102 protein-coding genes are annotated in these 106,423 nt (G+C 67.5%); 44 read left to right on the top strand and 58 right to left on the bottom strand.

Features of this window, described 5'->3' with window-relative positions; all coding sequences use genetic code 11:
* Positions 1-307 precede the first annotated feature (307 nt).
* The 4 genes from CA982_RS16270 to CA982_RS16285 are packed head-to-tail and all read left to right on the top strand — an operon-like array spanning position 308 to position 3,560.
* Positions 308-1,417 (top strand): Rieske 2Fe-2S domain-containing protein, encoded by a 1,110-nt coding sequence (locus CA982_RS16270; RefSeq protein ID WP_086536317.1) that lies wholly within the window; start codon positions 308-310, stop codon positions 1,415-1,417.
* A 14-nt stretch (positions 1,418-1,431) separates the two neighbouring features.
* Positions 1,432-1,749, top strand: coding sequence for a hypothetical protein (locus tag CA982_RS16275; RefSeq protein WP_086536402.1), 318 nt, complete (start codon positions 1,432-1,434; stop codon positions 1,747-1,749).
* On the top strand, positions 1,746-2,150 hold the full coding sequence (locus CA982_RS16280; protein WP_144066042.1) for a RidA family protein: 405 nt from the start codon (positions 1,746-1,748) through the stop codon (positions 2,148-2,150). Before CA982_RS16275 ends, CA982_RS16280 begins: the two co-directional genes overlap by 4 nt.
* Positions 2,151-2,201: 51 nt before the next feature.
* The gene (locus CA982_RS16285) at positions 2,202-3,560 is read left to right on the top strand and encodes an MFS transporter (RefSeq protein WP_086536318.1); all 1,359 of its coding nucleotides are present in this window, start codon (positions 2,202-2,204) and stop codon (positions 3,558-3,560) included.
* Between the two features lie 97 nt (positions 3,561-3,657).
* Here CA982_RS16285 and CA982_RS16290 read toward each other — a convergent pair whose 3' ends face one another.
* Positions 3,658-3,831: a hypothetical protein gene (locus CA982_RS16290; protein WP_244176319.1), complete on the bottom strand. Its 174-nt coding sequence runs from the start codon at positions 3,829-3,831 to the stop codon at positions 3,658-3,660.
* Between the two features lie 403 nt (positions 3,832-4,234).
* Between CA982_RS16290 and CA982_RS16295 the strand changes: the two genes are divergently transcribed.
* A complete protein-coding gene (locus CA982_RS16295; RefSeq protein ID WP_086536320.1) occupies positions 4,235-4,636 on the top strand; it encodes an SPFH domain-containing protein in 402 nt (133 codons plus the stop codon).
* Between the two features lie 138 nt (positions 4,637-4,774).
* Here the strand turns inward: CA982_RS16295 and CA982_RS16300 are convergent, their stop codons facing one another.
* Both CA982_RS16300 and CA982_RS16305 read right to left on the bottom strand, forming a co-directional pair.
* Positions 4,775-6,976, bottom strand: coding sequence for a 3-hydroxyacyl-CoA dehydrogenase NAD-binding domain-containing protein (locus CA982_RS16300; RefSeq protein WP_086536321.1), 2,202 nt, complete (start codon positions 6,974-6,976; stop codon positions 4,775-4,777).
* 111 nt (positions 6,977-7,087) lie between these two features.
* On the bottom strand, positions 7,088-8,299 hold the full coding sequence (locus tag CA982_RS16305; RefSeq protein WP_004018964.1) for an acetyl-CoA C-acetyltransferase: 1,212 nt from the start codon (positions 8,297-8,299) through the stop codon (positions 7,088-7,090).
* 129 nt (positions 8,300-8,428) lie between these two features.
* On the opposite strand from CA982_RS16305, the gene CA982_RS16310 reads away from it, so the two are divergent.
* The 3 genes from CA982_RS16310 to CA982_RS16320 all read left to right on the top strand — a co-directional run bounded on the left by CA982_RS16310 (position 8,429) and on the right by CA982_RS16320 (position 11,589).
* The gene (locus CA982_RS16310; protein WP_086536403.1) at positions 8,429-9,601 is read left to right on the top strand and encodes a TetR/AcrR family transcriptional regulator; all 1,173 of its coding nucleotides are present in this window, start codon (positions 8,429-8,431) and stop codon (positions 9,599-9,601) included.
* 155 nt (positions 9,602-9,756) lie between these two features.
* Positions 9,757-10,908, top strand: a complete 1,152-nt coding sequence (locus tag CA982_RS16315) for an acyl-CoA dehydrogenase family protein (RefSeq protein WP_086536322.1) — start codon at positions 9,757-9,759, stop codon at positions 10,906-10,908.
* 54 nt (positions 10,909-10,962) lie between these two features.
* Positions 10,963-11,589 carry a TetR/AcrR family transcriptional regulator gene (locus CA982_RS16320; protein WP_086536323.1) on the top strand — a complete coding sequence of 209 codons (627 nt, stop codon included), beginning with the start codon at positions 10,963-10,965 and terminating at the stop codon, positions 11,587-11,589.
* A 7-nt stretch (positions 11,590-11,596) separates the two neighbouring features.
* Here CA982_RS16320 and CA982_RS16325 read toward each other — a convergent pair whose 3' ends face one another.
* The 11 genes from CA982_RS16325 to CA982_RS16375 all read right to left on the bottom strand — a co-directional run bounded on the left by CA982_RS16325 (position 11,597) and on the right by CA982_RS16375 (position 22,564).
* The gene (locus CA982_RS16325; RefSeq protein WP_167383367.1) at positions 11,597-12,382 is read right to left on the bottom strand and encodes an SDR family NAD(P)-dependent oxidoreductase; all 786 of its coding nucleotides are present in this window, start codon (positions 12,380-12,382) and stop codon (positions 11,597-11,599) included.
* Positions 12,383-12,407: 25 nt separating this feature from the next.
* Positions 12,408-14,351, bottom strand: a complete 1,944-nt coding sequence (locus tag CA982_RS27080) for an oxidoreductase (RefSeq protein ID WP_086536324.1) — start codon at positions 14,349-14,351, stop codon at positions 12,408-12,410.
* Positions 14,348-15,382 (bottom strand): ABC transporter substrate-binding protein, encoded by a 1,035-nt coding sequence (locus tag CA982_RS16335; RefSeq protein ID WP_086536325.1) that lies wholly within the window; start codon positions 15,380-15,382, stop codon positions 14,348-14,350. Before CA982_RS16335 ends, CA982_RS27080 begins: the two co-directional genes overlap by 4 nt.
* Entirely contained in the window at positions 15,373-16,137 is a 765-nt protein-coding gene (locus CA982_RS16340) for an SDR family NAD(P)-dependent oxidoreductase (protein WP_086536326.1), read from the bottom strand. Before CA982_RS16340 ends, CA982_RS16335 begins: the two co-directional genes overlap by 10 nt.
* A gap of 18 nt (positions 16,138-16,155) precedes the next feature.
* Complete coding sequence (locus tag CA982_RS16345; protein ID WP_208617974.1) at positions 16,156-17,844, bottom strand: ABC transporter permease; 1,689 nt, start codon at positions 17,842-17,844, stop codon at positions 16,156-16,158.
* A 23-nt stretch (positions 17,845-17,867) separates the two neighbouring features.
* Entirely contained in the window at positions 17,868-19,076 is a 1,209-nt protein-coding gene (locus CA982_RS16350; RefSeq protein ID WP_086536327.1) for an ABC transporter ATP-binding protein, read from the bottom strand.
* Positions 19,073-19,855, bottom strand: a complete 783-nt coding sequence (locus CA982_RS16355; RefSeq protein ID WP_086536328.1) for an SDR family NAD(P)-dependent oxidoreductase — start codon at positions 19,853-19,855, stop codon at positions 19,073-19,075. Before CA982_RS16355 ends, CA982_RS16350 begins: the two co-directional genes overlap by 4 nt.
* The gene (locus CA982_RS16360) at positions 19,852-20,892 is read right to left on the bottom strand and encodes an ABC transporter substrate-binding protein (protein WP_086536329.1); all 1,041 of its coding nucleotides are present in this window, start codon (positions 20,890-20,892) and stop codon (positions 19,852-19,854) included. The genes CA982_RS16355 and CA982_RS16360 overlap by 4 nt, the downstream gene beginning before the upstream one ends.
* Before the next feature lie 3 nt (positions 20,893-20,895).
* Complete coding sequence (locus CA982_RS16365; RefSeq protein ID WP_086536330.1) at positions 20,896-21,642, bottom strand: alpha/beta fold hydrolase; 747 nt, start codon at positions 21,640-21,642, stop codon at positions 20,896-20,898.
* Between the two features lie 170 nt (positions 21,643-21,812).
* A complete protein-coding gene (locus CA982_RS16370) occupies positions 21,813-22,184 on the bottom strand; it encodes a hypothetical protein (RefSeq protein ID WP_086536331.1) in 372 nt (123 codons plus the stop codon).
* Positions 22,181-22,564, bottom strand: coding sequence for a nuclear transport factor 2 family protein (locus CA982_RS16375; protein ID WP_086536332.1), 384 nt, complete (start codon positions 22,562-22,564; stop codon positions 22,181-22,183). Before CA982_RS16375 ends, CA982_RS16370 begins: the two co-directional genes overlap by 4 nt.
* Before the next feature lie 115 nt (positions 22,565-22,679).
* On the opposite strand from CA982_RS16375, the gene CA982_RS16380 reads away from it, so the two are divergent.
* The 13 genes from CA982_RS16380 to CA982_RS16440 all read left to right on the top strand — a co-directional run bounded on the left by CA982_RS16380 (position 22,680) and on the right by CA982_RS16440 (position 35,218).
* Entirely contained in the window at positions 22,680-23,468 is a 789-nt protein-coding gene (locus CA982_RS16380; RefSeq protein ID WP_064570468.1) for an enoyl-CoA hydratase/isomerase family protein, read from the top strand.
* Between the two features lie 46 nt (positions 23,469-23,514).
* On the top strand, positions 23,515-23,907 hold the full coding sequence (locus CA982_RS16385) for a Zn-ribbon domain-containing OB-fold protein (protein ID WP_086536333.1): 393 nt from the start codon (positions 23,515-23,517) through the stop codon (positions 23,905-23,907).
* Positions 23,904-25,052, top strand: coding sequence for a thiolase family protein (locus CA982_RS16390; RefSeq protein ID WP_086536334.1), 1,149 nt, complete (start codon positions 23,904-23,906; stop codon positions 25,050-25,052). Before CA982_RS16385 ends, CA982_RS16390 begins: the two co-directional genes overlap by 4 nt.
* Before the next feature lie 27 nt (positions 25,053-25,079).
* Positions 25,080-26,282 carry an acyl-CoA dehydrogenase family protein gene (locus CA982_RS16395; RefSeq protein ID WP_086536335.1) on the top strand — a complete coding sequence of 401 codons (1,203 nt, stop codon included), beginning with the start codon at positions 25,080-25,082 and terminating at the stop codon, positions 26,280-26,282.
* Positions 26,279-27,253 carry a phosphotransferase family protein gene (locus tag CA982_RS16400; RefSeq protein ID WP_086536336.1) on the top strand — a complete coding sequence of 325 codons (975 nt, stop codon included), beginning with the start codon at positions 26,279-26,281 and terminating at the stop codon, positions 27,251-27,253. Before CA982_RS16395 ends, CA982_RS16400 begins: the two co-directional genes overlap by 4 nt.
* A 92-nt stretch (positions 27,254-27,345) precedes the next feature.
* Positions 27,346-28,548, top strand: coding sequence for an acyl-CoA dehydrogenase family protein (locus CA982_RS16405; RefSeq protein ID WP_086536337.1), 1,203 nt, complete (start codon positions 27,346-27,348; stop codon positions 28,546-28,548).
* On the top strand, positions 28,545-29,297 hold the full coding sequence (locus CA982_RS16410; RefSeq protein WP_086536338.1) for an SDR family NAD(P)-dependent oxidoreductase: 753 nt from the start codon (positions 28,545-28,547) through the stop codon (positions 29,295-29,297). The genes CA982_RS16405 and CA982_RS16410 overlap by 4 nt, the downstream gene beginning before the upstream one ends.
* Before the next feature lie 10 nt (positions 29,298-29,307).
* On the top strand, positions 29,308-30,090 hold the full coding sequence (locus tag CA982_RS16415) for an SDR family NAD(P)-dependent oxidoreductase (RefSeq protein WP_086536339.1): 783 nt from the start codon (positions 29,308-29,310) through the stop codon (positions 30,088-30,090).
* A gap of 73 nt (positions 30,091-30,163) precedes the next feature.
* Positions 30,164-31,657, top strand: a complete 1,494-nt coding sequence (locus CA982_RS16420; protein WP_086536340.1) for a class I adenylate-forming enzyme family protein — start codon at positions 30,164-30,166, stop codon at positions 31,655-31,657.
* A gap of 19 nt (positions 31,658-31,676) precedes the next feature.
* A complete protein-coding gene (locus CA982_RS16425) occupies positions 31,677-32,012 on the top strand; it encodes an EthD family reductase (RefSeq protein ID WP_086536341.1) in 336 nt (111 codons plus the stop codon).
* On the top strand, positions 32,009-33,076 hold the full coding sequence (locus tag CA982_RS16430) for an MBL fold metallo-hydrolase (RefSeq protein WP_244176321.1): 1,068 nt from the start codon (positions 32,009-32,011) through the stop codon (positions 33,074-33,076). Before CA982_RS16425 ends, CA982_RS16430 begins: the two co-directional genes overlap by 4 nt.
* Positions 33,077-33,128: 52 nt before the next feature.
* Positions 33,129-34,166 (top strand): NADP-dependent oxidoreductase, encoded by a 1,038-nt coding sequence (locus CA982_RS16435; RefSeq protein ID WP_086536342.1) that lies wholly within the window; start codon positions 33,129-33,131, stop codon positions 34,164-34,166.
* 2 nt (positions 34,167-34,168) lie between these two features.
* Complete coding sequence (locus CA982_RS16440) at positions 34,169-35,218, top strand: alcohol dehydrogenase catalytic domain-containing protein (RefSeq protein ID WP_086536343.1); 1,050 nt, start codon at positions 34,169-34,171, stop codon at positions 35,216-35,218.
* A gap of 43 nt (positions 35,219-35,261) precedes the next feature.
* On the opposite strand, the gene CA982_RS16445 is transcribed toward CA982_RS16440, so the two are convergent.
* Entirely contained in the window at positions 35,262-36,584 is a 1,323-nt protein-coding gene (locus CA982_RS16445) for an FAD-dependent oxidoreductase (RefSeq protein ID WP_086536344.1), read from the bottom strand.
* A gap of 116 nt (positions 36,585-36,700) precedes the next feature.
* Between CA982_RS16445 and CA982_RS16450 the strand changes: the two genes are divergently transcribed.
* Together CA982_RS16450 and CA982_RS16455 are read left to right on the top strand one after the other, a co-directional pair.
* Entirely contained in the window at positions 36,701-38,107 is a 1,407-nt protein-coding gene (locus CA982_RS16450; protein WP_086536345.1) for an MFS transporter, read from the top strand.
* A 65-nt stretch (positions 38,108-38,172) separates the two neighbouring features.
* Complete coding sequence (locus CA982_RS16455) at positions 38,173-39,096, top strand: adenylate/guanylate cyclase domain-containing protein (protein WP_086536346.1); 924 nt, start codon at positions 38,173-38,175, stop codon at positions 39,094-39,096.
* Positions 39,097-39,159: 63 nt separating this feature from the next.
* On the opposite strand, the gene CA982_RS16460 is transcribed toward CA982_RS16455, so the two are convergent.
* Genes CA982_RS16460 through CA982_RS16470 form a run of 3 tightly spaced genes read right to left on the bottom strand, consistent with a single transcriptional unit; the run spans position 39,160 to position 41,543 of the window.
* On the bottom strand, positions 39,160-40,464 hold the full coding sequence (locus tag CA982_RS16460; RefSeq protein ID WP_086536347.1) for an RNA polymerase sigma factor: 1,305 nt from the start codon (positions 40,462-40,464) through the stop codon (positions 39,160-39,162).
* Positions 40,464-40,832: a YciI family protein gene (locus CA982_RS16465; RefSeq protein WP_086536348.1), complete on the bottom strand. Its 369-nt coding sequence runs from the start codon at positions 40,830-40,832 to the stop codon at positions 40,464-40,466. The genes CA982_RS16460 and CA982_RS16465 overlap by 1 nt, the downstream gene beginning before the upstream one ends.
* 6 nt (positions 40,833-40,838) lie before the next feature.
* The gene (locus CA982_RS16470; protein WP_086536349.1) at positions 40,839-41,543 is read right to left on the bottom strand and encodes a DUF998 domain-containing protein; all 705 of its coding nucleotides are present in this window, start codon (positions 41,541-41,543) and stop codon (positions 40,839-40,841) included.
* A 218-nt stretch (positions 41,544-41,761) separates the two neighbouring features.
* On the opposite strand from CA982_RS16470, the gene CA982_RS16475 reads away from it, so the two are divergent.
* Complete coding sequence (locus tag CA982_RS16475) at positions 41,762-42,235, top strand: hypothetical protein (RefSeq protein WP_086536350.1); 474 nt, start codon at positions 41,762-41,764, stop codon at positions 42,233-42,235.
* Positions 42,236-42,328: 93 nt separating this feature from the next.
* Here the strand turns inward: CA982_RS16475 and CA982_RS26730 are convergent, their stop codons facing one another.
* From CA982_RS26730 to CA982_RS16510, 7 genes are all read right to left on the bottom strand, one after another.
* Positions 42,329-42,577, bottom strand: coding sequence for a thiamine pyrophosphate-dependent enzyme (locus CA982_RS26730; RefSeq protein WP_208617968.1), 249 nt, complete (start codon positions 42,575-42,577; stop codon positions 42,329-42,331).
* Positions 42,578-43,061: 484 nt separating this feature from the next.
* Positions 43,062-44,057, bottom strand: coding sequence for an AraC family transcriptional regulator (locus CA982_RS16485; protein WP_144066043.1), 996 nt, complete (start codon positions 44,055-44,057; stop codon positions 43,062-43,064).
* 47 nt (positions 44,058-44,104) lie between these two features.
* Positions 44,105-45,103 (bottom strand): helix-turn-helix domain-containing protein, encoded by a 999-nt coding sequence (locus CA982_RS16490; RefSeq protein ID WP_158097815.1) that lies wholly within the window; start codon positions 45,101-45,103, stop codon positions 44,105-44,107.
* A gap of 32 nt (positions 45,104-45,135) precedes the next feature.
* Positions 45,136-45,801, bottom strand: coding sequence for a hypothetical protein (locus CA982_RS16495; protein ID WP_086536353.1), 666 nt, complete (start codon positions 45,799-45,801; stop codon positions 45,136-45,138).
* Between the two features lie 83 nt (positions 45,802-45,884).
* The gene (gad, locus tag CA982_RS16500; protein ID WP_086536354.1) at positions 45,885-47,297 is read right to left on the bottom strand and encodes a glutamate decarboxylase; all 1,413 of its coding nucleotides are present in this window, start codon (positions 47,295-47,297) and stop codon (positions 45,885-45,887) included.
* 82 nt (positions 47,298-47,379) lie between these two features.
* A complete protein-coding gene (locus tag CA982_RS16505) occupies positions 47,380-49,344 on the bottom strand; it encodes a YhgE/Pip domain-containing protein (protein ID WP_086536355.1) in 1,965 nt (654 codons plus the stop codon).
* A 1-nt stretch (position 49,345) separates the two neighbouring features.
* Complete coding sequence (locus tag CA982_RS16510) at positions 49,346-50,113, bottom strand: ATP-binding cassette domain-containing protein (RefSeq protein WP_244176322.1); 768 nt, start codon at positions 50,111-50,113, stop codon at positions 49,346-49,348.
* A gap of 728 nt (positions 50,114-50,841) precedes the next feature.
* On the opposite strand from CA982_RS16510, the gene CA982_RS16515 reads away from it, so the two are divergent.
* The 3 genes from CA982_RS16515 (at position 50,842) to CA982_RS16525 (ending at position 54,189) form a co-directional block, all read left to right on the top strand.
* Positions 50,842-51,864: a linear amide C-N hydrolase gene (locus CA982_RS16515; RefSeq protein WP_086536356.1), complete on the top strand. Its 1,023-nt coding sequence runs from the start codon at positions 50,842-50,844 to the stop codon at positions 51,862-51,864.
* A gap of 98 nt (positions 51,865-51,962) precedes the next feature.
* Positions 51,963-53,780 (top strand): FUSC family protein, encoded by a 1,818-nt coding sequence (locus CA982_RS16520; protein WP_244176324.1) that lies wholly within the window; start codon positions 51,963-51,965, stop codon positions 53,778-53,780.
* A 118-nt stretch (positions 53,781-53,898) separates the two neighbouring features.
* On the top strand, positions 53,899-54,189 hold the full coding sequence (locus tag CA982_RS16525) for a hypothetical protein (protein ID WP_144066044.1): 291 nt from the start codon (positions 53,899-53,901) through the stop codon (positions 54,187-54,189).
* A gap of 92 nt (positions 54,190-54,281) precedes the next feature.
* On the opposite strand, the gene CA982_RS16530 is transcribed toward CA982_RS16525, so the two are convergent.
* Positions 54,282-55,082, bottom strand: coding sequence for an SDR family NAD(P)-dependent oxidoreductase (locus tag CA982_RS16530; protein ID WP_086536359.1), 801 nt, complete (start codon positions 55,080-55,082; stop codon positions 54,282-54,284).
* On the bottom strand, positions 55,079-55,993 hold the full coding sequence (locus tag CA982_RS16535; protein WP_086536360.1) for an alpha/beta hydrolase: 915 nt from the start codon (positions 55,991-55,993) through the stop codon (positions 55,079-55,081). Before CA982_RS16535 ends, CA982_RS16530 begins: the two co-directional genes overlap by 4 nt.
* Positions 55,994-56,088: 95 nt before the next feature.
* On the opposite strand from CA982_RS16535, the gene CA982_RS16540 reads away from it, so the two are divergent.
* Positions 56,089-56,640, top strand: a complete 552-nt coding sequence (locus CA982_RS16540) for a TetR/AcrR family transcriptional regulator (protein WP_244176326.1) — start codon at positions 56,089-56,091, stop codon at positions 56,638-56,640.
* 25 nt (positions 56,641-56,665) lie between these two features.
* Here the strand turns inward: CA982_RS16540 and CA982_RS16545 are convergent, their stop codons facing one another.
* Genes CA982_RS16545 through CA982_RS16560 form a run of 4 tightly spaced genes read right to left on the bottom strand, consistent with a single transcriptional unit; the run spans position 56,666 to position 59,725 of the window.
* Positions 56,666-57,754, bottom strand: a complete 1,089-nt coding sequence (locus CA982_RS16545; RefSeq protein WP_086536362.1) for a sulfate/molybdate ABC transporter ATP-binding protein — start codon at positions 57,752-57,754, stop codon at positions 56,666-56,668.
* A complete protein-coding gene (locus CA982_RS16550) occupies positions 57,751-58,572 on the bottom strand; it encodes an ABC transporter permease (protein ID WP_086536363.1) in 822 nt (273 codons plus the stop codon). The genes CA982_RS16545 and CA982_RS16550 overlap by 4 nt, the downstream gene beginning before the upstream one ends.
* Positions 58,569-59,327: a molybdate ABC transporter substrate-binding protein gene (gene modA, locus CA982_RS16555; protein ID WP_086536364.1), complete on the bottom strand. Its 759-nt coding sequence runs from the start codon at positions 59,325-59,327 to the stop codon at positions 58,569-58,571. The genes CA982_RS16550 and modA overlap by 4 nt, the downstream gene beginning before the upstream one ends.
* Positions 59,324-59,725 carry a TOBE domain-containing protein gene (locus CA982_RS16560; protein ID WP_086536365.1) on the bottom strand — a complete coding sequence of 134 codons (402 nt, stop codon included), beginning with the start codon at positions 59,723-59,725 and terminating at the stop codon, positions 59,324-59,326. The genes modA and CA982_RS16560 overlap by 4 nt, the downstream gene beginning before the upstream one ends.
* Positions 59,726-60,006: 281 nt before the next feature.
* On the opposite strand from CA982_RS16560, the gene CA982_RS16565 reads away from it, so the two are divergent.
* Both CA982_RS16565 and CA982_RS16570 read left to right on the top strand, forming a co-directional pair.
* Positions 60,007-61,041: an ATP-binding cassette domain-containing protein gene (locus CA982_RS16565; RefSeq protein WP_086536366.1), complete on the top strand. Its 1,035-nt coding sequence runs from the start codon at positions 60,007-60,009 to the stop codon at positions 61,039-61,041.
* Positions 61,041-61,886, top strand: a complete 846-nt coding sequence (locus CA982_RS16570) for an ABC transporter permease (RefSeq protein WP_086536367.1) — start codon at positions 61,041-61,043, stop codon at positions 61,884-61,886. Before CA982_RS16565 ends, CA982_RS16570 begins: the two co-directional genes overlap by 1 nt.
* Positions 61,887-61,922: 36 nt before the next feature.
* Here CA982_RS16570 and CA982_RS16575 read toward each other — a convergent pair whose 3' ends face one another.
* Positions 61,923-63,086, bottom strand: a complete 1,164-nt coding sequence (locus CA982_RS16575; protein ID WP_086536408.1) for an ROK family transcriptional regulator — start codon at positions 63,084-63,086, stop codon at positions 61,923-61,925.
* 678 nt (positions 63,087-63,764) lie between these two features.
* Between CA982_RS16575 and CA982_RS16580 the strand changes: the two genes are divergently transcribed.
* Positions 63,765-64,841 (top strand): sigma-70 family RNA polymerase sigma factor, encoded by a 1,077-nt coding sequence (locus tag CA982_RS16580; RefSeq protein WP_086536368.1) that lies wholly within the window; start codon positions 63,765-63,767, stop codon positions 64,839-64,841.
* Positions 64,842-64,872: 31 nt separating this feature from the next.
* Here the strand turns inward: CA982_RS16580 and CA982_RS16585 are convergent, their stop codons facing one another.
* Positions 64,873-65,289, bottom strand: a complete 417-nt coding sequence (locus tag CA982_RS16585) for a VOC family protein (protein ID WP_086536369.1) — start codon at positions 65,287-65,289, stop codon at positions 64,873-64,875.
* A gap of 85 nt (positions 65,290-65,374) precedes the next feature.
* Here CA982_RS16585 and CA982_RS16590 point away from each other — a divergent pair, with 85 nt between their 5' ends.
* On the top strand, positions 65,375-66,085 hold the full coding sequence (locus tag CA982_RS16590) for a histidine phosphatase family protein (protein ID WP_086536370.1): 711 nt from the start codon (positions 65,375-65,377) through the stop codon (positions 66,083-66,085).
* 182 nt (positions 66,086-66,267) lie between these two features.
* Here CA982_RS16590 and CA982_RS16595 read toward each other — a convergent pair whose 3' ends face one another.
* From CA982_RS16595 to CA982_RS16615, 5 genes are all read right to left on the bottom strand, one after another.
* Positions 66,268-67,014: an SDR family NAD(P)-dependent oxidoreductase gene (locus CA982_RS16595; protein ID WP_086536371.1), complete on the bottom strand. Its 747-nt coding sequence runs from the start codon at positions 67,012-67,014 to the stop codon at positions 66,268-66,270.
* A gap of 62 nt (positions 67,015-67,076) precedes the next feature.
* Complete coding sequence (locus CA982_RS16600) at positions 67,077-68,093, bottom strand: phosphotransferase family protein (protein WP_086536372.1); 1,017 nt, start codon at positions 68,091-68,093, stop codon at positions 67,077-67,079.
* Positions 68,090-69,322, bottom strand: coding sequence for an acyl-CoA dehydrogenase family protein (locus tag CA982_RS16605; RefSeq protein ID WP_086536373.1), 1,233 nt, complete (start codon positions 69,320-69,322; stop codon positions 68,090-68,092). The genes CA982_RS16600 and CA982_RS16605 overlap by 4 nt, the downstream gene beginning before the upstream one ends.
* Positions 69,323-69,452: 130 nt before the next feature.
* Positions 69,453-70,100 carry a TetR/AcrR family transcriptional regulator gene (locus CA982_RS16610; protein ID WP_208617972.1) on the bottom strand — a complete coding sequence of 216 codons (648 nt, stop codon included), beginning with the start codon at positions 70,098-70,100 and terminating at the stop codon, positions 69,453-69,455.
* 28 nt (positions 70,101-70,128) lie between these two features.
* The gene (locus tag CA982_RS16615; protein ID WP_086536375.1) at positions 70,129-70,830 is read right to left on the bottom strand and encodes a TetR/AcrR family transcriptional regulator; all 702 of its coding nucleotides are present in this window, start codon (positions 70,828-70,830) and stop codon (positions 70,129-70,131) included.
* Between the two features lie 86 nt (positions 70,831-70,916).
* On the opposite strand from CA982_RS16615, the gene CA982_RS16620 reads away from it, so the two are divergent.
* Complete coding sequence (locus tag CA982_RS16620; RefSeq protein ID WP_086536376.1) at positions 70,917-71,870, top strand: oxygenase MpaB family protein; 954 nt, start codon at positions 70,917-70,919, stop codon at positions 71,868-71,870.
* A gap of 55 nt (positions 71,871-71,925) precedes the next feature.
* Here CA982_RS16620 and CA982_RS16625 read toward each other — a convergent pair whose 3' ends face one another.
* The gene (locus tag CA982_RS16625; protein WP_086536377.1) at positions 71,926-73,206 is read right to left on the bottom strand and encodes an alpha-hydroxy-acid oxidizing protein; all 1,281 of its coding nucleotides are present in this window, start codon (positions 73,204-73,206) and stop codon (positions 71,926-71,928) included.
* A gap of 58 nt (positions 73,207-73,264) precedes the next feature.
* Positions 73,265-73,558, bottom strand: coding sequence for a hypothetical protein (locus tag CA982_RS16630; protein ID WP_208617973.1), 294 nt, complete (start codon positions 73,556-73,558; stop codon positions 73,265-73,267).
* A 515-nt stretch (positions 73,559-74,073) separates the two neighbouring features.
* Here CA982_RS16630 and CA982_RS16635 point away from each other — a divergent pair.
* From CA982_RS16635 to CA982_RS16660, 6 genes are all read left to right on the top strand, one after another.
* Positions 74,074-76,098 (top strand): ArnT family glycosyltransferase, encoded by a 2,025-nt coding sequence (locus tag CA982_RS16635; protein WP_086536379.1) that lies wholly within the window; start codon positions 74,074-74,076, stop codon positions 76,096-76,098.
* A 216-nt stretch (positions 76,099-76,314) separates the two neighbouring features.
* On the top strand, positions 76,315-77,457 hold the full coding sequence (locus tag CA982_RS16640; protein ID WP_086536380.1) for a polyprenyl synthetase family protein: 1,143 nt from the start codon (positions 76,315-76,317) through the stop codon (positions 77,455-77,457).
* On the top strand, positions 77,454-78,170 hold the full coding sequence (locus tag CA982_RS16645; protein ID WP_086536409.1) for a monooxygenase: 717 nt from the start codon (positions 77,454-77,456) through the stop codon (positions 78,168-78,170). Before CA982_RS16640 ends, CA982_RS16645 begins: the two co-directional genes overlap by 4 nt.
* On the top strand, positions 78,167-79,048 hold the full coding sequence (locus CA982_RS16650; protein WP_086536381.1) for a carotenoid biosynthesis protein: 882 nt from the start codon (positions 78,167-78,169) through the stop codon (positions 79,046-79,048). The genes CA982_RS16645 and CA982_RS16650 overlap by 4 nt, the downstream gene beginning before the upstream one ends.
* On the top strand, positions 79,035-80,168 hold the full coding sequence (locus tag CA982_RS16655; protein WP_086536382.1) for a glycosyltransferase family 2 protein: 1,134 nt from the start codon (positions 79,035-79,037) through the stop codon (positions 80,166-80,168). The genes CA982_RS16650 and CA982_RS16655 overlap by 14 nt, the downstream gene beginning before the upstream one ends.
* Positions 80,165-81,661, top strand: coding sequence for a phytoene desaturase family protein (locus tag CA982_RS16660; protein ID WP_086536383.1), 1,497 nt, complete (start codon positions 80,165-80,167; stop codon positions 81,659-81,661). The genes CA982_RS16655 and CA982_RS16660 overlap by 4 nt, the downstream gene beginning before the upstream one ends.
* A gap of 26 nt (positions 81,662-81,687) precedes the next feature.
* Here CA982_RS16660 and CA982_RS16665 read toward each other — a convergent pair whose 3' ends face one another.
* The 9 genes from CA982_RS16665 to CA982_RS16700 form a co-directional block, all read right to left on the bottom strand.
* Positions 81,688-82,140 carry a nitroreductase/quinone reductase family protein gene (locus CA982_RS16665; RefSeq protein ID WP_086536410.1) on the bottom strand — a complete coding sequence of 151 codons (453 nt, stop codon included), beginning with the start codon at positions 82,138-82,140 and terminating at the stop codon, positions 81,688-81,690.
* 78 nt (positions 82,141-82,218) lie between these two features.
* Positions 82,219-82,386: a hypothetical protein gene (locus CA982_RS26570; RefSeq protein WP_158097816.1), complete on the bottom strand. Its 168-nt coding sequence runs from the start codon at positions 82,384-82,386 to the stop codon at positions 82,219-82,221.
* Between the two features lie 101 nt (positions 82,387-82,487).
* Positions 82,488-84,095 (bottom strand): phytoene desaturase family protein, encoded by a 1,608-nt coding sequence (gene crtI / locus CA982_RS16670; RefSeq protein WP_086536384.1) that lies wholly within the window; start codon positions 84,093-84,095, stop codon positions 82,488-82,490.
* A 53-nt stretch (positions 84,096-84,148) separates the two neighbouring features.
* Positions 84,149-85,090, bottom strand: coding sequence for a phytoene/squalene synthase family protein (locus CA982_RS16675; protein ID WP_086536385.1), 942 nt, complete (start codon positions 85,088-85,090; stop codon positions 84,149-84,151).
* Positions 85,091-85,134: 44 nt separating this feature from the next.
* Entirely contained in the window at positions 85,135-85,704 is a 570-nt protein-coding gene (gene idi / locus CA982_RS16680) for an isopentenyl-diphosphate Delta-isomerase (protein ID WP_086536386.1), read from the bottom strand.
* Between the two features lie 145 nt (positions 85,705-85,849).
* A complete protein-coding gene (locus CA982_RS16685; protein ID WP_341865037.1) occupies positions 85,850-86,668 on the bottom strand; it encodes a CDP-alcohol phosphatidyltransferase family protein in 819 nt (272 codons plus the stop codon).
* Positions 86,652-87,485, bottom strand: a complete 834-nt coding sequence (locus CA982_RS16690) for a YhjD/YihY/BrkB family envelope integrity protein (protein WP_244176329.1) — start codon at positions 87,483-87,485, stop codon at positions 86,652-86,654. The genes CA982_RS16685 and CA982_RS16690 overlap by 17 nt, the downstream gene beginning before the upstream one ends.
* A 150-nt stretch (positions 87,486-87,635) precedes the next feature.
* On the bottom strand, positions 87,636-88,271 hold the full coding sequence (locus CA982_RS16695; RefSeq protein WP_086536389.1) for a LysE/ArgO family amino acid transporter: 636 nt from the start codon (positions 88,269-88,271) through the stop codon (positions 87,636-87,638).
* A gap of 68 nt (positions 88,272-88,339) precedes the next feature.
* Positions 88,340-88,963 carry a TetR/AcrR family transcriptional regulator gene (locus CA982_RS16700; protein WP_086536390.1) on the bottom strand — a complete coding sequence of 208 codons (624 nt, stop codon included), beginning with the start codon at positions 88,961-88,963 and terminating at the stop codon, positions 88,340-88,342.
* A gap of 93 nt (positions 88,964-89,056) precedes the next feature.
* Here CA982_RS16700 and CA982_RS16705 point away from each other — a divergent pair, with 93 nt between their 5' ends.
* Both CA982_RS16705 and CA982_RS16710 read left to right on the top strand, forming a co-directional pair.
* Positions 89,057-90,130, top strand: coding sequence for a hypothetical protein (locus tag CA982_RS16705; protein WP_086536411.1), 1,074 nt, complete (start codon positions 89,057-89,059; stop codon positions 90,128-90,130).
* A 58-nt stretch (positions 90,131-90,188) separates the two neighbouring features.
* Complete coding sequence (locus CA982_RS16710; protein ID WP_086536391.1) at positions 90,189-91,094, top strand: LysR family transcriptional regulator ArgP; 906 nt, start codon at positions 90,189-90,191, stop codon at positions 91,092-91,094.
* A gap of 43 nt (positions 91,095-91,137) precedes the next feature.
* Here the strand turns inward: CA982_RS16710 and CA982_RS16715 are convergent, their stop codons facing one another.
* Both CA982_RS16715 and ku read right to left on the bottom strand, forming a co-directional pair.
* On the bottom strand, positions 91,138-92,469 hold the full coding sequence (locus CA982_RS16715; protein ID WP_086536392.1) for an MFS transporter: 1,332 nt from the start codon (positions 92,467-92,469) through the stop codon (positions 91,138-91,140).
* Between the two features lie 72 nt (positions 92,470-92,541).
* Positions 92,542-93,528: a non-homologous end joining protein Ku gene (ku, locus tag CA982_RS16720; RefSeq protein ID WP_462686315.1), complete on the bottom strand. Its 987-nt coding sequence runs from the start codon at positions 93,526-93,528 to the stop codon at positions 92,542-92,544.
* 82 nt (positions 93,529-93,610) lie between these two features.
* On the opposite strand from ku, the gene CA982_RS16725 reads away from it, so the two are divergent.
* Positions 93,611-95,989, top strand: a complete 2,379-nt coding sequence (locus tag CA982_RS16725) for an ATP-dependent DNA ligase (RefSeq protein ID WP_086536412.1) — start codon at positions 93,611-93,613, stop codon at positions 95,987-95,989.
* A gap of 46 nt (positions 95,990-96,035) precedes the next feature.
* Positions 96,036-96,800, top strand: a complete 765-nt coding sequence (locus CA982_RS16730) for a dienelactone hydrolase family protein (protein WP_086536394.1) — start codon at positions 96,036-96,038, stop codon at positions 96,798-96,800.
* On the opposite strand, the gene CA982_RS16735 is transcribed toward CA982_RS16730, so the two are convergent.
* The 3 genes from CA982_RS16735 to CA982_RS16745 are packed head-to-tail and all read right to left on the bottom strand — an operon-like array spanning position 96,752 to position 99,739.
* Entirely contained in the window at positions 96,752-97,513 is a 762-nt protein-coding gene (locus CA982_RS16735) for a DUF998 domain-containing protein (protein WP_086536395.1), read from the bottom strand. The two genes, CA982_RS16730 and CA982_RS16735, sit on opposite strands and share 49 nt — an antisense overlap.
* Entirely contained in the window at positions 97,510-99,231 is a 1,722-nt protein-coding gene (locus CA982_RS16740; RefSeq protein ID WP_086536396.1) for an MDR family MFS transporter, read from the bottom strand. Before CA982_RS16740 ends, CA982_RS16735 begins: the two co-directional genes overlap by 4 nt.
* A gap of 22 nt (positions 99,232-99,253) precedes the next feature.
* Positions 99,254-99,739: a MarR family winged helix-turn-helix transcriptional regulator gene (locus CA982_RS16745; protein ID WP_086536397.1), complete on the bottom strand. Its 486-nt coding sequence runs from the start codon at positions 99,737-99,739 to the stop codon at positions 99,254-99,256.
* A gap of 346 nt (positions 99,740-100,085) precedes the next feature.
* Here CA982_RS16745 and CA982_RS16750 point away from each other — a divergent pair, with 346 nt between their 5' ends.
* Complete coding sequence (locus tag CA982_RS16750; protein ID WP_086536398.1) at positions 100,086-100,838, top strand: metallophosphoesterase; 753 nt, start codon at positions 100,086-100,088, stop codon at positions 100,836-100,838.
* Between the two features lie 15 nt (positions 100,839-100,853).
* Here the strand turns inward: CA982_RS16750 and CA982_RS16755 are convergent, their stop codons facing one another.
* The 4 genes from CA982_RS16755 to CA982_RS16770 all read right to left on the bottom strand — a co-directional run bounded on the left by CA982_RS16755 (position 100,854) and on the right by CA982_RS16770 (position 106,409).
* Entirely contained in the window at positions 100,854-103,148 is a 2,295-nt protein-coding gene (locus CA982_RS16755) for a SulP family inorganic anion transporter (RefSeq protein ID WP_167383368.1), read from the bottom strand.
* Positions 103,149-103,282: 134 nt separating this feature from the next.
* Complete coding sequence (locus tag CA982_RS16760) at positions 103,283-104,290, bottom strand: YdcF family protein (protein ID WP_086536399.1); 1,008 nt, start codon at positions 104,288-104,290, stop codon at positions 103,283-103,285.
* Between the two features lie 110 nt (positions 104,291-104,400).
* Positions 104,401-104,865: a DoxX family protein gene (locus CA982_RS16765; RefSeq protein WP_086536414.1), complete on the bottom strand. Its 465-nt coding sequence runs from the start codon at positions 104,863-104,865 to the stop codon at positions 104,401-104,403.
* 152 nt (positions 104,866-105,017) lie between these two features.
* The gene (locus CA982_RS16770; protein ID WP_086536400.1) at positions 105,018-106,409 is read right to left on the bottom strand and encodes an HNH endonuclease; all 1,392 of its coding nucleotides are present in this window, start codon (positions 106,407-106,409) and stop codon (positions 105,018-105,020) included.
* Positions 106,410-106,423: the final 14 nt, after the last annotated feature.

The raw sequence follows: 106,423 nt of genomic DNA on the forward strand, positions 1-106,423 counted from the left end.
GTCGTCATTGCCAACGGTGTGCGTGCAGGCCGTGCGAAACCACTGACCGCCCCACCCGCAACCTCAGCCCCAATCACAGTGCCGGCGTAGGCAAAAGCAACTTCCATACCGGTGAGCACAACCCACACCCGGGTTGTGCTCACCGTGCTCGCCCTGCTTATTGCCGTCGGCGATCTGAGCCTATGACGCCCAATCTGGAACAGGCGCTTAAGCAAACTGTGAGGAACTCGATCGTTGGCGAGTCGACCTCGGTTCTCACCCAGCCAATGTTGCATCAGCTGGCAATAAATCCCGTTCGGGAAATGACATGACCACCACACAGCCAACCCCCGACCAGAGGTCCGCGACCCGCGAGCGGCCCTCCGCGCGACGGACCCCGACCTACGCCGTGGGAACCCGCCGTCACCTCGACGCCGACGAGATCGCGGCGACGGGACTCCGGGACCGCTGGTACCCGATCCTTCCGTCGCGGATGCTCGAGCCCGGCGCCATGGTCCCGGTCCGCCGGCTCGAGGTCGACTGGGTGCTGTTCCGCGACGCGCAGGGACGGGTCCGCATGCTCGAGGACCGGTGCCCGCACCGCAGCGCGCCGCTGTCGGTGGGGCAGCATCTCGGCGACCGCATCGCCTGCGCCTACCACGGGGTCCAGGTGGACGGCGAGGGCACCGTCGTGTCGGTGCCGGGGATGCCGGGATGCGCACTCGAGGGCCGCCGCGCGACGATATCGCTCGAGGTGGTCGAGGCGGCCGACACGATCTTCGCCTTCCTGCCGCTGACGGCCGAGTCGGTCCCCACCCCGTTCGTGTTGCCCGACCGGCTGTCCGATCCGGAGGTGTCCTGGTTCGGCAACTTCGCCGAGTGGGCGGGTCCCTGGCGCTTCTACATGGACAACGTCCTCGACCCCATGCACGGCGCGTTCCTGCACCGCAACTCGCATTCGATGTTCGGCGGCGACACCTCCGCACGGTTCCGCATCCGCGAGACCGACCGCGGGTTTTTCTTCGAGAAGACCGACCAGCGGGGCGTCAACTTCGACTGGGTCGAGTTCGTCCGCGGGTCGATGGACTACGTCGACCTCGAGATTCCCTACGGTCCCGGCGCCGGCCCCGGCGGCGTGTTCGGGATCGTCGGGATGAGCACTCCGATAGACCGATCGACGTCGGCGATCTTCCACTGGCGCACCCGCCGGGTCAGCGGCTGGGAGCGGGAGACCTGGCGGTTCCTCTACCGCACGACGCTGGAGGCCAAGCACTGGGAGGTCCTCGAACAGGATCGTCTGGTCCTCGAGGCACTCGCCGGTGACGCCGACCGGGAAGAGCACCTCTACCAGCATGATCTCGGGGTGTCCCGGATCCGACGGATCTACCGCGCCGACGCCGTCGCCCAAGCCGAGCAGCTCGCGGCAGCGAACGCGTGAGCACCGACCCGACGATGCTGCTGACCGTGGTGCTGCGCCACGATCAGGGCCAGGACCTCGAGCAGTTGCAGGGGCGGCTCGACGACCACGACTGGTGGCACGGCTTCCCGCCGGCCGGCTGCGAGATCGTCTCCTGGGTCGTCGCCATGGGAATCGGACAGATCGTGACCCTCCGGCTTCCGGCCGACCGGCTCCCGGCGGTGAACGTCGAACTCGAGCGCCGGGCGTGGGGCACCTTCGCCACCGACTTCTATCCGACCTACGACTTCCTGCCGGTGCGCGAACGACTCACCCGGGAGTCCGATGCGCGACGGTCGGTGGTGACGTCGTGACCCGGGTCGGACACCCCGACGTCGCGGAGCCGCCCCGCCCGGACATGTTCAGCAACGCCCGCGTCGTCGGCGAGCAGTTCTTCCTGTCGGGGATGCACGCCGGCGGGCCGGACGGACCGGTGGGTGGCGACGACGCCCACGCCCAGGCCGTCGAGACCTTTCGCCGCGTACGCGCTCTGACCGAGGCGTGCGGCGCCACTGTCGACGACATCGTCGTGTTGCGCATCTATGTCACCGACATCGCCGACAAGGCAGCGGTCGGACGCGCCCGGAGCGCGATGTTCTCCGGGGACTTCCCGTGTTCGACCCTCGTCGAGGTGTCGGCACTGGTCGAGCCCGGCCTCAGCGTCGAGGTCGAGGCACAGGGATTTCTCCCGAAGGCCGCACCCGCGGCCGACTAGAATCACTCGAACCGGCGTCAGCCACGCCGACTACACCCCGAGGACGCCATCGTGAGCGGACCAACTCTCAACTCCAGCCCGAACAACTCAGCACCGGCCGTCGACAGACCCAACTGGCCGGTCCTGATCCTCGCCTTCGTCGCAGTCGTCCTCGACGGCTACGACACCATCGCCCTGGGCCTCTCGGTGCCGGCACTCAAGGAGGACTGGGGTGTCCCCGCATCCCATTTCACTCCTGCCCTGTCGCTGACGAGTCTCGGCGTGGCACTCGGCTACATCGCGGTCGGGCGACTGACCGCACGCTTCGGGTGCCGCAAGGTCATCCTCGTCGCGGTCGTCGTCTTCACCATCGGCAGTCTGCTCACTGCCTGGGCGGGCAACATCGTCGAATTGAGCGCGCTCCGTTTGATCACGGGGTTCGGTCTCGGTGCGGTCATGCCGGCCGCCGTCGCGCAGGCGACGGCACTCAACCCCGCCCGACACCGACAGTCGATCGCGGTGTTCGTCACGATGGGGATCTCGCTCGGCGCGCTCATCGCCGGCGTCCTGGGTTCGCAGCTCGTCTCCGCGTACGGCTGGCCGTCGGTGTTCATCGTCGGCGCCGCCGCCTCGGCACTCCTCCTCCCCTTCCTGTGGTTGTGGCTGCCCGATGAGCGCGCCCTCACCGGCGTCGTGGCGGGTTCGGAGGCCCGGCATCACGCCGCGGTCGCGCGATTGTTCGACCCCGCGGTCCGCGGCCGCACCCTGTTGCTGTGGGGCTTCGCGTTCATGGTGTTCTCGGTGTTCTACATCTTCTCGTCATGGCTGCCCACCCTGCTCACGAGCTACGGGTTCAGCACCGGGCTCGCCCCGCTCGGCTCGGCCGCCCTCGGCGTCGGAAGCATCATCGGAGCGGGCATCCTGATCGTCGGCGCGACCCGCTTTCGGATGAGCTCCGTCCTCGCCGGAACCACCGTGGCGGCCATCGCATTCCTGATCCTGTCGGCCTTCCTCGGTTCCGACAAGGCACTGCTGCTGCTGGTGTTCGGCGGGGTCGGACTCGGTCTGCAGGCCGGCATGATCGGTCAGGCCGCGGTGGCGGTGTCGATCTACCCGCAGGCCACCGCCGCCACCGGAGTCGGCTGGGCGTCCTCGATGGGCCGCCTCGGATCGGTGGTCGGCCCGATTGTCGGCGGCGCCCTGATCGGACTCGGCCTCTCGACGAGCGCGATCGTGCTCATCGCCTGCGCGCCGGTCGCGATCGCACTCGGACTCATCCTGCTGCTCCGCCGCACCGAGCCGAAGGTGTCCGACGACGCGGCCGGGACGGGACGGCTCGACGGTCCGGACACCGGGGACCGCACGACGGTCGGCGGACCGGCGATGACCAGCCAGACCATGAACGGCCACGCGATCGGCGGGCAGGCCTGACGCCTCGAACCCATTCGACGAGCGGCGTACCGGGTACCACTCCGGTGCGCCGATCGTCGTCCCGCCCACCTCGTGACGGACCGGTCGCCGAACGCGATCAGCACGCGCGCGACCACAACAGATACCCGACCGCGAGCGCGAACACACCAGGCCCCAGTCGCACGAGGTGATCGCGGGTCACCGCCTCGTCCAGGTCGGCGTCGGAGAATCCGCCGCGGAGCGCGTGCTCGCGAAAGATCAGGCCGGAACGATCAGCGGGAATCGGGATCACGAACACTTGGACGCGCCCGGCGCCCGAACGGTTCCATCCCCCGCTCCCCAATCCGAAAAGACCACACAACCGCTGGTCTCCCTGAATCGAATGCACCACAGGAGGTCGGGCCCGCGACCGGCAGACTTCAACTCGACCGATGGACTTCGATCGAGGTCTAGGAGTCGCGTTGAAGTCTGTCGGTCACAGAATGGGGCCTCGGGGAGCAGCGGGTTGCGCTCGCAAGCCCGCTCCTCGGGGGCACCGCTCCCGGGAGCACGGACTCGGTCGATCCTGTGGTCGTCGTCCGAGTCGTCCGCGACTCCGCGGCGCACCCCATCGGCCGGCTCGCCCGCGAGCGGTGTCGCCATCCGAATCGTCTATGACCGACAGGCATTGCGACACAACGGAAAGGAGGATCGCCATGCTGTTCCACAACCGAATCACCGTCCCACCGGGCCACATCGTGCTGGCCTACCGGGGTGACCACGCCCAGACGCTCCCGGCCGGCCGTCACCGCGTGCGCAAGCCCGACGCCACGTTGAGCGTCGACCTGCGTGAGCGCCTGATCCCGGTCGCACCGCAGGAGGTGCTCACCGCCGAGGTACGCAGCGCGGCCCTCGACGTGATCACCGCCAAGACCCGCGGTCTGGCGAAGCTGGAGGCGGCGCGCGCCGAGACCGCCGCCCTGCGCGCGCTGGCCAACGCGGGCCGGCTGCTCGACGCCCACCCGGCGCTGGCGCAGCTGCGGCTCGTCGAGTCGGTGCCCTACGGCGCCCGCGTCGTGCTCAGCGTCGGCGGCGCCGAGGCGCCGCCGGAGGGCTGAGCCTTCGCGCGGAAGCGTTTCCGTCCCGCGTATCGGGTTCGTCGGCAGCACGGAAGCCGTTGCGCGGGCAAACGAGAGCCCCGGCCGGAACGAATCCGGCCGGGGCCCTTGTTGTCTGCCGGTCACCCAGCGAAAACCCTACTTCGCAGCGAGGTTCTCGTTGGTCAGCTTGGTGACACCCTGCTCGGCCTTCTCGACCAGCGAAGCCGGCGGCTCGAAGTGCTTGCCGTACTTGCCGGCGAGGTCCTTGGCACGCGCGACGAAGCCGGGCACGCCACCCTCGTAACCGTTGATGTACTGGATGACACCACCGGTCCAGGCGGGGAAGCCGATGCCGAAGATCGAACCGATGTTCGCGTCCTCGACCGAGGTGAGCACACCTTCGTCGAAGCACTTCACGGTCTCGAGGGACTCGGCGAAGAGCATGCGCTCCTTCATGTCCTCGAGCGGGATCTCGGTGGTGCCCGACTTGAAGTGCTCACGCAGGCCCGGCCAGAGCTGGGTGCGCTTGCCGTTCTCGTCGTAGTCGTAGAAGCCCTTGCCGTCCTTCTTGGCGGTACGGCCGTTCTCGACCATCCAGTCGACGACGGCGTTCGAGCCGTGCTGCGGGAAATCCTTGCCCTCGGCCTTGGCCGCTGCCTCGGTCTCCTTGCGGATCTTCTGCGGCAGGGTCAGGGTCAGCTCGTCCATGAGCTGCAGCGGCGCGGCCGGGTAACCGGCCTGGGTGCCCGCATGCTCGATGAACGCCGGCTCGACGCCCTCGCCGACGGCCGCGATGGCCTCGTTGATGAAGGTGCCGATGACGCGGCTGGTGAAGAAGCCACGGCTGTCGTTGACGACGATCGGGGTCTTGCGGATGGCCAGCGTGTAGTCGATGACCTTGGCCAGCACGGCATCCGAGGTCTTCTCACCCTTGATGATCTCGACCAGCGGCATCTTGTCGACCGGCGAGAAGAAGTGGATTCCGATGAAGTCCTCGGACCGCTTCACGCCCTCCGCGAGGATGGTGATCGGCAGGGTCGAGGTGTTGGAACCCAGGACGGCGTCGGGCTCGACGATGTCCTCGATCTCCTGGAACACCTTGTGCTTGACCTCGACCGACTCGAACGCGGCCTCGATGACGAGGTCGACACCCTTGAAGTCGGCGGCGTCGACGGTCGGGTGGATGCGGGCGAGCAGTGCGTCGCTCTTCTCCTGGGTGGTCTTGCCCTTGGCGAGAGCCTTCTCCTCGAGCTTCTCCGAGTAGCCCTTGCCGCGCTTGGCAGCGTCGAGGTCGATGTCCTTGAGGACCACCTCGATGCCGGCCTTCGCCGACACGTAAGCGATTGCCGCGCCCATCATTCCGGCGCCGATGACGCCGACCTTCTTGGCGGTGAACTTGTCATAACCCTCGGGACGCGAGCCGCCGCCGTTGATGTGCTGCAGATCGAAGAAGAACGCCTTGATCATGTTCTGTGCGACCTGGCCGGTGACCAGCGAGACGAAGTAGCGGGTCTCGATGATGTCGGCGGTGTCGACGTCGACGTAGGCACCCTCGACGGCGGCGGCCAGGATGGCGCGCGGAGCCGGCATGTTGGCACCCTTGATCTGCTTGCGCAGCAGGGCCGGCAGCGCCGGGAGGTTGGCGGCGAACGCCGGGTTGGTGGGGGCACCGCCCGGGATCTTGTAGCCCTTGACGTCGAACGGCTGCTGGGCCTCGGGGTTCTCCTTGATCCAGGCCTTGGCGGCGGGGATCAGTTCCTCGATGGACCCGACGACCTCGTTGACCAGACCGGTCTCCTTGGCCTTGGTCGGATTGAAGCGCTGACCCTGGAGCAGGACACCCATGAGGGCGTTCTGGATACCGAGCAGACGGACGGTACGGACGACACCGCCACCGCCGGGCAGCAGGCCGAGGGTGGCCTCGGGCAGACCGATCTGGACACCCTTGACGTCCGCGGCGATGCGGTAGTGGGTGTGCAGCGCGATCTCCAGGCCGCCACCGAGTGCGGCACCGTTGATGGCGGCGACGACCGGCTTGCCCAGGGTCTCGAGACGACGCAGCACATTCTTCATGGCGTTGGTGGTCTCGGTGATCTGCGTGGCGATCTCCTCTTTGGAGACGTCCTTGCGATCGCTGGTCATGTCCTTGAGGTCGCCACCGGCGAAGAAGGTCTTCTTCGCGGAGGTGAGGACGACACCGGTGATGTCGTCCTTCTCGGCCTCCAGGCGATCGACGGTCGCGGCCATCGACTCCTGGTAGAGCGCGTTCATCGTGTTGGCGCCCTGGTTGGGGTCGTCCATGGTCAGGATGACGACGCCATCGGCGTCCTTCTCCCAATTGATCATGTTGTCACTCATGGTGATTCGCAGAGTTCTTTCTCGTGAAGTGGTGGTCGTCGCCCCCTGAGGAGCGAGCGAAGCGACGCGCCCGTCGCCCCCTGAGGAGCGAGCGAAGCGAGCCTCGAAGGGTCAGAGACGCTCGATGATGGTCGCGACGCCCATGCCGCCACCGATACAGAGGGTGATCAGGCCGTAGCGGCCGCCGGTGCGCTCGAGCTCGTCGAGGCAGGTGCCGTAGATCATCGCGCCGGTAGCACCGAGCGGGTGACCCATGGCGATCGCGCCGCCGTTCACGTTGACCTTCTCGTGCGGGATCTTCAGATCCTTCATCCACTTCATGACGACCGAGGCGAATGCCTCGTTCAGCTCGAACACGTCGATGTCGTCGACGGTCAGGCCGGCCTTCTTCAGCGCAAGCTCGGTGGCCGGGGTGGGGCCGGTGAGCATGATGGTGGGCTCGCTGCCGATCTCGGCGAAGGAGACGACGCGGGCCCGCGGGGTGAGGCCGTTGCGCTTGCCTGCCTCTTCGCTGCCGATGAGCACGAGGCCCGATCCGTCGACGATGCCGGAGCTGTTGCCACCGGTGTGGACGTGGTTGATCTTCTCGACGCTCGGGTACTTCTGCAGCGCGACGTCGTCGAAGCCGGCCATGTCGGCGAGGGCGGCGAAGGCGGCCTTCAGCTTGCCGAGGCTCTCGACGGTCGAACCGGGGCGACGGTGCTCGTCGTGATCGAGGATCGTGACGCCGTTGATGTCCTTGACCGGAACCACGGACTTGGTGAAGTAGCCACTGTTCCAAGCCTTTTCGGCGCGAGCCTGCGACTCGGCGGCGTAGGCGTCGACGTCCTCGCGCGAGAAGCCCTCGATGGTGGCGATCAGGTCGGCACCGATGCCCTGCGGGACGATGTAGTGGTCGTACGCGGTGGCCGGGTCGGTGAACAGTGCACCGCCGTCGCTGCCCATCGGGACGCGCGACATCGACTCGACACCACCGGCGAGAACCAGGTCGTCGAAGCCGGAGGCGACCTTGGCGGCGGCGAGGTTGGTGGCTTCCAGGCCGGAGGCGCAGAAGCGGTTGATCTGGGTGCCGGGGACGGTCTCGGGGAGGCCGCTGTTGAGGGCGGCGGTGCGGGAGATGACCGCGCCCTGCTCGCCGACCGGGGAGACGACACCGAGGATGACGTCGTTGACGTCGGCCGGATCGAGACCGCCGTGACGCGACAGGACCTCGTTGATGAGACCGGAGACCAGGTCGACCGGCTTCACGCTGTGCAGCGAACCGCCGCGCTGCTTGCCACGAGGCGTGCGGATCGCCTCGTAGATGAATGCTTGATCAGGCACGAAAGTGTTCCTTTCACACGAACCACTGGTTGGTTACCCACCGAGGCTAACGCGGAATAACTTATTTGGCTATACCCGGTGGTCAAGAGGTCTGGTGTTCTGTCGAATGTGCGCTATGGTCTGTTCACCATGCCTGACCGCAAACCCGCCACTCGCACTCGGGGCGCCGACCGCAAACGACAGCTCGTCGACTCCGCGGCCGCGCTCTTCCTGCAGCGTGGGTATGCCCAGGTCTCGCTCGCGGACATCGCGCGCTCGGCGGGGGTCACCGCGCCGTCGGTGTACCGGCACTTCGACGACAAACAGTCGCTGCTGGCCGCCGCGGTCCTGGCCGGCGTCGACGACCTCGAGTCCTGCACCGACCGGGCGCTGGCCGACGGCGTCGACGCGAACTCGCTGATCTCGACGGTCTGCGACCTGGCCGTCCAGCGCCCCCAGGCGGCATCGCTGTGGCGGTGGACCAGCAACTACCTCACCACCGAGCAGAACAAACTGGTCGCGGTCCGCACCCGCGAGGTGATCGGACACTGGGCGTCGGCGCTCGCGGCGCGACGTACTGATCTCACCGAGCGCGAGGCCGTGCAGCTGGCGTGGGCGGTATTGAGCGTCAGCGGCAGCCTCACCGTGCACCACACCCGCATGTCCGGGGCGCGTGCACGTGACGAGATCGAGAAGCTCATCCGTCGGATTCTCGCCCTGAGCCCCGCTGCGGCACCGCCGTTCGCGTCCTCGCCGACGGTCACCTCCGTGCCGGGTTCGCGTCGCGACGAGATCCTCGACGCGGCAGCCGAACTGTTCGCCGACCGCGGGTACACCGACGTCGGTGTCGACGAGATCGGCGGCGCCGTCGGCATCGCGGGTCCCAGTGTCTACAAACACTTCCCGTCGAAGCTCGCCATCCTCGTCGCCATCGGTCAGCGTAGCGGGGCCCGACTGGAGGCCGGGGTGATGACCGTCTACGGTGCCACGTCTGATCCCGCGAAACTTCTTGCCGGCCTGGTCGATTCCTACGTCGAGACGATCACCAGCACCCCGGATCTGTCGGTGAGCTTCAACAACTCCCCCGCACTCGCCGGCCAGGCCAGCGCCACCGACCTCGTCGACGTCCAGCGGCGCTACGTGGCGCGCTGGGTGGATCTGCTCATGCAGGTCGACCCGGAGATCAAGCGGGATCAAGGCGCGGTCGCCGTACACGCGGCGCTCTCGATCGTCAACGACGCCGTGCGCATGCGACGCGGCTCGGAGAGCCCGCAGTTCGCCGCGCGGATGGCCTACCTGATGAAGGGCGTGCTCGCACTCTGATCCGCGCCGACGAGTATGCGCCGGTTCGTTTCCCACAAACTGAACTTACTTCACTTTGGTTTTGTGGTCCACTCCGCCGTCCGGCGTTGACCCGGGGACTGCCGCCTGGTCTACTGAACTGATATCAGTTTGTTGATCGACACGATGGAGTCCTGATGAGCCACACAGACGACCTGTCGACGAAGCCGTGGCTCGTCGACAGTTCGGTCCCGGTGCTGCCCTCCGAGGAAGAGGAGGATCTGCGTGCGGCCATGCGCGATCTCCTCGGAACGGGCGGCATCGACGAGGTGCGACGGGTTGCCGCCACCGCGCTCGGACATTCACCGGCGATGTGGTCCGCTCTGACCGGGTCGATGTCGGTGACGACCATGGCGGTACCGGAACCGGTCGGTCTCGGATACGGACTCGCCCAGCTGTGCACGGTGATCGAGGAGTGCGGCCGGGCGCTGCGGCCCGAACCCGTGGTCATGTCCGCCGCCATCGGTGTGCGCGGTCTCCTCTTCGGGCGCGGCGAGGAACTCCCCGCGCTGCTGGACGGAGCCCTCGACGGCAGCCGGATCGTGACGACGACCTCGCTCACGCCGGAGTCCGACGACCTGACCGCCGAATCCGACGGTGGCCGATGGCTCGTCACCGGGCGTGCGCCGGCCGTCGCCTCCGCGGCCGCGGCCGACATCGTTCTCGTCACGGCCGAAACCGGCACCGGCCGAATGCTCTTCGCGGTCCCCACCGACGACCATGTCGAGCGGATGTCGCTGGATTCCCTCGACCCGACCCGGTCGATCACCGCTCTGCGCTTCGACGACGCATCGGCGATCGCGCTCACCGATCCCGACGAGACCCCCCGCGCCGTGGCAACCCTGCGCGACCGCGCGGTCATCGCCCTGGCCGCCGAGAACGTCGGGATCGCCGGCGCACTGGTGGACATGACGCTCGACCACACCAAGACCCGCAAGCAGTTCGGGCGGCAGATCGCGTCCTATCAGGCGATCAAGCACCGGCTCGCAGACATGTACGTCGACCTCGAACGGGCACGGTCGGCCGCCCGATACGCCGCCGCTCTCCACGACATCGATCCGGCCCGGGCCGGACTCGCCGCCGCGGTCGCCGGAGCGGTCTGCGGAGACGTCGTCGTCCGCGCGTCCACGGAGGCGATCCAGTTACACGGCGGCATCGGCTTCACGTGGGAACACGCCGCGCACAACTACTATCGGCGTGCGCTCACCAACGAGACACTGTTCGGCGACACCGCTGCTCACCGGCGGCGGATCGCGCAGATCCTCGCCCTGCTCCCGTCCGCAGCTTGACCCGAGTTCAGCTCATTCGACGTATACTTCGGCAACGACCAGAAGGGGGTCACCATGCCAGTGGCTACGGAGGTGCGCGAGGACGGTCCCCGTTCCAAACGCGCGCGAATACTCACCGTCGCGATCGAACAGTTCGGCAGAGTCGGCTACGAGCACACGAAGTGGGCCTCGGTCGCCGGTGAGGTCGGCATCGGCCAGACGGCGCTGTATCACTACTTCGAGTCGAAGGCGCACTGCCTGCTGACCATCATGCGGCTCGAACTCACCGACTCGGTCGAGCGATTCCGCGTGGGTACCGCTGGCATCCCCGACCCGGCACAAGCTCTCCGATCGGCCATCGACGCCTCGCTGCGCGGCGAGCCGATCGACGCCCTGCAGCGTCGAATCCTGCAGAACCACATGGACATCCTGAGCACACCGCGTCAATCGGACAAGGAAGAGGCCGAACGTCTCCGGTCGCGGGAACTCGTCGCCGAGATCGAGAAGAACTGGGCCGACCTGATCAAGCGCGGCATGGACGAGGGCATCTTCGTCCAGGGCGACCCGGTGCTCTATTCCCGTCTCGTACTCGGCGCCCTGGTGAGTGTGTGGCGCTGGTACCGCCCCGGCGGCCCGCTGTCGCTCGACGACCTCATCCGGACCGTGTCGGACTCGGCGATCCGGATGGTGACCGCGCCCTAGCGGCTTCTCAGACCGTGAACCGGCCACCGTTGCTCAGCAGCACCGCCCCCACGACGTTCGCCGCGCCCGGGGACGCGAGGTAGAGGATCGAGTCGGCGAGTTCCGCCGCGCTCGCATATCCCCGAGCGGGTCCCGACGCCATCGCGGCTCGCAGGTGGGCCGGGGTGCGCGCGGCCATCCCCGTGTCCACCGGACCCGGCGCCACCGTGTTGACCCGAATCCCGAAGGGCAGGACTTCTTTGGCGACCGACTGGGTCAATGCATGCACGGCCGCCTTCGACGCCGAGTAGTGCGGATAGCCGATCAATGTGTCGAATGCCGACGACGAACCGACGGTGACGACGGATCCGCCGCCCCGGTCCCGCATACTCCGGACCGACTCGCGCAGAACGTGAAACGTGCCGTCGAGGTTCACCGCCATCACCCTCCGCCACGCCTCGTCCGACAGTCGCGTGAGAACGTCGACGGGGTCCCCCGATTCGGCGGCGTCCTGTATCCAGGCCTTGCTCACGGGATCGTCGACGCCGGCGGCGTGCACCACGACGTCGACCCGCCCGGTGTCGGCGATCACGGCGTCGAACACATCGGCCACCTGTACCGGATCGGCGACGTCGACGGCCACGGGGACCGCACCGGTGATGGATTCGGCAACGGTCCGCGCGCCAGTCTCGTCGAGATCGAGGACGTATACCCGACTCGCGCCCCGCAGGCCCAGAGCGTGGGCCGTGGCCGCGCCGATCCCCGACCCGGCGCCCGTCACGACCGCGATGGCACCCTGAAACTGACTGTCCATCAGCGTCTCTCCTGAGTTCGGGGAATCAGATCTCGCATCCGGCGCGATATCCCTCGGCAATCGCATGTCCGATGCGTCGGGGGGTCACGCAATCGCCGACGACGTCGATCGTGTCGTCGCCGGCGAAGGCACCCAGGTCGAGCACCGGTTGCCGCGGCCCGTGCCAGACGATCAACGACTCGTCGAGCGCGGTCGCCGCGCCGCCGAAGACCGGTTGCAGCAGTGGCGTCCTCCCGTCCGATCCGGGTGCCACGGCGTGCGCCACCCGGAGCCGCACCCCGGCGTCGCCGAGTCGACGGAGCAGCGGCCCGGCGCTCTCGGCGGGCACTCGCGAGCACAGTGCGGTGAGCGGGGTTGCCAGCGTGACCCGCCAACCGCGTTGTGCCAGTGACTCGGCGGCGTTGTACGCCGGCCAGAAGCCGTCGCCGTCGTCGACGACGACCGCCTCGCCCACCGAGATCCCCGCCGGATCGCCGACGATGACCTCGTCGACGCCCGCGGTCGGGTGTCCGTCCAGCCATTCCGGTGCGGGCGCCGGCCGAGACCCGGTTGCCACCACGATGTGGTCTGCGATGGAACGGATCTCGGCGAAGTCGTCGGCATCGATCCCGGCGGCGAGGTTCACCTCGACCTTCAGTCGGCGCATCTCGTTGCCCAGGTAGTCGATGACATCGATCACTGTGCTGCGGTGCGGTGCGGCGGCCGCGACGCGCACCGCCCCGCCCAGTGCGGTGTCCTTGTCGAAGACGGACACGCGGTGTCCTCGCTCGGCAGCGACGCGCGCCGCCTCCAGCCCCGCCGGGCCACCACCGATGACGTAGACGTCCTTGGTCTCCGATGCCCTGACCCCCGCCTGCCGATGCCGGCCTCGGCCGACCTCGGCGTTCACCGCACAGTGCAGGTGCGGATCGAACGCCCGGCAGTCCTGGTTGACTCCGAGGCACCCGCGGATCTCCAGTAGCCGGTTCTGCGCCGACTTGTTCGGCAGTTCCGGATCGGCGATCAACGCGCGCGCCATCCCCACCAGGTCGGCATGTCCGTGTTTCAGGATGTGTTCGGCGGTGGCCGCATCGCGAATCCGCTGTCCCACCAACGTCGTCAGGCCGGTCGCCGCGCGTACGCGGGAGGCCGAGGGCACCGCGACGGCATCGGGCTGCGTCGAGTCCTTCACATAGGTGCCCCGGGTGCCATGCGTGATGCTCAGGTAATCGACCCCCAGTCCCGCGTAGAACTCCGCGATGGGGAGGCAGTCCTCGATCGTCATGCCGCCGGGGATCTCCTCCTCCCCGCTGAGGCGGACGCCGAGAATCCGGCCCGCAGGCATCGCCGAGCGCATCGCCTCCACGATCATCCGCCCGAACCGCATGCGGTTCTCGAATGACCCGCCGAAGCAGTCGGTTCGACGGTTGGTCAGCGGAGACATGAACTGCGCGACGAGATATCCGTGCGCAGCATGCACCTCGAGACCGTCCACGCCCGCTGCGACGAGGTTCTCGGTCGACACGCGCCATCCTTCGACGATGTCCTCGATCTCTCCGATGGTGAGCTCATGCGGTGGGTAGGCGTCGCGGACCGTCTTGACGGGCGACGGCGCCACCGGGGGCGAGTCGGACTCACCGCCGATGAACTCCCGTCCGAGGTGGACCAGCTGGGTGACCAGGCGAGAGCCGTGACGGTGTACGGCCTCGACCTTCTCCGCAGTCGCGGGGATCACGGCCTCCTGGTAGGCCTCTACTAGCTTGCGTGAGCGCAGCGTGGTCGTCGGATGGACGACGGTCGCCCCGCCGACGATCATCCCGACTCCACCCGCGGCAAGCCGCTCGAAATGCTCGACGTCGCCGTGACTGGGAATCCCCTCCTGCACCAGGCTGGTGCCGGCGGGCAGCGCCACCAATCGGTTCTTGAGTGTGGTGCCCCCCAGCGCGATCGGGCTGAAGAGTTTGGGATATGGGTTGATCGTGGGTGTCATGGCATGAACTGCTCGCGCCATTCCTGCTGGAACCGCGAGACCGAGTCGGCCGTCAGGGTGTTGGTGTCGGGCAGCGGTATGTCCTGCGCCCGCGCGACCGCACCGGGGATGTCCGGCAGTGCCGATCCATATCCTGTGGACAGCGCCGTCTGCCCCTTCTCGGTCACCAGGAAGTCGGCGAGGACCTGAGCGGCGTTCGGATGCGGCGCCGACGTGAGGACGTGGCTGTACCACGGGGTCCCCCACGCCGGTTGCGGCAGAACCCAACCCACCGGTGCGCCGGCCGCCTGTTCCCGGACCAGTGGCTGCACCATCGGCGTCGCCGCGATCTCGCCGGAGTTCAGCGCCTGCGCGACACCGAGCGCACTCGGGTAGACGCGGGGTTGCAGGGCCGCAAGCCGGCGGTTGAAGTCGGGCGACCAGTTCTCGTCGAAGAACCGGTACTCGTCGACCACGGCCGCGAAACCGGCCGGGTTGACCACACCGATCCTGCCCCGCAACGACTCCGTCAGCAGGTCGGCCGGCGTCTGCAGTCCCCCGGGCAGTGCGGTGGTGTTCCACCCGAGAGCGAACACGGCGGCGCTCACCAGGAAGAACCGATCGTTCACGACACTGCGATCGCGCTCGTAGGCAGGAGCATCGAAGGCCGGGCCCACGATGGGCGTGGAGTATCGGCCCGACTCGGCGGCCGTGGTGATCCAGGCCGGATCCGAGGTCATGTGGACGTCCGCCGTCCCCTTGCCGGTCCTGTTCTCGGTCTCCACCCGAGGATTGATCTCGACGTCGGTGCCGCGGACGAAATCGAGCGTGATGCCCGGGTATTCGGTCTCGAAAGCGGTCTTCAGTTTCGCGAGGTTGTCGGGGTGTTGCGTCGAGTAGAGGAAGACGCTGCCCTCTTCTTCGGCGGCCGCCACCACCTCGGACCAGTCACCCTCGACCGGGCCGGCGGGCGTCGACGACGAGCCACACGCGGCGATCGCCATCGATACGACGGCCGCCATCGTCGTTGCGACCAGAGCCGTCACGCGCATGTCCAACCCCCGTCCACGAACAGTTCGGTTCCGGTCACGTACAGGGCATCGTCGCCCGCCAGGAAGGCCACTGCAGCAGCGACATCCGCGGCGTCACCCAACCGACCCATCGGGGTGTTCGCCACCATGGCCGCATACCGTTCCGTGCCCTCGTAGCGCCGCCGGAGCTGCTCGGTGCCGATGAACCCCGGGTGCACCGAGTTGACGCGCACCCCACGCTTCGCCCAGTGGAGCGCGGCGTTTTTCGTCATCGTCGCCACCGCGCCCTTCGCCGCCGCGTAGGCCACGCTGTTCCCCAGGCCGCCAACGCTTCCGAGGATGGAGCAGAGGTTGACGATCGACCCCCCTCCGGAACTCTCGATCAACGCACCGGCGTGCTTCATCCCGAGCCACGTTCCGGTCTGGCTGATGTCGACGACCCGCCGATAGTTGTCGAGTGTCTCGTCGACGACGCTGCCGAGACTGCCGATGGCCCCGTTGTTCACGAGGATGTCGAGGGTGCCGAATCGTTCGCCGGCCTCGGCCACCACTCGTTCCCATCCGGATTCGTCGGCGATGTCCAGGTCGGCCACCGCATGACGCCCCGGATCGGCGAGGCCGTCGCGCAGTTCGTCCCGGGGAGTGCCGGGAACGTCGGTGATCATCACCGCCGCCCCCTCGTCGGCGAGCCGGCGGACGATCTCGACGCCGATCCCGCCCGAGGCGCCGGTCACCAGCGCCACCTTGCCCGCCAGGCGTGACATGCCCACGCTCATCTGGATGTGTCTCCGTTTCTAGAGGTTGCTCAGGACGTTGCGGCCGCCGACGGCCATCGCGGCACCGACACCGACCGTGGTCACCGCAGTCATCAGCAGGGCCATCGCGGCCACCTGCGGATACGACCCGTTCTGCCACATGTCGTAGAGCAGCGTGCCCATCACCTGCGTCGTCGACGCCCGCACCAGCAACGAGGCGGCGAACTCGTGGGTGAGCAGGATGAACATCAGCGCGACCGCCGACAGGATCGCGGGCCGCATGAGCGGCAACATGATCCGGAGGTTGGTGACCATCGGTGACGCACCACTTGTGGCCGATGCCTCGGTGTAGGCGTTGCCCAGCGAGAGCATCGCGGTCATCTGCATCCGGGTTGCGAAGGGCAGCATCAGCACGACGTAGACCAGCACGATCACGGTACGGGTGCCGTACAGGATCAGCGGCGGTTCGGTGTAGGTCAACAGGAACCCGACGCCGAAGATGACCGCGGGGATACCCAACGGCAGCGCGGTGATCAGATCACCGGTCAGGGACAGGACCCGGAAGCGCCTGCCCCGCACCAGGAGATTGGCCATGATGTAACCGATCGGCACACAGATCAGCACCGCGCCGAAGGAGGTCACCACGCTGGTCACCACGGATTCGAACACCGCCGTGGTGGCGAAGAGGTCGCGGAAGTTGTCCAGTGTGAACAGACTCCAGGACAACGCGCCGGACCAGTAGGGTGTCAGCGACACGATGATGAGTCCGACCAGCGGGATGACCAGGGCGACCAGGGCGTAGATCACCAGTGTCGCCGTCGCCCAGCGCGCACGGCCGCCACTGGGCGCAAAGGCCTTGCCGCCGTGGGTCACGAAACGGTTCTGGTTGCCCAGCAACAGTTTCTGGACGAGGACGACCGCGATCCCGAGAATCACCAGCGGAGAGCCGGCCGCGGCGGCGGCGGCGAAGTCCGACGGGGATTCCGACACGCGCCGGTACATGTCGGTCGTCAGGACGTTGACGCCGGTGTTCTGGCCGAGCAACAGCGGGCCGGTGAACTGGCCCAGACCCAGCAGCAGGGCGATCCCGCCGCCGTAGATGAGCGATGGGCGGAGCAGCGGCAACACGACCCGGAAGAAGACACCGATCGTCGACGACCCGCTGACCTGCGCCGCCTCGAGGTGCTCGGAACTGATGTTCTGCATCCCCGCGCTGACGAACAGGTAGACGAAGGAGGTCAGCCCGAAGCCGGTGAGGATGATGATCCACGGCACGGTGTAGACGTCGATCGGACCGCTGTCGCTGCCGCTCCACCACGGGAGCTTGCGCAGCAGGACGTTGAGATATCCGGGGCCGGGCGACAGCAGGAACGCCCAACCGACGATGTTGGCCACCGCGGGCATGACGATGGGCAGGATGGGCACGATCTTCAGGAACCCCATCCGGGCCGGCAGCCGGCTGGCCGCGAAGGCCAGCAGGGTCCCGAGCACCATGGCGATGGCGAGCGAACCGATCGCCAGCGCGATCGTGGTCCGGATCGTCTCACCGATGTCGAATCGTCCGTATTGGCTCTGGTACCCCTGCGCCCCGTCCTCGAAGGCGAGTGCCTGCAGCCTGATCATCGGCAGCACGACGAGGTAGGCGAGCACGGCGAGGAGCGCCAGGTATCCGATCCGCGCGCGCCAGTGGGCGGGAATCGCGAACGAACGCATCGACTCCGACGCCATCGGCCCGGCCGGGACGGTCGCGGTCATGATGGCGACCCCGCGTGTTCGGCCTCGATCACCGGCGCGTCGTCCCGCCCGGTGGCGCGCGTCTTGGCCGAGTTCGACACCCGGTCGACGGTCGCGCCGGCTTCGTCGGCGAACACTCGCAGCGCCGACGGTGCGAAACTCACGATCATCTTCTCGCCCGGTCGGCTCTTCTTCAGCGTGCCGCCGTGTTCTCCGGCCGGTGTGCGCAACATGAGCGTGTCCTCACCGCTGCGGACGGTGACGTCGTAGTAGCGGCCGCCGTACTCGTGGTCGACGAGTTCGGTGTGCAACACCACGTTTCCGGAGGGGACCTCGTTCTCGCCGGCATGCAGCAGCAGATCGTCGGGACGCAGGCGGGCGACCGCGTCGGTCCCGCGGTCGGGTACGCCTCGGACGACGGCGCGCGACAGATCGACGGCGTCGCCCTTCGTCGTCTCCCAGCCATGCTGTCCACGGCGCAGTTCGATGCGGTTCGACATGCCGATGAACGCCGCGACGTACTCCGACACCGGGAACTCGAAGACCTGGTCGGGTTCGTCGTACTGTTCGATCTTGCCCGCCTTCATGATCGCGATCCGGTCACCGAGGGCGAACGCCTCGGACTGATCGTGGGTGACGAAGACCGCCGTGAAGCCCAGCTGCCGGTGCAGTTGATGGATCTGCGAGCGCACCTGATCACGAAGCCGCGCATCGAGGTTGGACAGCGGCTCGTCGAACAGCACCAGGTCGGGCCGGGAGACCAGACCGCGGGCGACGGCGACGCGTTGCTGCTGTCCGCCGGAGAGCTGCGACGGGTAGCGGTCGAGGAGACCCTCACAGTCGACCATGCGAGCCGCCTCGTCGACCGAGCCGTCCCGCAACGCGTCGCGCATCTTGCGGACCTTCAGTGGGTACCCGATGTTCTTGCGTACGGTCATGTGCGGCCAGAGTGCGTACGACTGGAAGACCATCCCGATGTTGCGCTTGTGCGCAGGAACATTCAGTTTGCGCTCGGCATCGAAGACCACCTGGTCCTTGAAGCTGATGGTGCCGCCCTGCGGCGTCTCCAGTCCGGCCAGACAACGCAGCGTCGTGGTCTTGCCGCAACCGCTCGGCCCGAGCAGGACCAGGAACTCGCCGTCCTCGATGGGCAGATCCAGATCGTCCACGACGGTGTTGTCACCGTACTTCTTGACCAGTCCGGATACCGCGAAATGTGATGTCACGTCAGACTCTCCGCATTCTTCTTCGGGGTGCGGACGCCGGCCCCGGTGCCGCCGTCCACGAGCAGGTCCACGCCGGTGATGTAGCTGCTGCGCGGGTCGGCCAGGAACCGGATCACCTCGGCGACCTCGGTGGGCGATCCGCGTCGTTGCATCGGGATGCTGCGAACGTAGCTGTCCATGTCGTCGGACGCGAAGTCCGGTACCGCGGTGATCTCGGTGTCGATGCTGCCGGGACAGACGTCGTTCACGCGGATCCCCTTGTCGGCGAGTTCGATCGCTGCGACCCGGGTGAGTGCCCGTACACCGAACTTCGACGCCCCGTACGCACCGAGTTCCGCGGTGGCGAGCACGCCGCGCAGTGAGGAGATGTTCACCACCGCACCACCGGGCCGCATGTGCCGGGCCGCGGCGCGCACGCCGAGGAACGTCCCGACCAGATTGAGTTCGAGCATGCGCCGGAAGCCGTCGAGTGTGGTCTCGGCGAGCGGCGCCTTGATGGCTGCGCCCGCAGAGTTGACGAGGACCTGCAGCGACGCCCCGTCGGCCGCCATGTCGGCCACGACGGCCTCCCAGGCGTCCTCGTCGCGGACGTCGAGCACCCGGAAGCGATCGGCTGCACCGTACTCCGCGGCCGACGCGACCCCGGTCACCGAGTCGACGTCGGTCGGGTAGACGCGTGCCCCGTGCTCGGCGAACAGCGCCGCCGTCGCCGCGCCGATGCCCTTGGCGGCACCGGTGACGAGGACGCCCGCGCCATGGAAGTCGTCGGCCGAGGTCACGGCTGGAACTCCTTGGCCCAGTCCTGCGAGTACTCACGGACCTTGTCCGGAGTGAGGTCGGCCGTCTGGGGCAGCGCGATGTCCTGGGCGCGGGCGACGGCACCGGGGATGTCGGGGAGCACTGCGGCGTACCCGGAGTTGAGCGCCACCTGTCCCTCGCGGCTGATCATGAAGTCTACGAGCACCTGCGCCGCGTTGGGGTGCGGTGCGACCGACAGCGCCTGCGTGTACCACGGTGTCCCCCACGGTGTCTCCGGGAGACTCCAGTCGACCGGGGCGCCGGCCTCGACCTCGGTCACGAGGGGTTGCACGGACGGTGTCACCGAGATCTCACCCGAGGTGAGCGCCTGCGCCACGCCCAGAGCGCTCGGGTACACCCGCGGCTGGAGTTCGGCGATCTGCTGCCAGTAGTCCTCGCCGTAGGTCCTCGCGTAGTAGCGGTACATGTCGACATACGACGCGATTCCGGTCGGGTTGACGACGCCGATCTTGCCGCGGTACGCGGGATTGATGATGTCCTGCGGTGTCTTCAGACCACCGGGGACGGCATTCGTGTTCCACCCCAGGCCGAACACGGCGGCGCTGGTGAGTGCGAACTTGTCGGCGATCACGCTCTTGTCGCGGTCGTAGTCGGGCGCGTCGAGGGCCGGACCCACGAGATCGGTGGAGTAGGTACCCGATTCGGCGGCGGTGTCGATCCACGCCGCGTCGGTGAGCATGTGGACGTCGGCGATGCCCTTGCCGGTCTTGTTCTCCGTCTCGACCTTCGGGTTGATGTCCGGGTCGGTACCGCGGACGAATTCGAGGGTGATCTCCGGGTACTTCTGCTTGAAAGCGGTCTTGAGCGCTTCGAGGTTCGCCGGCTTCTGGCTCGAGTACAGCATGACGCTGCCCTCTTCCTTCGCCGCCGCGACGACGTCCTCCCAGGTTCCGTCGACGGGTCCACTCGAGCCGGAGCCACCCCCACCACAGGCCGCGAGCACGGTGGCCGCCGCCGCGGCGATGGCCACCGCCGTCATTCTCTTCAGGCTCTTCATCTCTCACATACCTTTCGTGCGGCCATCGGCCGTGGAATCGGTGGTGGCTCGCCGACCGGCGATCTGGTTCAGCAGATCGGCGAGCTGTTCGGGGATCGACACCATCGGCATGTGCCCGGAGTCGAGGTGCGCGACGTCGCCGCCGACGAGGGCGGCCGATCGTTCTTGGAGATCAGGTGTGTAGCAGTGGTCGTCGGTCAGACGGATGTAGGTGCGGGCGACCGGCGCCGTCAGGCCACTGAGGTCGACGGGCTCCTCGAGCAGCGCGGCCGAGTCGTCGACGACCTGCTCGGCGGTCCACGCCGTCTGGGACGCATCCATGTCGTTGCAGAGCATCGCCTCCACCGCGGCCCGGTCCTGGTGATAGATGCCGTCGCCGATGGATGCCCGAACCGCTTCTCGGACGCCCGGATCGATCTGATCGAGGACGCGGGTGCCATCCGGCGGAACGACCGCCGAGAGGAAGACGACCGATCGCAGCCGTGGCGCGAGGACCGGCATGACCCTGGGCACCGACACACCGGCGAACGAGTGCGCGACGAGGACGATCTCGTCGTCGAGCCCGGCGGCCTCGATGTCGTCCAGGATGGCCTGGGCGCAGTCGCCGAGGGTCACCCCGCGCAGGTCGACGTCACCTCGCCGGCCGCGGCCGGGGAGGTCGACGGCAACCGCCGGTCCGTCGAGGAACGGAACGAGGCGGTCCCAGCACGAACTCCCCATCCCCGCCCCATGTACCAGGACAACACTCATGTGAACCCCTCCGGACCGAACTGAACTGATCTCAGTTCTGCAATTTAGTGAGATATGCAAGTGATGTCAATCACTAACGTGTTCGAGTCTGTGACCAGGACACACCCGCCAGGAATGCGAGGTGCCCCGCGCCCACACGACGGCGGACACGGGGCACTTCGACGGACAACTCAGCCGAACGAGACCTCGGGAGTACGGGCGATCAGCAACCGGCGCACCGAGCCGGCGGCGTCGACCTGCGCGATGGCGGAGAACGAGGCCTCGAAGGCGCCGTTCCTCGTCGTGCGGCCGAGCACCATCTCGTGACCGGTCTCGGTCACGCCCACGTCGATGTGGTGGACCAGCGTGCTCTTCTCCCGCTGAGCGAGATAACCGACGAGTCCGGCCCGGTCCCCGACGAATTCGGCGGACTCCCCGCCCCCCTTGGAGAACTGCACGGACATCACGAAGTCGTCGGCGATCATGCCGAGCACGCGGTCCGGGTCATCGGAATCCATGTACTCGAACCAGCGGGCGAGCGTCGGGGTCGGGGCGGTGGTCATCGGTCCTCCTGCTCGTCAGGGTTCGATCCTTCCGGAATCAGCGCGAAGTCCGCACTGAAGGTCACCTGATAGCGGTCGACGAGCCCGTGACCGTCCAGATGCATGACACCCACGAAGAATCCCGTTGTGGTGCTGTCGTTCTCGGTCACCTTGCCCTGGGCGAACTCGAGATCGCGGTCACCCGCGGTCCGCTGCACGACGTGCTTGCGGTTCACCGGAGGCCGATTGCGCAGATACTCGAGCATGCGGTCACGGCCCCGGCCGCGATTCTCACCACCGGGCAGGACCATCGTGAACTCGACGTCGGCGGCGAGCAGGGCCATCGCATCCTCCAGCCGCCCGCTGTCGACCGTGGCGTAGTACTTTTCGATCACAGTCATAAAGTGAACTTAGTTCAGTAGGCTTTCCGGTGTCGAGTGTTGACTTCCACCCTGCTCGGCCGTTACAACTGAAGTGAATCCAGTTCAACTTGCTCGTCCGTCAAGGAGAAACCCAATGATCGACACCGACCACATCATCCTCGAGAAGGACGGTCCCGTCGCCCGCGTGTGGCTGAACCGCCCGCACAAGAAGAACGCCGTCACCCCCGAGCTGCTGCACCGTCTCGACGAGATCATCGTCGAGGTCGACAACGACCCCGACCTGCTCGTACTCGTCCTGCGCGGCAAGGGAAACCAGTTCTGCTCCGGATTCGACCTCGACATCCTGCTCAGCGACTTCGTCGGCACCACCAACGCCATGGACGTCGCCGTGCTCTCGGCCAAGGTGTGCGACCGCCTGTACTCGATGAACACCCCGTCGGTCGCGGTCCTCGAGGACTACGTCACCGCCGGCGGCTTCGAGCTGATGATCTCGTGCGACTTCGCCATCGCCGCCGACGACGCCCGGATCGGCGACTTCCACATCCGCCGTGCGCTGTTCGGCGGCGCCGGTCCGATCTACCGCCTCCCCCGCATGATCGGCATCCGTAAGACCAAGGAGCTCATGCTGACCGGCAAGCTGCTGTCGGGCAAAGAGGCGACCGACTGGAACCTGATCAACGCCTCGGCGCCGGCTGCCGAGCTCGACCAGCTCGAGGCCGACTTCATCGCGCCTCTCATCGACAAGAGCCCGTTCGCGATGAAGCTCACCAAGATGACCATCGACCGTGGTCTCGACGCCGACATCCAGTCGCTCATGGTCATGGAGCACCTCGCGGTCGGCAACGCGCTGCAGTCCGAGGACGCCAAGGAAGGCGTCAACGCATTCCTTAACAAGCGCGAGCCCAAGTGGGTCGGTCGCTGACCGGTTCGGCCGACTGATTTCTCGAGACGGAGTGGATGGGAGGGACATGACGGAGAACGATCGCGTCCTCATGGGTTCCGAGTGCAGTACCTGCGGCACAGTCGGTTTCCCGGCCACCGCGCACTGCGCGCGGTGCGCGACCGCGACGGCGACGCCCCGGGCACTGAGTACCCAGGGCACGGTGTGGACCTACACGGTCCAGCGGTTCGCGCCGAAGTCGCCTCCGTATGTCCCCCCACCCGACGGTTTCTCGCCCTTCGCGATGGGTTACGTCGAACTGCCCGAGGGCATTCGCGTCGCGGGCATCCTCGACTGTGAGACCTTCGACGGCCTCATGGGTGCCCCTGCCGTGCTCATCGCCACCGAACCCGTACCGCGTTTCGCGGTCCATCCGGACGAACCGGCCGGCGCAGCCATTCCAGGAGAGGTGCCCCGTTGAACGACGTGAACATCATCGGCGCCGGGCTGTCGAAGTTCGGACGCCAGCCCGGGACGAGCGGCCGGCAGATGGCCGTCACCGCCATCGGAGCCGCCCTCGACGACGCCGGGATCTCCTGGCCCGACGTCCAGGTCGCCTTCGGCGGCAGCGACGGAGCCGGACTGGCCGACACCCTCGTCGCCGAACTCGGCTTCACCGGTATCCCCTTCACCAACGTCAAGAACGGCTGTGCCACCGGCGGTAGCGCACTGGTGTCGGCCGTGAACGCGATCCGGTCCGGCGCGGCCGACATCGCCCTGGCGGTCGGCTTCGACAAGCACCCACGCGGAGCGTTCGACCCGATACCCGCGGAATGGGGCCTCGACGACGGTTACGGCGACGCGGGCCTGATGGTCACCACGCAGTTCTTCGGCTCGAAGATCGCGCGCTACATGGGCGTACACGGCATCACCCCGCCCACGCTGGCGAAGGTCGCCGAAAAGGCCTACCGCAACGGCGCACTCAACCCCAACGCGTGGCGGCGGGAGCCGATGACCGCCGACGAGATCGCCGGGGCCGCGATGGTCAACGATCCACTCACCCGATACATGTTCTGCTCCCCGGGCGAGGGAGGCGCGGCGGTCGTCGTCGCGAGCGCCGAGGCCACCCGCCGCCTGGGCGCCCGTGGCGTACAGGTCCGCGCGATCAGCCATCGGACACGACGATTCGGATCGTTCGAGGTCTTCAGCCCGGCCGTGCAGGGCACCGGTGAACCGGTCAGCGTCACCGCCGACGCCGCCACCGCCGCCTTCGAACAGGCCGGCATCGCCCCTGGCGACGTCGATGTCGCGCAGCTCCAGGACACCGAGAGCGGTGCCGAGATCATGCACATGGCCGAGTGCGGCTTCTGCGAACACGGCGCCCAAGAGCAGTGGATCGCCGAGGGGCGCACCGAGATCGGGGGCGTCTTCCCGGTGAACACCGATGGCGGTTGCATCGCCAACGGTGAGCCGATCGGCGCATCGGGCCTGCGCCAGATCCACGAGATCGTCACCCAGTTGCGCGGCGACGGCGGCGACCGCCAGGTCCCCGGGGCACCGAAGGTGGGTTTCACCCACGTGTACGGCGCGCCCGGGATCAGTGCGTGCACCGTCCTCACCGTCTGAACACCCAGCACTCGCGATCGGATCGAGATGACCACCTCCCTCCCCGACCTGGCCACCTTCACCGCCGAGGCCCGGGCATGGCTGCACACCATGGCCTCGCCGGCCGCCGACGCACGCTGGGGCACGGGCAGCGACTCCGTCGCGGTGTTCGAGAACTGGACCGCGGCGGAGGAACGAGCACACACCGACGCGGTCGCCGAGTACGAGAAGGCGAAGTTCGATGCCGGGTGGGGCGCACTGACGTGGCCCACTGAATTCGGCGGCCGGAACCTGCCGGTGGCCTTCGAGCTCGCCTTCCGCGGCATCGAGGAGGAGTTCGACGTCCCGCGTCGGACCGAGATGTTCTCGGTCACCCAACAACTCGTCGCACCCACGATCGCGCAGTGGGGAACTCCCGACCAGCAGGACCGTTACGTCCGGGCGATGCTCCGCACGGATCTGATAGCGTGCCAGCTCTTCTCCGAGACCGAGGCCGGTTCGGACCTGGCGGCGGTCCGCACCCGCGCGGTCGCACGCGACGGCGCCTGGGTTCTGAACGGACACAAGGTCTGGACCTCCGGAGCATGCGTCGCCGACTACGGGGTGGCCGTCTGCCGCAGCGATCCCGATGCGCCGAAACACCAAGGGCTCACGGTCTTCCTCGTCCCCATGAACGCAGCGGGGGTGACCGTGCGACCGATCCGGCAGATGACCGGGGGCAGCTCCTTCAACGAGGTGTACCTCGAGGACGTCCGGCTCTCCGACGATCACCGCCTCGGTCCGGTGGGGGCGGGCTGGTCCGTCGCGCTCACGGTGCTGGCCGCCGAGCGGCTCGACGGCGCCGGTCTCGGTCTGGCCAATGCCGATCGCGCCGTCGAACTGGCCCGTCACCTCGACCGTTCGCTGACGGAGGTCGAGGCGGACCGGGTTGCCGACCTGGTGACCCGTGGGTTCGTCCAGCGCATCGCGGGGATGCGCGTCGCACAGACGATGATGAGCGGCGCAGACCCGGGCCCGGAGGCATCGATGGGCAAGCTGCTCGCCACCGACACCATGGCGCGCACCTCCGAGGTGGTCCGGCTGCTGCTCGGCTCCCGACTCGTCGCCGATCACGGCGCGTGGGGGCGATACGCCTGGACCGAACACGTACTCGGCGCACCGGGATATCGCATCGCCGGCGGCACCGACGAGATCCAACACAACATCATCGCCGAGCGAGTGCTCGGACTCCCGAAGGAACCGCGACTGTGACGCTCTACTCGACAACCTCTCTGGAACAGCGGGTCTCGACCCGGCTCCGGGCGGCGCACGACCTGACCGTGACGTCGTTCGCGACGCTGCCCGGCGGGCATTCCGGCCTCACCTACCGGGTGGCGACCGACGGCGGGGACTTCGTCGTCAAAGCGGTCCCGGAGGGGCAGCGGTCGATCGGCCGTCACGACATGATGCGACAGGCCGCGATCCTCTCGGCACTCGCCGACACCGACGTGCCGGTGCCGAGGGTCCTCGCGATCGACCCCGAGGAGCCGGCCTGGTTCGCCATGGAACTGGTGGCCGGCGAGTCACTGGAACCGGTTCTCGACGACCCGCCGGTGCTCCCCGATCTCGCTGCCGCCCGGATGCTGCGGGCAGCGGAGATCCTGCCCCGGCTGCACGCCGTGGACCACCGACGCATCCCCGACTCCGGCGCGGTCCTCTCTCCCACAGACGAACTCGAGCGCTGGGCCCGTACGCTGCGCGCGGTGCCGGCCGAGCTGGTGGACGGCGGCGAGAATCTGCTCGCCCTGCTGACCCGGCGCATCCCGGAGGCGATCGATCCGGTTCTGGTCCACGGCGATTATCGCCTGGGCAACATCATCGCGGCCGGCGCCGAGCCGGCCGCTCTCATCGACTGGGAGATCTGGAGCATCGGAGATCCCCGCGTCGAACTCGGGTGGTTCCTCGTCTTCGCCGACGGGACCAACTTCCCGGGTGTGGGACGCGAGGTCGCCGGCCTCCCCTCCGCCGGCGACCTCGTGACCGCCTATGAGTCCTCGGGACCGGAACTACCCGAACTCACCTGGTTCGACGCCCTGGGCCGCCTCAAGATGGCGGCGATCATGGGCCACAACCTCCGACGGCATCGCGAGGGGCGCCATCACGACCCGGACCAGGAGAAGCTGCCGGACACCATCGCCCGCCTCATCGAGGCCGGCACCGACCTGATGGCCCAGAACCGATGAGGAGACGAGACGTGCTGTCGCGCAGACAGTGACGTCGAGATCCTGACCGCGACGCCCCGCCGTCCCCGACCACCCAGCCTGGAGGCCTCACCGTGGACTTCTCCTACTCCGACCGAACCCGCGAGCTCGCCGCACAGCTCGAGGAGTTCATGACCGATCACGTCTATCCCGCCGAACGGGTCTACGACGAGCAGATCGCCGAGAACGACAACCCGCACGAACAACCACAGATCATGCGCGATCTGCAGAAGCTGGCCCGTGACCGCGGCCTGTGGAATCTGTTCATGACCCACGACGGACTCGGCGCCGGGCTGACGAACCTCGAATACGCGCCGCTCGCGGAGATCGTCGGCCGGTCCATCATCGGCAACGAGGCCATCAACTGCTCCGCCCCCGACACCGGCAACATGGAGATCCTGGCCATGTACGGCACCGAGGCGCAGAAGCGGCAATGGCTGGAGCCGTTGCTGGACTGCTCGATCCGCTCGGCCTTCGCGATGACCGAGCCCGCCGTCGCGTCGTCGGACGCCACCAACATCACCTCCACGATCACCCGCGACGGTGACGAGTACGTGCTCAACGGCCGGAAGTGGTACACCTCAGGTGTTCTCGACCCGGATTGCAAGCTCATCATCTTCATGGGCAAGTCCGATCCCGCCGGTCCGACGTACCGACAGCAGAGCATGATCCTGGTTCCGTTCGACACCCCGGGCATCGAGGTGATCCGCGACCTGCCGATGTTCGGCTTCACCGACCGCCTCGGTCACGGCGAGGTCCAGTTCACCGATGTGCGGGTCCCTGCCGAGAACATGCTCGGCGCGGAGGGCGACGGGTTCGCCATCGCCCAGGGGCGTCTCGGACCGGGCCGTATGCACTACGCCATGCGTGCGGTCGGAATGGCCGAACGGGCACTCGACATGATGTGCAAGCGCTCGCTGGAACGCCATGCCTTCGGTGGGCCGCTCGCCCACCGGGGCGTCGTCCGGGAATGGATCGCGCGCAGCCGGATCGAGATCGATCAGATCCGGTTGCAGGTCTTGTACTCGTCGTGGCTGATGGACACCCAGGGCAACGCCGCCGCCCGGTCCGAGGTCGCCGCGATCAAGGTGTCGGCGATGGAGGTCGCGCACCGGGTCGTCGATCGCGCCGTGCAGACCTTCGGCGCTGCCGGGGTCAGCAACGACACCGTCCTCGCCCGTCTCCACGCGATCACGCGTGCCCTGCAGATCGCCGACGGCCCCAACGAGGTCCATCTGCGCACCATCGCCCGACTGGAGGTCAAGAAGCACTCATGAGTACCGATCTCACCGGCAAGGTCGCGCTCGTCACCGGCGCGAGTCGCGGGCTCGGACTGGCGATCGCCCGCGGCCTCAAAGAGGCCGGGGCGACCGTGATCGTGTCCAGCCGCAAGCCCGACGCCTGCGCCGAGGCCGTCGCCGCTCTCGAGGACGTCCCCGGACAGGCGTACCCTCTCGCGTTGCATGTCGGCCGTTGGGACGAGCTCGAACCGGCGGTCGACGGCATCATCGACCGCCACGGCAGCCTCGACATCCTCGTCAACAACGCCGGCATCGCGCCCCTCGCCGATGATCTGATGTCCGTCTCGGAGTCTCTGTGGGACAAGACCATCGAGGTCAACGTCAAAGGTCCGTTCCGGCTCATGGCCGTGGCGGGCGACCGGATGCGCGCCGCCGGCGGCGGATCGATCGTCAACATCTCGAGCATCGGCGCCGTTCGTCCCAGTCCGGCGGAGGCGATGTACGCCGCGGCGAAGAACGGCCTCAATGCGCTGACGCAGGCGTTCGCCCAGGAGTACGCGCCGACCGTCCGCGTCAACTGCGTGATGCCGGGCAGTTTCGCCACCGACATGGCCGAGAACTGGGACGACGAGTTCATCGGCCTCGTCACCGACCGGCTCCCGGCCGGACGGCTGGGCCGGCCGGCGGAGATCGCCGGACTCGTCACCCATCTCGCGGGTGACGACGCCGGTTACACCACCGGCGCGCTCATCCCGGTCGACGGCGGCCGCACCGCGGTCTACTGAGGAGGCGACAGTGACAACCACCACCACCGAACACCCGCTGTCGGAGCTTTTCGGACTCACGGGCCGCACCGCGATCGTGACCGGCGCGTCGTCGGGCCTCGGCCTGGGCTTCGCCACGACGCTGGCCTCGGCCGGCGCAACCGTTGTCGCGGCCGCGCGCCGCCTCGACCGGCTCGAGCAACTCGCGGAGAAGTACCCGGCGATCGTTCCCGTCCGGTGCGACGTCACCGACGACGCGAGCCGCCGCCACCTCGTCGACGAGGCGTTCCGCGTCACCGGCCGGGTCGACGTCCTGGTCAACAACGCCGGGATGGCCGGGCCGCCCGACGCCGAACAGGAGACACACGAGGGTTTCTCGGCGATCCTCGACCTGAACCTGCTGGCCGGTTTCCACCTGTCGACCTACCTCGCCGGCCGGGTCGCCGACGGCGCCGGCGCGTCGATCATCAACATCGCCTCGGTCATCGGATTGGTGTCGACCGCCCCGATCGGTGGTGCCTCGTACGCCGCATCCAAGGCCGGAACGCTGGGAATGACACGCGAACTGGCGGGCCAATGGGGCCGGCGCGGCATCCGCGTCAACGCCGTCGTACCCGGCTGGTTCGACACCGAGATGACCGATGGTCTGTTCACCAACGACAAGTCGGCCGGATGGGTGCGGCGCAACACGATGCTGGGGCGCGGCGGACGCGACGGTGAGGTCGACGGCGCAGTCCTGTTCCTGGCATCCGATGCCGCGTCCTATGTCACCGGGCAGACCCTGGTCGTCGACGGCGGATGGACCGCGCGGTGAACGCTGCCCGCATCGGTCCGGATCCGGTCATCCGCCGAGGAGTTACGTTGGAGATGTTCGGAGATGAGGTGGGATGAAGACACTGGCAACAGAACTGATCGGCCGGGCCGCCACGGCGCCGGACCAGGTCGCGGTCATCGACCGGTTCGGGGAGCACCGGCTCGGCGACGTCGTCGACTGCGCCCGGTCGATCGCCGATGCACTCGCGGCACATGATGCGGCCGCCCCCACCGTGATCGTCCAGGCGGACAACACGTGGCACACCCTGGCCGGTGCGATCGGTGTCGGCCTGCGCGGCGGACTCGTCGCCGTGCTGAGTCCGCACGCGACGGCATCGGAGTTCGATCTCGCGGTCGAGGACATCGCGCCCGACGCCGTCCTCGCCGACGACGACGTACTCGCGCACTGGGGCGCCGACGACGGACGTTTCAGCCGGCGGCTGTCCAGCGGGGCGTCGCGCACGGTACTCGCGCGGCCGGAGTTCGGGCCCATCGACCGCTGGTCGGGCGGGACCGCCATCGCGATGACCTCAGGTTCCACCGGACGACCGAAATGCGTTGTGCAGTCCGAGGACGCGATCCGGTACGCGGCACAGAGCACCATCGACGCCGTCGGCCTGCGAGCCGGTGACGCGATCGGGGCGTTCGTACCGTTGTCCTCGGTCGCCGCGTTCTGCTTCGGCATGTACCTCCCGGCGTTCCTCGGCGGCACGATGGTCTGTATCGACCGGTGGACTCCGTCCGGCGCGCTGGCCGCGATGCGTGACCACGACGTCGCCTGGACGATGCTCGTGCCGACCATGGCGCTGCAGTTGTCCATCGCCGACGGTTCCGATGTGCCACTGACCGCGTTGCGGGCCATGACCGTCGGCGGTGGACCCATGAACGTCCGCGCACTCTCCGAAGCCGAGCAGACGCTGGGCACCACGTTCCTCCGCGTGTTCGGGATGTCGGAGTGCCTCGGCCACACGACCCCTCTGCCCACCGATCCGCCCGAACGCCGGCTCGGCAAGGACGGCAAGCCTTTTCCCGGCACCGTGGTCCGCGCTGTCGACGCCTCGGGCGCCACCTTGCCCGCCGGGCAGATCGGTGATGCGCAGGTTCGGGGGCCGTCGTTGTTCGTCGGTTACGCCCGCGAGGGCAAGCCGCACCCGCCCGAGCTGACCCAGGACGGATTCCTGCCGACGGGGGATCTCGTCGAGGTCTCCGACGACGGTTTCATCCAGGTCATGGGACGGCAGAAACAGATCATCATCCGCGGCGGACGCAACATCGACATCAACGAGGTCGAGAGCGCCATTGCGAGCATCCCGGGTGTGGTGCAGGTCTGCGTCGTCCCCGTGCCCGACGACATGCTCGGCGAACGCGCCGCGGCGCTCGTCGTCGCCGGCGGGGCCGAGATGACGCTGGCATCGGTCACCGACCAGCTCGACCGGTCCGGTTTCCCGAAGTTCAAGTGGCCCGAGTACGTGTTCGCCGTCGAGGACCTCCCGCAGAATCGCGTCGGGAAGCTCTCGCGGCCCGACGCCATCGCGCTGGCCACCCGGCTCGCCGGCCAATCCGTGTGAAACCCGAAGAGGAGCACCCATGTTCAACCTGATGGTCCTGGCCTCGCGTCCCAGCGACTGGACCCACGACCAGTTCATCGAGTGGTGGCGCGGCGAGCATGCCGACGTCACCTATCCGCTGCCGGGTCTGCTCCGGTGGCAGCACACCGAGATCGTCGAGGGCATCGACGAGAAATCCTCGGGCTGGGACGGTCTGTCGGTGCTCAGCTTCTCGTCGCGAGAAGCACTCGACGCCGCGCTCGCGAGTCCGGAATGGAAGGCAGCGGTCGCCCACGTCGGCACCATGCGCGGGCGCCGGATGATCTGGTACGGCGACGAGATGACCATGGTGCCGCTGACCGAACCGACGCCGTGACCGTCGGGAGTTCCCCGACGACGTGGCTCGAGCCGGGCTGTCACCCCGTCGTCGACGGTGTCCACCGAATTCCGCTGACCCTTCCGCAGGACGGCCTGCGGGCAGTCAATGTCTATGTGCTCGAGACCGATTCGGGAATCGCGCTCATCGACGGCGGATGGCACCGGCCGGACACCCACCGAGAACTCACCGAGGCCCTGGCGACCATCGGGCACACCCCGGCCGACATCCACGACGTCTTCGTGACCCACATCCACCGTGACCACTACACGTTCGCGGTCGAGCTTCGGCGGCGATACGGATGTCGAGTCCACCTGGGTGCGGCCGAAGCCCCCGGCCTGGCCGAGATCGCCCGCGTCGACAGCAACGTCCCGGAATCGTCACTGCGAGAGGTGCGGCGTGCCGGGGCGCGCGAGTTGGCCGACACGGTTTACGCGCTGACGATCGCCGAGCCCTTCTCGATCGACGACTGGGAGCACCCCGACGGTTGGCTCGAGCCCGGTCTCCTCCCCCTTCCCGGACGACGTATCGAAGCGGTCCACACCCCGGGTCACACCAAGGGCCACATCGTCTTCCACGATCACGATCACCGGTTGTCCTTCACCGGTGATCACATCCTGCCGACGATCACGCCGTCGATCGGGTTCGAGCTCGGCGAGTGGGAGATGCCCCTCGCGAAGTTCCTCCGGTCCCTCGAACTGCTCGTCGACGATCGTGGCCACACCATCGCGCCCGCCCATGGCGCCGTCGGCGGCCAGATCGGCGCACGCGCAGAAGCCCTCCTCGCTCATCATGAGCACCGGTTCTCCCAGATCGTCGATCTGCTCACCGGCCGAGAACGACCACTGTCGGGACATGCGGTGGCACAGGGGTTGCCGTGGACCCGCCACAATCGCTCCCTCCACGCCCTCGACACGTTCAATCAGCTGATCGCCGTGTGCGAGACGATGGCGCACCTCGATGTGCTGGTGGGTCGCGCCGATGTACGCGTCGATGCGCGCGACGGGGTGGAGTACTTCAGCGTCGCCGGCTCACACCGCAGCGGGAGCCCGACCCCACACTGACCGGACTCGACGTCCGGACGCCACAGCTCACCGTAGGAGAACGCAGGAGATCATGGCCAACCGACAGTTGTGTCTGGCACGCCGGCCGGAGGGCGCGCTGCGCGCCGACGACTTCGAGATCATCGAGACACCGGTGCGCACGCTCGCCGATGGCGAGGTCCTGGTCCGCAACACCTGGCTGTCCATCGACCCGTCGCTACGCATCCGGCTGGAAGCCCGGACTCCGGACGGGTATCTCCCGCCGTTGGCCATCGGCGAGCCGCTGGCGGGTCTCGCCCTCGGCGAGGTCGTCGAGTCCCGGTCCCCCGATTTCACAGTGGGCGAGCTGGTCTCGCACACACAGGGGTATCGCGACCTCGCGATCCTCGGCGGCGACGCCGCCACCCTCGGCGGCTACGGCGCCCCCACCCGGATCGAGCCGAACGGCTTCCCCGACCGCTGGTTCCTGGGCCCCCTCGGCAGTTCCGGCCTCACCGCATACGTCGGGGTGACCGTGATCCTCGACGTGGACGCCGAGGACACGGTCTGGGTGTCCGCGGCCGCGGGGGCGGTGGGCAGCCTGGTCGCGCAGCTGGCCCGTCAGCGCGGTGCCACCGTCATCGGCTCGGCGGGCAGCCCGCCGAAGGTGGAGCATCTGCTCTCCCACCTCGGTCTCGACGCGGCGTTCGACCATCGCGCGCAGCCCCTGGCCGAGTCACTCGCCGAGTCTGCGCCGGCGGGCATCACCGCCTACTTCGACAGCGTCGGTGGCGGCCATCTGACCGCCGCACTCGACGCGATGCGGACCGGCGGCCGGATCGCCGTGTGCGGCGCCATCTCCGGTTACGACGCCGGGGCCCCGGTTCCCGGCCCCCACAACCTGTTCCAACTGGTGGCCAAGAGCATTCGCATGGAGGGATACCGGGCCGGTTCGTTCAACCACCTCACCCCGGCGATGCAGGAGGAACTCGGCGATCATCTGTCCGCCGGAAGGATACGGTTCGACGAGAGGGTCTTCGACGGCCTCACCGCCGCGCCGGAAGCCATGATCGCGATGCTGCACGGCGATCACCTCGGCAAGACCCTCGTGACGCTCGACGAGAGGAACTGATCATGCGCGCCGTTCAGCTCGTGGAGTGGGGAAAGCCGCCGGAAATCCGGCACATCGACGACCCCGAACCCACCGGCGCCGAATTGGTCCTGCGCGTCGACGCGGCGGGACTGTGCCTGTCGGACATCCACGTGATGGACACCGCCGCCGGCATTTTCGACTACCCGCTCCCACTGACCCTCGGCCACGAGGCCGCCGGCACGGTCGTCGGGGTCGGGCCGTCGGCGGACGCGTCCTGGCTCGGCAGGCGCGTGGTGGTGCACGGCATCTGGGCGTGCCGGCAATGCCGCAATTGTGTTCGCGGACGCGAGAACTACTGTCTGCGTCTGGCGCGGATCCCGGGCGAACCCCTGCCGCGTATCGGGAACGGCCTGGGTCACCATGGTGGACTCGCCGAGAAGCTGCTCGTGCCGTCGGATGAGGTCCTCGTCCCGACCGGCGACCTCGACCCGGGGCTCGCCGCTCCCCTCGCCGACGCCGGGTTGACGGCCTTCCACGCCATCCGGATGAACCTGGACGTTGTGGACGAGTCGACCGTCGCGGTCGTGATCGGCGTCGGCGGACTCGGCCACATGGCCGTGCAGATCCTTGCGGCACTGGGCGTCTCCACGGTGATAGCCGTCGATCAGCGTCCGGACGCACGCGACCTCGCGTCGGCGCTGGGTTGCATCTCCGCACACCCGTCGGTCGACGAGGCCCATTCGGTTGCACGCGGTCTCGGCGGCGCCGACATCGTCATCGACTTCGCCGGTGCACCGTCGACGGTGGAGACCTCGCTGGGACTTCTCGGTCCCGGCGGGCGCCTGGTGGTGGTCGGGACCGCAGGTGGCCGTGTGCTCGTCGGCAAAGACCTCGGGCTCGCCCAGGGATGGCAGGTGGGTGCACCGTTCTGGGGCACGAGGTCGGACCTGACGGCGGTCGTCGAGCTCGCCGCCGCCGGCCGGATGTCCGCGGAGACGGTCGAATTCACGCTCGAGGATGTGCCGAGGGCCTACGAACTGCTACGGCGCGGCGAGGTCGCCGGCCGGGCCGTGGTCCGTCCGAACGGATGACCACTCGGGGAGTATGCGGCTCGCGACTCCCCGCCCGTGACGGCTAGGCCGAAGCAGCGGTGTCGGCCGCGGCGAGACCGTAGACCAGCGCCGTCGCCAATCCGCCACCGTAGGCGCGGTACCAGAGACCCCCGGTGTCCGACCCGGCGGCCAGCAGTCCGGGAATCGGGTCGCCGGATTCGGATGTCACGCGGGCCTTCTCGTCGGTCCGGAGGCCGACGAACGGGAAGGTGACCGCGGGAACGGTCTCGATGACGTAGTAGGGCGGCTCGTCCAGCGGCATCGGGTCCAGGGCACGCGGGACCGGCGGAGAGCCGTCGCGCACCCTCGCGTTGTACGACTCGATCTCGGCGGCGATGACCGCGCCGTCATAGCCCCATTCCTCCGGGAGGTACTGCAGTTCGTCGAGGGATTCCGCGACCCCGACGCGGCCACCTCGTTTGCTCGCCAGCGCGAACTTGTCGGGAGCGATCGCACCTTCGACATACGCCGTCGTCATCCAGTCGCGGTGGACTCGCGCGTCGCCGATCAGCAGACCGCGCGCCTCCGGTTGCGCGAGCAACTCCATCGTCGTCAGGTGGTCGGCGAGCGACTCGTCGGTGAAGCGCTTGTTCTCGAGATTGAACAGCAGTGCGTGTTCGCTGTAGTAGAGGGCGAGTTGGACGTAATCCCCATCGGTGAAGGAGATCTCGCTGGGGATGAGGTGGCCGTAGAAGCCCGCCCCGGCAGGGCCGAGAGCGGCACCGGCCGCGGTCGCGAGACGATGCCCGCCACCCCGGCTGTGCGGGTTCGATCGGAGGGCGATCCCCCGTGCCGACGGATGGAGATGGCGCGCGCGGAGTTCGGGGTCGGCCTGGAACCCACCGGTGGCGATGAGCGTGTGCCTCGCCCGGATCTCGCGGGTCGACTCACCCGCGGGCCGGACGACGGCACCGACGACCGCGCCCGCCGACATCGACAACTCCTCGGTGTCCGTGCCCAGCAGGATCTCGCCACCGTGATCCGCCACCGTCTTCCGGCACAGGTCGACATACTGGTTGGTGTCGAACCGATGGCCGCGGCCGTAACTCAGAATCCGCTGCGCGGGACCGACATCGGCACCGAACTCACGTAGCCAGTGGACGGCGGGACCGAAGCCGTCGACCAATCGCCGGCGCAACACCGGGTCACCATCCGGGTTCTGCTCGGCCATCACCTCGTGGTCGGGCATCGTCCACACGTAACCCGCGTACCGGGCGGACCCGCCCACATCGTCGGCGACGTCGACCAGGCACACCGACAGGCCCTGGGTCGCAGCCCTGGCCGCCGCGGTGCAACCGGCCATGCCCGCGCCGATCACGAGAAGGTCGACGCCGTTGTCTGTCATGTCTTCTCCTCGCTCGGAAACCGTTCGCGGCTTCTGCCCATGTCCGCCCCTTGACTCGGCGCGTACCCAGAACCTTAACTGAGTTCACTTCACTATGTTGTCGAAAGGGGTGGATCGTGTCCGACGGCAAGGTCGCGCCGGGACTCCCCCTCGACGGGGTCCGTCACTCTCACCGTCCGACATTCCTCGTTCTCGCGGTGGCCGTTTCGTCGATGGCGATGCTGCAGTCGGTGGTGATTCCGGTGCTACCCGCACTTCAGCAGGAGTTGGGCACCGACTCGGTCGGCATCACGTGGGTCCTCACCTCGTTCCTGCTGTCGGCATCGGTGTGCACCCCGATCATCGGACGGTGCGGGGACCTGTTCGGCCGCAAGAGAGTGTTCGTCTGGTGCCTCGTGGTCCTCGCGCTCAGCACTGTGATGGCGGCATTCGCCACCACACTCGCGGTCATGATCGTCTCGCGCGTGCTCCAGGGAGTCGCCGGTGGTCTGTTGCCCGCCGCGTTCGGCATCGTGCGCGACGTCTTCCCTCCGGCGCGGGTGGCAGGTGCGATCGGGTCGATAGCCGCACTGATCGCGGTCGGTTTCGGGATGGGGATCGTCGTCGCGGGGCCCATCGAGTCGACGTTCGGCGTCAGGTGGCTGTTCGGCCTGCCGTTTGTGGTGATCACGCTGGCGGCGGTCTGTGCGGCGATGGTGGTCGCACCGGACGCCACACGCTCGTCGGGCGCGCGGGTGAACTGGCCCGCCGCGGTCGTTCTCGCAGGCTGGCTCCTCACGCTGCTGATCGCCATCAGCCGGGCGCCCACGAGCGGGTGGGCGTCGTGGCCGTTCGCCGGGCTGATCGCCGTGGCGATTCTGCTCTTCGGACTGTGGCTCGCCGTCGAACTCCGAAGCACGCTGCCCCTCATCGATGTCCGGATCATGCGGGAGCCGACCGTGTGGGCGGGCAACCTGTCGTCCTTCCTCCTCGGGGTCGGGATGTTCGCCGCGTTCACCGCGTTACCGCAGTTCCTCCAGTCCCCGGAGACGGACGGGTTCGGTGTCGGCGCGTCGAGCACGGTCGCCGGCCTGATGATCATGCCCATCTCGGCCGGGATGTTCGTGCTGGGACTGTTCGCCGGTCGCCTGACCCGACGATTCGGCGCCCGGCTCCTCCTGATCGTCGGCTCCCTCGTCGCATCTGTCGGCTACCTGGCCCTCGCGGCCGCACACACCACGGCCGGCCTGATCTATGTCTGGTGCACGATCGTCGGTGTCGGCCTGGGACTGGCCTTCTCCGCGGTCTCCAACCTGGTGATCGCCGCTGTCCCGCCGGACCAGACGGGTGCCGTCAGTGGGATGAACGTCAACATCCGAACAGTCGGCGGCGCGGTGGGTGCCGCGCTCATGGCCAGCCTGGTCACCGTCGGCGGTGACGCCCCCGGCGCACCGTCGGACGTCGGATACACGCTCGGGTTCGTCATGATCGGCGTCGCAGTCGCCCTGTCCGCAGCGGCTGCGGCGGTCGCCCCTTCTCGGTGAGGAGCGGGTCGGGCGGCCCGTCTGCCGCTATGCTGAGCCGACGCCGGAGATGGGACTCGGATCGGATGAACGACGCCTCGGAAGCGCGGGACCGCCCCCGCTACACTCGCGACGAACTGGTCGCCGAACTCGGACTGTCCGCTGATTTCGCCGAGAAGGCCTGGAATGCATTCGGTTTCGTGCGTCAGCCGTCCTCGGACAAGGTTTTCACCGATCGGGATCTCGCCGCCCTGCGCATGTTCGCATCCTCCTCGTCGGCGATGCCGGAGACCAGCCAGATCGCGATGGCCCGGGCCATCGGACAGACGATGTCCCGGCTCGCGGAGTGGGAAGCCGACCTGCTGCGTGACATCGTCGACGACCCCGCGGTGCCGTGGGACTTCGACCAGATGAGTGTTGCGCTCGGCCAGATCCAGCAACTCATCTGGCGTCGGCACATGGCGCAGGCGATCGAGCGTCACACCGATCACTCCGACGACGAGGAGATCGACCTGATCGTCGGCTTCGCCGACATCGTCGGCTACACAAGCCTTTCCCGGCGCATCGATCTGAATGACCTGGAGTCCTTGCTCGGTTCATTCGAGGACGACACCTTCGACGTGGTCGTTGATCATGGTGGGCGGGTCATCAAGACCCTCGGCGACGCGGTGATGTTCACCTTCGACGACGCCCCCGCCGCCGCGAGTGCCGCGCTCGAGATCCATCAGCTCTCCACGGACGACAGTCTTCCGCCGTTGCGGGTCGGCATGGCGCGCGGTTCCGTCCTCGCCCGACTCGGAGACGTCTTCGGCGAGCCGGTGAACATCGCCTCGCGCCTCGCCGGATCCGCCCGTCCCGGAACCACACTCATCGACGACGCGATCGCCGACCAGCTCGGCGGTGACGACCGCTTCTACCTCAAATCGATACCGACACTACGCGTCCGGGGATACAAGCACCTCAAGGCCCGCGTGCTGGAAGCCCACCGCGACGGGCCGCTCGGGGACTGAGGCATAGTCACCGTCCTACGTACACCGCTCGAGCGCAGCGTGACTCGACGCGCCCGGCATCGCTCAACCGCCGCCGTTCTCGGTGGTGGATCGGGGTCCGCGTCGGCCTGCACGTCGCAGCAGGTAGCGTCGTTCCGTCTCGTTGTCGGTGAGTTCCGCCGCTGCGCGGAAGTACTCATCGGCCCTCGCGTGGTCGCCGAGCCGGTCCAGCAGGTGCGCACGGACAGCGTGGGCGCGTTGCGCGACCAGAGGATTGTTGGTCAACCCGTGATCACGGTCGAGCTGCTCGAGCACGGCGAGGCCGCGGCGGGGCCCGAAGGCCTGCGCGACGGCGACCGCGCGGCTCAGGCGGACCGGTGCGGTGGGTTGTAGACGCTCAAGCCACAGGTAGAGGGCGGCGATCTGCGGCCAGTCGGTGTCCTCCGCCCTCGCGGCCTGCACGTGGGTGGCGGCGATGGCGGCCTGGAGTTGGTACGGTCCGACGTGCTCCCGAGCCCACGCCGATTCGATCAGCGACAGTCCCTCGGCAATGAGCCGGTCATCCCACCTGGTGCGATCCTGTTCGTCCATAGGAACGAGATCGTGCTCACGGTCGGTGCGGGCGGGGTGCCGTGCATCGATCAGCAGCATGAGCGCCAGCAGGCCCGAGACCTCGACCTCATCGGGGAGCAGCTTGTGGAGCATCCGTGTCAGCCGCATCGCCTCGGCGGTGAGGTCGGTGCGGGTGAGCCGGGCGCCGGCGGTCGCGGTGTAGCCCTCGTTGAAGATCAGATAGAGGACCTGCATCGCCGCCGCGGTTCGACCCGCGCGGTCTTCGTCGTCGCGGATCTCGAAGCGTGCGCCGACTTTCTTGAGGGTCTGCTTGGCGCGGCTGATCCGGGTCCCCATCGTGGTCTCGGTGGTGCCGTAGGCGCGGGCGATTTCGCCGGTGGACAGGCCTCCAACAGCACGCAACGTGAGTGCAACCCGAGAGACCTCGCTCAGGGCGGGGTGGCAGCACAGCAGCAGCAGGTGCAGGCTGTCGTCGTGATCGAGGACTGCGGGCCCGGGCTGGGCTGGGTCGATCAGCACCGGATCGGCGTAGGCGGCATCCACCTCACGTCGACGTGAGGCCTGTTCCGAGCGCAGAAGGTCAATCATCTTGCGGTACCCGACGCGGATCAGCCAGCTGCGCGGATCGTCGGGCACCCCCGTAGTGGGCCACTCGCGGGTGGCGGCGATGAGCGCTTCCTGAACGGCGTCTTCGGCGAGTTCGAATCGGCCAAATCGTCGCACCAGCGCACCGAGGGCGTGCGGTGTCTCGCTCCGTAGGACCTGCTCGAAACGCCGGGTTTCGGCCCTCACGGTGGCGGCGGCGGGAGGGTGCATCAGGCGAAGTCGTCGCCCATGATCGGTCGGATCTCCATCGGCTCGCCGAGAGCGTCGACCATGCGGGCGACGATGTCTCGGGCGCGTTCGAGGCCGGAGACATCGATGATGGCGAAGCTCGCTAGCACCTCCTTCAACTCGGCGAAGGGTCCGTCCGTGGCGACGATGCCCGCATCGGACTTCTGCACGACTGTTGAGACGGCCGGATGCCCCAATCCCTCGCTCAACACGAACTCACCAGTCGCGCGAAGCTCGGCTTCGAACCTCTGATAGGCGGCGAAAGCGTCAAGCGCTTCCTGACTGGGCGTATCGGCGGTAGTAGCGTCCCAGGACTCGGCGGGAGTGTAACTGAGCAATAGAAACTTCATCGTGCACTAATCCTCTCGGATTTCGAGTTCGGCTTTCAAGGTAGACGTAGTCGCGAGGCCGCGGCCGAGGCGCAGCGCGGTCACGGTGACCCACGAGAACGCTATAAGTCCGGTGACGGCGATCTGGATGCTCCCGTCGGTAGGCGACACCGGCAGCAGCAGTATCAGCGCGACGGCCCCGTTGCCGATGGAGGCCCACACCCGCTTGCGGCGGACCGCGCGGATGAGCAGGGTGATGCACGCGCCCGCGAGGGCGAGGAACGAGACCGCGGCCGCGGATGAGTGCACGATCGAGTGCCAGGACATCGCCACGGCGCCTGCTGGCGCGCCGGCCGGAAAGCCGTTCTGCGGGTCCATCGGGAAGAGTCCGGCAATCGCGAATGCGGCACCAAATGTGCCGATGAAGACCGGGGCGAGCCGCCACCGAGCACCCTCCGTGATGATGCGATGGTGCGCCACAGCAAGGGCGGCGGCGCCACATCCGGCCACGACGAACGTGACCTGCTGGACCCAACCGGCCTCGCCGGTGGCGAGCTGACTGAGGGGATGGGCACGTATGTCGAACCCCTCCCGGGCGAGCGCCTGAACGAGGGATGAGACGTAGAAAAACGGGCCCGCGAGTGCCGCGACGATCAGCAACCGGCGGGTCCGTGAGCGAAACGTGGCAGCGTTGAGTGTCGGCGCTGCCTGCATCGTGTGGTGGGTGAACATGATTTCCTCCTGGTTCTGGACGCGTCGTCGCCCCGGTGCGGGCGACGCACACAGACACCACGGAACCGAACCTGCGTTTTCGACATTCGAGCAGACGATTACAAAACGAACTTCTTCGCTGATCTACCGAATCCCGTGTCGAGAACCCCACCGTCGCTCCGAGGTATCGGTGGGAGCGACCAACACGGTGGTCGCACTGATCAGATCAGGAGCACATCATGACCGACCACACGAACACCCAGCCGGTTGACGCGGGCGACTCCGGACAGGGCGGACTGTTTCAGCCCAGTGACCACTTGCGTGCGCTCGACCGACTGGTCGGGACCTGGGTGGTGACCGGCGGCGCCGAAGGCACAGTGCGGTATGAGTGGATGCCCGGCGGGCACTTCCTCATCCAGCACGTCAATCTGGAACAGTACGGGGAGACCGTCACCGGGTTCGAGGTCATCGGACATCTGCACCCGTTCGGCGAGCCCGTCGGCGAGGAGATCTCCTCACGCTTCTACGACTCGCTGGGCAACACCTTCGACTACGTCTACGAACTCGACGGAGACATCCTCACGATCTGGGCCGGAGCTCAGGGCAGCCCTGCGTACTTTCGCGGCACCTTCATCGATGGCGACCGTGAGATGACCGGCGATTGGGTGTACCCGGGCGGCGGTGGCTATACGAGCACGATGACCAGGCAGTAGCCGGCCGCCGCGACGGAGCCGTATTGTTTGAGTTCCTGACCGCGACGATCAGCGTCACGGTCTGAAGGCCGGCGTCACGTGGGGTCGACCACGCTACACCAGAGGTGGTGTTGCCGCGTTTATCGGAACTTCGATCACCGTGGGGCCGGGTCGATCCCACGCTTCCGCGAGTGCGCAGCGCACCTGCGCAGCTGTTGAGGCCACGAGGCCCGTAGCGCCATACCCTTGCGCCAGTAGGTGTGGTTTCAAGCCGGGCAGGTCGAGACCCGGAACGCCAGGATTCTTCTGAAAAGTGGCGAACGCTTCGAGGATTCCATACTCGTGATTGTTGGGCACGATCACGACGAGCGGTAGCTATTGGCGGACGGCGGTGTAGAGAGCTTGGGAAGAGAACTGCAGTGCACCGTCCCCGATGACGGCGACGACCGGACGGTTTCGGCCCATGTCACGTTCGGGCAAACGCCACACCCACCGCAGCGGGTAGATCCCAGCCGAGGGCACCGCTGGCCATCGCGTAACAGCTGTCCGGCAGAGTGAGTTCCCATTCGGAGTGGAGGTCAGCGATATTCGACGGCGGCTCCTGGACGACGATTGTGTCGTCTGGCGAGGCGGAGCGCAGCACACGGAAGAGCTGTCGCGGAGTGGGTGTCTCATCGTCCGTCGGATCAGCCGGTTGTGCCTCGGCTGACGGGTGCGGCGCTAGCCGATGCTTTTGAAGGTCGAATCGTGAGTTCCGAGCGAGTGGCAACTGCCGTGCGAAGACGGGCTGTCAGTGTGAGCATCGGCGGTCAGCACCGCCTGGACGCCGATGTCGTTGCCAGACCAATCACTTTGAGCCCTCGAGGTCGTCGCGGCGATCCGCTTGCCGTGATGCGCGGAATTCGATGGGGCTCAGTCCGGTCTCGGCTCGCAATCTGGCACGCAGGGTGTTTGCGGAGATGAACCCGGATTGGCGCGCGATGTCGTCGAGGGACAATTCTGTTGTGCAGGCGAGCAATTCCATTGCCTGAGCCAGACGCCGACGTTTGAGGAGCTGGGCCGGCGAGTTCTGGGCTTGGGCGAAGTGTCGGTAGAGATGGCGTCGGCTGATGTGCAACATCGACGCGATGGCGTCGGCGGAGAACATCGGATCACGATAGTGCTGTTCGATGAGCTCGATTGCGGCTTCGCGAACGCCGGGGCTTTCCCGATGCGGCCGGCGTTCGTCATAGCTGTGCAGGCCGATTGCTTCCCGGATCGTCCTGATCGCTGACAGTTCCATGTCAGGGGTCACGTCACGGCCCAGCACCGCCGCATCACAGGCGAAGCGACGCACGAATTGTGCAGTCGACCGGGATACGAGCGAGTCGGCAGCTATCGGCAGTTCAGGAGTGCGCCCGATGTCGGTTCCCAGCCCGAGCAGTCGCTTGGGGATGAGCAACATTGCCGAGTCGGCCACCGAGTCGACGACATTGACGAACGGGCTGTCGAGCGCGAGGACTACGAGTTGTCCCTCGGTATAGGTCATCTTTCGGCCATACTGCGCAATTCGTAGACTGCCCTCGAGTACGTGCGACGCCACGATCACCAGTTCCATTGGATGGGAACGTATCTTGGCAGCAGTGAGTTCGGTGCGCCGCGGGGTATGCAACTCGCAGTGCGCCATCATCATCGACAGTTCTCGGTGATAGGTCAGGGATTCGTAGGCTTCGGGGCGCTCTGCGGTGACCGAGCTGAAAGCCGCCGAGTAGGCGGCCAGACCGGCTCGACCGACAAACCGTGTGGGTGGTGTTAGATCACTGGGATTGTTCACCCCCCATCGGGCGAACCAGTCGTTGATCACGCGCTGGTCGAGGCCTTCGGAGCCCGCGCCGCGCTTTGGTGTGCGGATCACTCGCGGCCGCCGGTCGGCGCTGCGTGGTTGATCTTGCGAAATTGATTCGGTGTCATGCCGAACTGTGCGCGGAAGTGGTTGCGAAGCACTGCACCTGAGGTGAATCCCGATGCTTCGGCAACCCGGTCAATGCTGATGGTGGAGGAAGATTCGAGTAACGTCTTGGCCCTGTCGAGTCGTCGTCGAGCGATCATGGCGGCTGGAGATTCGGCGACGTCGGCGAACATCCGGTACAACTGTCGGCGACTGAGGTGGAGTTCGCGGGCGACGGTGTCGGTGGTGAATGCAGGATCCCGATAGTTCTGTTCGATCAACGCCCGAGTGGCGTCTTGGATGGCGTGTGCACTGTTTGTTGATGACCGACTCGTGTTGTCCGAGAGGGTAAGCGCGCATTTGATGACGTCGATGACGGCGAGTTCTGCTTCGGGCTCCGTGTCGGCGCCGCGGACAGCGACTTCCTGGGCGAAGTTGCGCAGGAATGCAGCGGCGGACCGCGCCAGAGGGCTCTCCGCGACGAATGGCTCGATCCCTTGGACGCCGTCGGTGAGCAGGGCGGTCGGGATTCGCACGCCCACTGGGTCGCTCATAGCCAAAGTCGTGTGGGTGAATTCGGTGGAGGTGTCGAGGACACCGAGGAAGTCGTTTCCTCGGTAAGTTGTCGACTTGTCACCGTTGATGATCGTGCCGGACGCCGGCAACGATTGCGTCCACACGAAGGTGTGATGAGTTCCCCTCACTGCATTTTCTGTGTCGTTGCGGACAGCCACATATGGACGCCGCAGGGCCGCAAACGCCAAGATCAACGAGAGTGACCGTGAGAACATGATTTCGGCGAAATCCTCGACACCGTGCAGACCGGACAGCTCCAGGGCCGGCCGATAATGGGCAGCGCCTGCCTGCCCTGCTCGATAGACATGGTAGGTGGGTCGCTGGCCGACTGGGGCGAAAGCACCGATACGTGCGTACCATCGCTCGACGTCGATGTCTGAGAACAACGATGAGATGGCGTCAGGTGGCGGAGAGGGGGTCATGGTGTACGTCGAGTCCAGACCGGCGCGACGATCAACGAGGCTGTCATGAAACACAGGGCGCCGATGAACGTGCCGGTGTTGGCGAGAGTGTTGTCGACACTGTTGCCGTCGGCCAGGACGTACGCGCCGACTGCGGATACGGCGAACGCCACGCAGCCGATCCAGTTGATCTGCGTTGACCACCAGTCGACGCTGCCCGGATTCCACCAGCGGTCGGTGCGGGTGTACGCGATGACCGCGGCAAGGCCGCTGATGAGGAAAGCCACCGAGCCGGCTGCGTCGGGAAACCACACGAAGTGGTCTTCAGCGCCCGCGTTGTGGGCCAGCAGCGCTGAGGACGTGCTCACATTGAACATCACGGTGCCCGCTGACTGTGTCGAAGCTGCTAGCCACTCGGCGCGCACCATCGTGCCCGAGCCGTAGCCGACCGAGACGGTGGCGGCACCGCAGCGTAGCAGTTGGATCAGTCCCGCGGCGGTGAAGAACCAGGCGCCCATGAAGTAGCAGAGGTTCGCGGTCGACGCGCCTGCCCAGGTACCGAAACCGGGTGCAGATCCCAGCGCGAACAGGGCCGAGCCGATGACGAAGCCCCAGCACTGTTTGTTCAGTGTCGGTGTCAAAAGCGTAGTGCGCCACTGTTGTGGCTCGGCTGCGATGCTCATGTGTTGTGCGTCCTCACCTTGGGGGCAAGCCTCGTGCACGTTGTCGTGCCGGGACAGTTTCGCTGTCCCGGCACGACGCAGTGTCAGTGATGGAAATGCGATCCCGCGACAGCTATGCGTGGCATCGGGGCGTCGAGACTGTCAAGGAACTCGACTTCAGCCTCGATGTCCCGGAGCAATGCTGTCGCCAGATCGTGGCTCAACCCTGCCCGGACGACGATGCGTTGCAGGGTCATTGATGCGAGGTTGTCGGCCATCGGGTATGCGGGCACGAGCCACCCCTTCATCCGGAGGCGGTCGGAGAGATCGAACAGTGTCCAACGGTCGGTGTGACCGTCCTTGAGGCGCCACGCGAAGACCGGGATGGTGTCGCCCCTGCTGACCAGCTCGAACGGGCCGACCTCGGCGATCTTTCCGGACAGATACTGCGCGACATCCAGTGAACTCTGTTGGATCTGACGGTAGCCTTCCCGGCCGAGACGCAGGAAGTTGTAGTACTGCAACAGAACCTGCGCGCCCGGACGCGAGAAGTTGAGCGCGAGTGTGGGCATGTCACCCCCGAGGTAGCTGCAGTGGAACACCATGCTCTCCGGCAGGGACTCGGTGTCGCGCCAGATGATCCAGCCCAGCCCGGGGTAGACCAGGCCATACTTGTGTCCGGAGGTGTTGATCGACACCACGCGCGGTACCCGGAAGTCCCACTCCAGGTCCGGTTGACAGAATGGGGCGATCATCGCCCCCGATGCGCCATCGACGTGGATCTTCACGTCCAGTCCGGTCGACGCCTGGATCTCGTCGAGCTTTTCCGAGATCTGTTTCACGGGCTCGTACAATCCGTTGTAGGTGACACCCATGATGGCCACGACCCCGATGGTGTTCTCATCGACGTACTTCTCCAGGTCGTGACCGTCGAAGACGATGTGGTCCTCGGTGACCGGAACCCACCTGGGCTCGACCTCGAAGTAGTTGAGGAACTTCTCCCAGCACACCTGGACTGCGGTGGACAGAACGAGGTTCGGAGCCTCTATTGATTTGCCCTCCGCTTTGCGGCGCGCTTGCCAATGCCGCTTGAGGGCCAGCCCACCGAGCATGGCGGCCTCTGACGATCCGATGGTCGAGGTCCCGATCGACGAGTTCACATCGGGGACGTTCCACAGGTCGGCGAGGATCTTCCAGCACCGGTCCTCGATCGCCGCTGTCTGCGGGTACTCGTCTTTGTCGATCATGTTCTTGTCATAGGTCTCGCTGTAGAGCTGACGCGCTTCGTCATCCATCCAGGTGGTGACGAAGGTAGCCAGGTTCAACCGGGCGTTGCCGTCGAGCATCGCCTCATCGTGGACGATCTGGTAGGCCGTCTCAGGAAGGCTCATCCCGTCCGGTATCTGGAACTTCGGCAGCTCAGTCGACTCCCCTGGTCTGACGAAGACCGGGTTGATCGAGAGCGAATCGGTGGCGTTGGTGGTGGTTCGAGCGTTGGAGCGGGCGGTGGTACTCATCTGTTCCTCCTCAGAAGTGGACTGGTGACGGATGTCTGCTGGGACTGTCGGCTGCACGCGGGTGGTACCGGAACACCTCTGCCTAGACCTCGACAGGCGGATAGAGCCGGTCCATGTTGTATTGGCGGTTGCGCCGCGCCGCCCAGGTGGAGACAGCGAGGAATACCGCGGTGAGACCGGTGACCACTGCGACAGCGATCCACAGGCGATGATCGACGCCCCCGACGGTCAGTTGGCGTAGCCCGTTGACGGTGTATGTCATCGGGTCTACCCAGTGGATGTATTGGAATGGTTTCGTGGTGGTCGGCACGGGATAGATACCTCCGGCGGAGGTGAGCATGATCATCAGGAAAGCCAGGGTGACCACCCGGCCGACCGCGGGACCGAAGAGCGCGTTGAACATTTGGATCATCGCCAGGAACATCGCGACCATCAACAGCATGAAACCGTAGGTGGCGATGGGGTACACCGGTCGCAGGCCGATCGCGAAGACCACGACTGCATAGAGGATGGTTGCCTGCAACAAGCCCACCGCAAAGGTGGGGGCGAACGACGCCAAGACCACCCGGAATGAGTTGAGTCCTTGGACGATCGGGCGAGATTGCAACGGGGTGAACAGCATCCAGGCGATGATGCTGCCGACAAAGAGTGCGAGCCCGAAGAAGAACGGGGTGAAGCCGGTGCCGAAGGTCTTGGCCTCGTTGAGCGTGTCCTCCTTGAGCGCGACCGGGCGGGCCAAGGTTGCGGTCAGCTCGTCCTTCTGTCGCTGCGACCAAGCGGGTATGGCCGCGACGCCGTCGTTGATTCCGCCCGCCAGTTGTTCGGTTCCAGCGGCGAGTTTGACCGTTCCCGCGGACAGCTGATCGGCGCCGTTGCTCAGTTCCACGAGACCGGTGCTGAGTTGGTCTGCTCCCGTGCTCAACTGTGCCGACGCCGAGCGGGCGGCGACAACGTCGTTGCGCAGACCGTCGTCGGCGAACAGGCTGAGCGCGACCCGCGTCGGGCTTTGGGGGTTCGACAGCTGCCCGGATAACACCTCTGCGTCGGTCCGCAGCTGGGTGAGCTGGTTGTTCGCTCCGGGACTCAGTCCGCCAGTGTCCAGCAGGGATTGGGCGGGAGCCATGGCATCGGCGACAGCACGCACGTTGGGGTCAGGGCTGGACCGCAGGCGGGTCACCGCGTCTGACAGCAGTCGACTGGCCTGGGACTGCCGCGACGACACCTCAGCCAGCTGATCGGCGATCGATCCACTCGTGGCGCCCACTCGAGACGCAGTCGCGGCGAGTTCTTGGGCGCTCGGTCCGGAACCCCTACCTCGGTCCAGAGCCGCGACCAAGGGGGTTGTGGCACGTTGCACAACGGTGTTGAGCTCGTCGAGAGCGCCGGCGAGCTGTTTACTGCCGTCACGTGCCGTGACGAGGTTGGTGGCGAGTTCGCCGGCGCCGGTGTTGGCGGTCTTCATACCGGCGTTCAGTTCGTTGGCACCCGCCTGGGCCTGACGTAGCTTCGGAATCATCTGGCTGACGTCGTTGAGCACGATGTCGAAGGTCTGGGCTCCGACCTGGGCTCCGACCTGATTGACGACTTGCTGGGCGGCGTCTTGCCCCATGACGGTCGACAGATAGTTGTTGGCGTCGTTGTAGGTGAAGATCAGTTCGGCCGACCGTGGAGCTCCGCTGGTCGGGGAGGCCAGGGCTTCGCTGAAGTCATCGGGCAGGGTGATCGAGAAGTAGTAGGTGCCGTTCGCAACACCTTCTTGCGCCGCTTTCGCGGAGACGGGATGGAGGTCGAGCTGTTTGGAGTCGATCAGACCCGTAACAACCTGGTCACCGGCTTTGAGCGGTTCGCCCTGTACGACCGCCCCGGTGTCGGCGTTGACGAGGGCGACGGGGATCTTGTCGACGGCGTTGAACGGGTTCCAGAATGCCCAGAGATAGAGCGCGCCGTACATCAGTGGCATGAGGATGATGACGATCAGCGCGAGCCGGGGCATACGGCCGCGGTAGTAGCGCTTGAAGTCGCTGCCCGGCGAGAATGCGGCAAGCATGTCAGATCCGATCTTCCTGGACGATTCGCGCGAACTCGTCGTCGGTGAGGTTGTCGACTCGAAGGACTTGGCGTACGCCGAGGCCGCGGTGCACACCGTTCACATCGGCGGTTATCACCGTCTGCTCGCGGCCTAGATCCACCAGTCGCTCGAGCAGCTTGTCGGTGTTGCTTGTCCGTGTCATCCGATCGACTCCGCCGGTGACGAGCAACGGTGGTCGCTTCAGGTTCGCCATCGCGATACGCAACAGCGCCCCAGTCAATTCGGGTAGTTCTTCGACGAAGGAATCGAGATGCGGAAGGGTCAGTGGTCCGAACACCGGCCGGCACAACCGCTCCAGATCCTCTGGCGTCGACTGCCCCACCCACCTAAACCACGGCGCTTGCCAGCGGATCTGCTCAGTTACGACGTCACGAACCCGGATGGTCTGGTCGATGCCGTCGACCTCGTCGATGTCGGCGATTGCCGCATTGGCAAAGAGTCTGCGGGCGTCGTTCGTTCGGCCGAAAGCGGTCAGCCTCCCGCTCGTAGGTGTCATCCGCCCGGCGAGGGTCAGCAACAACGCCGTGCGTCCTCGTCCCACCGAGCCTTCCAGTACGGTGACTCCGCCGGGACGGATTGCTACATCGGTCGGTCCGAAGATCGGGCCCCAGGAGGCACGGACCGCGATCTGATCGGCGACCAGCAGGAACTCATCGGTGTCGTGAGAACCGTCGACGCCCTCGATCGGCCCGGTTACCTCCGCTCCGGAATTTCCGGACGTGCGCATTGTTGACCCTTTCATCAGGCGTGCTGGTCGATACGAAATATCGCGAATAGATGGCCCACCAATTAGTTTTCCGAATTCGCCGGATCTTGATTCTCAGCGGTGCACACCGAAACTTTGCCAAGAAGAGGGAGCAACGTATTTATTGAGACGGATCACCTGGGTTGTTCCGCGTCCGTTTCAGCCAGAGGCTAGCGTCAGCGTGCGCCTTGCGGCGGCAAAATCGCGCGATCGTAGAATCGTTCGGCTTGCTCTCACTCACGGTTCAGCGCGCTTGCGATGGCCCGCCCCAAGGCGTTCACACGCACACGCACCGAGTCAGAACGCTGTAACTATTCGACTGTCGCGCAACAAGACTGCATGCTTTGGTTGACCAAGAAGTCGATGTCTCACGCGGGCGGCCTCCTGCCTGGCCGTACCGAACAGGGTGCGCAACGTCGGCGAGGACGCACCTAAACTAGGCACGGTGTCATCCATACCATGTTTCAAAAAAAGATCAAAGCGTCCGAGTGGGTCAGGGCAATTTGAGACAACGCAACATCGATCTTGTGCCGAGCGAGTCTCAATGAGCCTGTCGGCTGCTGTGTGCGTACTACGGTCCTAACCACCTGAAGTGGTTGTGGACCATGAGAGAGCGCTCCTAGGCCGATCGCGGAACCGCGAGCCTTTATGTGTCCAGGACCTTCGGCGAGTCAATACTCCTATGTCCCCGCAGAAAGTGGTGATCGACGATGTGTACCCGCGTGATTTGGCCTGACGCTGCAGGTGCGGTACTCGTGGGCCGGAACATGGATTTCCACAAGGACTTGATGACCAACCTGTGGACTCAACCCCGCGGTATCAGCCGCGATGACGGCGTCCAGGGTGAACTGACCTGGACGTCGAAGTACGGCAGCGTGATCGCTGCAGCCTTCGACATCATCTCGGTGGATGGCATCAACGAAGAAGGACTCGCCGGGCACGTCCTCTGGTTGGCAGAGTCCACCTACGGCGAACGAGACGCCTCGAGGCCCGCACTGAGCCAAGCCATCTGGCTGCAGTACTTCCTCGACAACTTCGCGAACGTCGCCGAGGCCGTGCAGTGGGTGCAAGACACCAACGTGCAGGTCATCCAGATGCCCGACCCGACCGGCGGCAACCCACCCACCATCCACCTCGCTCTCGACGACGCCGGTGGCGACTCGGCGATCATCGAGTACATCGATGGCAAGCCCCACGTCTACCACGACCGGTCCTACCACGTGATGACCAATTCGCCGACCTACGATCAGCAGATACAGCTACTCGGCCGATGGGAAGGCCTCGGCGGTGACCAGCCTCTGCCCGGCGACACCGAAGCAGAGCACCGATTCGCCCGCGCCGCCTACTATGCGGGCCGCCTCCCCCAGCCGGCAGGCAAAGTCGAAGCGATCGCCAGCATGTTCAGCGTCATCCGCAACGCCGCACAGCCGTTCCGCGAGCCCGACCCCGGCAAACCCGATGCGTCGCAAACCATCTGGCAGACAGTCACCGATCTGACCAACAAACGGTACGTCTTCGAATCGACCACCCGCCCGAACATCGTCTGGGTCGACCTCGACGATCTGGACCTCACGGCCGGTGCCCCGCAACTCAAACTAGACCTGCAGAGCAAACTCTCGGTTGACGGTGGCATCGCCGGCAACGTCGGAGGACAGTTCACCGACGAGGGTCCGATGAGCTTCCTGTCGTTTGCACTCCTCGAGCAACTGGAAAAATCCGAGGTACCTCGCTGAGCGATGAGACGCCGGCGTGGCGGCCCACGGTGTGGATGCGCTCCCTACTCGCCACCACCCCGGCACCATGGCCTCTGGGGCGATCGATTCGCTCCGCGGTGACCATCGCGAGCCCGGTACTCATCGGTGCGCTGACCGACCATGCAGTTGTCGGGATGTGGATCAGCATGGGCACCCTGCTGTTGTCAGCCGGCGAACACGCGCTCCCCTATCGAGCACGGTTTCGTCAGGTCACGGTATCCGCACCGATGGTCGCAGCCGCGTGCTTTCTCGGCGCGCTGTCCTCGGCACCACACGTTGTGATGATCATCGTGATGGCTGCTGTTGCCGGAACGTCGGGGGTGCTCAGTGGGTATTCCGGGGTGCTGTCAATCGCCACGATGCAAGCTGTGGTGATCGCCGCGATCACCATCGGCGTTCCGGCGGCCCGCCCCTATTGGGAACCCGCAGTACTGTTCATTGCCGGAGCCGCGCTCTACGCATCGGCACTGGCGATCGAGGCCGCCGTCAACCGCCTTCGACCGCAGCGTGACTCACTGGTGTCGCTTCTTCTCGCGCTCGCCGCCGTCGCCCGCGCGCAGGCGGCAGGCAACACAGATCTGGCCGCCGAGCGCTCGCATGCGATCAACGCCCTCGACGCCTTCGACCAGATGACGATCGCCGGTCGTGGCCTCGCCGGCGGCCCCACGACTCGTTACGACCGGGCTGCGCGAGTTTCGCGTGCCGCCGACCAGCTTCTGGCGCGCCTACTCGCCTACGATGCCGACCGAGAGCGCTCGGCGGCGACAGCCTCACGGTTGGACGACTGCGTCAACGCCCTCAACCATCGCAGCCGTCCCCCGGCTCGCCCATCGGACGGAACCCTCATCCGCCTGGCCATGCTCGAGGACGCCATATGGGGTGATTCTCCGCGCGCGGTGGCACTTCCACCGGCCGAGCGGGTGCGATTGACTCTGCCCGGTCCCGCATTGCTGGCCTCCGCAGGTCGCCTGAGTCTCTGTACCGCCCTGGCCTATACGGCCTACATCCTGCTGCCGATCGCACACGGATACTGGATTCCGCTGACTGTTGCGCTGGTGATGAAGCCCGACCTCGGTTCGGTGTTCAGTCGCGCGATGCTGCGGTGCCTCGGCACAGTCTGCGGTGCTGTCATCGCCGTAGCCGTCGCTGTGCTCGTCGACGGGCCGGTTGTTTCCGGGCTGTGTGTCGCTCTGTTTGCCGCCTGCCTGCCATGGGCGATGGCGCGGTCATATCTGTGGCAGGCGTTGTTCCTCACCCCGCTGGTCATGGTGCTGCTCGACATGGTCGTACCCCACGAGTCGGTTCCTGACATCAGTGAGGCGCGAGTGGCCACCACGGTGGTCGGCGGCGTCATCGTCATCGTCGCCGGATACCTCATTTGGCCGGCCACTCGCCACGCGCAGATGGCCGGTCCGTTCAATGACACTCTGGCGGTCTTGGGTCAATACGCTCACGACGTGGCCGTTGACGCACCCGCAGACACCGTGTCGGCCGACCGTCGTGCCGTCTATCGTCGACTCTCCGACGCCCGAACTACCCTGCAACGCACTCTGTCCGAGCCGCCGCCCGCAGGAGCCGAGGCCTGGGCATGGATTCCGGTGATCAGCGCCACCGAACGCGTCGCCGACCGGGTGACCAGCGCTGCTGCCTCCCTGACCGCACCCGCAACGACACCCAGCGCTGCTGAACTGTCGGCACTGGCCGACGAACTGACCGCGCTCGAACATCGCGTGAGCCGCCGCGACGTCCCACACCGCGCCCCAACGCCACCGGACCGGGCCGATCTCTCCCCCGACCCCGCAATACGCGAACTAGCCGACGAACTCGCACACCTGCGGTCACTAATCGGTCGGGACGGCGCCACGCGGTCAGCCGATTCTGCCTCCTTGACCTGAGCCAGACGAGCGAGGAGATTCGACCATCGAGAACTAATGTCGACCCGCGTTACCCGAGCGGCTGAACACTGCCCTCGACGGTGGCCGTGCGGCAGTCGACGACGAGTAGATTGTGTATGTGCTGCTCGCAGAGGCTGGTTTATCGGAATGCGCCAGAGATGCTGCGTGCAGCGCGGATTTCAACCGACCGTTCTACATCGCTTTCGCGGCGTTGGTCCTTTTCTCGGTGTGGGTCACGCTGTCGGGGTTTGCGACCGTCGACGTCATCAGTAACCGCCTCGGCTTTCTGCGCAGCCTGGCATGGATCGGGGTCGTGTGGATCGTTCCGATCGTCGGCGCGGCGGTGTGGCGACTGAGCAGGTGGCGGTGGCTGATCAGTCATTGGAACCCGCGCCCGGATGCCGCCTGATCCAATGCGCGTGCGCGGGCCAGGCAGCACGACGCAGTCTTTTTCCCCACGAACTGGTCGCCTGCCGAGGGTTCATGTGACTTCGTTTGCTGCTACTTGAACGGGTTGAGTGTACGGCCGAGGTAGTAGCCGACACGTCCAGGAATAGGGCGCATCGCTGCCGCGGACACCTTGTTGACGATGCCGGGGATGCAGACGGGTTTTCCTGCGTTGACAGCGGCCCAGCCCTCGCGGACAACGTCTTCGGGTTCCTGCCACATGAACCCCGGCAACCGATCCGCGGCGTCGCGCGTGCCCATGACGTCATGGAATTCGCTGTGCGTGAAGCCCGGGCACAGTGCTGTCACATGAATGCCGTGCGGTCTGAGTTCCATATCCAGCGATTGAGACATGTTCAGCACATAGCTTTTGATTCCGGTGTAGAGCAAGCCCTCCCCTGGAGGCGATACCGCGGCGAGAGACGACAGGTTCACGATCCGTCCCCAGCGCCGTGCCTTCATATCCGGTACCACGCGATGGGTCAGCTCGGTCACCGCAGTGACCATGAGCTGGAGTTCGGCGGCGACCGATTCCCACGGCGTCTCGGAGAACTTGGTACTCGAGGACATGCCTGCGTTGTTGACCAGCACGTCGATCGGCATCCCCATGTCGTCCGCGCGATCGACGATCGCCGCGGCGGGTGATTTCGGGTCACTCAGGTCGGCCGCAATGACCTCCGCGAGAACCCCGTGTTGCTGACGTAGTTCGCTCGCGAGCTTGTCGAGTCGTTCAGCGCGTCGCGCCACCAGGATCAGGTCGTGGCCCTCGGCGGCGAGATGTCGAGCGAACGCGGATCCGATCCCGGCGGAGGCCCCGGTGACGAGAGCTGTTCGGCGGAGAGTGTTCGGGGTCATCGCGGGTCACCGACATGGCGGTCGAGGAAGTCGATCTGGCGGCCGACGATGGTCTCGAAATACGGGTCGAGGTAGGGCTCGAAATGACCACAATCGTAGGTGTGCACCTCGCCGTTCGGTATGCGGCGTGCAACCGCCTGGGCCTTGCCGATCGGCGTGACGTCGTCCTTCGCCGCAAGTTGCACCAGCACCGGAGCCTCGATGGCCGATGCGTGCCGTCCGGGAGAGTAGAACGGCACACGCAACGCGATACGCGCGGCGACGTCGTTCTCGGCGAGCAGTTCCTCACGCATGTCCCCCATCCGTTCGACTTGCTCGTAAGCGCCGGGCGAGGTCATCATCGCGATCTCCCCGGGTCGCCCGATCGCGGCCATCCGGTAGGGCGCCCGTCCTGTCCATGCTCGGAACTGATCGCGCACTCCGGCAGCGATCAGGCGTGCCACCAGAGCCGGAGACCGGGAGAACGCGGATGCGGGGCCGCTCACATGCGGAACCTGGACGATCGCGGCGGCCACATGGTGGTCGCGAGCGGCCAGTCTCAGAACGTGGCCGCCGCCGAACGACGACCCCCAGGCCACCACGCGACGCGTATCGATACCCTCCAGACCTCGGACGTAGGCGAGTGCGGCATCCCAGTCAGCGTGCTGTTTTCTGATGTCGAGAATGCGACGAGGTGAGCCCTCGCTCGCACCCCAATGGCGGTAGTCGAAGACGAGGGCGGCGTACCCCGCCTGGGCGAATCGCGCGGCGTAGGCGTCGAGCCTCAGTTCACGAAATGCGGCGAACCCGTGAGCGAGGACGACGATGGGCGGGTTCACGACACCCTCCGGCCGGTAGAGCCAGGCTGCGCACCGGACCTCGCCGGACGTGAACGTGACATCGGATCGGACGTAGGTGAACTGACGCGTCATGGATGGGCCTCCACCAGGTATCTTGAATGGTGTTCAACAAGCTAGCAGCTTCTTGAATGGCGTTCAAGACCGAATGGTGTGGAGGTGATGTTTCCGTGGCGCGGAACAAGAGGCCGCAAGCTGCCGACGAGAAGCGCCAGGAGATCGTCGCGGCCGCCCGGCGACTGTTCATCGACAGCGGTTACGAGGCGACCTCGATGAGCAGACTGGCCAAGGAAGCCGGGGTCGCACCCAACACGATCTACTGGTACTTCGCCGACAAAGACGACGTGCTCGTTGCCGTCGTATCCGCCGTCATGGCCGATGCCTGGCCCCAGTATCAAGCGATTGCCGACCAGCCGATCGCCGTTCGGGTGCTGTGGATCGTGCGGCGGTTGACCGAGATGAGCGGCCTGGTGACCACGGTGCACGCCCGCGTGCCGCATTCACCAGCAGTGGCCGAGTGGCACAACAACTTTCACCTCCTCACGGCGACTTTGTTCCGTGCCGAACTGGAGGCACTGGGCGTCCCTCCGGAGACCGTCGACGCCGAGGTGACGATTGCCGTGTTCACCGTCGAGGGACTGTTGACGCACGGGCAGGACGAGGACGAACAGCGCACCATATGCGAGACACTGGCCGCTCGATGGCCGTCGGCCACGAGCTGACCCACTCTTCGCTGTGAACACAAGGTCAGAGCGAGGCAGGCCCGACGCTGCTGATCCGCACCTCGCTCGCCTTCACCACCAGGTGGACACCGAGACCGGCGACGAGCCCGAGGTCGGCGACCGCCGCCCAGGTGACCTCGGCCGCGACGAGTTGCTCGCCCACCTCGGCGGTCACCACGGCGTGGTCACCCCGGGGTGCGACGTCACGGACGGTCGCGGCCAGCGTGGTCCGCGGACTACCGTGGGGCGCTTCGAGATAGACGGCGACGGCCCGCGGCGAGAACGTGGCCGCGGCGCCCGCACCCGGTTGCGGCCCGTCGTCACCGACACTGCCGACGACCCGGTTGCCGGAGGGGTCGACGACGGCGTCGCCCGCGTCCAGGAGGCCCACGAACAGATTGAGCCCGGACAGCGACGCCGCGAAACGACTGGTCGGCCGTGCCAGAACCTCACGCGTCGAACCGGATTCGACGACGCGACCGTCCTCGAGGACCATGATGTCGTCGGCCAGCCCGAGAGCGTCCACCGGGTCGTGGGTGACCATGATCGTCGTACGGTCCCGATCCGCGAGCAGCGTGCGCAGCAGCGCGCGTAACCGACTCGCGACGTCGACATCCAGGGCCCGAAACGGTTCGTCCAGCAGCAGGATTCGTGGTTGCGCGGCGAGCGCCCGGGCGATCGCGACGCGCTGCGCCTGGCCGCCGGAGAGCTGGTGCGGCTTGCGGTCGGCGAGGTCGGTGACCTCCGTCGCCGTCAGCCAGCGTTCCACTCGTGCCCTGATCTCCGACCTCGTGAGACGTTGCGCCGCGGGCGCGAACCCCACGTTGTCGGCGACCGTCAGATGCGGGAACAGGCGCGCATCCTGGGACAGCAGTGCGATGCCGCGCCGGTTCGGCGGCACGAACGTCGTGGCGTCGTTGAACACTCTGTTGCCAAGGGCTATCCGGCACCGGTCGTCTCGACGGAGCAGGCCGGCGAGGACGCGCAGCATCGTCGATTTGCCCGCTCCGTTGGGCCCGACGACCGCGGTGGTCGCGCCGGCGGTGAACCGGTGCTCGACGCGCAACGCGGGCACCCCGAGGTCGATGGACACCTCCAGATCCGCGCCGGTCACAAGCCACCCCCGACACGCGACCGACGGCTGTGCACTCCCACGACGACGACCAGCGACACGGCGACGAGGATGAGCGACAACGGAATCGCGGCCTGCGGGTCGTCGATGGCCGACACATAGATCGCCAGCGGCGCGGTCTGGGTCACTCCGGGCGCATTCCCGGCGAACGTGATCGTCGCACCGAACTCCCCCAACGCCCGCGCGAACGCGAGCACCAGGCCCGCGACGAGCGACGGCAGGACCAACGGGAGGGTGACCCGCCACAGGGTCCGGGTCGGACCGGCACCCAGCGTCGCGGCGACCTCCTCGTATCGCGTACCGACGACGCGCACCGCGCCTTCGACGCTGATCACGAGGAACGGCAGCGCCACGAAGGTCTGTGCGAGCACGACAGCCGTTGTCGTGAAAGCGATGTCGATGCCGGCCGCGTGTAGGTGCTCGCCGACGATCCCGAGCCGGCCGAAGGTGTACAGCAGGGCCAGACCGCCGACCACGGGCGGTAACACCAAGGGCAACAACACCACTGCGCGGAGTACTCGGATGACCGGGCCGTCGTGTCGCGCGAAGATCAGTGCCATCGGTACCCCGACGATCAGGCAGATGACGGTGCTGACCGCGGCGGTGATCAGTGACAGCCGCAGCGCGTCGAGCGATGAGGGCGAGGAGATCTGCTCGACGAAGGTGGCCCACGGCGAACGGAGTACCAGCGCCAGCGGAGGTAGGACGATCAACCCGACACCGATCAGCGCCAGACCGTACGTCCACCCGGGCAACCCCGCGGGGTCGCGTCGTGAGCGGATGAACGAACCGATGGTCAAGGCGCTCCGAAGCCGGCGTCGCGCAGGATGCGCTGACCGTCCGCACCGCGGACGAGGTCGACGAACTGCGAGGCGAGTTCGGCATCCCGGGCGCCGGTGAGGGTGGCGATCGGATAGGAGTTCACCACGGCGGCGAAGGCCGGATCGGTCACGGTGCCCACCTTGTCACCCACCCCTCGCGCATCGGTCACGTAGACCACGCCCGCGTCGGCCTGACCGGTCGTCACCTTGGTCACCACCGCACTCACCGACTGTTCCTCCGAGGCGGCGTCGACGGTGGCACCGGTGTTGCGCTCGACGGTCTCGGTGGCGGCACCGCACGGCTGCGCCGACTGGCAGATCACCGTCGTCACGTCAGGCTTGTTCAGGTCGGCGAACGACGTGATGCCGCGGGGATTACCCGGCGCCGTGACGATCACCAGTGTGTTCGTGGCGAAGACCGCCGGACCGACGGCGAGATCGCCGAGTTTGTCCATGTTCTTCTCGTCGGCACTGGCGAACACGTCGGCCGGTGCGCCCTGCTGGATCTGGTTGGCCAGCGTCGACGAGCCGTCGAAGGAGATACGCACGGTGACGCCGTCGTGCTGTCGTTCGAACTCGTCGGCGATCGCGGTGAACGTCTTCTTCAGCGATGCCGCCGCCGAGACGTCGAGAGTCGTCGAGGCGGTGGAGCCTGTGTCGGCCCCGCCGGACGGCGAGCACCCCGCCACGAGCAGCAGCCCGGCGGTCGCGACCGCGCCGGCGAGCCTCCTCATCGGTTCTCCCTGTTGGTCTCGACGATCACGGTGGTTGCCTTCACGACCGCGGTGGCCACGACGCCGGGCCGAAGGTCGAGTTCGCGAACCGCGTCCGCACTCATCAGCGACGTCACTTCGAACGGTCCGCACTGCAACGTCACCTGAGCCATCACCGTGTCCGTGCGGACCTCGGTGACGAGACCGGTGAACCGATTACGCGCCGAGCGTCCGACCGATGCCCCGTCGTCCGGTGCCACCGCTCGCTCGCGGGCGAGGACGGCGAGCCGTGCCCCGTCGACGGTGGCGACCGGGCCGTCGTCGAAGGTATCCAGGACGCCGGTTGCGACCCAGCGCCGGACGGTGTCGTCGCTGACGCCGAGCAGCGCGGCGGCATCTCTGATCCGAATTGCGGTCACCGCGACACCCTACCCGCAGACACGGGAATTTCGGTGCACTATCGCCGCATACGAGGAAAGTGACGGTATTGACCTCAACCGAACGTGAGGTTCTACGCTCGGATTCGATCCGGCCGTCGGATTCCTGGCGCCGGCACCGATGAATTCGGTGCGGGTGGACGGTCTGACCTCTCGACGATGACCACCACACCCCGAAGGTGCCCTGAATTGTTCCCCGACCTCACCCGGACGCCACGAAATTCGGTCGCGGCTGTCACACCCCATAGATACCGTGGAGAATCATGAGCTCAGTCACAGTTCCCGCCACCGCGCCGGGAGAAGTCGCGACCTCCGACGTCGCCATCGAGGCCATCGACCTGGTGAAACGCTTCGGCGATTTCACCGCGGTCGACGGTGTGAGTTTCACCGTGCCGCGGGGTTCCGTGCTCGGCCTGCTCGGCCCCAACGGCGCGGGCAAGACCACCACCGTCCGGATGATGACCACTCTCTCACCACCCACGAGCGGTACCGCGCGCATCGCCGGATACGACGTCCGCGAGCAACCCGGGATGGTCCGCCAGAACATGGGCCTCACCGGACAGGCCGCCACGGTCGACGAGATCCTGACCGGCCGCGAGAACCTGCGCATGATCGGCGGTCTCTACGGCATCGGACGCAAGACTCTCGCCCGTCGTTCCGAAGAACTCCTCGAGCAGTTCTCACTCGCCGACGCCGGTGACAAGCAGGTCAAGTCGTATTCCGGCGGCATGCGCCGGCGGCTCGACCTCGCGGTCAGTCTCCTGGCCACGCCGCCGGTGCTCTTCCTCGACGAGCCGACGACCGGCCTCGACCCGCGCAGCCGCTCCGAACTCTGGGAGGTCCTGCGCGAGCTCGTCGCCGAGGGCACCACGTTGCTGCTCACGACGCAGTATCTCGAGGAGGCCGATCAGCTCGCCGACGACATCGTCGTCATCGACAAGGGCACGATCATCGCGCACGGCACGTCACTCCAGCTCAAGGAGCAGGCCGGTTCCGCGAGCCTGGTGCTGACCGTCTCGCACGCCGACGACCTACCCGCCGCCGAGGCACTGCTGCGCAAGAACGGTGCGGAGGTGTTCGTCGACGTGGCGGCCCGCCGGCTCACGACTGCCGCCGGCGGCCTGGGCGACCTGCCGCGCGTCGCGGCATGGTTCGACGAGAGCGGCATCGCCGTCGACGACTTCGGACTCTCCCGTCCGAGCCTCGACGACGTCTTCCTCTCCCTCACCGGCCACCGCGCCGAGGAGTCCAGCAACGCCGAGGACACCGACAACACCACCGACGAGGAGCGTTCCTGATGACGACCACGGCACACACCCACGCGGTGGTCGCGGACAAGCCGCGGATCCACCCGACCACGATCTGGCAACAGGCCTGGATCATGGTCAAGCGCAACATGATCCACACCAAGCGGATGCCGGAGATGCTCTCCGACGTCACCATTCAGCCGATCATGTTCGTGCTGTTGTTCGCCTACGTGTTCGGCGCGTCGATCCAGACCGACTCGGCGTCGTACAAAGAGTTCCTGCTCCCGGGCATCATGGGCCAGACCATCGTGTTCACCGCGTTCATCGTGTCCACCGGCATCACCGCCGACCTCGAGAAGGGCATCATCGACCGGTTCCGATCGCTGCCCATCCAGCGGTCGTCGGTGTTGATCGGACGCAGTATCGCCAGCCTGCTCCACAGTTCGATCGGCATCGTCGTCATGGCCGTGACCGGCCTGGCCATCGGCTGGCGAATCCGGGGCTCCTTCGGTGAGGCGGTCCTCGCGTTCGCGCTGCTCCTGCTCTTCGGCTTCGCGATGATCTGGTTCGGCATCCTCATCGGCTCGTGGCTGCGGACGGTCGAGGCCGTCAACGGCTTCATGTTCTCGGTTCTGTTCCCGATCACGTTCCTGTCGAACGCGTTCGTCCCGACCGAGCCGATGCCCACCTGGCTGCGGACGATCGCCGAGTGGAACCCGATGTCGTCACTGGTCCAGGCATTGCGTGTGCTGTGGGGTAACGGCCCGGCATTCGGTCCGGATGCGGCTCTGCCGCTGCAGTATCCGGTCCTCGCCACCGTGATCTGGACGGTCGCGCTGACGCTCATCTTCGCGCCGTTCGCGCTGCGCGCCTACAACAAGCGGACCTCGGATTAGACCACCACCCGACCGAGGTTCGTCGACGCGACCCGCTCAGGCAGTCAACGTGATTGCTTGCAGCGGGTCGCTGTATATCGCGTCGAGGGAGACCGCTCCGGCCGCCTGCTGCTGCACAGTTGCTCCCGAATGAGACACGCGCACATCGCGCTTGGACACGATCGAGGTCTCCCGCACGGCGCGGGCCACCGTGGGCAGTCCCGCTGCGTAGTCGGTGAAGGCCTGACCGCCCAGGATGATGTGGTCCGGGTTGAAGATGTCGGCGATGAGCCCGACCGTGCGCCCCAGCACTTCCGCCCGCTCCTCGAGCAGACGACGCGCCGTCACGTCACCGGTGCGGGCCAGCGCATGGACATCCTCGACGTCGGTCACCGAGAGGCCAAGAGCCCGAGCCGCTTCCACGACCCCGGTGTCGCTGACCGCGGGTTCCAGGCGGCCGGTCCGGTTCGGATCGAGCAGGGTGGTCGAACCCGTCGGGAAATGACCGATCACCGGCGGTCCCGCGGTCGGCGTGTGCACGGTCCCGCCGACGCTGAAGGCGATGCCGAGCATCTCACGCGCGTAGAAGTAGAGAAAGCTCGACTGCTGGTCGTCGGGGTTGAGTACGAGTTCGGCCGCGGCCATGGCCTCGACGTGGGACGCCACCGAGACGGGCAGTCCGACGGCCTCCGCGATCGTCCGACCGACCTGTGCCCCCTCCCAGCCAAGCCGGGGATGGTCGACGACACCGCCGTCGGCCACGCGCCCACCGAGCGCGACACCCACCCACAGCACCCGCCGGCCCGTCCAGCGCTCGGCGAAGCGCCGCGCGCTGACACCGATGGCGGTGAGCGCGTCCTCCGGCGAGTCGGCATGCGGAGTCGGGATCTGGATGGCCCCGACGACGCGATGCAGCAGGTCATGGGTGGTGATCGCGGTGACCTTGTAACCGATGTGGATACCCAGCGTGAGGAACTCGGAGATGTTGACCTCGAACGGCAGCCGCGGACGACCGATGGCGCCCGACGGCGCGAGGTCGGCCCGTTCACGGATCAGGCCCGCCTTCAGCAACGCGCTGACCTGACGATTGACCGTGGAGATGCTGAGCCCGGTGCGCTCGGCCGCGTCGTCGCGGAACAGCGGGCCGGACAGTCGGGCAGCCCGGAGGACGAGTGCCGCGGGTTTGGTCGACAACTCCAGGCGCGGCGTTGCGACGTGCACCCGCTGGTCCCCCTTCACTGGTCCGCGTCGGTCGGCGACCGGACCCGGGGTCCGAGTCGGCGGTACGGAAGTCAACGGTACGGGCTGGCGAGAGCCCTGAGGAGCACGACGCACCGCGCGGGTGACCGGCTGACGCCGAACAGGAGAAGCGGGGGCGTTGCGCAGGGTACGGGTGGAGAGTTCAGGCAGTGTGGCGGTCATGATCGTCCTCGTCGAAAGACCCCGCGGATCGCGGGGCGTAAGCCGGAAGCTGGTGCTCTGAGAAGAGACTCGAGAAGCGACGCCCCGGGGAGGAGATTGACTCGGCGGGGGTCGGTCAGCGCATTCGACGACAACAACAGAGAACGCGTGCAAGTGGCAGACGACAGCCCAGCGCGGTGGTCACATAGGTGACCTCCGGAAGCCTGTGGTCGGCACTTGTCATGCGGATCAAGCTAGCAACGCGGCCCCGCACCGGCAAGCCCGTCCGACCCCCGGTCACGGGCACCGGCGACCGGTCGCACACGCGTCCACCGGCGAGAATAGGCCCGCGGCGCGAGGCGGACAGGGGTTGCACTCACCCTGATCCGAACTCGTTCGGCGTCCGGTCGCTCGACCTGCGAACCGAAGGCGAAGCGGACCGTGGTCGGCTTGGCCACTCGGGTCGAGGCTGTCGGTGCACCCCGGTAGATTGTGAGCATGACCACAACCAGCCCCGCGGCTGAGTCCAGCGCCGCGACCGACGCCGAGTTCCTCGAGGTCAGCGAGCCCTTCCGGCGCGAGATCATCGCGCACTGCTACCGGATGACCGGGTCCCACCACGACGCCGAGGATCTCGCCCAGGAGACCTTCCTCCGCGCATGGAAGGGCTATGCGAAGTTCGACCATCGGGCGTCCGTGCGCACGTGGCTGCACAAGATCGCGACCAACACGTGTCTGACCGCTCTGCAGAGTTCACAACGACGCCCCCTCCCCTCCGGCCTCGGTGGCGACGCCTTCGACCCGACCGACGACCTGCTGCAGAACCACGAGGTGCCCTGGCTCGAACCGTATGCCGGCACCACCGACGACATCGCCCCCGGCGACGACGCCGACCCCGCCTACGTCGTCGGCGCCCGCGAATCGGTTCGGCTGGCGTTCATCGCCGCACTGCAGCATCTACCCGAGAGGCAACGCGCAGTCCTCATCCTGCGCGACGTGTTGCAGTGGCGCGCCGCCGAGGTCGCCGACACCATCGGAGTCACCACCGCCACCGTGAACAGTTTGCTGCAGCGGGCCCGCGAGCAGGTCAAGACCGCACGGCCGCAACAGGATTCGGTCGGAGTCGATGCCGCGACGACACTCGACGACGCCGCGAAACGGGAGTTGTTGGCCCGCTACGTGTCTGCCTTCGAGCGCTACGACGTCGAGGCCATGGTCGAACTGTTCACCGACAAGGCGATCTGGGAGATGCCGCCCTTCACCGGCTGGTACCAGGGCGCGAAGAACATCGGAACCCTCATCCACCGCAATTGCCCGGCCGAGAAGGCAGGCGATCAGATCCTGTTGCCCACCACCGCCAACGGACAGCCGGCGTACGGGTTGTACATGCGCGAACCCGACGGAGTGCACCGTCCGTTCCAGCTCCAGGTGCTCGAGATCGATGCCACGACCCAGAAGGTCAGCCACGTCGTCGCCTTCTTCAGCGACGACATGGAAGCCGACTTCGCGCGCTTCGGACTCCCCGCGACCCCGTACGACGCACCGGCACGATCCGCGGCGAGTCCCTGGCACTGACTCCTCCGCACCTGGTCCGCGGGTCGCGCGGTCAGTCGTCGACGCTCTGCGGGATCTGCGACGGGTCCATCCAGACGATCTCCCAGGCATGACCATCCGGGTCACAGAAGCTGCGGCAGTACATGAAGCCCAGATCCTCTGCCGCCCGGAGTTCACTACCGCCGCACCCGAGCGCCGCATCGGCGAGCCGGTCGGCGTGTGCTCGGCTGTCCGCGGAGATCGCCAGCAACGATTCGCGGCCCACCGCCGGATCGGCGACGGTTCCCGCCGCATACCCCGCGAATCGTCGCTGTTGCATGAGCACGACCATCGCCGAGTCGTTGATCATCATGCAGGCACTCCCCGCGTCGCAGAAGATCTCGTCGAAGCGAAACCCGAGCGTGCCGAAGAACCGGCGCGACCGCGCGACGTCCACAACGGGCAGGTTGACGAACAGCATCGGCGTCACGGGCGCACTCCAGACATGTCGGGGGGTCAGGGATACTGACCGGCCCGGCGCCTCGAACTCATCGAAGCCGACATAGGGTGCAGGAATGGGTGTGATCTATCTGGTTCGTCATGGTCAGGCGAACGCATTGGCGTACGGCATCGCCGACGCCACCGACGACCTGAGCAACGGACCCGGCGGTCTCACCACGGCCGGGGCGACGCAGGCCGCGCTGACCGGCGGATTCATCGCCGGACAGATCGACACCTTCACCGCAGCCGCCAGTGGCGACCTCCCGCGACAGCAACAGACGCTGAGCGGCGTGCTCGGAGCGTTCGACACCGATCCGCCTCGGCCCCACGTCGACCCGGGCTGGAACGAGTACTCACTGCCCGCACTGGTCGGCGAGGCCACACCGGAGATGTATCGCGACGGCCGTGGCTACCAGGAACAGCTCGACAAGGGTCTCGCCGCCTGGATCGCCGCCGGCGAGCACGACGCAGCACCCGGCCTCGACGGCGGCCCCGCCGAGAGCTACCCCCAGTTCAAGGCGCGCGTCTCCGACGCCGCCGCCCGCGCCACCGAACTCGCCGGGTCGGGGCAGACGGTGCTCGTGGTGTCCTCGGCAGGCACCATCACCCAGTGGATCGCCCAATTGTGGGGTATCCCCGACGAGACCTGGCCGGCGATGGCCCGCACGATGGTCAACGCCTCCATCAGCAAACTCATCGTCGGCCGCAGCGGCGTGTCGGTGGTGTCGTTCAACGAGCACGGTCACCTGTCGGACCGCGACGGCGGGATCGCCACCTTCCGCTGACCCATCGAGGCTCGCCCCGCTCGCGTCTCAGGGTCCCCGCTCCCTGATCCCTGATCCGAAAGAACCGCATAACCCCTGGTCCCTGAGGTGCGAGGAGCGATAGCGACGAGCCACGAAGGGTTGGCCGCGCCCTCCGCAAGCTCCGGACGCTCCTCAGGGAACGGTGGGGCCGCGTGGCAGACCTAGGCCCGGTGCAAGTTCTCCCCGGGGCGGGTGATGACGACGTTCGGGAGCACCGCGAATCGCGACAATTGGGTGATCGAGTGAGCGATCACCGCGATGTCGTCAGCCGTGATCATCTCGTCGGCGGGGATGCGGTCCTTGAGCCAGTCGGTCATGTCGGTGTTGACATAGCCCGGCGCGATCGTCGTGGCACTGACGCCGCGGCGCGACTCCTCCAGGTTGAAGGTCTCGCACAGCGAGATGAGAGCTGCCTTGGTCGCACCGTAGGCGGACAGCTCCGGCTCCGGGTAGACACCCGTGATCGACGCCACGGCAATGACTTTCGACGTCCCATGGGCCTCCGCGGTCGCACGCAGCGCCGGCAGCGCCGACTGCAACAAGACGTAGGGGGCGCGCACATTGACCTCGTAGAGGCGATCGAAACGCTTGGCCGGGAGGTCGGCGATCGCGCCTTTCGACCCCATCCCCGCGTTGATGATCAACGCATCGAACCGCCCGAATGCCTCCGCGTGGGCCGTTCCGAGCGCGCTGATCGCCTCGGCATCGGTCATGTCCGCGGGCACGACCTCCACCCGCCCGGCACCGCCCTCGAGAAGCTCGGCGGCCTTCTTCTCCAACGCCTCTCGCCCGCGGGCACTGATGGTGAGGTCCCAGCCGTCGGCGGCGAACCGGTCGGCGATGGCCGCACCGATCCCCCGGGACGCCCCGGTCACCAGCGCGGAACGGTTCGTGCTCGACTCACTCATACGGTTGCCCCTCGACTGCGCGCGAACTCGCGCGGTGTATTGCGGATGACGTTGCGGCTCGCTCAGCCGATGTGGCGCAATCCCTCGGCGATGAACGCCGCCGTCGCCTCGGCCGCCTTCTCCGCGCCGTCTCCCGACGACGCACCCGAGAGCGCCCGGTAGGTGATGCCCTCGGCGATCACGCCCAGCTTCAGGTTGGCCAACCCGAGGTAGAAGTCCCAGTCACCCAGATCAGAACCCGTTGCGGTGGAGTACTTCTGAGCAATCTCGTCGACCGAGGCGTAACGGTCGCTGGTCCACGCCGCGGCGAAACCGAGGACCTGGTCGAACGCGCCGGTGCGGTACACGCACATCAGCGCGACGTCGGTGAGCGGGTCGCCGAGGGTGGACATCTCCCAGTCGACGACCGCCGCGATGCGGGCCGGGTCGTCGGCGTCGATGATCGTGTTGTCGACCCGGAAGTCGCCGTGCACCACCGACTCTCGCGCCTGCTCCGGTACCCGGGCGGCCAGGGCGTCGACGAGGCGTTCCACGTCGGGGAGCTCACGCGTCTTCACGTGACCCCACTGCCGCGCCCACAACTTCACCTGGCGGGCGGCGAAACCCGCGGGTCGGCCGAACTCGCCGAGCCCGACCTCGCGATAATCCACCGCGTGCAGGTCGGCGAGCGTCTGCACGAGGGCGTCGAGATTGCGGGCGACCTCGTCGTCGGAGTAGGCGTCCAGGTCTGCCGCAGTCCGGACCACCCGACCGTCGACGAATTCCACGACGGTGCACGGCGCTCCGATCGTCGAGCCATCGGAATCGAAGGCAACCGTCCGGGCGACCGGAACCGACGTCGACTGCAGCGCGCTGGTGACCGCCCACTCGCGCCCCATGTCGTGAGCGGACGGCGTGAGCCCACCGGTCGGGGGCCGGCGGGCCACCCAGCTCGTGACCCCGTCGGTGACCGTGTAGGTGAGATTGGACTTGCCGCCGCTGATGAGCTCGATCGAGAGTTCTCCGGCGGGTTCGACACCGTTGTCGATCAGCAGCCGGCGCAGTCGATCCCGGTCCAGCGCGGCGTCGACGGCGGTCATCGGGCGCCCGCCGATGCCTTGGCCTCGAGCGCCTGCTGGGCCTTCTTCGCACGCCCGACGGCGCGACGGGCGATCGCCCACCGGTGTACCTCGGACGGGCCGTCATAGATGCGGAACGGCCGGAGTTCCTGCGACAGTCGGGCCAGCGGCAGGTCGGCGGACACGCCGAGACCGCCGCACATCTGGATGCTGCGATCGGCGACGCGCGAATACGCCTCGGCGGCAAAGGTCTTGGCGATGGACGTCTCGTCGGAGGCATGGTTGCCAAGATCGAGCTCGTGGCACGCCTTCAGCAGCAGCGCCCGGGTCGCGGCCAGGTCGATCTCGTTGTCGGCGACGAGCTGCTGGATCATGCCCAGGTCCCCCAGACGGCCACCGAATCCCTCACGGCGCGAGACATAGTCGACGGCGACGTCCTGGCAGCGCCTTGCCGAACCGAGCCATCGCATCACGTGGGTCATGCGGGCAGGTCCGAGCCGGACCTGCGCGTACCGGTAACCCTCGTTCACCTCGCCGAGGATGTCCTCGTCGGGTACGAAGACGTCGGTGAAGCTCACCTCGCAGTGACCGCCGATCATCGCCTTGTCGATGGTGTTAATGTGACGCCCGACCGTCAGTCCGGGAGTGTCGGCGGGCGCGAGGAACATCGTGGCCCCGCCGCGGTCTCCGGGCGCACCCGAGGTCCGCGCCATGATGATGAAGAAGCCTGCGCCCTCCGCGCCGGTGATGAAGTGCTTGTCGCCGTTGATCTTCCACCCGCCGTCCACCCGGACGGCCTCGGTGCGCAACGCATTGGGATCGGAGCCGGCACCGGGCGCGGGTTCGGTCATCGCGAAGGCCGATCGCACATCGCCCGCGGCAAGCGGGGCGAGGTACTTCTGCCTCTGCTCCTCGCTCGCGATGTGCGCGAGCATGTGCACATTGCCCTCGTCAGGCGCACCGATGTGCAGGGCGATCGGACCGAACGTCGAGTAGCCCGCCGCCTCGAACACCGGGGCGCGGTCGCACATGTTGAGACCCAGTCCGCCGAACTCGACCGGCGCGTGGGGGCCGAAGATCCCGGCATCCTTGGCCTTCGCGTTCATCTCGCGACGGAGGTCGTCACCGCCGGCCGCCGTGATGTCACCGGCCGCCTCGTCCTCGATGGGCAGGACGTAGTCGCGGACGAAGGTCTCGGTCTTCGCGACCACATCGAGCACATCGTCGTCGTGACGGAGATCTATGGACATGGTGACTCCTTAGCGCGTGGGCAGGTGGGGCTCCCCGAACGCCGACCGATCGCTCGCTCGGCGTTCCATACCTTGCCAGGCCACACCCGCCGGGTCAAGCTCGACCCCCGAGAGAGTCGGCCCGAAGCCCTCAGTCCGGTCGGTACCCGACCAGCGCGCGGGCCAGCTGGAGATTGCGCGCTATCAGCTCGTCCGGACCCAACAGGCCGTCGAGTTTGAACCAGGTGGACACCCCGACGCACATGGTGGCCACGGCACGCGCCGCGTCTTTCGGGTACTCGGTGGTGAATTCCCCCGCCTCGACGCCGGCGAAGACGATCTCGTCGACCATCCGCTGCTGCCGGTCCCGATGTCCGATGTAGGTGGGCCGGTAGGTGTCGTCGAGGCTGCGGATCTCGGTGGAACCGACGAAAGCCTGTTCTCGGCGATACATGTGGAATCGGAGCAGCGATTCGACGACGGCGTCGAATTGCCGGATGGGCTCGGGTCCGGCCTCGAGGATCGCGGCCTCCGAACGCGCGAGCAGATCGGTCATGGTCCGCTCGAGCAGACCCTGCAGCAACGACTGCTTCGACGGGTAGTGGTGATACAGCCCCGGCACCGACAGATTGGCGCGCGCGGCGATCTCCCGGACCGAGGTGCCGTGGTAACCCTGTTCGGCGAAAGCGGCCAGTGCCGCCGCCAACGGGACCGGGAGTTCGGGCTCGCCGTAGTCGCGCCAGCCGCCCAGTGGTTGCGTTGCCGGACGGATGTCTGCTTCGCCGGGTCCGCCACTCATGGCATCAAACATATCCCGACGCGCAGAACTAGTCCGCATCGCCGGTGCGGCGCGACAGACTCTTCTCCAGCATCTCGGCAGGCGACACCAACAACGCGATGCTCAGATCCACCACATCCGCCTTGCCGAGGTCGATATCGCCCTCGAGCCACGCCGCGAGCAACCTGCTGAGTCCGCCGACCTGATAGTGCGCCACGCCGACCGCCGCCGCGGGCCCGACGTGGACGTCGAGGATGGCCGACGTGCTCTGCAGGGTGAGACCGGCGAACAGCGTCGTCGACTCCATCCGTTTGGCCGCGATGACCGGACTCAGCAGCGCCTGCGAGAAGAGCAGCCGACCCTTCCGGCGGTCCGCGTCGATGACGTCGACGATCGCCGACACCGCACCGGCGACCTTCGCGCGCATGCTGGCCCCTTCGGAGAACGCGGCCAGACTGGCCTGCGCGATCTCCTCGATGACCTCGTCGTACATGACGCCGACCAGCTGGTCGACGGATTCGAAACTCTCGTAGAAGTACCGGGCGGTGAGTCCGGCGCGCCGGCACACGCCGCGCACCGTCACCGCACCCACGTCATCGGCACCGAGCAGATCCAGACCGGCATCGATCAGAGCCGACCGACGTCTCGCGACACGGGTGTCGCCACCTTCGCCGCCGTAGGCCCGGAGCGTGCCGGCCGAGTCCGACGCCGCGGTGGATCGGCTGTCCGGAGTCGATGGTGCTCGTCCCATGGTTCCTATCTTGACACCCCGGTAAGTTAGGTGTGTCATAAAACGGGAAACAGACGTTTCCAGATCTCGAGCAGGAGGGGTGTTCGATGGCAACGGAGCCTATCACCAGTGGAAGTTCGGCCCTGTCACCACAGGCGTCGACGGACGTGACCGCCGAGGTGCAGGAGTTCCTCACCGCCGAGCGCCCGGACACCGAGTTCCTCCCCTCCACCGCCCGGATGAGCCGGGCCGAGCTCGACGCCCTGCCCACGAGCGATCTCGATCCCCTCGGCATCGGCGTACTCGCCGGCGCGGCGAACGTGATCATGCAGCTCAGCCTCCCCGCGGTCGGATACGGCGTGTACGAGAGCCGGGTGGACTCGGGCAACCTGTTCAAGCATCCGATGAAGCGCGGCCGCACCACGCTGAGCTATCTCGCCGTCGCCGGTCTCGGCAGCGCCAAGGACCGCAAGGCCTACCGCAAGGCGATCGGCAAGGCCCACGCGCAGGTGCGTTCGACCGCCGACAGCCCGGTGAAGTACAACGCCTTCGACCCGAAGCTGCAGCTGTGGGTCGCCGCCTGTCTCTACCGCGGCACCGAAGACGTCCACCGCATCTTCGGCGGGGTCACCGAGGTGACCGACGAGCGCTACCAGGCCGGCGCGGTCCTCGGTACGACGCTCCAGGTCCCCCGCGAGATGTGGCCCGCCACGCGCGCGGATTTCGAGACCTACTGGAACGACACGGTCGAGACCCTCGAGATCGACGACACCATCCGCGAGTACCTGATGCAGATCGCACGCGCAGAGTTCCTCGGTCCCGTCATCTCCCGGTTGTTCGGATGGCACTTCGAGATCATGGCCATCGGCTTCCTGCCCGAGAACTTCCGCCGCAAGATGCGCGTCCGGCTGTCCCCGTGGCAGGAGCTGTACTTCGACAAGCACAACGCGGTCCTGCGGGCCATCATCACGCGGGCCCCACGGTGGGTCCGCGCCTTCCCGTTCAACGTCCTGCTCGCCGACGTCCGATGGCGCATGCGCACCGGACGGCCGCTGGTCTGAGGGGCCTTTTTCCTCGGCAGTGTCCCGTTGCCTGCGGATCGGCCGACGATGAGGCCTACAGCCGCCGCAGCGCCTCGCGATCGAGGTCGGCGACGTCGGTGTGCCCGGAGAGCCCCAAGGTCAGGTCGAGTTCGGCGATGATGTCGGCGACCGCGTCGCGGGCCCCGTCGGCGCCTGCGAGCGCCAGCCCGTACATGTGCGGGCGTCCGATACAAGCGGCGTCGGCACCGAGAGCGAGCGCTTTGAACACGTCGGAACCGGTGTAGATCCCGGAGTCGATGAGGACCTTGATCCGGCCGTCGACCACCGGCGCGATCGTGTCGAGGGCGTCGATCGTGCTGATCGCGCCGTCGACCTGTCGTCCGCCGTGGTTGGAGACCACGATGCCGTCCATGCCGGCGTCGACGGCACGACGCGCGTCGTCGGGATGCAGGACTCCCTTGAGCACGATCGGCAGCGCGGTGCGTGCGCGCAGACCGGCGAGGTCGTCCCAGTTCAGCGACGGCCGGGAGTAGATGTCGAGGAACGTCTGCACCGCGGCGCGCGGCTGGGGCGACCGGATGTTCTGCACGAACCGGCCGGGCGCGTTGCGAGTGATGGAGATGAGGGTCGCGATCGCACCGAGGGATATCTCCGGGCGTTCCTCGGCCGCGGCGCGCAGCCGGTCGGCGACGATGTCGACGAACCTGCGGTCAGAGGTGTACTGGGCGATGCCCTCACCACGCGCGAACGGCAGCGAGCCCAGGTTCAGATCTTGCGGTCGCCATCCCAGCATCGTCGTGTCCAGGGTGACGACCACCGCCTCGGCACGGATCGCCGCCGCACGCTCCAGCAGGCTGTCGACGAGGTCGTCGTCGGTGGACCAGTACAGCTGGAACCAGCGCGGCGCGCCGGTGTCCACCTCGTCCATCGCCGCGGCGACGTCCTCCATGGAGACGCTCGCCTGATTCGAGAAGATATAGGGCACACCGAGTTCCGCGGCGGCGCGCCCGATGAGCGCGTCGGCCGCGGGCGCGGCGAGCGAACCCGCCCCGACCGGCGCGAACAGCACGGGCGCCGGTAGCCGCTTCCCGAACAGGTCGATGCCCAGGTTTCGCTGGGAGACATCCCGCAGAATCCGCGGCACGATCGCCCACCGGTCGAGCGCCGCGCGATTGGCCGCCATGGTGCGGCCCTCGCCGGCACCGCCGGCGATGTATGCCCAGGCGCGCGCCGACATCGCACGCTTGGCCCGACGCTCCAGTTCGGCGAAATCCGTTGGTACACGGGGCTTCCGTCGGTGAACCCCGGCGGTGTAGATGTCGTTCTGCCGTGCACGCCCATATCCCGCGGTCATGGGTGGTGATGGTAGTGCCGGCATCGGGCGTCCGGCCGGTATTGCCGAGGCGCGCCGCTCAGCGAGTGGCGACGGCGGTGGCCCCGGCCGCGGCGACCGTCACGGCCGCGACCGACGGCCACGCGCCGATCTTCTTCGCCAGGGGGTGCGAGCCGCCGAACGCCGCCAGGTAGCCGGCCAGCAGACCGCCCGCGACCGCGGGGCCCTTCGTCAACGCCCACCGGCGAGTGCACCAGGCGCCGGCTGCGCCGAGCACCACACCACCGAGTTCGCGCCGGCCGCTGTACCGCGCGACCGCGAAACCACCGACGAGACCGACCGCCACCACGGGCACCGTTGCATCCACAGCCATGCGACTCAGGCTACCGCCGCCGCCGGTGGAACTTCCGCGAACAGGCCTGAGGCCCCGTTGCCAGTGCTGCAACGGGGCCCCCGACATCGACAGCGTCGATGGTCGCCCAGCTCACTGCCAGGTCCAGATCCAGCGTCGCTGACGTTGGTCGAAACGCCGCACCCGACGACGACGCTGGTTGTGATCATTCTGGTTCCGATTGCGATTCGCCATTGGAATCTCCTTGTCACTCGCTCCGGGTCACTGCCTTGCAAGAACAACCATGCGTCATAGGCCTTGTCGATTGCTTCCACGAACCTGGCGGTTTCCTGGACGTGCCAGCTTGACCATCGCCCAACTGGATCGGCTCTGCCGCATCGCATCACACGCCGTGGACGACGGCATACGCCGCCGTCCGTCGTAACGCGCTGCACCGGAGCGGGTTCCCGAACCGCTCACAGCCACCTGCCAGCCGATCTCCAGCCTGATGGTGGCGGAGGCGTCGACTCTGGACAGGAATCATCTGAGGAGGACCCATGACCGCAGTACTGGACAAACCGCCGGCGCCGTCGCCGTCCGATCCCGCCGCCCCGGCGCACCGACGACGCGTCGCCACCCGGCCACGGTGGGGACGGCTCGGCCTCGTCGGACTCCTGGCCACCACCGCCGTGCTCTACCTGTGGAACCTGTCCGCGAGCGGGTACGCCAACACCTTCTACGCCGCTGCGGCGCAGGCCGGATCACAGAGTTGGAAGGCGTGGTTCTTCGGTGCACTCGACGCTTCGAACTTCATCACCGTCGACAAGCCGCCGGCCTCACTGTGGGTGACCGGACTCAGCGTCCGCATCTTCGGGATGAACTCATGGGCCGTTCTGGCGCCCCAGGCGCTGATGGGAGTGGCCGCGGTCGGGCTCCTGTACGCGACGTTGCGCCGGACGATTCGCGACCCCCAACTGGGTACCGCGGCCGGCCTGATCGCCGGCGCCGTGCTGGCCTTCACCCCCGCGGCCGCGTTGATGTTCCGTTTCAACAACCCGGACGCACTGCTGGTGTTGCTGATGGTCGCCGCGGCGTACGCGCTGACCCGGGCTGTCGCCACCAACTCGGGTCGGTGGCTCGCCGTGGTCGGTGTCGCCCTGGGATTCGCCTTCCTCACCAAGATGCTGCAGGGCCTGCTGATCCTGCCATTCTTCGGGCTCGCCTACCTGCTGTTCGCGAAGACCGGGTGGCGCAAGCGAATCGCACACCTCATCGGTGCGACCGCAGCATTGCTCGTCTCCGCGTTGTGGTTCCCGGTGGTCACGATGCTCGTGCCCGACTCGGCACGTCCCTACATCGGTGGTTCGACGGACAACACGTTCATGGACCTCGTCTTCGGCTACAACGGCGTCGGCCGCATCAGTGGCGCCTCCGGTGGCGGAGGAGGAGGCGGCGGCGGTCAGGCCGGCGGGTCCTTCGGCGGGTCCACCGGGCTGGACCGACTCTTCGGTTCCGAGATGGGCAACGAGATCTCCTGGTTGCTTCCGACCGCACTCATCGCGCTGTTCTTCGCCGGCTACCTGGTGGTGTGCAGCTTCCCGGTCTTCCGCTTCGAACAGCGTCTGACACGCACGGAATCCGCAGCCGTGCTCTCGTGGGGCGGCTGGCTGCTGGTCACCGGCACGATCTTCTCCTTCATGAGCGGGACGATCCACCCCTACTACACGGTGGCACTGGCGCCGGCGATCGGCGCAGTGATCGGACTCGGCGGCGTCCTCGCTTGGCGTCGACGCAACCGCTGGGCCGCCAGGATCGTCCTGGCGGCGATGATCGGTGCAGCGGCGGCGTGGTCGATCGTGCTGTTGAACCGCAACGACTTCGGCCCGACCTGGTGTCGTTGGCTGATCGGCGTGGTCGCCTCGATCTCGGTGGTGACCCTCCTCGTCGGTGCTGCACGCGGTTGGCGACGTGCGGTTGCCGTGGCGCTCATCGCGGGCTCGCTCGCCGGATTCGGCGGGACGGCAGCGTTCTCGATCGCAACCGCGGCGACCCCCCACAACGGCTCGATCCCGACCTCGGTGTCGACCTCGATCGACGGCGGCGGCATGGGCGGCCCCGGCGGTGGCATGGGCAGCGGCCCCGGGGGTCGGGCAGACGGCGGACAACAGCCCGGTGCCCAGCAGGCCGGCGCCCGTCCGGACCAGCAGGGAAACCCGCCCACCTCCGGGCAGGGCGGCGGCGGAATGACGGGCGCCCCCGGTGGCGACACCGCGTCGAACGCCGAACTCGTCACCGCGCTGAGGGCAACGACCACAACGTGGGCGGCCGCGACCAACGGGTCGCAATCCGCCGCCGAGATCGAGATCGCTACTGGTACCTCCGTCATGGCGATCGGTGGATGGAGCGGGGATCCGGCCCCCACGCTCGAGCAGTTCATCGCCTACGTCAAGGACGGCAAGATCGCCTATTACCTCGGCACCAGCGGCGGTGGTCCGGGCGGCAACTCGGAGATCGCCGAGTGGGTCGCCGCCAACTACACGGCCACAACCATCGGAGGGACGACGGTCTACCAGCTCTTCTGACGTCTCGACACGGTCCTGCCCGTTCCCGACCTTCGGGGGCGGGCAGGACCCATGGGCAACCGATCGACGGTGGTTCAGCCTTCCCTGTACGGCGAACCCCAGGCGCTGCCGCGGCGTGGCCGACACCCACCTGTCGCCGCCACCCATCCGTCGGCGGTTGCCGCTCCGAAGACGGGGTAACCGAGCCTCACCCCCGGACTTTCGAAGGGCCCCGTCATGACTCCGACCGCCGAGATGACCGACTCGTCAGCGCCGTCTGCACAGTCGGTCTCCCCGGCCTGCGACCTGCACTCCATCGACTCCTCGACGACCGATCTCGAACTCGTCGAGGAAGTGCTGGCCGGTCACTTCCGTCGCCATGCCACGATCCTGCAGCAGGTCGGGCCGGAACTGACGCCCGCGATCGACGTCGTGTCGGCGCGGATCGGCGGCGGCAAGCGCCTGCGTGCGTCCTTCTGCCTGTGGGGAGCGCGTGGCGCAGCCGACGGGCGGACCGTTCCGGGGATCGTCGAGATGGCGGCGGCGATCGAACTGTTCCATCTCGCCGCCCTGGTGCACGACGACGTCATGGACGACAGCGACGTCCGTCGCGGCCTCCCCACCGTGCACCGCCACTTCGCCGACGACCATGCGCGCGCGCAGCGTCGTGGAGATGCCGAGCGCCACGGCACCGCCGTGGCGATCCTCGTCGGCGACATGTGCCTGTCCTGGTCCGACGACCTGGCCGCCGCGGCTGCCGACGACGTGACCCCGGACGTCCGTCGAGCCGTCCGCGACACCTGGTCGACGATGCGTGACGAGGCGTATGGGGGCCAGTACCTGGACATGCTGAGTCAGACCGAGGAGACCACCGACGCCGACCGCACGGCGCGCATCCTGCGCTACAAGAGCGCGCGCTACACGATCGGGCAACCGCTGCGGCTCGGTGGCACGCTCGCCGGCGCGCCTGCGGACCTCCTCGAGGCCTACGATCGGATCGGACTCACCGCGGGCGAGGCCTTCCAGCTCCGCGACGACATCCTCGGCGTCTTCGGTGACGAGAAGGTCACCGGCAAGCCCGCCATCGACGACCTACGGGAAGGCAAGCGCACCATGCTCATCGCGGCGGCCGAGGAATCGGCGGGGCGGATGGAGCGCCGCGTCATGGCCGACTGCCTCGGCAATCCGGAGCTCGACGCGGACGGTGCCGCGCGCATGCGCGAAGTGCTGCACTCCACCGGCGCCGTCGAACGCGTCGAACAGCGCATCGTCGACCTCGCCGAGGAAGCGCTCGGCATCGTCGCCGGCGCACCGATGGATTCGCACAGCCGGTGCGCCCTGACCGCCCTGATCGAACGCTGCGTGTGGCGGCGCGCATGACCGTACCCTCCGGACCGACAGTCGAACTCCGCGTCTGGGGTGTCGACCGGGTTCTGCCTGCCCTGGGACGGATGTCGTCGAGTCGCCGGGCCCTTCGCCGCGCGCCCGGTCTCCGTTTCGTCAAACTCCTCGGCACCGGCACCGCCCGCACGTTCACCCTGGAGAGCGCCGACCTGAAGCACTGGGCGGCGCTCACCGTCTGGCACGACGACGAATCCGCGTCGGCAGCAGGCGACTCCGCTGTCTTTCGCCGCTGGCAGGACGCGAGTACCGAGGAACTGCGGGTCACCATGCGACCGCTCCGATCGAAAGGACGATGGTCACGCGTCGACCCGTTCGAGACGACGCACTCGTCCACCGGTCACCGCACACCCGGCCCCGGATGGACGGGCCCCGTCGCCGCGTTGACCCGAGCTCGGCTGCGGCCCACGAAGATGGCCTCGTTCTGGCGCGCCGTCCCCCCGGTGGCATCCGAACTCGCCGGGGCACAGGGCAATCGGCTGGCCCTCGGCGTCGGTGAACTCCCGGTCGGGGTGCAGGGCACCTTCTCGATCTGGGACTCGGCACAGGATCTGACCGACTTCGCCTATCGCTCACCCGCACATCTGTCGGCGGTCCGGCGCACCGCACCGTCGCGCTGGTATGCCGAAGAGTTGTTCGCGCGTCTCGCCGTCACGGATGTCGCCGGCACCTATGAGGGGAGGTCGGCGTGAGTCTCCTCGACGGCACCGCTTCTCGCCGTTCGGACCCGTCCTCCCGATCGCGGCGAACCGCGGACACAGTCTCCTGGAACCGCGGGCTGGTCACCCTGTCGTGGGTGTTGCTGGCCGCCACGATCGGTGTCCAGATCGCGTTCCCGCTGACCGGCGGCGGCACCCTGCCGCTGACCATCGCAAGCGTGCTCCTGCTGGCGTCGGCCTCGCTCGTCCATGTCGCCGCGACCCGTGGTGCCCTCGCCGCCGCCGCGCTCGCGGTGGTGGCCGGCGGAGGCGGTCTCATCGCCGAATCCATCGGTGTGAGTATCGGATTCCCCTTCGGTACGTACGAGTACACCGACGGCCTGGGACTGAAGGTCCTCGGCGTGCCGGTCCTGGTCCCGCTGGCCTGGATCATGATGTCGTGGCCGGCTCTGGTCGTGACCCGACGCCTCGTCCGTGCGATGGGCATCGCCGGACGATGGGCGCGGCCCGCCACTGCGGTGGTGGGTGCCTACGCGCTCACGGCCTGGGACGTGTTCCTCGACCCACAGATGGTCGATCAGGGCAACTGGGTGTGGCGGTATCCGACACCGTCGCTCCCCGGGGTCGCCGACATCCCGTTGACGAACTTCGCCGGTTGGCTGCTGGTCTCATTTCTCATCGTCGCGACGCTGGATCTCGTGATCCGCCGCGACGAGAACGCCGAGACCGACCGCGCCGGAATGGATGCCGTTCCCGTGACGGCATACCTGTGGACCTACTTCTCCTCGGTGATGGCGCACGCGGTCTTCTTCGGCCGCCCATCGGTCGCCCTCACCGGCGGCCTCGTCATGGGTGTCGTCGCCATCCCGCTGCTGGTCGTCGAGATCCGGAGTCGCCGTGCGGGTGTCTGACCTGCTGCGTCCGCTGGTCATCACGGGTACCGCGCTGTCGCTGGCGTCGCTGGTCCTGACGCTCGACAATGCGCGTCGGGTGCGCCGGCCCGACCTGATCGACCTCCCTGCGCCGGAACCACTCTCGGTGCTCATCCCGATGCGGAACGAGGTCGAGACCGCAGAACGGTGCCTCCAGGCAGTCCTCGAAGCCGCAGACCGTTGGCCCGGGCCGATCCGCATCCTCGTGCTCGACGACGGCTCGGTGGACGGGACCGACGCCGTGCTGGCCCGGCTCGCCGCGCTGGACGACCGGATTCGTGTGCACCCCGGCACCGCACCGCCGCCCGGTTGGCTCGGAAAGAGCTGGGCCTGCGCCCAACTCGCGGACAAGGCCTTCCCCGACGGGGTCCACGTCTTCCTCGACGCCGACGTGGTGGTCGAGCCACACGCCTTCACGTCGTCGTTCGCCCTTCTCCGCAACGCCGGACTCGATCTGGTGAGCCCCTACCCACGGCAGGTCGCTGTCGGCACGGGTGAGCGACTGGTACAGCCGCTCCTGCAATGGTCGTGGCTGAGCACACTGCCGCTCGGCCTCGCCGAGCGCTCGTCGCGCGAATCCCTCTCGGCCGCCAATGGTCAGTTCCTGGTGGTCGATGCCGCGGCATATCACCGCGCCGGGGGGCACGCGGCGGTGCACGACGTCGTGCTCGAGGACATCGCATTGTTGCGCGCGATCAAGGCGGCCGGTGGCCGCGGGGTGGTGGCAGAGGGAAGCGACGTCGCCACCTGCCGGATGTACCACGGTTGGCGAGAGGTCCGCGCGGGCTACCGCAAGTCGCTGTGGTCCGCCTTCGGGTCGCCGGGCGGAACACTTGGCGTGACCGGCCTGCTGTGCCTGATGTACGTACTGCCCGCGGCGGCAGCACTGTTCGGTTCCCGGGTGGGGTTCGTCGGCTATCTGGCCGGCGTTGCCTCGCGGGCAGTCGCGGCGCGCAGCACCGGTGGCCGCGATTGGCCCGACGCCTTCGGCCACCCGCTGTCGATACTCGTGTTCACCGGCCTCGCAGTCGATTCGACGCTGGCCCGGCACCGCGGGGAGCTCGAATGGAAGGGACGACCCATCGAGGTCAGTCGATGACCGGCGTTCTCGTCATCGGTGCGGGCGTCGGCGGACTGGCCGCCGCCATGCGCCTTGCCGCGACCGGCCACGACGTCACCGTCCTCGAGCAGTTCGATGACGTGGGCGGCAAGCTGGGGGTCATCGAGCACGACGGTTTCGTGTTCGACACCGGGCCGTCGCTCGTCACCATGCCGCACGTGTTCGCCGAACTCTTCGCGGCGACAGGATCGTCGATCCACGACTCTTTGACCCTGGAACGACTCTCCGTCGCCGCCCGGTACCGGTTTCCCGACGGCACCGAGCTGGACATGCCGGGAACTCTCGACGACATCCCGGACGCTCTCGACGCCGCTCTCGGACCGGGGCGGGGTGCCGAGTGGTCATCGTTCTTGGAACGCGCACAACGTGTCTGGGACGTCACGCACGAGCCCTTCCTGGAATCACCGATGAGCATCCGCACGATGGTCGGCGGAATCGCCACCCCTTCGGACGTACGCACCGTAGCGCCGTGGCGGACGTTGCGCGGTCTCGGCGAGAGTTACCTCGACGACCCGCGGTTGCGTATGTTGCTCGACCGCTATGCGACCTACACCGGTTCCGACCCGCGCCGGGCACCAGCGGCACTGGCCTCCGTGCCATGGTCCGAGCAGGCGTTCGGATCGTGGTACGTACGAGGCGGGTTGGGCCGCATCGCGAGTGCGATGCGCGACCGTCTCACCGAACTCGGCGGACGGATCGAACTGGGTGTCGAGGTCGACCGGATCACGGTGGACCGCAACGGCCGAGCCGATGGCGTGGTGCTCACCGACGGAAGCCGACGCCAGGCCGATCTGGTCGTCGCGAACGCCGACGCCCGGCAGGTCTACGACCGCCTCGTGCCGCGCCGCGCCGCACGCCGGCCCGCGGCACTGCTACGACGGACGACGCCGTCGCTGTCCGGATTCGTACTCCTCCTCGCCCTCGACGACCCGCCGCCGCACCCACACCACCAGGTGCTGTTCGCCGAGGACTACGACGAGGAGTTCGACGCGGTCTTCGGATTCCGCGGCCCACCGCGTCCCGTCGCGCGACCGACCGTGTACATCTCGGCCCCCAGCGATCCCGAGATCGTGCCGGACCCGGGAACGGGTGCGTGGTTCGTGCTGGTGAACGCACCCCGGCACGATCCCGGGCACGGCGTCGACTGGGACGCCCAAGGTGTGACCGATGCGTACGCCGACCAGATCCTCGAGGTGATGGCCGATCGTGGACTCGACGTGACCGGCCACGTGCGCCACCGTCTGATCGTCTCGCCCGCCGACCTCGAACGTCGGACCAGGACACCGGGCGGCTCGATCTACGGGTCGTCGTCGAACGGACCCCGCTCCGCGTTCCTGCGGCCGTCGAACACCTCACCGGTGCCGGGCCTCTACCTCGTCGGCGGATCGTCGCACCCCGGTGGCGGCCTGCCGCTCGTGGTCATGTCGGCGAAGATCGTCGCCGATCTGATCGGTCCGGCCGAACGCCGGTGATCGCGGGGGCCTCCTCGTCGGGGCCGTCAGCGCGGATCGATGCGAAACACGGCGCATCGCCCCGCCGCCGCAGCGAAGGCATCCGGGGTCACATCGTCGACCACTCCCGCGTCCTTCATCATCTTCGGGCCGTCGGTACCCGCCAGCTCCGGCCAGGCACGAAGCACCGGAACGGCCTCCTCGGCCGAGAGTTCGACAAGGCGGACGTCGCTCACCGTGCCCCCGACGGACAGCTGCGCGACCCCGTCGGCCGCACGAACGTTGCTTGCCCAGTCCGCCCCGGGAAACCCTTCGAGCAGGTAGCGCTCACCGCTCAGGTCGATCACGGTCAGCGGCGTCCGTCGCGGCTTGCCGGTGCGCCGTCCGGCGACGACGAGGACCGGCAACTCCTTCATCCCGCCGAATCGCTGCAGCACGAGGAAGACCTTGTTCATCGGCTTGAGCCAACGCGGGGCGGGGGTGTGCTGGGGCTTGGGCATCGTCAGCTCGCTTCTGGCGGTCAGTTGGTACACAACAGACTACCCCGTACACCGTACGGTGATAGAGCGAGCATCACCTCAGACCCGGTCGCGGTAGCTGTACGCGTGACCGCCCAGGGACGCGGTCACGACCGCAACCGGAACACGGGAGGCCTGCAGGTTTCGCCGCTCCTCCGGGGTGAGATCCCGCCGCGACCACATCCACCGCGGGGCGCGCCACCATGAACTCGTCCGTGTCTTCTCCATGTCACCCGGCACCTTTCGCCTGCTCGCTGTGAGCACTGTCACTCGCTCATACCCGGGTGACCTGGGTGTCAAACCTCCGAACGACAGCTCGTCATCGCAGGTCAGCGGTTCGCACCCGGCATCGGCCCGACCGACCGGTCACCGCGGAGCTTCTTGCGGATGAGTTCGGCACTGATCAGACACATCGGGAGCCCGATGCCGGGACGGGTGCTCGACCCCGCGTAGTAGAGCCCGTCGACCTTGCGTGACCGGTTGGTCGAGCGCAGAAACGCGCTCTGACGCAGAGTATGCGCCGGACCAAGTGCGCCCCCGCACCAAGAGTTGACCGAGTCGACGAAGTCGGCGGGGCCGATGGTGCGACGGACGACGACGCGATCGGCGAGGTCGGGGACGCCCGCCCACTGCCCGATCATCGAGATGGCGCGATCGGTCACCTTCTCGATGTCGGGGTCACCGCCACCGTCCACACCGCCGTGGCCGAGACCCGGATCGGGCGGAACCGGCACCAGGATGAAGAGGTTCTCCGAATCCGACGGCGCGACCGAGGAATCGGTGGCCGAGGGCTTGCACACGTAGAGCGACGCCGGGTCCGGAACACGCGTGGGGCTCTCGAAGATGGCGTCGAAGTTGGTCTTCCAGTCATCGGTGAAGAACAACGAATGGTGTGCCAGTTCGGGCACCTCGCCGCGCACTCCCAGGAGCGCCAGCACCGCTCCCGGACCGGACGTGGCGCGGTCCCAGTAGCGTTCGGGGAAGGTCTGCAACTCTCCGGGCAGCAACCGCGTCTCGAGATGGTGCAGATCGGCGGCGCCGATCACGATGTCCGCGACGACATCCCGCGATACACCGACAGCATCCTCGACGCGAACCCCGGCCACCTCGGCGCGTCGGCGCCACCGCGCCGACCGCGTTCCGGTGTGCTCCCGCGTGAGGACGGCGGTCGCGGCCGTCCCCGTGTGGAACCGGACGCCGCGTTCACGCGCCACCCGTTCCAGTGCGTCGACAAGAGTGGTGAAGCCGCCGTTGGGATATCGCACGCCGTCGGCGAGGTCGAGCCAGCTCATCAGGTGGTACATCGCGGGGGTGCGCTCGGGCGAGGACCCGAGGAACACCGCCGGGTACCCGAGAACCTGGCGGAGCCTGCGGTCGGTGAACCGTGCGGCGATGTAGGACTGCAGGGACGTCGTCAGCAGGGTGACCAGGGTCTTCGCGTGCCGCAGCACCGGGCGGCCCAGGAAGGCGCGCGGCGAGTCGAAGCTGGTGTAGAGAAAACGTTCCACAGCAAGGTCATACGCCTGCCTACCGGTCCGCAGGTAGTCGTCGAGTGCGGCTCCGGCCCCGGGCTCGATCTCCTCGAACAGGGCACGGTTGCGCTCACGGTCGCCGAAGACGTCGATCGGTTTCTCGTCGGAATCCGTGCTGTCGCCGAAGAACACCCGGTAACCGGGATCGAGGCGGACCAGATCGAGCTGCTCGGCGGTCGACGTCCCGAGCATCTCGAAGAAGTGATCGAAGACCTCGGGCATCAACCACCACGACGGCCCGGTGTCGAAGCGGAACCCGTCGCGATCCCAGGAGCCGGCGCGGCCACCGAGTTCGTCGTTCTTCTCGACGAGATCGACATCGTGCCCGTCGTGGGCGAGAAGCGCAGCGGTGGCCAGTCCGGCGACTCCGCCACCGATGACGACAACGCGTCGGGGGTCGGTCATTCGTTGGCCTCGTTTCCGCGGGGACCACCGCAGACGGCGCGTTCGGGACCCGCTCATGCGTTGGCCTTACGTCGATGGAGGCCGAAGGCCTCGGCGCGTGGGGCGGTGCGGGGCATGCCGCGCCGTGCGACGGCTGCCGCCGCGATCCTGGCCTTGCCCGCGCTCGGCACCCGGACGCGGGTACGACGGGCCTCGGTGGCCGACGACTCGCGCAGCCGAGCGGTCAGCTCAGCGAACAGATCGTGCGCGGTACACACCGCGACCCGGCTGCCGGCCGGCAGGTGCGGGATGGCCGCCGCGGCGGCCGTGAGGTCGAGGTCGATGTCGTCCAGCCAGAGCGCCCAGGCCGAATCCGCCGGATCGTCGGGATCGAGGCCGACCAGATAGCGTCGCCCCAGCCCGTCGCTGTCCTCGCCGAAGTCGCGCAGGAAGTTGATCTTCTGGAAGGCCGCGCCCAGCCGTTGGGCACCCGGTGCGAGGTGGTCGTACCGGGCCGCCGATTTGGGTTCGTCGGCGAGGAACGCGCGCAGGCACATCAGGCCGACCACCTCGGCCGAGCCGTAGATGTAGGTGGCCAGTGTGTCGAAATCGTGCTGGACCTGGGTCAGGTCGCTGCGCATCGAATCGAAGAACGGTGCCACCAGATCGAGGTCGACACCGACGCGGCGGGCCGTCTGGGCAAAGGCGTGCACGACGAGGTTGCTGCTCGACCCGGTGACCAGCGCGACGCTGGTCTGCTCTTCGAGTTGGTCGAGCTCGTTGCTGCGGTCGACGAGTCCCTGCTCGGGGCGCGGCGCGTCGACGATCTCGTCCGCCACCCGGACGAGCGCGTAGATGTTCTGGACGTCGCGCCGGATCCGCGGGGTGAGCAGACGCGATGCGAGCCCGAACGAACTCGAGTACGACCTGATCACCATCGCCGCGCACGCCTCCGCGACCTCGTCGTATCGCCGATGTGGTGGGACCACCTCGGTGTGACCGGGAATGTGCATCATCCGACCGCTCCTCGACCTGGTGCCTTCAACGGGTTTGCCTGACGTCATGAATTCGACGCCCGGGACATCACCGGATGGGTGTCGTAGACCGAACCGTGGTCGGGGGCCGGCAGCTGTCGCACCTGTTCGACGAACCACGGGCTGACGGCCCACGGCGTGCGCGCGACGAGCGACCACACGTCGTCGACCTCGGCCCATACGTGCTCGGCGACCTCGTCCGGCGCCGGGCGGGGCTCCCCCAGCGGTCGCGCGACGAACACCGGGCAGATCTCGTTCTCGACGATGCCGCTCGCGTCGACCGCCCGATACCGGAAGTCGGGCAGGATGCACCGGACGTCGGCGACCTCGATGCCGAGCTCGCGCCGGGCATACCGATGCACGGCGTCGACGACGTCCTCGCCGGGCCGCGGATGACCGCAGAACGAATTCGTCCACACCCCGGGCCAGCTGCGCTTGGACAACGCGCGGCGCGTCATGAGGATGCGTCCGTCGACGACCAGGTGGCAGGAGAAGGCGAAGTGCAACGGCGTGTCGAACCCGTGCACCCCCTCGCGGTCAGCGGTGCCGCACGGGCGGCCGTCGGCGTCGGCGAGTACCACCGAGTCGTTCGTCATCCTGGAGTCCTAGCGTCAAGAGCATTCGGGAGGGCGTCACGAGCATTCGGGAAGTGCGCGTCCCCTGTTGTTCGTCCCATTGTTCGTCACCGACGACCGAACCGGATGGGAGCGGTCCCCGGCACGCGCTGAGGGACCGCGCGGGTCAACCGAGGACGCGGGTCTGTCGTCGCACCGCGATCCCGAGCTGGACCGTCCCGATCAGCGCAAGCACGGCGCCGATCGCCGCGATGGCCAGCGCGAGGCGGGACGCCGCGGCCGAGCTCACGCCCGCGCACCACCACCAGCCCGCACTCACGGTGGCGACGACCGCCAGTATCACCCGCGACGGTCGCTCCCACACGGTGACCGTTCCCGGCCCCGCCATGCCCACCGCCTGCGCCGTGGCACGGGTGATCTCGAGGATCAGGGTCAGCACTGCGATCGTTGCGCCGAGCCACGGCGGGGCACCCACCACCACCACGATGCCGACCAGCATGACGTCCGAGAACCGATCTGCCACCGCGTCATTGATACGTCCCCACCGCGAAGCCGTCCCGGTCTGGGCGGCGATCGCGCCGTCGATCCCGTCGAGCAGCGCGGCCACCACGATGACAAGCGCGGCGAGCAGAGGCCACCAGTCGCCGAGGATCGTCAGGCACAGCGCGACCGCTGTGGCGAGGACACCGAGAGCCGTCACCGTATTCGGCGTGAGGCCGAGCCGGGCCAGGGGCCGGGCACAGGCGTGGCTGACGAGCACCCAGTTGCGCACCCAGAAGCTCGCTCGCGGATCGAGACCGCCGTGGAGTTCCGACCAGGAATCGAGCGCCGTGTCCCGGGCACTCCGCCGCCCCACCCGGCCCGCTCGCTCCGCTCCCGGCGCCCCATCCACCCGGCCCGCTCGCTCCGCTCCCGGCGCCCCATCCACCCGGCCCGCTCGCTCCTCTCCCGGCGCCGACGCGAGGTGCTCAGGCTCCGCGGACACGACCCCTCCTCTGCTTCGAGATCGCCTGACCGACCGCCCATCCGACGATGACGATCACATGCGCGACGTAGAGCCACAGTCCGACCGCGACCACTCCGCCGATCACCCGGAGCCCGCCGTACGGGATACCGACGTCGATCGGCAGGGACAGGAACAACAGAAAGCCCTGGAAGAACCCGGCGATGAACGACGCGGTCCCGAGCGCGGTCGCCGCAGCCACGCCCAACGTCGGCTCACCCGGCGTCACCCGCCAGTACACCCAGGTCAGCGCGACCGTGACCGTCAGCCACACGACGATGAACTCCACCACGATCCGGATCACCAGATCACCGAAACCGCCTGTCCCGCCACCGTCGGGCGACAGTGTGGTGAGCGCGCCCGCGACACCGACGACGACGTAGGTCAGCGGCGGCACCACCACCACCAGCCCCAGAACCCAGATCCGCGACCGCCACCCGGTGAACCGGTCCTCCCGCGGATACAGCGTCATGCACGCACGACGAAGGCCCTCCCCGTAGAACGACGCCGGGAACAACAAGACGACGACGCTCATCAGCGACAGCCCGGTCCCGATCACGACCGCCTCGTCGAAGACGCCCCGGCCGCCCATGGCCGGCGGGATGAGTACGCGCAGTTCCGACAGGGACTCGACCCCGGACGGGCTGCGCAACCACGTGGTCGACCAGATCCCGAGCAGGGCCCACGGGACGATCGCGATCGCGGCGAAGTAGGTCAGGGTGGCGGCGGCCGCGGCGAGGTCCCCGCGGCCGAGGGTCTCCCGGACGTCCGCCACCAGCGCGCGCACGTCGAAGGTCATCGTGGGCTCGCGGACTGCGTTCTCGCGAGTCACCGTCGGGGCCGATCGGCGCGGTGTCACCCCTCCGGGATACCCGAAAACACCCCGCCTGCGCTGCAGCGGGGTGCCCACGGAGTCCTCGCGGCGTGCCCGGGCGACTCCGACATGGAGTCAGATCGACGCGAACAGTGCCACCGCCATCCCCAGCATGATGACCGCGACGACCGCGTCGAGCACCTTCCACGCGCGAGGGCTGGCGAAGAAGCCGGACAGCCTGCGCGCCCCGCCGCCGAGCGCGGTGAACCACAGGACACTCGCGATGCACGCACCGAACGCGAACGCCCACTTGCCGTTCCCGTGTCCGTTCGCGATGGCACCCATGGTGATGACGGTGTCGAGGTAGACGTGGGGATTCAGCCAGGTCAGCGCCAGTGCCGTGCCGACAGCGACCCAGCGGCCGGTGGACTCGGCACCCGTGTTGCCGGCTCCGGCGGCATCCGCTGCGATGACCTCGTCACTGCGCAGACAGCGCCTGGCGGCCAGCACACCCAACGCCCCGACATACAGCCCACCGGCGACCTTGGCGAAGGTCACCACATCCGGATGGGCGGCGACGAGTGCGCCGAGCCCGGCGACGCCCGCGACGATGAGGACGATGTCGGAGACGGCGCAGACCGCCACGATCGGCGCGGTGTGGCTGCGCGCGACACCCTGTCGCAGCACGAAGACGTTCTGGGGTCCGATGGCGATGATCAGGCCGGCGCCCGTGAGCAGTCCGGCGAGCGCGGGGACGAGGTAAGCGGTCACCGGAACGACGTTAGGAGCGCCGACGAGGTCAGTACAGCGAAAGTTTTTCACGAATCATGAGCTGTGCTTCAGATTGTTGGGACCCTTTCGCCGAGCCCCGCGATTCGGAGAACCGCACAGAAGGCGTCGATGTAGTCGTCGACCGCCACATCGCCGACCAAGCCCTGCTGTACGACCACCCCCTGCATGACCGACACCATGACCTGGGCGAGGATCGCGGGTTCGGCGGGCAGCTCGTGACCCGCCGACCGCCAGTCCGTCAGGACGCGCTCGAAGACGCTGCGCAGCCCACGGACGATGTCGCCGACGGTGTCGCGTAATTCCGGGTTGTTGGCGGCCTCGCCCCACACCGTCAGGACCATCCGGAAGCCGTCGGTCATCGGCGCGATCTCCAGCAGGACCCGTTCGGCCAGTGCGCGTACAGCCGCCTCGGGCGACGCGGGTTGTTCGCCCGGGTCGTCGAAGCTGGTGATGCCCGATTCGTAGGCGACGAAGATCGATCGCGCGACCGCGGCGATCAGCTCTTCTTTCGACGAGTAGTACGAGTAGACGGCACCCGCACTGAGTCCGGATTCTCGGATCACGTCAGACATCGACGCACGGTGGAACCCCTTGTCGACGAAGCATCGACGAGCGGCGTCGAGGATCTGCCGGCTTCGTTCGAGCTTGCGTTCGTCGCTGATCTTCGGCATGCCGACAGTCTAAAACGAATATTCGTTCTTGATTCCGCCCGTGCCACCGCGCATACTCAGAAAAACGAAGCTTCGTTCTTTTTAGGAGTGGTGATGAGTACCGAGCTACACCCCACAGATGCCCGACCGTCGACCGCGCGCCAGGGACCCGGGGCGGCCCGAGAACCCGCCGGCGCCCGCGGCGCCGGGCATTCCCCGAGCTGGCGGCTCGTGGCGGCGATGATCGTCGGGGTCCCGACCCTTGTGGTCGCGATCGCCGCGATGTTCGTCTCGCTGGCTGTCGATCCCGAACCGCACCAGGCCCCACTGGGTCTCGTCGCGCCACCGCCCGCCGCGACGGCGATCGAGTCGGCGCTTGCCGAACGGGCGGGCGCCGACGCCTTCGTCGTCGAACGGTTCACCGATGCCGACGACGCCCGCGCCGCGATCGAACGGCGCGACCTGGTGGGCGCGATCACGGTCGGCGCGGGTGGGGTCACGGTCCTGACCGCCGAGGCGGGATCGCCGGTGCTGGCGCAGGTCGTCGTCGGGGTCGGTAACGGTATCGCCACCGCCCAGGGCGTGCCGGTCGCCGCCGAATCCGTTGTCCCCACTCCCGAGACAGATGCTCGCGGAACGGGTTTCGCAGCCGGCCTGTTGCCGTTGCTGATCGCCGGGATGGCGCTGGGCGGAGCAGCGGCGATCGGACTACGGGGACGGGTCGCCATGCAGGCCACGTTGGCTGTCCTGGGTCCGCTCGTGGCCGGGTTCGGTTTCGCGGCAACGTGGTCCTGGCTGGGTGTCATCGACGGCGGCGTCGGCACCGTCGGTCTCGCCGCGGCACTGATGATCGGCGCGATCACCTGGTTCACGGTCGGCGCCGGCAGCCTGCTGGGCACCGCGGGGGTCGGGGTGTCCGCGCTGGTGATGGTGCTGATCTCGAACCCGCTGTCGGGACTGGCCTCGTCTCCGTACCTGCTGCCCGCACCGTGGGGAACGATCGGCCAGTGGCTGCCGCCCGGCGCCGGCGGCACGCTGCTCCGTTCGGTCGCGTACTTCCCCGCGGCGAGCATCGCCGCACCCGTCGCCGTGCTCGCCGGCTGGATCGCCGTCGGCGCCGGCCTGCTGGCACTCGGCACCGTGCGTTCGCGGCGGGCCGACGCCGCGGGCAGTGCCGTCCCCGCCTGATCTGCTCGTCCGTGGTGTGTCTCGGCTCCCCGGCGGGATGCACCACTAACCTCGGCTCGTGGACATCAGCCAGGAGGGCCTGCGCACGCTGGCCGCGGTGCTGCGCGAGGGCACCTTCGACGCTGCCGCCGCCGCCCTGCACATCACGCCCTCGGCGGTGAGCCAGCGGATCAAGGCACTCGAGTCCGCCGCCGGCCGGGTCCTGCTCCGTCGGACCAAGCCGGCGACGGCCACGCCCGACGGCGAGGTACTGGTCCGGCTCGCCAAGCAGTGGGAACTGCTGCTCGCCGAGACACGGGCCGAGTTCGTCGGTGCCCCGGACGACGACGACCTGCCATTGGTCGAGCGTCCGCGCATCCACCTGCCGATCGCGACCAACGCCGATTCGCTCGCGACCTGGTTGCTGCCGGTCCTGGCGCACTTCCACCGCGAGCACGCGGTGGCGGTGGAGGTCTTCCGCGACGACGAGACCCGGAGCAGCGCCCTGCTCCGCACCGGCGACGTGCTCGCCGCGGTGACCTCCGAACCCCTCGCGATCCGGGGTTGCGCACTGCAGTCGCTCGGCACGATGCGGTACCTGCCGGTGGCCACTCCGGACTTCATCGAGACCTGGCTGCCCGACGGACCCGATGCCGACGCGCTGGCCCGCGCCCCGATGGTGCAATTCGACCGCAACGACCACATCCAGCGGAACATCTCGGCGGCCCTCGCCGGCCGGCCCGTCGACCCGCCCGCGGTCTACATCCCGGCGTCGACCGAGTATCACCGCGCCGTCACCCTCGGGATCGGTTGGGGCGCGGTCCCGGTCGTCCAGATCGCCGACGCCCTCGACACCGGCCGCGTCCGCCTCATCGCCGACCACCACATCGACGTCCCGCTGTACTGGCAGTACTGGAAGTTGAGTTCCCCACTGCTGCAAGCACTCACAACGAGCGTCGTCGACGGTGCCGCTCGGGTTCTCTGACACCGATTGCATGGTCCGGTGCCGCGGCACGCCCGGTGACGGGCTACGGAACGGCTTGGTCGACCAGCTTCGGATGGGCGTCGTCGACGAGGGGGTTCTCGATCTCGTCGCGCCACATGCGGGCGGCGACGTAGAACGCCCAGGCGATCGGCACGGGGAGCAGCCCGGCCAGCACGAACGTCGCGGTCAGGCCGATCGCCGACGACACCGGGGCGGCGATCGCCATCGACACCGGCATCAGCGCGACCGACACGAAGAAGTCGAGACTGGCGATGCGGCCCAGGAGCGCCGGCGGCACCCGACGCTGTAACAGCGTCCCCCACAGCACCATCGGGCCGTCGAACAGGATGCCCATGGTCACCCCGGCGGCGATGAACATCCACGTCGAATCGGCGAGACCCATGAGCACCAGGGGCAGGCTGGAGAACGCCCAGAGTGAGAACATGACGGTCAGGTACCGACGTGGCATCGGGATCGAGGCGAAGACCAGCGACGCCGCGGCCGCGCCGAGTCCGAATCCGGCGAGCACCCAGGCGTGCTGGGTCGCGCCGCCGTCGATGCGCTCACGCAACGCGAACGGGACGAGCACCTCGATCGGACCGAGCGTCGCCAGTACCAGGACACACGCGAAGAGCAGCGTGCCCCACAGCCACGGGGTCCGGGCCATGTAGACGAACCCCTCGGCCAGGTCGCTGACGATCCGACGACCACCCGCCCCGTCCACGACGACCGGCTCCTCCTCGGCCGTCTCGCCGAAGCGACGCGCGGTGACCGGGGCCATCCCGAGATAACACACACTCGACAGGATCGCGGCGACCGCAGCCATCAGCACCGCGGGTCCCGGGGCCCAGGCACCGATGACGGCGCCGGCGACCATCGGCCCGACCGCCTGGAAGACGACCGGACGGAAGAAGCCCTCGATCCCGTTGGCCGCCTGCAACTCCGCCGGCGCGACGACTCCGGGCAGCAGCGCGGAGTAGGCGGGGTAGTACATCCCGGTGGTGATGCCGCCCAGCAGAGAGGCCAACACCACGTGCCAGAGCTGCAGCACGCCGGCGATCGACGCCAGGCCGATCGCACCGAACGCGATCATTTTCGCGACCTCGAGCCCGATCATGATGTGGCGCTGCGAGATCCGGTCGGCGAGCACACCACCGGCCAGGGTGGAGAACAGCATTCCCACCGCGGCCACGCCGGTGGCCAGCGAGACCTGACCGGGCCCACCGCCGAGCGCGATGACCTGCCAGATCACCGCGATCGTCCACACGCCGTCGGCGAACATGGCCAGGATCAACCCCGACGCGAGCAGCCGATACTGCCGGCGCGCGAACGGCAGCAGCGCGCGGGGCAGACGGGAGTCAGCGGCGGATTTCACCCTTCGAGCTTGCCCGAACCGGGGCCGGTGGTGCCAACCTTTTTCGGACCGTCGTGTTCCCGGTGGTGCGGGTCAGCTCGCCTTGCGCGACGACTTCTTGGCGGGCGCCTTCTTGGCCGTCGACTTGCTCCCGGAAGCGCTGGAACCCGAGCTGCCCGATGACGCCTTCTTCGCTGTCGACTTGGCCGCGGCCTTCTTGGCCGGCGCCTTCTTCGCGGCGGTCTTCGCCGCAGCCTTCTTGGCCGGCGCCTTCTTGGCGGGGGCGTCCTTCGAGTCCGAATCCCCGCGATCCTTCACCGACGCGCGCAACGCGGCGAGGAGATCGGCGACGTCGGAGTCCTCGGTGTCCTTGTCCTCGTCGTCGGATTCGGGGAACGCCTCGCCGCCCTCGGACTTCGCCTCGATGAGCTTGGTCAGCTCGTTCTGGTAGGTGTCCTCGAACTCGGAGGGGTCGTAGTCCGACGCCATCGACTCGATCAGCGACGCCGCCATCTGCAGTTCCTGATCGCGGATCTCGGTGTCGTCGTCCAGGAAGCCGAAGTCGGGTTTGCGCACCTCGTCGGGCCACAGCAGCGTCTGCAACGTCATCACACCGTCGACGACCCGCAGTGCCGCCACGCGGGTCCGGTTGCGCAGGGTGAACGAGGCGATCGCGAGCCGATCCGTCTCCTCCAGCGCCTTGGCCAACAGCACGTACGCCTTCGGCGACTTCGACGACGGCTCGAGGTAGTAGGGCTTGTCGAAATAGATCGGGTCGACCTGCTCGGCGGGAACGAACTCCAGGATCGAGATCTCCGGGCTCTTCTGGACCGGCAGCGAGGCGAGGTCGTCCTTGGTCAGGATCACCGTCTCGCCGGACTCGGATTCGTAGGCGTTGGCGATGTCGCCGTAGTCGACCTCGGTGTCGGTGCCCTCACGCACACGGCGGTAACGGATGCGGGTGCCGTCCGACGAGTCGACCTGGTAGGACTTGCGGTCGTGACTCTCGGTCGCGGAATAGACCTTGACCGGCACGTTGACCAGGCCAAAGCTGAGGTCGCCCTTCCAGATCGAGCGCATGAGGGCCATTCTGCCAGGGATTTGGGTCAGATGGCGGCAAGCAGCGAGACGTTCTCGGTCGACCTTGTGGACAATGGACGGCATGGCAGGCGGCGAGACTCTGGAGGTCGACGGCCGACGGATCTCGATCACCAATCTCTCGAAGGTGCTCTATCCGGCGGCGGGGACCCGAAAGTTCGAGGTCATCGACTACTACTCGCGCATCGCCGACGTCCTCCTCCCCCACGTGCGGGGCCGCCTCATCACCCGCAAACGGTGGCCCAACGGCGTCGAGTCGACCCCGTTCTTCGAGAAGAACGTCCCCGACAGCGCACCGGACTGGATTCGACGCCACGGCATCCAGCACAGCGAACGGGTCATCTCCTACGCCATGGCCGACGACCGCGCCACGCTGGTCTGGCTCGCGCAGATGGCGGTGCTGGAGATCCACACACCGCAGTGGCGGCTTCCCATGGGACCCGACGGCGCACCGATGGCGAACCGCATCGTCTTCGACCTCGATCCCGGCCCGCGGGTGCCCTTGCACCGGACCGCGGAGGTGGCGTGCGAGATCCGTAACTGGCTCGGCGGGGCGACGACCTATCCGGTGACCAGCGGCGGCAAGGGCATCCACCTCTACGCGCGGCTCCCGAAACCCGTGACCTCGGATGCGGCGCGCAAGGTGGCGCAGGAGGTCGCCAACGAGTTCGCTCGTCAGCACAGCGATTTCATCACCGCCAAGATGTCCAAATCGCTGCGCGACGACAAGGTCTTCATCGACTGGAGTCAGAACACCGCCGCCAAGACCACCCTGGCGCCGTACTCGATGCGCGGACGTGAGCAGCCGTGGGTGGCCGCGCCGCGCACCTGGGAGGAGATGGAGGATCCAGGGCTCTCCCAACTGCTCTACACCGAGGTGCTCGAGCGCGTCGAAGAGTTCGGCGATCTCCTCGACGGCCTCGACGACCCTTACGGTGACACCGACGGGGACGAGCCGGAACCCGCCGTCGAGCCGGCGGCGGGTCAGGTCATCAACCTGAAGGAGTACCGCCGCAAGCGCGACCAGTCGAAGACACCCGAACCGTTCGGCGACGAGGCGCATCGGCAGCGCATCGAATCCGAGAGCTCCACAGGGGAGCCGGATTCCGACACCACAACGGACCGGGCACCGATCTTCGTGATCCAGGAACACCATGCCCGGCGGTTGCACTACGACTTCCGGCTCGAACACGACGGGGTCCTGGTGTCGTGGGCCGTGCCCAAAAACCTGCCCACCGATCCCGATCAGAACCGGCTCGCAGTGCAGACCGAGGATCACCCCATGGACTACGCCGACTTCGAAGGCGACATCCCGGCGGGCGAATACGGTGGCGGTCACGTGTCGATCTGGGACAAAGGCACTTTCGAGCTCGAGAAGTGGCGTGACAAGGAGGTCATCGTCCGCCTCCACGGCGAGCGGTTGCAGGGCCGCTACGCGCTGATCCGGACCGGCGAGAAGAACTGGCTCGCCCATCTCATGAGCGACGAGCCCCGCCCGATCGTCCCGGACAGCCTCACCGATCCACGCCCGATGCTCGCGACCGACGAGTCGATCGACGGACTCAACGGCCGCGACTGGGCCTTCGAGGGCAAGTGGGACGGATATCGCCTCCTCATCCGCTCGGTCGGCGGCGAGTTCCGGCTCACCTCCCGATCGGGCATCGACATGACGGCCGATTTTCCCGAACTCGCAGGCCTTGCAGACGATCTCGGCCTCATGGACGTGGTGCTCGACGGCGAGGTCGTCGCCATCGACTCCTCCGGCCGCACCAACTTCACCCTGTTGACCTCGCGTCGGCACACCGACGAGCCATATTCGTTGCGGCTACACCTGTTCGACATCCTGTACCTGAACGGCTCGTCCTTGCTGCGCAAGCCGTGGTCGGCACGGCGGGAGCTCCTCGAGGAGCTGGCCCCGGCATTCCGCAACTCCGCCTTCGTCGAAGTTCCGCCGCTGCTTCCCGGCCCGGGATCGGCAGCCGTCGAGTACAGCCGCGAACACAATCTGGAAGGCGTTGTCGCCAAGCGCCGCAACTCGGTGTATCAGCAGGGGCGTCGGTCGACGACGTGGTTGAAACACAAGAACTGGAGCGACATCGAGGTCGTCGTCGGCGGGTACCGACCGGGACGCGGCAACCGCGCCCACACCATCGGCTCGTTGCTGATCGGGCTCCCCGAGGAGACCGGGCTGCGCTACGTCGGTCGCGTCGGCACCGGCTTCACCGACGCGCAGCTGCGCTCGCTCGCCGAGGAACTCGGACCGCTGGAGATCTCGCGGTCGCCGTTCCTCGACAAACTCGACCGGCCCGTCGAGTCGAGCGCGGTGTGGGTGCTGCCCAAGATCGTCGGCGAGGTCCGTTTCATGGACTGGACGACGGCCGGGCACCTGCGGCACCCCAGCTGGCGGGGCATCCGCCGGGACAAACTCCCCGGCGACCTCTGACCGGCGGCGCACTGCCGCGACGGAACCGAGAACAGGAGCGACTCCCATGACCGGCGAGACGACCACCATCCCCGCGGCCGACACCGACACCGATGCCTATGTCGCGCGGCCGGATTCACCGCCATCCGATTCTCCACTGCCCGGTGTCCTGTTCCTCACCGACCTGATCGGACTGCGGCCGCGGATCGAGGCCATGGCCGACCGCATCGCGTCGTGGGGATACGTCGTACTCGTTCCGCACCTGTTCCATCGGTACGGTTCCGCCACCGAGTGGGCACCGACCGAGGACCTGTTGCTGCCCGAGGCGCGGGCCGCGTTCTTCCGATCCGCGATGCCGCGGGCGCGAACCCTCACCCCCGACGCCGTACGACCCGACCTCGTCGCCTATCTCGATGCGCTGCACTCCCTCCCGGGCGTCGCGCCCGGACCCGTCGGCGTCACCGGTTACTGCATGGGCGGGCGGCTCGCGCTGAACATCGCGGCCACCCGGCCCGACGAGGTGGCCGCGGTGGGCATGTTCCACACCGGCGGGCTGGTCACCGACGACCCCGACAGTCCGCACCTGCACCTCGTCGGCATCGACGCATTCGTCCTCGCCATTCACGCCGACAAGGACCGGTCACTGCCCGCCATGGCGGTGGCCCAGTTCGAGCACGCCCTGACCGCTGGGGGCGTGGCACACTCGGCGACCGTCTATCCCAGTGCACCGCACGGGTATACGATGTCCGACCTGGAGGCCTACCACCACGAGGCCACCGAACATCACTTCGACGAGCTGGAGGCACTGTTCGGGCGGACGCTGTCGGGGTGAGGTGGCCGCCTCGTCCGACTGTCGCACTCGGCGCCGGTCGTCGACCGCCCCTCGCCACGTGACCTGACCACGGCCCACCCCCAGAGCACCAACCACAGGCTCATCCCGCCGACCTGGATCCGCTGGGCGAGTCCGAGACGGTAGTCGCCGGTCAGGTTGTCCGCGACCAACATCCACACCGTGGCGAGCGCGATGACGACGAGCACCGCGTTCCCGATCCGCCGGAGGGCCGGCCAGACGGACCCTTCCGGGGTGATGCGCAGCGCCGAGACGCCGGCGGCGATCATCACGGTGAAGATGGCGAACACCGCGACCGTACTCGTCAGCGCGTGGATGTGATGCAGTTGCGGGAGCAGTCCGCTCGGTTCGCGCGGGCACCCGGCGTCGACTCCCGGAATGCACTCGATCGGGAGCAGGGCGTCGGCGATGGTCGCAGCGCCGAAAACCGCCAATGCGAGAACGGCGGTGGTCGCCGTCCGACCGCGGAACAGCCGGCGCGGGACGAGCAACAGGAGTGCCGCGACCAGTGCGCAGATGCCGGTGGTGACGTCCCCGACCACGTAGATCTCGCGGTGGGGGCGGTTCGCGGCGTCGAGCTCGCTCAGGAAGCTGCGCATCGGGTCCAACGAATCCGCCCACGCGAACTCCAGCACCCACGACGAATAGCAGAGTCCCGCAACGACGATCAGGATGCCGGCGACCGATCTCCTCACGAGGCCGGCGTCGGCTCCGGTGCGCCGATCGGCCGTCCCTGGCGCAGCGGGAGCTCCTTCCAGGTGACCGTGCCGATGATGGCCAGTAGCGAGATGATCGACACCGCCAGGAACACCCTGTCCATCGAGTGGGCGAAGCCCTCCTTGATGGGTTGCGCGAGCTCGGTCGGCAGCTTCTCGATGACCGAGGTGTCACTCATGACGCTGTCCGACGATCCCGTTGCCGCACCGGGGTTCTGGGCGGCAACGATGAGCGACTGCCCGAATGTGCTGACCTGTGGGTCGGCGCTCTGCGAGGCCTCCACGACCGCCGCCCGATACTCGGGCTGAGCGGCCGCCGAGACCATCTCGTCCCTGATGCTCGGACCCATGAACGAGAACAACAGCGAGAAGAAGACCGCGACGCCGAGCGTTCCACCGATCTGGCGGAAGAAGGTGGCGGTGCCGGTCGACAAACCCATGTCCTTGGGCGGCAGGATGTTCTGCATCGCCAGGGTGATCGGCTGCATCAGATTGCCCAGGCCGAAGCCGAGAAGCGCCGCCATCAGCATGACCAGGTAGACCGGGGTCTCGGTGCCGACCAGGTGGAGCAGGAAGGTGCCCGTGGTGATCAGCACCGCACCGATGATCGTGAAGATCTTGTAGCGACCGGTGCGAGAGATCAGCTGACCCGACAGAATCGAGCCGGTCATCAGTCCGAGCACCATCGGGAGCATCTGCAGGCCGGCGATCATGGGGCTCGATCCGCGAAGCACCTGGAAGTACTGCGGCAGCATCGAGATCCCGCCGAACATGACCGCACCGATGATCACCGAGATGACGATGCCCTGACTGAAGACCACGTTCTTGAACACACGCAACGGGATCAGTGCGTCGTCGCCCATCAGATGCTCGATCCAGATGAATGCGGCGATGCCGACGACGCCGATGGCGTAGCAGAGAATCGACAGCCCGGAGCTCCAGCCCCACTGACGACCCTGCTCGGCAACGATGAGCAACGGTGCCACCGCGACGGCCAGAGCTGTCGCGCCCCAGTAGTCGGTGCGCCCACCCACTCCCTTCTGCTGGTCGTAGTTGAGCACCTTGTAGACGACGAACAACGCGACGAGCCCGATCGGCACGTTCACCAGAAACACCCAGCGCCAGCCGGACACCCAGAGGATCGTCTCCTGGCCGGCGAACAGACCGCCGAGGACCGGACCGAGGACGCTGGAGGTGCCGAACACGGCGAGGAAGTAGCCCTGGTACTTGGCGCGTTCGCGGGGCGGCACGATGTCACCGATGGTGGTCAGTGCGAGGGTCATCAGGCCGCCCGCGCCGAGCCCCTGAAAAGCGCGGAACGCGGCCAGCTCGTACATCGACGTGGCGATCGTGCACAGCAACGAACCGACGATGAAGATCGAGATCGCGAGCAGGAAGAACGGTTTGCGGCCGTAGAGGTCGGACAGTTTGCCGTACAGGGGGGTCACGATCGTCGCGGTGACGAGGTAGGCCGTGGTCACCCACGCCTGCATGTCGTATCCCTGCAGGTCGTCGGCGATGGTCCGGATCGCGGTCGACACGATGGTCTGGTCGAGAGCGGCGAGGAACATGCCCATCATGAGTCCGGCCAGGATGGTCAGGATCTGGCGATGGGTCAATCCGGCCCCGGCCACCTCGCCGTCGGGGGCCACCGTTTCAGAGGCCACCGATTCGGGGGCCGCCGAGGAATCTGTCATCGTCGTTGTCCTTTCACGGGTTTCACGCATCCGCGTCCGGCTTGCGGGCTGAGCACGCCGGGTTGAGGGCCGCGTCGGCAGCGTCGACGAATCGACCGAGAAGCCTGACGAGGGTGTGGAGTTCGTCGTCGGTCCACTCCGCCATGACGTCGGCCATCGCGGATCGGCGCATCTCGCGCATCGCCAGGACGCGGTCGCGGCCGGCGTCGGTGATGACGAGGAGGGTGGCACGTCCGTCGTCGGGGTCCGCCTCGCGACGGATCAGTTCGTGGTCCACCAGTTGGGCCACATGACGACTCACCGTCGACGGGTCGGCGTTCATCGCCTCGGCGAGCTCCCGCGATCGCATCGACCGTCGGGAGAGGGGGAACAGCGCCTTGAACGCCGCCGCCTCGAACTCCCCATCGTGGGTCCGGAAGGTGGTGTGCACCGCCCGCTCGCGGATGCGCACGAACCGCAGCAGCGTCTCGAACAGGTCGTCGATCGCCTGGTGATCGAGAGCCGGCACTGCCACCACCTCCGAGTGCTGTTTTTACTTTCCCTTTGCAATTAGTTGCGATGCGCAACTAGTTGCCCTCCGCAAGTGTGCGCGCGGAAGCGGGAGAATGCAAACAGACCGAAGACGGAGAAGTGAGTCGCCGCCCTGCCGGGTCGGGGGTTGGCAGGGCGGCGACTCACCATCGATGTCGCTCGCGGATCGCCGGACGTTACCGACGCCGCCTCCGACGGGGAGCGGGCTGAACCACATCGACGACGCGGGAGTGCGTTGCGCCTCCCGGTCCCGAGGCGATGCATCGTCGGACCCTGCCTGCGGTTAGCCTCGTGGGAGCCAGGAACCGTGACGGGAGCTCTTCGTGTTCGTTGTCGCCCACATCAGCGACCTGCATTTCAACGGGACGCGGTTCAATCGGGCCCGCATCCAGGCCGCGCTGAGCTACATCAATGCTCGTGCGGCCGGCATCGACGTCCTCCTGGTCACCGGTGACATCGCCGACGAAGGTGCGCCCAGCGAGTACCGCGAGGCCCACGGGGTACTCGAGAGTCCGCTGCCGATGCTCATCACCGCCGGGAACCATGACGTCCGCGAGCCGTTCAGTGCTGCTCTCATCGGTACCGAGACCTCCGGCCCGATCAACCACGCCCGGACGGTGCGGGGACGCGACGGCTCCGACGTGCTGTTCCTCGTGTGCGACAGCTCGATCCCCGGCCGTAACGACGGCCGTCTCGACGATGAGACGATCGCCTGGCTGTCGGACCGACTCGACGCGACGCCGGCGGACACCCCGGTGTTCATCGCTTTCCACCATCCACCGGTCGACCTGCACATGCCGTTCATGGACTCCATCCGGCAGCGTGACGAGGGCCGCCTCGCCGACCTGGTCGGAGACCACCCGAACATCGTCGCGTTCCTCTGCGGCCATGCGCACACCCCGGCGGTGACCACGTTCGCCGACCGCCCGCTGTGCGTCGCGCCGGGAGTGTCGTCGACGCTGAACCTCCCGTTCGAGGGGCGGGAGGTCGTCAATCGCGGTCAGCCACCGGGGATTGCGTTCCATCTCTACGACGACGAGCGTTTCGTCACCCACTTCCGCTCGGTGATGTTCTGACGCGTGCCCGCACGGTCAGGGATGCGCGGACGTCGTCGCACGATCGCGATGCCGAGAGCCGAGCGCGCCGGCCGAAGCCTCACCGGCAACCGGTGCGATGCTCTGCGGGGTGACTTCGTAGACCCGCGCGGTCGCGATGTCGAAATACAGTCCGACGATGCGCAACCGGGCCTCCGCCGCGGCCCGACCGACGAGCGGATGCCGCGCCAGCGTCTCGATCTGCTTCGCCACGTTGACCACGGCCAGCTGATCGACCTCGGGGAGTCCCCGCTCGGCTGCGGCGCGTCCGGCCGGGTGTCCGTGCCGGAACGCCACCCGGCTGGGAATCGCGTGTCGCAACCACCGCTGGATCGGGGATCGCTCCGCCGAGGTCTCCGACACCGCTGACCCGCCGGACGCCTCGCTGTCGAGCAGCGCGTGCATCGCCCCGCACGACGAATGACCGCAGACCACGATCGACGACACCCCCAGCTCGCCGACGGCGAACTCCAGTGCGGCCTCCACCGATACGTCGTCGTCGCTGTCGGTCGGTATCAGGTTGCCCACGTTGCGGACCGTGAACAGATCACCCGGGCCGCTCGCGGTGATGACGTTGGGCAGCACCCGCGAGTCGGCACATGTCACGAACAACGAGTCGGGGTCCTGCGACTCGGTGACATCGGCGAGCATCGCGCGCAGGGCGTCGGCGTGCTCGTTCTCGTACTCGTGGACACCGCCGAGGACCGACCGGAGCGCCGCCGGACGGTCCGTGGTTATCGACGTCTCCGACTCGGTTCGGTTGCGCCACGGCGTCAGTCCGGCGAATCCGGAGGTGTGGCGCCGCGGTGGCCGGTGCGGGGCGTCGACGAGCCGGGCGCGCCCCTTCTCGACGATGAGCACCGTGCCGCCGCCTGCTTCATGCGCCCAGCGGAAGTCCTCGAGCATCTCCGAGGCCGCATGGTCGAGGAAGTCGGTGTCGAGTTCGAGCGTCAGATGCGCCCGGTCCGGGACCTGTGCCAAGGCCTTGTTGAGCTTCGGCAACGACAGGAAGCTCAGCGAACCGCGAACACGTACCGTCCACTGTGCACCGTCGGTTCCGCTTGGTTCCGAGACGATCTCGGCGCGAACCACTCGCCAGACGACGAGTCCGATCGCCACGGCCAGCCCGATCCCGACACCCTCGAGCAGATTGAGGAAGACCACCGCCAGCACCGTGATGACATAGACCCAGAGATCGCCCGTGCGGAGGGCGATTCGCATGTGCGCCAGCTTGACCAGCTGGATGCCGATGACCACCAGCAAGCCGGCCAGGGCGGCCATCGGGATCTGCTCGACCAGCCCGGTGAGCAGCGCCGCGAAGACGAGCACCCACACGCCGTGCATCACCGCCGACGCCGAGGTCCGCGCACCGGAGTTGACGTTGGTGGTGCTGCGCACGATGACGCCGGTGACCGGCAACCCACCGAGCATCCCCGACGTGATGTTCGCACTGCCCTGTCCGAGCAGCTCGCGATTCAGGTCGCTGCGGGGGCCGGTGTGCATCTTGTCGACCGCGACCGCCGACAGCAGCGACTCCACGCTGGCGATCAGCGCTACCGTCAGGACTCCGAGAAGTACTGCTCCCCAACTACTGTCGGGAAGCTCGGGGAGGGTGATCGCTTCGAAGAAGTTGCCGTCGATGCTGATCCGTTCGACGTCCAGACCGAAGACGATGGTCAGCGCCGTCGCGCCGACGATGGCGACCAGCGGTCCGGGCACCTTGCGTACGGCCGCCGGCAGCAGCGGCCAGATGAGCAGGACGGCGATCACCGTGCCACCCACGAGTGCATCCGACGTCTCGATGTCGGCGAGCCCCGCGGGCAGGGAGGTCACGTTCTCCCAGGCGCTGCTCGCCGAACTGCCACCCAGCAGCACGTGGATCTGCTGGAGGGCGATGGTGATCCCGATACCGGCGAGCATCGCGTGGACGACCACCGGCGCGATGGCCAGCGCGGCTCCTGCGATGCGGCTCAGACCGAACAGGATCTGCAGGACACCCGCGCCGACCGTGATGAAACAGGTGACCCGCCAACCGAAATTGGCGACCATGTCGGCGACCACCACGGTCAGACCGGCCGCGGGTCCCGAAACCTGTAGTGCGCTACCGCCGATCAGCCCGGCGACGATACCGCCGACGACCGCGGCGATGAGCCCGGCCAACACGGGGGCATCCGACGCGATCGCGATACCCAATGACAATGGAAGAGCCACAAGGAAAACCACGAGGGATGCGGGTAGGTCGTACCGCATCACCTCGCGAATTCCGGGGCCCCGACTCCCCTTTTTTCGCATATGTCCGACGCTACCGACGGTTTGTTGATTTCAGATGAACTGTGGAGCCGTGACGCTGTGAAAACGCAGGGCAGTACGGCGGCAGTGTGATTCACTTCACCGAAAACGGCGCCTGGCGGGGTGAGGACGCGTCGTCAGGCCGACGAACCCGCCTTCAGCAGCTCCTGGAGAATCTTGCCGCCGATCTCCGGAATGAGGCCGGGTCCGGTCTCGGGGAGGTTCTGCGGCAGCAGACCGGGCTCGTGGGTGGCCGGGATGCGCGCGGTCCGCGTGGCTTCGAGCCTGATCCCGGTCTGCTGCGCCTTGGTCAGCGGGGTCCGGTACTTCTCGAGGTCGGTCGCGGTGGTGAGCGACCCGACGACCCGCAGACCCATCGCGCCGAAGTCCGCCGCACCGCGTCGGATGTGGTTGGGCGAGGTCACGAGCACGATGTCGCGGATACCCTGTGCCCGCAGGATCTCGGCGGTGTTCTGGGCGTTGCCCACCGTCGACCCCGACTTGTCCTCGGCGAGGATGCGGCTCGCACTGACACCGTTGTCGACGAGCCACGTCCGCATGGCGGCCGCCTCGGTGACGCCCTTCTTCGGCACCCCTCCGGTCACCACGATGGGCGCACCGGTCGTCACCTCGGACTGCGCCTTGCCGGCCAACACCCGATTGACGAGTTCCGGCGCCATCTTCCCGTTCGCGTTCAACCCGTAACCGAGGACGACGATGGCCACTCGCCCGGACACCGGTTGAGGAGTGGTACTCGGGACGATCTGCGCCGCGGTCGCGACGCCGGAGATGATGTTGCGCGCCGTCGTCGCCAGTCCCGGGTTCATCATCGACAGACGGTTGAGGGCCGAGCGTCCGACCACGACGTCATCGAGCTGATCCGACCAGATCGCCTGGAGTGCAAGCGCATGCGAGTCTGCCGGCGCCACCGCCAGTACCTGCTGAAGGAGTTCCAGACCGCCTGCGACGTCGCCTCCGGCGAACTTCGACTGCGCCTCGTTGTACAGACCGGCCGGGTCTATCGCGGACGCGGTCGTCACCACCGACGCATTCTCTGCCGGCAATGTCCCGACCGCCACGCCACCGAGCGCGGCAACCGCGATCGTCGCTGCGGCCGCGATCTTCCTGCGCTTCACTCTGGTCACACCAGTCACTCGCGTAACAGTACGAGAGATGCACAACGGCCCCGCACCCGTCCGATCCCAGATCGGTAACGGGTGCGGGGCCGATTGCGGTGAGGTGGGGGTCGCGAAGCTCAGCGCTTCAGACCGGCCACCTTCAGCAGCTCCGGGCGGCGCAGGACGAGCCCGATCCACATCAGCACACCGAGGTAGACCGCGAACAGGACCGTGTCGAACAGCGGGGCCTCGATCCGCATGTTCGCCGTGACCGCGCCACCGAGGTAGGCCGTGATCCCGACCGCGCCGAGCACGGCGGTGCGCGGGATGGCGTAGACGACCAGGCACACGAGCAACACGACCCCCATCACGATGGCCTGGTCGGCCGGGAAGCCCAGCTCCCGCATGCCGTCGATCACCGCTTGCGGACGCGCCAGCTTGCCCGCGACGTCGAACGCGAGGAAGGCGCCGACGAGCACGCTGATGACGATTCCCGTTGTGCGACGCCAGTTCCGACGCGTCGGACGCGACTCGTCGGAGGCGGTGGTGGTGGTCGTGACCGCCGGGCTGGCGGTGTCTCCGGCGGTGCTGTTGCGAGTCATGATGGCCTCCTGGCGGATGGTGCGAGTGGGTTGTGCAGGGATAGACACGTCTGCTCGCCAGAACTCATCGCCGGATCGGCCTGCACCCTCGAGGACGGACTGGCGTCGTTGTCCGGGCACCGCGGTGATCACGGCCTGACGACGATCGACGACTACGCCGCCGACCGTGCGACATCCACGCGAGACGAGTTGCTCTCCTTCCATTCCCACACGGCGTAGAGCACCTCGGTGGTGTACCCCAGATCCATCCGGCCACCACCGACCGGCACCGTCGCGTCGGTGCTTATCCGAGGGTTTGGTTGCCACTCCGGCGGCTTCGAAGTCGGCGGCGCCACCTCGATCTCGGCACCGTCCGGCCGATGAAACGTGAACCGCTGCGACCCGTGCGCGGTGATCGAGAACTCGCCCCGATGCAACGACCGATGACACGACCCGCACAACAAGATCAGATTGTCCGGATCCGTCCGCCCACCCGCCGACCAGAACTGCACATGATGGGCATGCAGATGCCGCGTCCGACCACACCCCGGCATCTGACAACACCGATCCCGCACCAACAACGCCCGCACCAACGCCTTGTTCGGCACCCGCTTCCGACGCCCCACACCCACCAACGCCAGCTTCCCCGGCCGCCCGGGCACCCGGCGACTCACCACCTCCCGCCTCGACGCCCCACACCCAGCCTCGGCCACCTCGACCTCCGACAGGGCCGGACCGTCATCGAGATGGGCCTGCTCCACGCCCGCACCGGCATGAACAAGGATCTCCGCCCCGGGTGCGAGATCAGGCATCGCGATCCCGTCATGCACCATGTCAGCCATCACCACCACCGCCGGCGCCACATTCGACGGCACCTGCCGCCACAGATCCCGACGCCGCGACGGAACCACCCCCAGATTCTCTGGTACCGAATCGGGTTCAGTGTTCCGCGGAACACTGTCCACGGTCGGTAGATCCGGATCGTCGCCGGTCCGGGTGCGTTCATACTCCGCCCGCACCGCCCCAGCCAGAAACCGCGCCCCATCCAACGGACTCAACCGCAACGACACCGACAACGACCCATCCGCGTTCCACTTCCACCGACCCCTCGACTCCACCGGCGGCCGGTTTTCCTCCTCGACGCCACGGTTGCGGTCGATCCGACCCATCGCCCGCACCGCCCGATCCAACTGACTCGCCGTCGACGACAACGCCAGATTCACCAACTCGGCCTCCCGCTCCGGCGTGGCCGCCCGCGTCAACGCACGCACCTTCGAATACGACAACCGGCCCTCGCCAAACGCCTTGCGGATCACCGGCAACTCTCGGATCGCCCTGGCGACCCGCACCTGCTCATGCGCCGTTCGCGGCGCAATACCCGCCTTCCACGACAACCAGTGCGCCAAGGAATGAATCCCCGGCCCCCGCCACGACTCCCGCCCGTCCAGTTCTGCCACCAGTCCAAGGAAACCCGCTGTCAGCGCCGTGATCTGCGCGGCATACCCCAACACCCGCGCCTCGAGAACCTCATCAGACAACGACGCCGGATCCGCACCATCAAACATCGACGCAACATCCC

Source organism: Gordonia lacunae (assembly GCF_002149015.1).
In the GTDB taxonomy this organism is placed as follows: domain Bacteria; phylum Actinomycetota; class Actinomycetes; order Mycobacteriales; family Mycobacteriaceae; genus Gordonia; species Gordonia lacunae.

Bases quoted from the DNA above. Each gene is read 5' to 3' on its own strand.
- CA982_RS16270 (WP_086536317.1), top strand. From the start codon at position 308: ATGACCACCACACAGCCAACCCCCGACCAGAGGTCCGCGACCCGCGAG.
- CA982_RS16275 (WP_086536402.1), top strand. From the start codon at position 1,432: ATGCTGCTGACCGTGGTGCTGCGCCACGATCAGGGCCAGGACCTCGAG.
- CA982_RS16295 (WP_086536320.1), top strand. From the start codon at position 4,235: ATGCTGTTCCACAACCGAATCACCGTCCCACCGGGCCACATCGTGCTG.
- CA982_RS16300 (WP_086536321.1), bottom strand. From the start codon at position 6,976: ATGAGTGACAACATGATCAATTGGGAGAAGGACGCCGATGGCGTCGTC.
- CA982_RS16310 (WP_086536403.1), top strand. From the start codon at position 8,429: ATGCCTGACCGCAAACCCGCCACTCGCACTCGGGGCGCCGACCGCAAA.
- CA982_RS16315 (WP_086536322.1), top strand. From the start codon at position 9,757: ATGAGCCACACAGACGACCTGTCGACGAAGCCGTGGCTCGTCGACAGT.
- CA982_RS16320 (WP_086536323.1), top strand. From the start codon at position 10,963: ATGCCAGTGGCTACGGAGGTGCGCGAGGACGGTCCCCGTTCCAAACGC.
- CA982_RS16325 (WP_167383367.1), bottom strand. From the start codon at position 12,382: ATGGACAGTCAGTTTCAGGGTGCCATCGCGGTCGTGACGGGCGCCGGG.
- CA982_RS27080 (WP_086536324.1), bottom strand. From the start codon at position 14,351: ATGACACCCACGATCAACCCATATCCCAAACTCTTCAGCCCGATCGCG.
- CA982_RS16335 (WP_086536325.1), bottom strand. From the start codon at position 15,382: ATGCGCGTGACGGCTCTGGTCGCAACGACGATGGCGGCCGTCGTATCG.
- CA982_RS16340 (WP_086536326.1), bottom strand. From the start codon at position 16,137: ATGAGCGTGGGCATGTCACGCCTGGCGGGCAAGGTGGCGCTGGTGACC.
- CA982_RS16345 (WP_208617974.1), bottom strand. From the start codon at position 17,844: ATGGCGTCGGAGTCGATGCGTTCGTTCGCGATTCCCGCCCACTGGCGC.
- CA982_RS16360 (WP_086536329.1), bottom strand. From the start codon at position 20,892: ATGAAGAGCCTGAAGAGAATGACGGCGGTGGCCATCGCCGCGGCGGCG.
- CA982_RS16365 (WP_086536330.1), bottom strand. From the start codon at position 21,642: ATGAGTGTTGTCCTGGTACATGGGGCGGGGATGGGGAGTTCGTGCTGG.
- CA982_RS16370 (WP_086536331.1), bottom strand. From the start codon at position 22,184: ATGACCACCGCCCCGACCCCGACGCTCGCCCGCTGGTTCGAGTACATG.
- CA982_RS16375 (WP_086536332.1), bottom strand. From the start codon at position 22,564: ATGACTGTGATCGAAAAGTACTACGCCACGGTCGACAGCGGGCGGCTG.
- CA982_RS16380 (WP_064570468.1), top strand. From the start codon at position 22,680: ATGATCGACACCGACCACATCATCCTCGAGAAGGACGGTCCCGTCGCC.
- CA982_RS16385 (WP_086536333.1), top strand. From the start codon at position 23,515: ATGACGGAGAACGATCGCGTCCTCATGGGTTCCGAGTGCAGTACCTGC.
- CA982_RS16395 (WP_086536335.1), top strand. From the start codon at position 25,080: ATGACCACCTCCCTCCCCGACCTGGCCACCTTCACCGCCGAGGCCCGG.
- CA982_RS16410 (WP_086536338.1), top strand. From the start codon at position 28,545: ATGAGTACCGATCTCACCGGCAAGGTCGCGCTCGTCACCGGCGCGAGT.
- CA982_RS16420 (WP_086536340.1), top strand. From the start codon at position 30,164: ATGAAGACACTGGCAACAGAACTGATCGGCCGGGCCGCCACGGCGCCG.
- CA982_RS16425 (WP_086536341.1), top strand. From the start codon at position 31,677: ATGTTCAACCTGATGGTCCTGGCCTCGCGTCCCAGCGACTGGACCCAC.
- CA982_RS16435 (WP_086536342.1), top strand. From the start codon at position 33,129: ATGGCCAACCGACAGTTGTGTCTGGCACGCCGGCCGGAGGGCGCGCTG.
- CA982_RS16440 (WP_086536343.1), top strand. From the start codon at position 34,169: ATGCGCGCCGTTCAGCTCGTGGAGTGGGGAAAGCCGCCGGAAATCCGG.
- CA982_RS16445 (WP_086536344.1), bottom strand. From the start codon at position 36,584: ATGACAGACAACGGCGTCGACCTTCTCGTGATCGGCGCGGGCATGGCC.
- CA982_RS16455 (WP_086536346.1), top strand. From the start codon at position 38,173: ATGAACGACGCCTCGGAAGCGCGGGACCGCCCCCGCTACACTCGCGAC.
- CA982_RS16460 (WP_086536347.1), bottom strand. From the start codon at position 40,464: ATGCACCCTCCCGCCGCCGCCACCGTGAGGGCCGAAACCCGGCGTTTC.
- CA982_RS16465 (WP_086536348.1), bottom strand. From the start codon at position 40,832: ATGAAGTTTCTATTGCTCAGTTACACTCCCGCCGAGTCCTGGGACGCT.
- CA982_RS16470 (WP_086536349.1), bottom strand. From the start codon at position 41,543: ATGTTCACCCACCACACGATGCAGGCAGCGCCGACACTCAACGCTGCC.
- CA982_RS16475 (WP_086536350.1), top strand. From the start codon at position 41,762: ATGACCGACCACACGAACACCCAGCCGGTTGACGCGGGCGACTCCGGA.
- CA982_RS16495 (WP_086536353.1), bottom strand. From the start codon at position 45,801: ATGAGCATCGCAGCCGAGCCACAACAGTGGCGCACTACGCTTTTGACA.
- gad (WP_086536354.1), bottom strand. From the start codon at position 47,297: ATGAGTACCACCGCCCGCTCCAACGCTCGAACCACCACCAACGCCACC.
- CA982_RS16505 (WP_086536355.1), bottom strand. From the start codon at position 49,344: ATGCTTGCCGCATTCTCGCCGGGCAGCGACTTCAAGCGCTACTACCGC.
- CA982_RS16510 (WP_244176322.1), bottom strand. From the start codon at position 50,113: ATGCGCACGTCCGGAAATTCCGGAGCGGAGGTAACCGGGCCGATCGAG.
- CA982_RS16515 (WP_086536356.1), top strand. From the start codon at position 50,842: ATGTGTACCCGCGTGATTTGGCCTGACGCTGCAGGTGCGGTACTCGTG.
- CA982_RS16530 (WP_086536359.1), bottom strand. From the start codon at position 55,082: ATGACCCCGAACACTCTCCGCCGAACAGCTCTCGTCACCGGGGCCTCC.
- CA982_RS16535 (WP_086536360.1), bottom strand. From the start codon at position 55,993: ATGACGCGTCAGTTCACCTACGTCCGATCCGATGTCACGTTCACGTCC.
- modA (WP_086536364.1), bottom strand. From the start codon at position 59,327: ATGAGGAGGCTCGCCGGCGCGGTCGCGACCGCCGGGCTGCTGCTCGTG.
- CA982_RS16565 (WP_086536366.1), top strand. From the start codon at position 60,007: ATGAGCTCAGTCACAGTTCCCGCCACCGCGCCGGGAGAAGTCGCGACC.
- CA982_RS16570 (WP_086536367.1), top strand. From the start codon at position 61,041: ATGACGACCACGGCACACACCCACGCGGTGGTCGCGGACAAGCCGCGG.
- CA982_RS16580 (WP_086536368.1), top strand. From the start codon at position 63,765: ATGACCACAACCAGCCCCGCGGCTGAGTCCAGCGCCGCGACCGACGCC.
- CA982_RS16590 (WP_086536370.1), top strand. From the start codon at position 65,375: ATGGGTGTGATCTATCTGGTTCGTCATGGTCAGGCGAACGCATTGGCG.
- CA982_RS16595 (WP_086536371.1), bottom strand. From the start codon at position 67,014: ATGAGTGAGTCGAGCACGAACCGTTCCGCGCTGGTGACCGGGGCGTCC.
- CA982_RS16600 (WP_086536372.1), bottom strand. From the start codon at position 68,093: ATGACCGCCGTCGACGCCGCGCTGGACCGGGATCGACTGCGCCGGCTG.
- CA982_RS16605 (WP_086536373.1), bottom strand. From the start codon at position 69,322: ATGTCCATAGATCTCCGTCACGACGACGATGTGCTCGATGTGGTCGCG.
- CA982_RS16610 (WP_208617972.1), bottom strand. From the start codon at position 70,100: ATGAGTGGCGGACCCGGCGAAGCAGACATCCGTCCGGCAACGCAACCA.
- CA982_RS16615 (WP_086536375.1), bottom strand. From the start codon at position 70,830: ATGGGACGAGCACCATCGACTCCGGACAGCCGATCCACCGCGGCGTCG.
- CA982_RS16620 (WP_086536376.1), top strand. From the start codon at position 70,917: ATGGCAACGGAGCCTATCACCAGTGGAAGTTCGGCCCTGTCACCACAG.
- CA982_RS16625 (WP_086536377.1), bottom strand. From the start codon at position 73,206: ATGACCGCGGGATATGGGCGTGCACGGCAGAACGACATCTACACCGCC.
- CA982_RS16630 (WP_208617973.1), bottom strand. From the start codon at position 73,558: ATGGCTGTGGATGCAACGGTGCCCGTGGTGGCGGTCGGTCTCGTCGGT.
- CA982_RS16635 (WP_086536379.1), top strand. From the start codon at position 74,074: ATGACCGCAGTACTGGACAAACCGCCGGCGCCGTCGCCGTCCGATCCC.
- CA982_RS16640 (WP_086536380.1), top strand. From the start codon at position 76,315: ATGACTCCGACCGCCGAGATGACCGACTCGTCAGCGCCGTCTGCACAG.
- CA982_RS16645 (WP_086536409.1), top strand. From the start codon at position 77,454: ATGACCGTACCCTCCGGACCGACAGTCGAACTCCGCGTCTGGGGTGTC.
- CA982_RS16660 (WP_086536383.1), top strand. From the start codon at position 80,165: ATGACCGGCGTTCTCGTCATCGGTGCGGGCGTCGGCGGACTGGCCGCC.
- CA982_RS16665 (WP_086536410.1), bottom strand. From the start codon at position 82,140: ATGCCCAAGCCCCAGCACACCCCCGCCCCGCGTTGGCTCAAGCCGATG.
- CA982_RS26570 (WP_158097816.1), bottom strand. From the start codon at position 82,386: ATGGAGAAGACACGGACGAGTTCATGGTGGCGCGCCCCGCGGTGGATG.
- crtI (WP_086536384.1), bottom strand. From the start codon at position 84,095: ATGACCGACCCCCGACGCGTTGTCGTCATCGGTGGCGGAGTCGCCGGA.
- CA982_RS16675 (WP_086536385.1), bottom strand. From the start codon at position 85,090: ATGATGCACATTCCCGGTCACACCGAGGTGGTCCCACCACATCGGCGA.
- idi (WP_086536386.1), bottom strand. From the start codon at position 85,704: ATGACGAACGACTCGGTGGTACTCGCCGACGCCGACGGCCGCCCGTGC.
- CA982_RS16690 (WP_244176329.1), bottom strand. From the start codon at position 87,485: ATGACCTTCGACGTGCGCGCGCTGGTGGCGGACGTCCGGGAGACCCTC.
- CA982_RS16700 (WP_086536390.1), bottom strand. From the start codon at position 88,963: ATGCCGAAGATCAGCGACGAACGCAAGCTCGAACGAAGCCGGCAGATC.
- CA982_RS16705 (WP_086536411.1), top strand. From the start codon at position 89,057: ATGAGTACCGAGCTACACCCCACAGATGCCCGACCGTCGACCGCGCGC.
- ku (WP_462686315.1), bottom strand. From the start codon at position 93,528: ATGCGCTCGATCTGGAAGGGCGACCTCAGCTTTGGCCTGGTCAACGTG.
- CA982_RS16725 (WP_086536412.1), top strand. From the start codon at position 93,611: ATGGCAGGCGGCGAGACTCTGGAGGTCGACGGCCGACGGATCTCGATC.
- CA982_RS16730 (WP_086536394.1), top strand. From the start codon at position 96,036: ATGACCGGCGAGACGACCACCATCCCCGCGGCCGACACCGACACCGAT.
- CA982_RS16740 (WP_086536396.1), bottom strand. From the start codon at position 99,231: ATGACAGATTCCTCGGCGGCCCCCGAATCGGTGGCCTCTGAAACGGTG.
- CA982_RS16755 (WP_167383368.1), bottom strand. From the start codon at position 103,148: ATGCGAAAAAAGGGGAGTCGGGGCCCCGGAATTCGCGAGGTGATGCGG.
- CA982_RS16765 (WP_086536414.1), bottom strand. From the start codon at position 104,865: ATGACTCGCAACAGCACCGCCGGAGACACCGCCAGCCCGGCGGTCACG.
- CA982_RS16770 (WP_086536400.1), bottom strand. From the start codon at position 106,409: ATGTTTGATGGTGCGGATCCGGCGTCGTTGTCTGATGAGGTTCTCGAG.